The sequence below is a fragment of the Serratia sp. PL7 genome (assembly GCF_945957435.1).
The window spans coordinates 171,853-287,195 of the sequence record NZ_CAMFLB010000008.1 but is presented as its reverse complement, the minus strand read 5'-3'; the positions used below and the strand labels follow the sequence as shown (position 1 = coordinate 287,195).

108 protein-coding genes, 1 pseudogene and 1 riboswitch (2 of these 110 only partly in view) are annotated in these 115,343 nt (G+C 53.9%); of the genes and pseudogenes, 71 read left to right on the top strand and 38 right to left on the bottom strand.

From position 1 onward, the window contains the following. From efeO to lpxO, 5 genes are all read left to right on the top strand, one after another. Positions 1 to 800, top strand: partial view of an iron uptake system protein EfeO gene (gene efeO, locus N6G83_RS29015; protein WP_211136357.1) — the 3' portion only. It extends 334 nt beyond the left edge of the window; only the last 800 of its 1,134 coding nucleotides appear in the window; the start codon falls outside the window, past its left edge; the stop codon is at positions 798 to 800. A gap of 11 nt (positions 801 to 811) precedes the next feature. Beyond that, on the top strand, positions 812 to 2,107 hold the full coding sequence (gene efeB, locus N6G83_RS29010) for an iron uptake transporter deferrochelatase/peroxidase subunit (RefSeq protein WP_211136360.1): 1,296 nt from the start codon (positions 812 to 814) through the stop codon (positions 2,105 to 2,107). A 632-nt stretch (positions 2,108 to 2,739) separates the two neighbouring features. Beyond that, the gene (phoH, locus tag N6G83_RS29005) at positions 2,740 to 3,528 is read left to right on the top strand and encodes a phosphate starvation-inducible protein PhoH (RefSeq protein WP_021180979.1); all 789 of its coding nucleotides are present in this window, start codon (positions 2,740 to 2,742) and stop codon (positions 3,526 to 3,528) included. Positions 3,529 to 3,665: 137 nt separating this feature from the next. Then, a complete protein-coding gene (locus N6G83_RS29000; protein WP_211136358.1) occupies positions 3,666 to 4,238 on the top strand; it encodes a tyrosine-protein phosphatase in 573 nt (190 codons plus the stop codon). 560 nt (positions 4,239 to 4,798) lie between these two features. After that, on the top strand, positions 4,799 to 5,701 hold the full coding sequence (lpxO, locus tag N6G83_RS28995; protein WP_024529766.1) for a lipid A hydroxylase LpxO: 903 nt from the start codon (positions 4,799 to 4,801) through the stop codon (positions 5,699 to 5,701). Between the two features lie 53 nt (positions 5,702 to 5,754). On the opposite strand, the gene chaA is transcribed toward lpxO, so the two are convergent. Both chaA and N6G83_RS28985 read right to left on the bottom strand, forming a co-directional pair. Next, positions 5,755 to 6,855, bottom strand: coding sequence for a sodium-potassium/proton antiporter ChaA (chaA, locus tag N6G83_RS28990; protein ID WP_024529765.1), 1,101 nt, complete (start codon positions 6,853 to 6,855; stop codon positions 5,755 to 5,757). A gap of 309 nt (positions 6,856 to 7,164) precedes the next feature. After that, complete coding sequence (locus N6G83_RS28985; protein ID WP_024529764.1) at positions 7,165 to 7,983, bottom strand: siderophore-interacting protein; 819 nt, start codon at positions 7,981 to 7,983, stop codon at positions 7,165 to 7,167. 506 nt (positions 7,984 to 8,489) lie between these two features. Here N6G83_RS28985 and N6G83_RS28980 point away from each other — a divergent pair. The 3 genes from N6G83_RS28980 to N6G83_RS28970 all read left to right on the top strand — a co-directional run bounded on the left by N6G83_RS28980 (position 8,490) and on the right by N6G83_RS28970 (position 12,711). Then, positions 8,490 to 9,185 (top strand): gamma-glutamylcyclotransferase, encoded by a 696-nt coding sequence (locus N6G83_RS28980; protein ID WP_024529763.1) that lies wholly within the window; start codon positions 8,490 to 8,492, stop codon positions 9,183 to 9,185. Positions 9,186 to 9,493: 308 nt separating this feature from the next. Next, positions 9,494 to 10,447 carry an HTH-type transcriptional regulator Cbl gene (gene cbl / locus N6G83_RS28975; RefSeq protein ID WP_065684236.1) on the top strand — a complete coding sequence of 318 codons (954 nt, stop codon included), beginning with the start codon at positions 9,494 to 9,496 and terminating at the stop codon, positions 10,445 to 10,447. A 419-nt stretch (positions 10,448 to 10,866) separates the two neighbouring features. Further along, positions 10,867 to 12,711 (top strand): YchO/YchP family invasin, encoded by a 1,845-nt coding sequence (locus N6G83_RS28970; RefSeq protein WP_248006675.1) that lies wholly within the window; start codon positions 10,867 to 10,869, stop codon positions 12,709 to 12,711. Here the strand turns inward: N6G83_RS28970 and narL are convergent. Continuing rightward, positions 12,708 to 13,358 carry a two-component system response regulator NarL gene (gene narL, locus N6G83_RS28965; protein WP_024529761.1) on the bottom strand — a complete coding sequence of 217 codons (651 nt, stop codon included), beginning with the start codon at positions 13,356 to 13,358 and terminating at the stop codon, positions 12,708 to 12,710. The two genes, N6G83_RS28970 and narL, sit on opposite strands and share 4 nt — an antisense overlap. Before the next feature lie 9 nt (positions 13,359 to 13,367). After that, entirely contained in the window at positions 13,368 to 15,152 is a 1,785-nt protein-coding gene (gene narX, locus N6G83_RS28960; RefSeq protein ID WP_211136359.1) for a nitrate/nitrite two-component system sensor histidine kinase NarX, read from the bottom strand. A gap of 353 nt (positions 15,153 to 15,505) precedes the next feature. Between narX and N6G83_RS28955 the strand changes: the two genes are divergently transcribed. From N6G83_RS28955 to N6G83_RS28890, 14 genes are all read left to right on the top strand, one after another. After that, the gene (locus N6G83_RS28955; protein WP_024529759.1) at positions 15,506 to 16,903 is read left to right on the top strand and encodes a NarK family nitrate/nitrite MFS transporter; all 1,398 of its coding nucleotides are present in this window, start codon (positions 15,506 to 15,508) and stop codon (positions 16,901 to 16,903) included. Positions 16,904 to 17,442: 539 nt separating this feature from the next. After that, entirely contained in the window at positions 17,443 to 18,189 is a 747-nt protein-coding gene (locus N6G83_RS28950) for a transcriptional regulator (protein ID WP_211134381.1), read from the top strand. Positions 18,190 to 18,585: 396 nt separating this feature from the next. Next, positions 18,586 to 22,347: a nitrate reductase subunit alpha gene (locus N6G83_RS28945; protein WP_211134382.1), complete on the top strand. Its 3,762-nt coding sequence runs from the start codon at positions 18,586 to 18,588 to the stop codon at positions 22,345 to 22,347. Then, on the top strand, positions 22,344 to 23,888 hold the full coding sequence (gene narH, locus N6G83_RS28940; protein WP_065684240.1) for a nitrate reductase subunit beta: 1,545 nt from the start codon (positions 22,344 to 22,346) through the stop codon (positions 23,886 to 23,888). The genes N6G83_RS28945 and narH overlap by 4 nt, the downstream gene beginning before the upstream one ends. Beyond that, positions 23,885 to 24,607: a nitrate reductase molybdenum cofactor assembly chaperone gene (gene narJ / locus N6G83_RS28935; RefSeq protein WP_074028554.1), complete on the top strand. Its 723-nt coding sequence runs from the start codon at positions 23,885 to 23,887 to the stop codon at positions 24,605 to 24,607. Before narH ends, narJ begins: the two co-directional genes overlap by 4 nt. A 2-nt stretch (positions 24,608 to 24,609) precedes the next feature. Next, on the top strand, positions 24,610 to 25,287 hold the full coding sequence (gene narI / locus N6G83_RS28930) for a respiratory nitrate reductase subunit gamma (protein ID WP_024485415.1): 678 nt from the start codon (positions 24,610 to 24,612) through the stop codon (positions 25,285 to 25,287). Positions 25,288 to 25,656: 369 nt separating this feature from the next. Beyond that, positions 25,657 to 26,664, top strand: a complete 1,008-nt coding sequence (locus tag N6G83_RS28925; RefSeq protein WP_211134383.1) for a 3-oxoacyl-[acyl-carrier-protein] synthase III C-terminal domain-containing protein — start codon at positions 25,657 to 25,659, stop codon at positions 26,662 to 26,664. Then, positions 26,661 to 27,677, top strand: coding sequence for an NAD(P)-dependent oxidoreductase (locus N6G83_RS28920; protein WP_211134384.1), 1,017 nt, complete (start codon positions 26,661 to 26,663; stop codon positions 27,675 to 27,677). The genes N6G83_RS28925 and N6G83_RS28920 overlap by 4 nt, the downstream gene beginning before the upstream one ends. Next, positions 27,670 to 28,476: an MBL fold metallo-hydrolase gene (locus tag N6G83_RS28915; protein ID WP_211134385.1), complete on the top strand. Its 807-nt coding sequence runs from the start codon at positions 27,670 to 27,672 to the stop codon at positions 28,474 to 28,476. The genes N6G83_RS28920 and N6G83_RS28915 overlap by 8 nt, the downstream gene beginning before the upstream one ends. Then, complete coding sequence (locus tag N6G83_RS28910) at positions 28,473 to 29,759, top strand: F390 synthetase-related protein (RefSeq protein ID WP_211134386.1); 1,287 nt, start codon at positions 28,473 to 28,475, stop codon at positions 29,757 to 29,759. The genes N6G83_RS28915 and N6G83_RS28910 overlap by 4 nt, the downstream gene beginning before the upstream one ends. Then, a complete protein-coding gene (locus N6G83_RS28905) occupies positions 29,756 to 30,373 on the top strand; it encodes a phosphatase PAP2 family protein (RefSeq protein WP_024529750.1) in 618 nt (205 codons plus the stop codon). The genes N6G83_RS28910 and N6G83_RS28905 overlap by 4 nt, the downstream gene beginning before the upstream one ends. Further along, entirely contained in the window at positions 30,370 to 31,488 is a 1,119-nt protein-coding gene (locus N6G83_RS28900; protein WP_211134387.1) for a sterol desaturase family protein, read from the top strand. The genes N6G83_RS28905 and N6G83_RS28900 overlap by 4 nt, the downstream gene beginning before the upstream one ends. Continuing rightward, on the top strand, positions 31,481 to 32,575 hold the full coding sequence (locus N6G83_RS28895) for a fatty acid desaturase family protein (protein WP_024529748.1): 1,095 nt from the start codon (positions 31,481 to 31,483) through the stop codon (positions 32,573 to 32,575). Before N6G83_RS28900 ends, N6G83_RS28895 begins: the two co-directional genes overlap by 8 nt. A 2-nt stretch (positions 32,576 to 32,577) precedes the next feature. Further along, entirely contained in the window at positions 32,578 to 33,666 is a 1,089-nt protein-coding gene (locus N6G83_RS28890; protein WP_211134394.1) for an acyl-CoA desaturase, read from the top strand. A 2-nt stretch (positions 33,667 to 33,668) separates the two neighbouring features. On the opposite strand, the gene N6G83_RS28885 is transcribed toward N6G83_RS28890, so the two are convergent. Genes N6G83_RS28885 through N6G83_RS28875 form a run of 3 tightly spaced genes read right to left on the bottom strand, consistent with a single transcriptional unit; the run spans position 33,669 to position 36,234 of the window. Beyond that, on the bottom strand, positions 33,669 to 33,812 hold the full coding sequence (locus N6G83_RS28885; RefSeq protein WP_074028769.1) for a DUF2474 domain-containing protein: 144 nt from the start codon (positions 33,810 to 33,812) through the stop codon (positions 33,669 to 33,671). A gap of 11 nt (positions 33,813 to 33,823) precedes the next feature. Then, the gene (gene cydB, locus N6G83_RS28880; RefSeq protein ID WP_098930740.1) at positions 33,824 to 34,831 is read right to left on the bottom strand and encodes a cytochrome d ubiquinol oxidase subunit II; all 1,008 of its coding nucleotides are present in this window, start codon (positions 34,829 to 34,831) and stop codon (positions 33,824 to 33,826) included. Between the two features lie 2 nt (positions 34,832 to 34,833). Then, the gene (locus N6G83_RS28875) at positions 34,834 to 36,234 is read right to left on the bottom strand and encodes a cytochrome ubiquinol oxidase subunit I (RefSeq protein WP_059201082.1); all 1,401 of its coding nucleotides are present in this window, start codon (positions 36,232 to 36,234) and stop codon (positions 34,834 to 34,836) included. 141 nt (positions 36,235 to 36,375) lie between these two features. Here N6G83_RS28875 and N6G83_RS28870 point away from each other — a divergent pair, with 141 nt between their 5' ends. Continuing rightward, on the top strand, positions 36,376 to 37,785 hold the full coding sequence (locus tag N6G83_RS28870; protein ID WP_024529744.1) for a PLP-dependent aminotransferase family protein: 1,410 nt from the start codon (positions 36,376 to 36,378) through the stop codon (positions 37,783 to 37,785). Here the strand turns inward: N6G83_RS28870 and N6G83_RS28865 are convergent. Continuing rightward, complete coding sequence (locus tag N6G83_RS28865) at positions 37,782 to 38,756, bottom strand: alpha/beta hydrolase (RefSeq protein WP_211134389.1); 975 nt, start codon at positions 38,754 to 38,756, stop codon at positions 37,782 to 37,784. The two genes, N6G83_RS28870 and N6G83_RS28865, sit on opposite strands and share 4 nt — an antisense overlap. Before the next feature lie 751 nt (positions 38,757 to 39,507). Between N6G83_RS28865 and N6G83_RS28860 the strand changes: the two genes are divergently transcribed. The 6 genes from N6G83_RS28860 to N6G83_RS28835 all read left to right on the top strand — a co-directional run bounded on the left by N6G83_RS28860 (position 39,508) and on the right by N6G83_RS28835 (position 47,320). Next, entirely contained in the window at positions 39,508 to 40,722 is a 1,215-nt protein-coding gene (locus N6G83_RS28860; protein WP_074028584.1) for an aspartate aminotransferase family protein, read from the top strand. 50 nt (positions 40,723 to 40,772) lie between these two features. Further along, on the top strand, positions 40,773 to 41,807 hold the full coding sequence (gene astA, locus N6G83_RS28855) for an arginine N-succinyltransferase (RefSeq protein WP_024529739.1): 1,035 nt from the start codon (positions 40,773 to 40,775) through the stop codon (positions 41,805 to 41,807). Continuing rightward, positions 41,807 to 43,279: a succinylglutamate-semialdehyde dehydrogenase gene (astD, locus tag N6G83_RS28850; RefSeq protein ID WP_211134390.1), complete on the top strand. Its 1,473-nt coding sequence runs from the start codon at positions 41,807 to 41,809 to the stop codon at positions 43,277 to 43,279. The genes astA and astD overlap by 1 nt, the downstream gene beginning before the upstream one ends. A gap of 42 nt (positions 43,280 to 43,321) precedes the next feature. Further along, positions 43,322 to 44,662 (top strand): N-succinylarginine dihydrolase, encoded by a 1,341-nt coding sequence (gene astB, locus N6G83_RS28845; RefSeq protein WP_211134391.1) that lies wholly within the window; start codon positions 43,322 to 43,324, stop codon positions 44,660 to 44,662. A gap of 12 nt (positions 44,663 to 44,674) precedes the next feature. After that, on the top strand, positions 44,675 to 45,658 hold the full coding sequence (gene astE / locus N6G83_RS28840; RefSeq protein ID WP_024529737.1) for a succinylglutamate desuccinylase: 984 nt from the start codon (positions 44,675 to 44,677) through the stop codon (positions 45,656 to 45,658). 579 nt (positions 45,659 to 46,237) lie between these two features. After that, the gene (locus N6G83_RS28835; protein ID WP_282440776.1) at positions 46,238 to 47,320 is read left to right on the top strand and encodes a porin; all 1,083 of its coding nucleotides are present in this window, start codon (positions 46,238 to 46,240) and stop codon (positions 47,318 to 47,320) included. 85 nt (positions 47,321 to 47,405) lie between these two features. On the opposite strand, the gene N6G83_RS28830 is transcribed toward N6G83_RS28835, so the two are convergent. Beyond that, positions 47,406 to 47,597, bottom strand: coding sequence for a YebW family protein (locus tag N6G83_RS28830; protein ID WP_021181014.1), 192 nt, complete (start codon positions 47,595 to 47,597; stop codon positions 47,406 to 47,408). A gap of 224 nt (positions 47,598 to 47,821) precedes the next feature. Between N6G83_RS28830 and lysM the strand changes: the two genes are divergently transcribed. Both lysM and N6G83_RS28820 read left to right on the top strand, forming a co-directional pair. Next, positions 47,822 to 48,262, top strand: coding sequence for a peptidoglycan-binding protein LysM (gene lysM / locus N6G83_RS28825; RefSeq protein WP_024529735.1), 441 nt, complete (start codon positions 47,822 to 47,824; stop codon positions 48,260 to 48,262). 491 nt (positions 48,263 to 48,753) lie between these two features. Further along, on the top strand, positions 48,754 to 48,918 hold the full coding sequence (locus tag N6G83_RS28820) for a hypothetical protein (RefSeq protein WP_178380885.1): 165 nt from the start codon (positions 48,754 to 48,756) through the stop codon (positions 48,916 to 48,918). Positions 48,919 to 49,616: 698 nt separating this feature from the next. Here N6G83_RS28820 and N6G83_RS28815 read toward each other — a convergent pair. Beyond that, positions 49,617 to 50,003 (bottom strand): helix-turn-helix domain-containing protein, encoded by a 387-nt coding sequence (locus tag N6G83_RS28815; protein ID WP_024486415.1) that lies wholly within the window; start codon positions 50,001 to 50,003, stop codon positions 49,617 to 49,619. Between the two features lie 101 nt (positions 50,004 to 50,104). After that, complete coding sequence (locus N6G83_RS28810) at positions 50,105 to 50,806, bottom strand: IclR family transcriptional regulator (protein WP_211134392.1); 702 nt, start codon at positions 50,804 to 50,806, stop codon at positions 50,105 to 50,107. Positions 50,807 to 50,829: 23 nt separating this feature from the next. Here N6G83_RS28810 and N6G83_RS28805 point away from each other — a divergent pair, with 23 nt between their 5' ends. From N6G83_RS28805 to cbpM, 3 genes are all read left to right on the top strand, one after another. Further along, positions 50,830 to 52,038, top strand: a complete 1,209-nt coding sequence (locus tag N6G83_RS28805) for an RNA-guided endonuclease InsQ/TnpB family protein (protein ID WP_211134393.1) — start codon at positions 50,830 to 50,832, stop codon at positions 52,036 to 52,038. A gap of 684 nt (positions 52,039 to 52,722) precedes the next feature. Further along, on the top strand, positions 52,723 to 53,631 hold the full coding sequence (gene cbpA, locus N6G83_RS28800) for a curved DNA-binding protein (protein ID WP_024529730.1): 909 nt from the start codon (positions 52,723 to 52,725) through the stop codon (positions 53,629 to 53,631). After that, a complete protein-coding gene (gene cbpM, locus N6G83_RS28795) occupies positions 53,631 to 53,933 on the top strand; it encodes a chaperone modulator CbpM (RefSeq protein WP_021181020.1) in 303 nt (100 codons plus the stop codon). The genes cbpA and cbpM overlap by 1 nt, the downstream gene beginning before the upstream one ends. A gap of 754 nt (positions 53,934 to 54,687) precedes the next feature. Here the strand turns inward: cbpM and N6G83_RS28790 are convergent. Continuing rightward, the gene (locus N6G83_RS28790; RefSeq protein ID WP_021181021.1) at positions 54,688 to 54,900 is read right to left on the bottom strand and encodes a YccJ family protein; all 213 of its coding nucleotides are present in this window, start codon (positions 54,898 to 54,900) and stop codon (positions 54,688 to 54,690) included. 168 nt (positions 54,901 to 55,068) lie between these two features. Between N6G83_RS28790 and N6G83_RS28785 the strand changes: the two genes are divergently transcribed. The 3 genes from N6G83_RS28785 (at position 55,069) to N6G83_RS28775 (ending at position 55,952) form a co-directional block, all read left to right on the top strand. Further along, positions 55,069 to 55,308, top strand: coding sequence for a DUF2766 family protein (locus N6G83_RS28785; protein ID WP_021181023.1), 240 nt, complete (start codon positions 55,069 to 55,071; stop codon positions 55,306 to 55,308). 120 nt (positions 55,309 to 55,428) lie between these two features. Further along, positions 55,429 to 55,572 carry a PhoP/PhoQ regulator MgrB gene (locus N6G83_RS28780; RefSeq protein WP_037435707.1) on the top strand — a complete coding sequence of 48 codons (144 nt, stop codon included), beginning with the start codon at positions 55,429 to 55,431 and terminating at the stop codon, positions 55,570 to 55,572. A 98-nt stretch (positions 55,573 to 55,670) separates the two neighbouring features. Continuing rightward, entirely contained in the window at positions 55,671 to 55,952 is a 282-nt protein-coding gene (locus N6G83_RS28775; RefSeq protein ID WP_211135558.1) for a YebO family protein, read from the top strand. 87 nt (positions 55,953 to 56,039) lie between these two features. Here the strand turns inward: N6G83_RS28775 and fos are convergent, their stop codons facing one another. Continuing rightward, positions 56,040 to 56,447: a fosfomycin resistance glutathione transferase gene (gene fos, locus N6G83_RS28770; protein ID WP_211135559.1), complete on the bottom strand. Its 408-nt coding sequence runs from the start codon at positions 56,445 to 56,447 to the stop codon at positions 56,040 to 56,042. 110 nt (positions 56,448 to 56,557) lie between these two features. Here fos and N6G83_RS28765 point away from each other — a divergent pair, with 110 nt between their 5' ends. From N6G83_RS28765 to N6G83_RS28755, 3 genes are all read left to right on the top strand, one after another. Beyond that, a complete protein-coding gene (locus N6G83_RS28765; RefSeq protein ID WP_024531218.1) occupies positions 56,558 to 56,860 on the top strand; it encodes a phage protein NinX family protein in 303 nt (100 codons plus the stop codon). Positions 56,861 to 56,950: 90 nt separating this feature from the next. Next, positions 56,951 to 57,187 (top strand): DUF4060 family protein, encoded by a 237-nt coding sequence (locus tag N6G83_RS28760; protein WP_024531219.1) that lies wholly within the window; start codon positions 56,951 to 56,953, stop codon positions 57,185 to 57,187. A gap of 162 nt (positions 57,188 to 57,349) precedes the next feature. After that, positions 57,350 to 58,720 carry an amino acid permease gene (locus tag N6G83_RS28755; protein WP_211135560.1) on the top strand — a complete coding sequence of 457 codons (1,371 nt, stop codon included), beginning with the start codon at positions 57,350 to 57,352 and terminating at the stop codon, positions 58,718 to 58,720. 36 nt (positions 58,721 to 58,756) lie between these two features. Here N6G83_RS28755 and N6G83_RS28750 read toward each other — a convergent pair whose 3' ends face one another. Then, a complete protein-coding gene (locus N6G83_RS28750) occupies positions 58,757 to 59,041 on the bottom strand; it encodes a hypothetical protein (RefSeq protein ID WP_065684260.1) in 285 nt (94 codons plus the stop codon). A gap of 211 nt (positions 59,042 to 59,252) precedes the next feature. Between N6G83_RS28750 and N6G83_RS28745 the strand changes: the two genes are divergently transcribed. The 3 genes from N6G83_RS28745 (at position 59,253) to cspE (ending at position 61,368) form a co-directional block, all read left to right on the top strand. Then, positions 59,253 to 60,251 carry an MBL fold metallo-hydrolase gene (locus N6G83_RS28745; RefSeq protein WP_024531222.1) on the top strand — a complete coding sequence of 333 codons (999 nt, stop codon included), beginning with the start codon at positions 59,253 to 59,255 and terminating at the stop codon, positions 60,249 to 60,251. Between the two features lie 749 nt (positions 60,252 to 61,000). Further along, on the top strand, positions 61,001 to 61,117 hold the full coding sequence (locus tag N6G83_RS28740; RefSeq protein ID WP_002211058.1) for a DUF2627 domain-containing protein: 117 nt from the start codon (positions 61,001 to 61,003) through the stop codon (positions 61,115 to 61,117). A gap of 41 nt (positions 61,118 to 61,158) precedes the next feature. Continuing rightward, a complete protein-coding gene (gene cspE / locus N6G83_RS28735; RefSeq protein ID WP_002221949.1) occupies positions 61,159 to 61,368 on the top strand; it encodes a transcription antiterminator/RNA stability regulator CspE in 210 nt (69 codons plus the stop codon). Between the two features lie 65 nt (positions 61,369 to 61,433). Here the strand turns inward: cspE and N6G83_RS28730 are convergent, their stop codons facing one another. Then, positions 61,434 to 62,147, bottom strand: a complete 714-nt coding sequence (locus N6G83_RS28730) for a polyphenol oxidase family protein (protein ID WP_211135561.1) — start codon at positions 62,145 to 62,147, stop codon at positions 61,434 to 61,436. 145 nt (positions 62,148 to 62,292) lie between these two features. Here N6G83_RS28730 and rlmA point away from each other — a divergent pair, with 145 nt between their 5' ends. Beyond that, entirely contained in the window at positions 62,293 to 63,132 is an 840-nt protein-coding gene (rlmA, locus tag N6G83_RS28725; protein WP_211135562.1) for a 23S rRNA (guanine(745)-N(1))-methyltransferase, read from the top strand. 141 nt (positions 63,133 to 63,273) lie between these two features. Here the strand turns inward: rlmA and mntP are convergent, their stop codons facing one another. The 5 genes from mntP to manX form a co-directional block, all read right to left on the bottom strand. Then, entirely contained in the window at positions 63,274 to 63,840 is a 567-nt protein-coding gene (gene mntP / locus N6G83_RS28720; protein ID WP_074028593.1) for a manganese efflux pump MntP, read from the bottom strand. A 10-nt stretch (positions 63,841 to 63,850) separates the two neighbouring features. Beyond that, a riboswitch (yybP-ykoY riboswitch) is annotated at positions 63,851 to 64,031 on the bottom strand. A gap of 216 nt (positions 64,032 to 64,247) precedes the next feature. Continuing rightward, complete coding sequence (locus N6G83_RS28715) at positions 64,248 to 64,706, bottom strand: DUF986 family protein (RefSeq protein WP_024531226.1); 459 nt, start codon at positions 64,704 to 64,706, stop codon at positions 64,248 to 64,250. 55 nt (positions 64,707 to 64,761) lie between these two features. Further along, a complete protein-coding gene (locus tag N6G83_RS28710) occupies positions 64,762 to 65,604 on the bottom strand; it encodes a PTS mannose transporter subunit IID (RefSeq protein ID WP_024531227.1) in 843 nt (280 codons plus the stop codon). Positions 65,605 to 65,619: 15 nt separating this feature from the next. Then, the gene (locus N6G83_RS28705; RefSeq protein ID WP_021181036.1) at positions 65,620 to 66,420 is read right to left on the bottom strand and encodes a PTS mannose/fructose/sorbose transporter subunit IIC; all 801 of its coding nucleotides are present in this window, start codon (positions 66,418 to 66,420) and stop codon (positions 65,620 to 65,622) included. Positions 66,421 to 66,475: 55 nt separating this feature from the next. Beyond that, positions 66,476 to 67,447, bottom strand: coding sequence for a PTS mannose transporter subunit IIAB (manX, locus tag N6G83_RS28700; RefSeq protein ID WP_074028595.1), 972 nt, complete (start codon positions 67,445 to 67,447; stop codon positions 66,476 to 66,478). 585 nt (positions 67,448 to 68,032) lie between these two features. Here manX and N6G83_RS28695 point away from each other — a divergent pair. Beyond that, entirely contained in the window at positions 68,033 to 69,580 is a 1,548-nt protein-coding gene (locus N6G83_RS28695; RefSeq protein WP_024531229.1) for a TerC family protein, read from the top strand. Positions 69,581 to 69,769: 189 nt separating this feature from the next. Here the strand turns inward: N6G83_RS28695 and N6G83_RS28690 are convergent, their stop codons facing one another. Next, positions 69,770 to 71,398 (bottom strand): EAL domain-containing protein, encoded by a 1,629-nt coding sequence (locus tag N6G83_RS28690; protein ID WP_260524075.1) that lies wholly within the window; start codon positions 71,396 to 71,398, stop codon positions 69,770 to 69,772. 101 nt (positions 71,399 to 71,499) lie between these two features. Between N6G83_RS28690 and N6G83_RS28685 the strand changes: the two genes are divergently transcribed. Further along, the gene (locus N6G83_RS28685) at positions 71,500 to 71,643 is read left to right on the top strand and encodes a hypothetical protein (RefSeq protein WP_161629502.1); all 144 of its coding nucleotides are present in this window, start codon (positions 71,500 to 71,502) and stop codon (positions 71,641 to 71,643) included. A 105-nt stretch (positions 71,644 to 71,748) separates the two neighbouring features. On the opposite strand, the gene sdaA is transcribed toward N6G83_RS28685, so the two are convergent. The 3 genes from sdaA to pabB form a co-directional block, all read right to left on the bottom strand. Continuing rightward, positions 71,749 to 73,113 (bottom strand): L-serine ammonia-lyase, encoded by a 1,365-nt coding sequence (gene sdaA, locus N6G83_RS28680; RefSeq protein ID WP_024486973.1) that lies wholly within the window; start codon positions 73,111 to 73,113, stop codon positions 71,749 to 71,751. A gap of 372 nt (positions 73,114 to 73,485) precedes the next feature. After that, positions 73,486 to 74,064: a CoA pyrophosphatase gene (locus N6G83_RS28675; RefSeq protein WP_024530210.1), complete on the bottom strand. Its 579-nt coding sequence runs from the start codon at positions 74,062 to 74,064 to the stop codon at positions 73,486 to 73,488. Beyond that, positions 74,061 to 75,434 carry an aminodeoxychorismate synthase component 1 gene (gene pabB, locus N6G83_RS28670; RefSeq protein ID WP_074028605.1) on the bottom strand — a complete coding sequence of 458 codons (1,374 nt, stop codon included), beginning with the start codon at positions 75,432 to 75,434 and terminating at the stop codon, positions 74,061 to 74,063. The genes N6G83_RS28675 and pabB overlap by 4 nt, the downstream gene beginning before the upstream one ends. 273 nt (positions 75,435 to 75,707) lie before the next feature. Here pabB and N6G83_RS28665 point away from each other — a divergent pair, with 273 nt between their 5' ends. Together N6G83_RS28665 and N6G83_RS28660 are read left to right on the top strand one after the other, a co-directional pair. Beyond that, positions 75,708 to 76,715 (top strand): glycosyltransferase, encoded by a 1,008-nt coding sequence (locus tag N6G83_RS28665; RefSeq protein ID WP_211135564.1) that lies wholly within the window; start codon positions 75,708 to 75,710, stop codon positions 76,713 to 76,715. Positions 76,716 to 76,778: 63 nt separating this feature from the next. Then, positions 76,779 to 77,021 carry a YoaH family protein gene (locus tag N6G83_RS28660; protein ID WP_024530213.1) on the top strand — a complete coding sequence of 81 codons (243 nt, stop codon included), beginning with the start codon at positions 76,779 to 76,781 and terminating at the stop codon, positions 77,019 to 77,021. A 38-nt stretch (positions 77,022 to 77,059) separates the two neighbouring features. Here N6G83_RS28660 and purT read toward each other — a convergent pair whose 3' ends face one another. After that, entirely contained in the window at positions 77,060 to 78,238 is a 1,179-nt protein-coding gene (purT, locus tag N6G83_RS28655) for a formate-dependent phosphoribosylglycinamide formyltransferase (RefSeq protein ID WP_211135565.1), read from the bottom strand. 211 nt (positions 78,239 to 78,449) lie between these two features. On the opposite strand from purT, the gene dbpA reads away from it, so the two are divergent. The 4 genes from dbpA to N6G83_RS28635 all read left to right on the top strand — a co-directional run bounded on the left by dbpA (position 78,450) and on the right by N6G83_RS28635 (position 82,813). Next, entirely contained in the window at positions 78,450 to 79,832 is a 1,383-nt protein-coding gene (dbpA, locus tag N6G83_RS28650) for an ATP-dependent RNA helicase DbpA (RefSeq protein WP_024530215.1), read from the top strand. Positions 79,833 to 79,917: 85 nt separating this feature from the next. Next, positions 79,918 to 80,244: a YebG family protein gene (locus tag N6G83_RS28645; protein ID WP_024530216.1), complete on the top strand. Its 327-nt coding sequence runs from the start codon at positions 79,918 to 79,920 to the stop codon at positions 80,242 to 80,244. Positions 80,245 to 80,283: 39 nt separating this feature from the next. Then, positions 80,284 to 80,592 carry a N(4)-acetylcytidine aminohydrolase gene (gene yqfB, locus N6G83_RS28640; RefSeq protein ID WP_024530217.1) on the top strand — a complete coding sequence of 103 codons (309 nt, stop codon included), beginning with the start codon at positions 80,284 to 80,286 and terminating at the stop codon, positions 80,590 to 80,592. A gap of 187 nt (positions 80,593 to 80,779) precedes the next feature. After that, complete coding sequence (locus tag N6G83_RS28635; protein ID WP_211135566.1) at positions 80,780 to 82,813, top strand: S9 family peptidase; 2,034 nt, start codon at positions 80,780 to 80,782, stop codon at positions 82,811 to 82,813. Positions 82,814 to 82,843: 30 nt separating this feature from the next. Here N6G83_RS28635 and exoX read toward each other — a convergent pair whose 3' ends face one another. Further along, a complete protein-coding gene (exoX, locus tag N6G83_RS28630; protein WP_024530219.1) occupies positions 82,844 to 83,512 on the bottom strand; it encodes an exodeoxyribonuclease X in 669 nt (222 codons plus the stop codon). 421 nt (positions 83,513 to 83,933) lie between these two features. On the opposite strand from exoX, the gene N6G83_RS28625 reads away from it, so the two are divergent. Both N6G83_RS28625 and pip read left to right on the top strand, forming a co-directional pair. Then, positions 83,934 to 84,371: a TraR/DksA C4-type zinc finger protein gene (locus N6G83_RS28625; RefSeq protein ID WP_021806760.1), complete on the top strand. Its 438-nt coding sequence runs from the start codon at positions 83,934 to 83,936 to the stop codon at positions 84,369 to 84,371. 112 nt (positions 84,372 to 84,483) lie between these two features. Continuing rightward, on the top strand, positions 84,484 to 85,473 hold the full coding sequence (gene pip, locus N6G83_RS28620) for a prolyl aminopeptidase (RefSeq protein WP_074028610.1): 990 nt from the start codon (positions 84,484 to 84,486) through the stop codon (positions 85,471 to 85,473). Between the two features lie 123 nt (positions 85,474 to 85,596). Here the strand turns inward: pip and N6G83_RS28615 are convergent, their stop codons facing one another. Then, complete coding sequence (locus N6G83_RS28615) at positions 85,597 to 85,827, bottom strand: DNA polymerase III subunit theta (protein WP_021181054.1); 231 nt, start codon at positions 85,825 to 85,827, stop codon at positions 85,597 to 85,599. Between the two features lie 388 nt (positions 85,828 to 86,215). Between N6G83_RS28615 and ftnA the strand changes: the two genes are divergently transcribed. From ftnA to N6G83_RS28575, 8 genes are all read left to right on the top strand, one after another. Next, on the top strand, positions 86,216 to 86,734 hold the full coding sequence (gene ftnA / locus N6G83_RS28610; RefSeq protein ID WP_021806759.1) for a non-heme ferritin: 519 nt from the start codon (positions 86,216 to 86,218) through the stop codon (positions 86,732 to 86,734). A 322-nt stretch (positions 86,735 to 87,056) separates the two neighbouring features. Next, entirely contained in the window at positions 87,057 to 87,440 is a 384-nt protein-coding gene (gene yobA, locus N6G83_RS28605; protein ID WP_024530221.1) for a CopC domain-containing protein YobA, read from the top strand. A gap of 3 nt (positions 87,441 to 87,443) precedes the next feature. Further along, positions 87,444 to 88,325 (top strand): copper homeostasis membrane protein CopD, encoded by an 882-nt coding sequence (gene copD / locus N6G83_RS28600; protein WP_074028612.1) that lies wholly within the window; start codon positions 87,444 to 87,446, stop codon positions 88,323 to 88,325. Between the two features lie 69 nt (positions 88,326 to 88,394). After that, entirely contained in the window at positions 88,395 to 88,736 is a 342-nt protein-coding gene (locus N6G83_RS28595) for a YebY family protein (RefSeq protein ID WP_021806756.1), read from the top strand. Between the two features lie 421 nt (positions 88,737 to 89,157). Beyond that, on the top strand, positions 89,158 to 90,030 hold the full coding sequence (gene cho, locus N6G83_RS28590; RefSeq protein WP_211135966.1) for an excinuclease Cho: 873 nt from the start codon (positions 89,158 to 89,160) through the stop codon (positions 90,028 to 90,030). A gap of 499 nt (positions 90,031 to 90,529) precedes the next feature. Next, positions 90,530 to 90,952 carry a translesion error-prone DNA polymerase V autoproteolytic subunit gene (umuD, locus tag N6G83_RS28585; protein ID WP_024528804.1) on the top strand — a complete coding sequence of 141 codons (423 nt, stop codon included), beginning with the start codon at positions 90,530 to 90,532 and terminating at the stop codon, positions 90,950 to 90,952. Next, positions 90,952 to 92,223, top strand: coding sequence for a translesion error-prone DNA polymerase V subunit UmuC (umuC, locus tag N6G83_RS28580; protein WP_211135967.1), 1,272 nt, complete (start codon positions 90,952 to 90,954; stop codon positions 92,221 to 92,223). Before umuD ends, umuC begins: the two co-directional genes overlap by 1 nt. 159 nt (positions 92,224 to 92,382) lie before the next feature. Then, positions 92,383 to 93,132: a VanW family protein gene (locus N6G83_RS28575; RefSeq protein WP_260524074.1), complete on the top strand. Its 750-nt coding sequence runs from the start codon at positions 92,383 to 92,385 to the stop codon at positions 93,130 to 93,132. A gap of 65 nt (positions 93,133 to 93,197) precedes the next feature. Here N6G83_RS28575 and N6G83_RS28570 read toward each other — a convergent pair whose 3' ends face one another. The 4 genes from N6G83_RS28570 to N6G83_RS28555 all read right to left on the bottom strand — a co-directional run bounded on the left by N6G83_RS28570 (position 93,198) and on the right by N6G83_RS28555 (position 98,397). After that, positions 93,198 to 93,986: an inositol monophosphatase family protein gene (locus N6G83_RS28570; RefSeq protein ID WP_211135969.1), complete on the bottom strand. Its 789-nt coding sequence runs from the start codon at positions 93,984 to 93,986 to the stop codon at positions 93,198 to 93,200. A gap of 21 nt (positions 93,987 to 94,007) precedes the next feature. After that, entirely contained in the window at positions 94,008 to 95,069 is a 1,062-nt protein-coding gene (locus tag N6G83_RS28565; protein ID WP_021181066.1) for an ABC transporter ATP-binding protein, read from the bottom strand. Beyond that, on the bottom strand, positions 95,066 to 97,294 hold the full coding sequence (locus N6G83_RS28560; protein WP_211135991.1) for an ABC transporter permease: 2,229 nt from the start codon (positions 97,292 to 97,294) through the stop codon (positions 95,066 to 95,068). The genes N6G83_RS28565 and N6G83_RS28560 overlap by 4 nt, the downstream gene beginning before the upstream one ends. Before the next feature lie 74 nt (positions 97,295 to 97,368). Next, positions 97,369 to 98,397, bottom strand: coding sequence for an ABC transporter substrate-binding protein (locus N6G83_RS28555; protein ID WP_024528809.1), 1,029 nt, complete (start codon positions 98,395 to 98,397; stop codon positions 97,369 to 97,371). Between the two features lie 216 nt (positions 98,398 to 98,613). Between N6G83_RS28555 and N6G83_RS28550 the strand changes: the two genes are divergently transcribed. Further along, complete coding sequence (locus N6G83_RS28550; RefSeq protein WP_024528810.1) at positions 98,614 to 99,654, top strand: LacI family DNA-binding transcriptional regulator; 1,041 nt, start codon at positions 98,614 to 98,616, stop codon at positions 99,652 to 99,654. A gap of 156 nt (positions 99,655 to 99,810) precedes the next feature. Then, positions 99,811 to 100,353 (top strand): fimbrial protein, encoded by a 543-nt coding sequence (locus N6G83_RS28545; RefSeq protein ID WP_211135970.1) that lies wholly within the window; start codon positions 99,811 to 99,813, stop codon positions 100,351 to 100,353. 90 nt (positions 100,354 to 100,443) lie between these two features. Here N6G83_RS28545 and N6G83_RS28540 read toward each other — a convergent pair whose 3' ends face one another. From N6G83_RS28540 to N6G83_RS28530, 3 genes are all read right to left on the bottom strand, one after another. Beyond that, positions 100,444 to 101,427: a hypothetical protein gene (locus N6G83_RS28540; RefSeq protein WP_074028627.1), complete on the bottom strand. Its 984-nt coding sequence runs from the start codon at positions 101,425 to 101,427 to the stop codon at positions 100,444 to 100,446. 64 nt (positions 101,428 to 101,491) lie between these two features. Continuing rightward, complete coding sequence (locus N6G83_RS28535; protein WP_024528813.1) at positions 101,492 to 101,812, bottom strand: AzlD domain-containing protein; 321 nt, start codon at positions 101,810 to 101,812, stop codon at positions 101,492 to 101,494. Then, positions 101,812 to 102,480, bottom strand: coding sequence for an AzlC family ABC transporter permease (locus N6G83_RS28530; RefSeq protein ID WP_260524073.1), 669 nt, complete (start codon positions 102,478 to 102,480; stop codon positions 101,812 to 101,814). Before N6G83_RS28530 ends, N6G83_RS28535 begins: the two co-directional genes overlap by 1 nt. 113 nt (positions 102,481 to 102,593) lie before the next feature. Here N6G83_RS28530 and N6G83_RS28525 point away from each other — a divergent pair, with 113 nt between their 5' ends. The 4 genes from N6G83_RS28525 to N6G83_RS28510 all read left to right on the top strand — a co-directional run bounded on the left by N6G83_RS28525 (position 102,594) and on the right by N6G83_RS28510 (position 107,158). Next, complete coding sequence (locus tag N6G83_RS28525) at positions 102,594 to 103,142, top strand: helix-turn-helix domain-containing protein (RefSeq protein WP_021181074.1); 549 nt, start codon at positions 102,594 to 102,596, stop codon at positions 103,140 to 103,142. Between the two features lie 481 nt (positions 103,143 to 103,623). Further along, complete coding sequence (locus tag N6G83_RS28520) at positions 103,624 to 104,553, top strand: sugar ABC transporter substrate-binding protein (protein ID WP_211135971.1); 930 nt, start codon at positions 103,624 to 103,626, stop codon at positions 104,551 to 104,553. 77 nt (positions 104,554 to 104,630) lie between these two features. After that, positions 104,631 to 106,115: a sugar ABC transporter ATP-binding protein gene (locus N6G83_RS28515; RefSeq protein WP_186530898.1), complete on the top strand. Its 1,485-nt coding sequence runs from the start codon at positions 104,631 to 104,633 to the stop codon at positions 106,113 to 106,115. Positions 106,116 to 106,132: 17 nt separating this feature from the next. Further along, on the top strand, positions 106,133 to 107,158 hold the full coding sequence (locus N6G83_RS28510; RefSeq protein ID WP_211135972.1) for an ABC transporter permease: 1,026 nt from the start codon (positions 106,133 to 106,135) through the stop codon (positions 107,156 to 107,158). 53 nt (positions 107,159 to 107,211) lie between these two features. On the opposite strand, the gene N6G83_RS28505 is transcribed toward N6G83_RS28510, so the two are convergent. Beyond that, complete coding sequence (locus tag N6G83_RS28505; RefSeq protein WP_024528817.1) at positions 107,212 to 107,676, bottom strand: NlpC/P60 family protein; 465 nt, start codon at positions 107,674 to 107,676, stop codon at positions 107,212 to 107,214. A 611-nt stretch (positions 107,677 to 108,287) separates the two neighbouring features. Between N6G83_RS28505 and N6G83_RS28500 the strand changes: the two are divergent. The 3 genes and pseudogenes from N6G83_RS28500 to N6G83_RS28490 form a co-directional block, all read left to right on the top strand. Next, a pseudogene (locus tag N6G83_RS28500) lies at positions 108,288 to 109,628 on the top strand (nucleobase:cation symporter-2 family protein); the annotation flags it as partial. A 108-nt stretch (positions 109,629 to 109,736) separates the two neighbouring features. Beyond that, entirely contained in the window at positions 109,737 to 110,564 is an 828-nt protein-coding gene (locus tag N6G83_RS28495) for a carbon-nitrogen hydrolase family protein (protein ID WP_074028630.1), read from the top strand. A 93-nt stretch (positions 110,565 to 110,657) separates the two neighbouring features. Further along, positions 110,658 to 111,179, top strand: coding sequence for a hypothetical protein (locus N6G83_RS28490; protein WP_024528819.1), 522 nt, complete (start codon positions 110,658 to 110,660; stop codon positions 111,177 to 111,179). A 57-nt stretch (positions 111,180 to 111,236) separates the two neighbouring features. On the opposite strand, the gene N6G83_RS28485 is transcribed toward N6G83_RS28490, so the two are convergent. From N6G83_RS28485 to N6G83_RS28475, 3 genes are all read right to left on the bottom strand, one after another. Further along, a complete protein-coding gene (locus N6G83_RS28485; RefSeq protein WP_211135974.1) occupies positions 111,237 to 114,149 on the bottom strand; it encodes an HD domain-containing phosphohydrolase in 2,913 nt (970 codons plus the stop codon). A gap of 226 nt (positions 114,150 to 114,375) precedes the next feature. Beyond that, positions 114,376 to 114,828, bottom strand: coding sequence for a hypothetical protein (locus tag N6G83_RS28480; RefSeq protein ID WP_211135975.1), 453 nt, complete (start codon positions 114,826 to 114,828; stop codon positions 114,376 to 114,378). Beyond that, a protein-coding gene (locus N6G83_RS28475) for an alpha/beta hydrolase (RefSeq protein WP_211135976.1) crosses the window boundary here: on the bottom strand, positions 114,815 to 115,343 show its 3' portion. Its footprint extends 173 nt past the window's final position; 529 of the gene's 702 nt are visible here — the last part of the coding sequence; its start codon lies beyond the right edge, outside the window; its stop codon occupies positions 114,815 to 114,817. The genes N6G83_RS28480 and N6G83_RS28475 overlap by 14 nt, the downstream gene beginning before the upstream one ends.

Sequence of the window (115,343 nt, the reverse complement as noted above, 5' to 3'; positions counted from 1 at the left end):
CGAAAGGCAAGCTTGTCGTCACGGCTGCGGGTACGGTAGCTGATGGCAAACCGAATGTGATGGACCTGGTGGGGCCGATTGCCGAATATAAAGTCTATGTCATCAAGGAAGTTGAAGGGCTGGTCAAGCAGACCAAGTTGTTCACCGATGCGATCAAAGCCGGTGATGTGGCCCAGGCTCGCAAGCTTTACGCGCCAACCCGTCAGCACTATGAGCGTATTGAACCGATTGCCGAGCTGTTCTCCGATCTGGACGGCAGCATCGATGCCCGTGAAGACGACTATGAGAAAAAAGCCGAAGATCCAAAATTCACCGGCTTCCACCGTCTGGAGAAAGCGTTGTTCGCCGACAACACCACCAAGGGCATGAATGAGTATGCCGACGGTCTGTACAAAGACACGCTGGAGTTGCAAAAACGTATCGGTGAACTGACTTTCCCGCCAAGCAAAGTGGTGGGTGGTGCTGCTGGCCTGATTGAAGAAGTGGCGGCCAGCAAGATCAGTGGTGAAGAAGACCGCTACAGCCGGACCGACCTGTGGGATTTCCAGGCCAACGTTGATGGCGCCCAGAAGATTGTGAACCTGTTGCGTCCGCTGTTGGAAAAGGCCAATCAACCGCTGCTGGCGAAGATTGACGCCAACTTTAAAACCGTCGATACCATCCTGGCTAAATACAAGACCGCAGAGGGTTATGAGTCTTACGAGAAGCTGACCACCGCGGATCGTAATGCGATGAAAGGGCCGATCACTACGCTGGCAGAAGACCTGTCACAGTTGCGTGGCGTACTGGGTCTGGATTAAGGCTGAGCATGATGAACTTCAAGACCGGCCCGCAAAACGGGCCGTTTCCTCAAGATGAGCAGGCCGCTTCGCCTTCGCGCAGGCGGTTGTTGCAGGGTTTGGGCATGATGGGCGGTGCTCTGGCGTTGGCGGGGCCATCCCTGGCCCGGGCTGCAGAAGAGCCGCTGGCTACCTCGCAGGACGAACGCTGGCAAAAACAACCGTTCTATGGCCAGCACCAAGCTGGTATTTTGACGCCACAGCAAGCGGCCATGATGCTGGTGGCTTTCGATGTGTTGGCGACCAACAAACAGGATCTTGAACGGCTATTTCGTCTGTTGACCAGCCGTATCGCGTTCCTCACCAGCGGCGGTAAGGCACCGGAGGTCGATCCCAAGCTGCCACCGTTGGATTCGGGCATCATGGGGCCGGAAATTTACCCTGATAACCTGACCATCACCGTTTCCGTTGGCACCTCGCTGTTTGATGAGCGCTTTGGCTTGCAGGCGCAGAAACCGCTGCACCTGCAAACCATGACGCGTTTCCCCAACGATTCACTTGATGCTGCCCTGTGTCATGGTGACTTGCTGCTGCAAATTTGTGCCAATACCAATGAAACGGTGATCCACGCGCTGCGCGATATCATCAAGCATTCACCAGACTTGCTCAGCGTGCGTTGGAAGCGGGAAGGTTTTATCTCGGCACACTCGGCCCGCAGCCGGGGCAAAGAGACGCCGATTAACCTGCTGGGCTTCAAAGACGGCACCGCCAATCCAAAAACCAGCGATAAGCCGTTAATGGATAAGGTAGTGTGGGTCGGTGATAAAGCGGGGGAACCTGCCTGGGCCGTTGGCGGTAGTTATCAGGCCGCGCGTATCATTCGCTTCCACGTCGAATTTTGGGATCGTACGCCATTGCAGGAACAGCAAACCATCTTTGGCCGTGAAAAACACAGCGGTGCGCCGTTGGGGATGAAGCACGAGCATGACGAACCGGACTATGCCAAGGATCCGGAAGGTAAGCAGATCCCCCTGGATGCCCATATTCGGCTGGCCAACCCGCGCACACCGCAAACCCAGAGCAGCCTGATGCTGCGCCGTGGTTACAGTTATTCGCTGGGCGTTTCCAATTCGGGGCAACTGGAGATGGGCCTGCTGTTTGTCTGTTATCAGGCCGACTTGGAGCAGGGCTTCCTGACGGTGCAGAAACGTTTGAATGGTGAAGCGCTGGAGGAATACGTCAAGCCTATCGGTGGCGGCTATTTCTTTGTGTTACCGGGCGTCAAGACCCGTGGCGATTATTTGGCCAGCGGCTTGCTGCAGGCATGAACAGCTAAGTTTTTCAGCAAAACAGAGAAGCGCAGCGCAAAGGCTGCGCTTTTTTATGTGCTCAATTTTTAATCCGGCAACCTAAATGTCATTCGCCGGGATTAATATCAATTAATTGATATTTAACAATAAAATAAATTAATGCCAAGTCGCTTTCGCTTTGATATAGTGGTATTGCAGCGAGTTAAAACAAAAAATATTAAATTTTTTTACATTTTAGCAACGCGGCGCGGTTGAATGTCATTATACTGTAATCATCTGGCGGTAGTTTTCACACGGTGCACAGCTCAATGCTGTAAATATCACTGCGGGGATCGCTAATGGTAAAGTCCTTGGTTGGGCTACAAACAACAAATAACATACCTTCCCTGATTTCTCGTTGTAACGAGGGCTCTCTCTACGACTCTCAATTTCTGACCGACTCTTGGCTTTCCTTTCGCATTAATCCGGCTGACACACACTCCTGTTTTGTACCAATCTCGTTGTTCTGTGAAAAAGAGCCGCGCCCGTTGGCGGCTAGGTGTTCACGTCATTCAATGGCTTTAAAGGGGGCCACAACCTAATACGTGTGTAACATAATCGCTCGGTGTTTGCTGCCCTGCGGTAGGTGAAACAAACTGTAAGGTGCCACTATGGGAAGACAGAAAGCAGTGATCAAAGCACGTCGTGAAGCCAAACGCGTCATTCGTCGTGACGCTCGTAGTCATCGCCAGCGTGAAGAAGAAAGCGTGACCTCGCTGGTACAAATGGGTGGTGTGGAATCTATCGGCATGGCTCGTGACAGCCGGGATACTTCTACCATCGAGGCTAGAACCGAAGCTCAAGGTCATTACTTATCAGCCATAGAAAACAAGCTGTTGATATTTGCTACGGGTGAGGCCGGTTGCGGTAAAACCTTCATCAGTGCAGCCAAGGCAGCTGAAGCCCTGATACATAAAGAGGTGGATCGGATTATCGTCACTCGTCCGGTTCTGCAGGCGGATGAAGATCTCGGCTTTTTGCCGGGGGATATTTCTGAGAAGTTCGCCCCTTATTTCCGGCCGGTGTATGACATTCTGCTACGCCGTTTAGGATCGTCGTTCTTGCAATACTGCCTGCGCCCGGAAATTGGCAAGGTAGAGATCGCGCCTTTCGCCTATATGCGCGGGCGTACCTTCGAAAATGCGGTAGTCATCCTGGACGAGGCCCAGAACGTGACGGCCAGCCAGATGAAGATGTTTTTGACCCGTCTGGGTGAGAACGTCACGGTGATCGTGAACGGCGATATTACCCAGTGCGATTTGCCACGCGGCGTGAAATCCGGCCTTAGCGACGCGCTGGAGCGCTTCGAAGAGGACGAGATGGTCGGCATTATTCGTTTCGACAAACAGGACTGTGTGCGCTCTGCCTTGTGCCAACGCACGCTTAATGCTTACGATTAATTTGTCTGAAAGCTTGCAAAAGGCCACTTCGGTGGCCTTTTTGTTGGCTGCAAGTGCCAGTAGCCTACATCAATAAAGCTGCGCCATTGCGGCCAATTTGAGTACAATAAATTGCAGGATCACTAAGGAATACTATTATGGACGATATTCAGCGCTGGCGGTCCAGCGTAGGGAGAACGTGGTTACTGGGCGCGATGCTGCTGGTGGGGAGTTTTACTGCCTCGGTAAATGCCACGACCCCAGAGAACTACCATCAGGTCTCGCCAGAACTCTACCGCTCCTCTCAGCCCTCCGCTGCCCAGATGCAAACGCTCGAGCAGCAGGGCATCAAAACCGTACTCAGTTTACGCCAGTGGCATGACGACGACAGCGAAGCGAGAGGCACAGGCTTGCTTCTGCGCCGGGTGGCGATCAATGCCGCCGTAATTAATGACGACATCGTGGTGACGGCGCTCAGAGAAATTCGTTTTGCCCTGAAACCGGTGTTGGTTCACTGCTGGCACGGCAGCGATCGTACCGGGCTAGTGGTGGCAATGTATCGCCTGGTGTTTGAATATTCGGATAAGCCTGCGGTGCTGGCCGAATTGAGAAAGCCGGAGCATGGCTATCATGAAAAATATTATGCCGGGATTGCGCGCTATATTGGTGATGTCGATGTCAGCAAGATACGGCAGCGGGTTTTTGCCGATAACCTTGGCAAGGGGAAGTGATTTGCTAGAAAAGGGTGGGGCATTGGCTACGGCGATCGTCCCCTCACCCTAACCCTCTCCCACAGGGAGAGGGGACTGGCCGTGCTACCAATTGGCCCCTTTACCGGTTTACAACACCGTATCGATTTCCTTCGTGAATAAGCTGCAGATGGCTTCCTATAACTAAATACAGCACCGTATCAATCCCTTGCGTGAATAAGCTACAGACTGTCTTCTATACCTGACTACGGCTCTGGATCAGCTCCCTCTCCCTGCGGGAGAGGGTTGGGGTGAGGGGAAGCTCGATTGCCTGACCGACAATCCGCTATTTCTCCCCGTGTGTTCATTTACTCCACCCAATCTGACTCTGATAAATCGTTCGATCCTTCCCTAGCGTAAATCCCATTCTCGTTTAAGCTTTGTGTAAATTTTTGCGGCTTTTTGTATAGAATTTTAGTTTCAATAACGTTAACTATTGGTATCTTCCGACCGTTAAACCGAGCTTAACGGGATAGGGAATCGTTGGGTTGTGTGCCGTGCTCGGCATACTCATGGTCGTATTTTGGGGTTCTGAAGTCATCATGAAATATATCATTCTGATTTTATTAATTTTGTGCGTTATTTACATTCATTATCGTGGCCGTGTTCGCTATCCTTTTTGGCGTCAGCTTTCCGACCATTCCACCTTTACCGCACCGCTGAACGTATTTATGTACCTGTTCTCACGGGTGCCGACCACGCCTTACCTGCAACCGGAGCAGTTTCCCGATCTTATTATCCTGCGTGACAACTGGCAGACCATTCGTGAAGAAGGGAAGCAATTGATGGAGATCCAGCAAATCAAAGCGTCGGACAAGTTTAACGACGCCGGATTCAACTCCTTCTTCAAAACCGGCTGGAAGCGCTTTTACCTGAAGTGGTATGAGGATAACCATCCTTCGGCAATGGCGTTATGCCCGCAAACCACTGCGCTGTTACGCAGCCTGCCTTCGGTGAAGGCCGCGATGTTTGCCGAATTACCCCATGGCAGCCGCTTGCCACGCCACCGCGACCCTTATGCCGGTTCGCTGCGCTATCATCTTGGCTTGATCACGCCGAATGATGACCGCTGCTTTATCGAAGTGGATGGCGAACGTTACAGCTGGCGTGACGGCGAAGGGGTGATGTTCGATGAAACCTATCTGCACTATGCCGAAAATCAGAGCGGGGAAAACCGTTTGATCCTGTTTTGCGACATCGAACGGCCAATGCGTTACCGTTGGGCGCAGGCGGTGAATCACTGGTTGGGGCGTAATTTGATGAGTGCTGCGACAGCACCGAATGAAGAGGGCGATCGTACCGGCGGCGTCAATCGGCTGTTCAAATATATCTATGCCGTGCGTAAGGTTGGCAAGCGATTAAAAGCCTGGAACAAGACGGGCTATTACATTATCAAATGGCTGCTGTTTGGCGGGATCGCTGCACTGATTTTCTTCGCATTTTAAATAGAACGGGGCGCAAATAATGCGCCCCGCTGATGTTTTGCAACCGCTTGGTATCAGGCAAATATCGTCATCATATAAGCGGCAAACAGCGCCAGGTGTGCGGTGCCGTTCAACACGTTGGTTCTGCCGGTAGAGAACGAGATATGGCACAATATCAACACCGTCAGCATTACGACCATATGCGGTGGCTGCAGGCCGAAGATTAGCGTCTGGCCAGTCAGGGTGGCAATAATCGTTACCGCTGGCACCGTCAGTGAAATGGTCGCCAGCACCGAGCCGAAGAACAGGTTCATGGCGCGCTGCACCTGATTGTTCAACACCGCGCGCAAAGCGCCCAACCCTTCCGGGGACAGGATCAGCAATGCAACCAGGAAACCGGTGAACTGGGTTGGTGCGTTCAGCTTGGTGAGCAAGCCCTCAAGCGGGTTGGCGTTGAATTTGGTTACGGCAATTACCGCGACCAGATGCACGATCAACCAGGCGGCATGCCACAGGCTGCTGTGGGACGAGGGTTTACCGTGGTGCGGGTCGCCATCGTCATCTTCATGTTCATAAACAAACAGGCTCTGGTGGGTTTTGGTTTGGATCAGCAGGAACACGCCGTACATTGCCGCTGAGATGGCCGCAACCAGCAGTGACTGGCCCACGCTGAAGTTGCCCCCAGGCAAGGCGCTTGGCAACACCAGTACGATGACCGCCAGTGGGAGGATCGCCATCAGGTACTGTTTGATACCGCCCAGGTTAACGTACTGGGTAGCAAACTTGCGCCCGCCAAGCAGCAGGGCAACCCCAACCAGTCCGGCAGTCACAATCATGATGATTGAATACAGTGTGTCACGCATCAGGGCCGGGGCCGCGTCGCCGGTTGCCATCAGTGCCGAAATCAGGCTCACTTCCAGGATTACGACTGAAAGGCTGAGGATCAGCGAGCCGTAGGGTTCACCCAAGCGGTGGGCCAGTACGTCGGCATGGCGTACCACGCTGAAAGCACTGCTGAGGATACCGACCAGGGCAATAATGTTGATGGCTACGATCAGTGGGAAACTACTGGTACCGCTCCACAAGTTGAGCACAACCAGCGCGGCGATAGGGAAAATCAGGGAATACTCTGTGTGGCGAGATTTGGATCGGCCAGGATCGTTGTGCGACTTCATTACGGTACATCTCCTTCTCAAACTGCGTGGCCCGTCATCGCTGTTCACCTGCAGTTAGGGTCAGCGTATCCAGAAAGTTGTTAATAATAATAGGATACACTCTGCGCATGACGCCGAGTAATAATGTGATGTTGTGTTTAGTTTTTAGAAAGCAAAACCTTGCTTTATGCGATAAGAGTAACAAAAAAACCGCATTTGATGCGGTTTTTTTTACTTACTTTTACGTTAAACACCAGCCATTACTTGTTAAACGCCTATAAATGGGGCTTAACCGGCATTTTCAACGGAAAATAAGGCAGATAATGGCGTTCAGGAGTCAATGTTATCCATGATATCGTGCCTTTTCTGGTGGTAACCCTCCTCATTTAACCCTTCACGCCAGTAAGGCACCGCATAAAGCTGATTACGCTCACATTGGCGCTCCCGACGCAGGTAACGACGCAGTTCGACCACCAGGCGATCCTCACCTGCCAGCCAGAACTGGGTGCCGCTTTGTGGCAGCGGCAAGGCGCAGAATTGCGTGATGAGATCGGCCGTTTTCTCCGTGCCGCCAATGATCCAGCTTAGCTCAACACCGGCAGGTTTTTGCAGATCGATAACGTCCGCAGGGGTATCGACACGGATAAAAGCGTGGCCTTCGCTACGTGCAGGCAGGTTTTCCAGCAGTGCGGCGATGGCCGGTAACGATGAAGGATCGCCTGCCAGGCAGTAAAAGTCGGCTTCTGGCAACATTGGCTTGGGGCCGCCAGGGTTGCTGATACCAATTTTATCCCCCGGCTTGGCCTGACGTGCAAAGTTCACCGCTGGCCCGCTGTGGTCGTGCAGGGCAAATTCGATATCAATCTCACCCTGTTGCGGGCGAACGGCTCGAATAGAGTAGGTGCGAATGAGTGGACGCACGGCATCGGCGGCCCACACCGGGCCCTTCTCGGTGAGCGTGGGCAGGTCTGGCTGCGTTTGGCCTGCGAGCGGTAAGAACACCTTGATATGTGCGGCGGCGGCTTCAGCAGGGTAAAAACGCAGGTCTGGCGCGCGGAAGGTGATACGGCGCAGGTGCGGCGTGATGTCGCGTAAGCGGGTAACTTCGATCAAATAGGGGGCGCGGCTGCGTGGGGTTTCGGTTGTCACAGGACTCTCCTTTATCATTCTGTGGCTAGTATATCACGCCATTTGATAATGAGAATTGTTTGCTGATTGGTGTGGCGCATCAGGCCAAGCGGCGCGATCCGCCCGGATTGTATTTTTTTGCGGTTAAAACGCTGAGCTCTGTTAACAAAACGCAGGGGAAGAGTAAAGTTTTACGGCTATAATTATTATTGCTTCTGGGTACAAATACTTTTTCACATTAAATATGCCTGGAAACTTGATTGAAAGGTCAGAAAAGAATATGGTCATTTATACCCGTCGTCTTTCAAGTTGCAGCGTTGTTATCTGCACTTACCCACCCCAGTCACTTACCCAAAAGTAAGCTCCTGGGAATGAGTAAGCTTGTTGCCTAGCTGCAACTTGAAATCCATAGGGTATATATTTTTTGCTGGGCGGTGGAAATAAACCCGCCCCGAATCCCAAAAAAGAAATTGCATACACAGTGGCGAAGGGTTTAGGGCAATCCTATTCCCAGGAGGTTGTATTAGGTGTTAACTCGAGATTTTCTGCAAAAAGCAGACTGCAAAACGGCATTCGGCACGATCGAAGAGTCGCTGTTGCTGACACCGGAACAGCGCTCGGCCTCACTGACATGTACGCTCTCCAGACGGCCGGATAATAGCCCGGTATGGGTTTTCGGCTATGGTTCACTGATGTGGAACCCGGTATTTGAATCCGAAGAGGTGCGCCCGGCGACGCTGCAAGGCTGGCATCGGGCATTTTGCCTGCGTTTGACCGCCGGGCGTGGCACGCTACATCAACCAGGGCGCATGCTTGCTCTGCAGGAAGGGGGGCAAACCACCGGTCTGGCTTTCCGCTTGCCGGAAGATAAGCTGCGTGAAGAGCTGGAACTACTGTGGAAGCGTGAGATGATCACCGGTTGTTATCTGCCAACCTGGTGTGAGCTGACGCTGGACGACGGCAGCGTCGTTACCGCCTTGGTGTTTGTGATGAACCCGCAGCATCCGCTATTTGAAGCGGATACCAGCCATCAGGTGATCGCTCCGCTGATCGCCAGCGCCAGCGGCCCGTTGGGCACCAATGCGCAGTATCTGTTTGCCTTGGACAACGAGCTGAAAAATCACGGCATGAAGGATGACTGCATCGGCGATCTGGTCGGCTATGTCCGTCAGTGGCTGCAACAAAACACCTCAGGGCCAATAGGTGGAGAAGCCACGGCCTGACCCTCAGTTACCGCCGGGGCGTCGTATTGCGCGCCCCAAAGGCTTCAACAACTCTCGCGTTGATATATCTTATCTCTCTAGGTAATAACTTTTTGCTGCATAAGTTATTTAACCATAATAACAAGATGGTTATTTATCTTGTTAATTTTAAAGCCATTTATAATTTTAAGAAAAGCAGCGATGAATTTTTAATGATAAAAAATGCACTTAGCATGAAAAGCTATAAGTAAAGATTATTCCTTATTTGTTCTGTCTGCGCAGACTCCGTATCAATATTGTTAACGGTTTTGGGGAGAGAAGGAGACGGAATGAATTTTCAGCAATTAAAAATCATTCGTGAGTCAGCGCGTTGCAACTACAACCTGACTGACGTCGCGAATGCGTTATTTACCTCACAGTCTGGGGTTAGCCGTCATATTCGTGAGCTGGAAGAAGAGCTGGGGATAGAGATATTTATCCGCCGTGGCAAACGGTTATTAGGCATGACTGAACCAGGCAAAGAGCTGTTGGTGGTTGCGGAGCGTATCCTCAATGATGCCAATAATATCCGCCGTCTGGCCGATGTGTTCAGCAGTAAAGATGCGGGGCAACTCCATATTGCCACTACACATACCCAGGCCCGCTACAGCCTACCGGGGGTGATTAAGGAGTTTCGGGCGCTGTATCCGCAGGTGCGCGTGGTGCTTAATCAGGGGAGCCCGGAGGAGATAGCCGCCATGCTGGCCTGCGGCGAAGCGGATATCGGTATCGCCAGTGAACGCCTGATGAGCGAAGAGTCATTGGCTGCTTTTCCCTATTACCGCTGGAACCATGCGATCCTGGTTCCGGAAGGCCACGAGTTGACACGCCAGCCGCTGGTCACGTTGGAAATGCTCAGTACGTTACCGTTGATTACCTACCGCCAGGGGATCACCGGGCGCTCACGGCTGGATGCGGCATTTAAAGCTGCGGGGCTGACGCCGGATATCGCGCTAAGCGCCCAGGATTCTGACGTTATCAAAACCTATGTTGAGTTGGGGCTGGGTGTGGGCATTCTGGCAGATATGTCGTTTGAAAAAGAGCGCGATCGTGGGTTGGTGAGCCTCAATGCCGAACATTTGTTTGAGCCTAATACCGTCTGGTTGGGCCTGAAACGCGGTCAGTTACAACGTAACTATACCTGGCAGTTTATCCAGCTATGTAATCCCACTTTGTCGCTCACGGAAATTAAAGAGAAAGTGTTCTCCGATCAGTTGGAACCGGTTATCGACTATCAGATCTGAGGCTGTAATGCGCTGGAATGGTGCAAACGCGCCATATGACTGTGCAATAGTGAGGGGGGGATTACAGATTGCACGGCAATAACCTTCTAAAATCTGTAGCTTGGCAAACTGGCATGCCAACTGCTTACTTTAAAACGCGGAAACGTTGAATATCCGTGATGAATTTCAACAGGCGTCCGTGCAGCACGTTTGCCCCAATGGTGGAATGTGCTGTTCGGACGTCTTTTTTATCGCGGGTAATACCCCTTGGTTGAAAACCTCGATAACAGCTTTTTCCGATGGCTTCTTTTTGCCGATCGCTTACCCTATGGCCTCAGGTTGCATTATGCTGTGCGACAGTTTTTTTCTACCGGCCGGAACGGTAGCGCCAACGAGGTGAGTTTGCCATGCGGCAAGGAAGACGAAGGGCAAACGTGGTTATGACCAAGGTTATTCAGCAAAAGATGTCACAGTTGTTATCCAGCACGCGCTTACTCGGGTTATTAGCTTTACCGGTGATGATGTTTAACGCCCAGGCGGAAGCTCCCCCGGCAGGAGCTGGCGTGGCTGGCGCCCAGGCAGAGGCACCCGTTGCAGCGAAAAGCGAAGCTGAGTCCACGGTGGAAGCTCCCTCTATCGGGACGAGCGTGATTGACGATCTGGCTAAAGCGCCACCGACAGCAACAGTAGAAACCCAGACGGTAGTACCACCGGCAGCGGTAGCCGAAGCTCAGGCAGTAGCACCTGCAGTAGAAGCCCAGACGGTAGTACCACCGGCAGCGGTAGCAGAAGCCCAGGCAGCAGCACCACCCGCAGAGGCCCAGACCATTGCTCCACCGGCGGTGGCAAATGCGGCGGACATCCCTGCGCAAGTGCCTGCGGCCGTGACCCCGATAGAAAAGCCAGCGGCAGTGGTCAGTGAGGTCAAGGCGCAGGCATCTCCGGCGCAAGAGCTGCCGGAGTTGGGCAGCGCTGGCGTCAACGATGCCGAAAAAGAAAAAGAGTGGGCTACGCGGGCGAAAAAGCTGGCAGAGCAGAATCTTAACCAGATATCCAGCGAGCGGGCGCGCGCCGATACCAAAGATTACCTGACCAACCAGGCCAGCTCTGTCCTTCAGCAGGAGACCGAGGAGCTACTTTCACCACTTGGCACCGCTAAACTGTCGCTTGCGGTCACACCTGAAGGGGATTTCACCGGCAGCAGCGGTCAGTTGTTCAGCCCGCTCTATGACGTGGATGGCTTGTTGACCTACAGCCAGGTGGGTTATCTGCAAAAGGCTAACGGTTCACAGGGTAATTTTGGCCTGGGGCAGCGCTGGATGGTGGGGGATTGGCTGCTGGGCTACAACTCCGTGCTCGACACTGATTTCCAGAATCAGCGCAACCGTGGCAGCATCGGTGCCGAAGCCTGGGGTGACTATCTACGCTTATCGGCCAACTATTACCACCCGCTGTCGTCATATTCTCCACAAGCAAATAATGCCGTCTTTCTCGGCCGTCCGGCGCGTGGCTACGACATTACCACGCAAGGTTATCTGCCGTTTTACCACCAGCTTGGGGCCTCACTCAGCTTTGAACAGTATCGCGGCGCCAGTGTCGATCTGCTAGGCAATGGCAACAAACAAACGGATCCTAGCGCTATGCAGGTGGGGCTCAACTATACGCCGGTCCCGTTGGTCACGGTCAAAGCCTTGCACAAACTGGATAATGTGGGCGACACCCAGGACAAGGTCGAGCTGGCCATGACCTACCGCCTTGGCGTACCGCTGATCAAACAGATTTCTCCGTATTACGTGGAACAGGCAAAATCATTGCGCGGTAGCCGCTATGACAGCATTGAGCGTAATAATGTGCCGGTGCTGGAGTTCCGCGAAAGCAAAACGTTGCAGGTGTTTCTGGCGACGCCGTCATGGAGCCTGAATCCAGGGGAAACCCTGCCGCTGGTGCTGGAAATCAAAGCGGCCAATAAGATCACCGCGGTCAACTGGCAAGGGGATACTCAGGCTGTCAGCTTGACGCCGCCGGCGAATATCAACGATCCACAGGGGTGGACCTTGACGGTGCCCGCGTGGGATGAGACGCCAGGGGCCAGCAATCACTACCAACTGTCCGTCACCCTTGAGGATGAAAAGCAGCAGAAAGCCACCTCGAACTGGATCACGCTACAGGTTACCGCTCCCCTGAGCTTGTCTATTGAAGGGGAGCCTGGGTTACCGCCGCCGCAAACCCTGCAGCCACCGGCAATCCCTGCGGTTACCGGGCCGTTGCACCCACAGGGTAACTAATCTTTCTTATTGCCCAACACCCAAACGGCGGCTTCTACGCGGGATTTCAGTTTCATCTTCTTCAGCAGGTGTTTCACGTGCACCTTGACGGTACTCTCGGTGATGGTCAGTTTACGGGCGATCAGCTTGTTTGGCAGCCCCTGCGCGATCAGCTTGAGGATATCCCGCTCGCGCGGGGTTAACTGCTGGATGTCGCGTTCTACCGCCGGGCGGTTTTCCCGCAGGCTGGCCGCCAGCACTGGCGTCAATGCTTCGCTCAGTACCATTTGCCCTGCCGCCGCCTGATGCAGCGCCTTGAGCAGTTCCTCTGGTTCCATATCTTTCAAGAGATAGCCATCGGCACCGCGTTTTAGTGCGCTAACCACATCGTCTTCATGGTTGGAGACGCTGAACACCACCACGCGGCCGGAAAGGGCGATTTGGCGCAGGCGATCCAGCGTTGCCAGGCCGTTCATTCCGGGCATGTTCAGATCCAACAGGATCAGGTCGGGATCGTGCAGCTCCGCCAGCTCCACCCCTTGTTCGCCATTGCTGGCTTCGGCGATGACTTGTAGCCGTGGATCCATGCTAATCAACTGCTTGACGCCGTTACGCAACATGGGGTGATCGTCAATCAGCAGTATGGTGGCAGCTTCTTCGGTCGTCATAATATTTCCTTATTCGATAGCAGAGTTATCCGGACGGAACGTCACCCGTACTTCGGTGCCGCCGCCGCTGCATGGCAAGATTTCGCACTGGCCGTGCAGGCTTTTGGCGCGATCGCGCATGATGATCAGGCCGTAGTGATCGGGCCGTTCGCTGATATCTGGCAGGCCGCGGCCATTGTCGCTGACGCTTAGGGTGACTTCCCCCTTAAGGTTTATCACCCGAATCGTGACCTGGCTGGCCTGCGCGTGTTGGTGAATGTTACTCAATGCCTCACGCGCGATCTGCAGCAGGTGGATCGCCTGATAGGCCGGTACGCTACGTGGGCCTAACTGATAATCGAGTTCGATGGTGATCCCCAGCCGCTGATTGAATTCTTGCACCGTAGACTGTAGTGCCGCCAGCAGGCCAGGTTCGGTCAATCGCAGGCGGAAGGTGGTTAACAGCTCGCGTAACTGGCGATAGGCGGCACTGATCTCTTCACGCATCTGTTGCACCAGCGCCAGGCTGGCCGGAGGGAGTTCGCCCCCCTGCATTTGCAGGCAACTGGTCTGCATTTTCAGGCAGGTGAGGGATTGAGCGATGGAGTCGTGTAACTCGCGGGCAATCGCGGCCCGCTCCTCCATCAACATCAACTGCTGCTGGTGGTCAACCTGGCGTTCTATCGCCAATACGCTGGTCAACTGCTCCATCAGGGTATTCATCAACTGACATTGCTCATCGCTTAGCCGTTGTTCTGGATCATGTTGAGCGACGACGATGCCATAATTGCCCAGTTGGTCACTCAGGCTCCAGCTAAGAGAAGGATGGCCCTGACTATGCGGCTGATGTTCGCTTAAGCAGGCGCTACAGACCGGATTATGGCAATACTCCGGCCTCAACGGCTGGTTCCCGCTTAATTGCAGAAACTGTTCCTGACTGTTGTTTTCATACAGCCGTACCTGGATGCTGTGTAGCGGCGTCAGCGTTTGCAACTGGTTGAGGATCGGCGTCAGGCGGCTACAGATCGGCTCGCTGGTGTGTAACTGGCGGCTGGTGCGATACAGAAAGCCCAGCACCTGATTTTTCTGTTGCAGGTCGGCGGTCTTTTCTGCGACACGTTGCTCCAGCCTGGCATAGATGGTGGCAAGCTCGTCGGACATGGTGTTAAGCGCAGCGCCGAGGGAAGACATCTCGTCCTGATGCCCACGTTGGGCAAAGCGGTGGCTGAAATCACCGCGGCCAACCGCCAGTGCCAATGCCACCAATTGACGCCAAGGGTGCAGCAAACGGCGGCGTAGATAACAGATGGTGCCGACCAGCAGCAACAGCGTCAGGGCGATAAATCCCCCCTGAACCAGCGTCACCATCAACAAGCGCCGTTCGGTTTGATGATCGATATCGGAAACCAGCTTGTCCAACAGGCTGACAAAATGGGCCACTTGGGGGGCCGCATCGGCGGGGCGTTGCGCCTGACGCAGCCGTGGTTGCAGCTGGTTTAGCCAATAGTCACGCAGCGTCAGCAACTGTGGGGTTAACCCTTCGCGCTCCAGCGCCTGCTGCAAGTCGCGGCTGGTTTCATCCTGATCCAATCCCTGCATGAGTATGTCACTGTGGGCATCCAGAGGGACCTGGGAGAGCAGACGGTAGCTCTGCATCCGAAGGGAGCCTGCTTTGTTGATGGCATGGGCATTGCCCTGAATGCTTTGTGACATCCAGGCGGAAATACTCATTCCGGCGATACCCAGCACTCCCAACAGTAGCATTAACAGGGCAACCTGGTTAACGATGGAAAGCGGAGCCAGCAAGCGTTTCATCGAATACGCATCTCCCATAGAGCAGCAGAAACCAGAGAGGAGATACCTGCAACTCCGGCCGCCAAATTACGTCAATAGCAGCCATTTTTCCTCATCCCCCGGCGTAACCCCATACCCCTAACGAAGTACCCCTTAGTTTCCTGCAGCCTGAGCCATTGCCAAACCTTTCTCACTACTGTGGTATAACCTGCTGAATACCAATAGATTAGCTAGCCTTGATTGGCTACTCACTAAGGGATGCATGAGGTTTTTCCGCCATGAGCTACCTGCTTGCTCATTGATTTGCGTCAACTTTACCGCTTGAGGGGATCAACTAGGGTGTGCGCAGTTATCACCGTGTTTCTGAGGTTATTATGTCGCAATCTGCAACGCCTTTAGCAAAAAAAACGGGTGCGGTTATTCAGGACTGGCAACCTGAGAACAGCGAATTCTGGCAGCAGAGTGGGCACCGCATTGCCCGCCGCAACCTGTGGATCTCCATACCCTGCCTGTTGCTCGCCTTCTGCGTATGGATGCTGTTCAGCGCCGTGGCGGTTAATCTGAACAAGGTGGGTTTTAACTTCACCACCGATCAGCTGTTTCTGTTGACCGCATTGCCTTCGGTTTCCGGCGCGATCCTGCGCGTGCCGTATTCCTTCGTGATCCCGATGTTTGGTGGCCGCCGTTGGACAGCCATCAGCACCTGTTTCCTGCTGGTGCCTTGCCTGTGGCTGGGTTATGCGGTGCAGGATCCGACCACTTCATTCAACGTATTTATCATTATTGCGCTGTTGTGTGGGTTTGCTGGGGCCAACTTTGCCTCCAGCATGGCGAACATCAGCTTCTTCTTCCCGAAGGCTAAGCAGGGTGGCGCGTTGGGGCTGAATGGCGGTCTGGGAAATCTGGGTGTCAGCGTGATGCAACTGGTGGCTCCGTTAGCCATCTCGCTCGCCATGTTTGGCTTCCTGGGCGGCACTGGGCAGACACAGCCAGACGGCAGCCAGCTGTGGTTGGAAAACGCCGCCTGGATTTGGGTGCCTTTCCTGCTGGTGGCAACGCTGGCGGCCTGGTTCGGTATGAACGATTTGGCCGCCTCAAAGGCTTCTTTGCGCCAACAGTTGCCGGTACTCAAACGGGGTCATCTGTGGGTTTTGAGCCTGCTGTATCTGGCAACTTTTGGTTCCTTCATTGGTTTCTCTGCCGGTTTTGCCATGCTGGCGAAAACCCAGTTTCCGGACGTGGTGATCCTGCATTATGCCTTCTTCGGGCCGTTCCTTGGGGCGCTGGCTCGTCCCGTGGGTGGGGCGCTTTCCGATCGCTTTGGCGGTATTCGTGTGACGCTGCTGAACTTTATCGTCATGGCTATTTTCGCTGCCTTGCTGTTCATGACCTTGCCGGGTAGCGATCATCAGGGTTCATTTATGGCCTTCTATGGCGTGTTTATGGTGCTGTTCCTCACCGCCGGGTTGGGCAGCGGCTCGACCTTCCAGATGATCGCCGTGATATTCCGTAAAATCACCGTGGACAGAGTGAAAGCCGAAGGAGGAAGCGATGAGTTGGCACAGCGCGAGGCAGTAACCGATTCGGCTGCGGCTTTGGGCTTTATCTCGGCGATTGGTGCGGCAGGGGGGTTCTTTATTCCCAAGGCGTTTGGTACTTCGCTGGCGTTGACTGGCTCACCGGCTGGGGCGATGAAGATCTTCCTGGTGTTTTATATTCTGTGTGTCGTGGTGACCTGGGGCGTTTACGGCCGTAAAAAGGTTTCACGCTAGTTTGGTTAAGCGGAGGCAGGCTGCGCACCCCTTCGGTCGAACATGTGCGACGCTTACCCATTCAGCAACATTGCCTGTCAGTAATCTGACACTCCCCGCTTGCCGGGGAGTGTTTTGCTTCTCAATTCCTACAGGTTGTTTCACTGATAGCCAATCGGTGAATTCATCGCTATCTTGCCTGAACCAGACTGTGCAATATTACCGACAATTGGCATTTCTTGGGTATATATTAATATAGCCTTTATTTTGTTGAGTAATGATAAGATGATTCCATTTTTATCTATTGTGAAATCTTAATGTCCACGGTGTCATCAGAAAAGAAAACCCCTAATCCTTGGTGCGGGTGTTTATGTCTGAATTATCCATTGTCTAGGAGATGGATGGGTTTTTCTCAATGGGTTGCATGATTTCACTAAGTTATGAAAAGTAGGTGAAATATAAATTAAGTCTATTTCACTGACTTTATATTTAAATTCTTGAACATTTTTTCATATTTCTATACAAATGAGAACGCTATAGACTCATAAGGGAAATGAAAAGTGGACGCTGAAAAGGAAATAAAAATCATAAATTTTGATGTTTTGCTCCCCTCCAGGCAGCGTTCACGCCTGCGTTGGAAAGAGCTTCAGATCCTTTCCCTGCTGGTTAACCGGTCGCCTGAGTTGGTGAGCCGCTCTGAAATCATTGAGACTATCTGGAAAGGTACCTATTGCTCAGACTCGACAATAAATCAGACGATTAAGTCCATTCGCCAGAAAATTGGCGACACGGAACATGCTCTCATCAGGACCATTCCTCGTCTTGGTTATAAGGTGGAAGATAAAACGATTTTTAACTTTATATCGACAGGGGAATCTGCCGTCGCTACGGAGATTATTCCTGGGAATGATGATGCTGAAACTTTCAATCGTGATCTATCTGAGGGTGAATTAAATCATATGGCCGATGAAATTATTGAAAATGCAACGGTGTCGGAAGGTTATTCCCTCATGAGTCCGATATTAAGCGAAACGGCTTTGGCTGATTCCAGGCGAAACACGCTAACGCCGTGGGGAAGAATATTGAAGTATCTGGCGGCGTTTATTGCACTGTTGACGGTTTCACTTTTATCCTATGCATTGGGCAGCCGAACCAGGCCTGCAATACAGCATGAGCAGCCAAACAGCCCTCGTATGGTCCTCTCTTTTTCATTAGAAACTTCCCCTGGTGTTAATCCCCAGGCGCTGAACTGCGTATATCTGGCGGGGAATGAAAAGGAAATGCGGGTTGAATGCCGCACTCGTTAGCAGGGATCCCCCTTCAAGCTGTTTAAGATAGAAGTATTAAACTGCGCAAGATTATCCCGATTAAGCTCGCTCACACATTCGTTTTACCACCACTACCCCCAAATTTCCGTTTTAGGAGGTTCGCCAGGCGCTTATCCCTGTAAATCTATTATTATTGTTTTATTACAGTTAGATAGCGTTATTTTTAACGATCATCCTTTAGTGGTATTTCCACCTTTCCTCACGTTTTCCCTCACTGATTCCCTTGATCGCAATCAAGTTACGCCCGGCAGAGCATCAGTAGCCTTGGCCGCAGATTGAGCAATGTCACTTGGCAATTTCTTACAACAACATACCCGTCGTCTTTCAAGCTGCAGCTTGAAATTCGAGTGTAACGAGCCTTCAGGAGAACTCCGGATGAGCAAATTTCTAGATCGGTTCCGCTACTTCAAGCAGTTGGCCGAACCTTTCTCTGGCGGTCATGGCCAAACGCTAAACACCAACCGCGATTGGGAAGACGGTTACCGCAGCCGCTGGCAGCACGACAAAGTGGTGCGCTCCACCCATGGTGTTAACTGCACCGGCTCCTGTAGCTGGAAAATTTATGTGAAAAACGGCCTGGTCACCTGGGAAACCCAGCAGACCGATTACCCACGCACCCGTCCAGATTTGCCCAACCATGAGCCCCGTGGCTGCCCACGCGGTGCCAGCTATTCCTGGTATCTCTACAGCGCCAACCGCCTGAAATATCCGCTGATGCGCAAACGCCTCATCAAACTATGGCGCGAGGCTAAAGCCTTGCATAGCGATCCGGTTGATGCCTGGGGTTCGATCGTTTCCGATCCGGAAAAAGCCAAAAGCTACAAAGTGGCTCGTGGCCGCGGTGGTTTTGTCCGCTCCAGCTGGCAGGAAGTCAATGAATTGATCGCTGCCTCTAACGTCTATACCGCCAAGACCTTTGGCCCGGATCGTATTATCGGCTTCTCGCCGATCCCGGCGATGTCGATGGTGTCTTACGCGGCGGGGGCTCGTTACCTATCGCTGATTGGTGGCACCTGCTTGAGCTTCTACGACTGGTACTGCGATTTGCCACCGGCCTCGCCGATGACCTGGGGCGAGCAGACCGACGTGCCGGAATCCGCCGACTGGTACAACTCCTCGTATATCATTGCCTGGGGCTCCAACGTGCCGCAAACGCGCACCCCGGATGCCCACTTCTTCACCGAGGTTCGCTACAAGGGCACCAAAACCGTCGCAGTGACGCCAGATTACGCGGAAGTGGCCAAGCTATGCGACCAGTGGCTGAACCCGAAACAGGGTACCGATAGCGCCATGGCGCTGGCGATGGGCCACGTGATGCTCAAAGAGTTCCATCTGGATCGTGAAGTTGGTTATTTCCGCGACTATGTACGCCGCTACACCGATATGCCGATGCTGGTGTTGCTGGAGCCGCGTACCGAAGGTTATTACGCCGCTGGCCGCCTGCTGCGCGCCGCCGACCTGGTGGATGGCCTTGGCCAGGAAAACAACCCCGAGTGGAAAACCGTCGCGCTGGATCAGACCAGCGGTGAACTGGTAGCGCCGCAGGGCTCTATCGGTTTCCGTTGGGGTGAGAAGGGCAAATGGAACCTGGAACAGCGTGAAGGTAAAGCCCAGCAGGATGTGGAGCTGCAACTCAGCCTGCTAGGCAGCCATGATGAGGTGGTTGACGTTGGCTTCCCATACTTTGGCGGTGCCGAGAGTGAGCATTTCAACAGCGTGGCGTTGGACGACATCCTGCTGCACAAATTGCCGGTAAAACGCCTGCAACTGGCGGACGGCAGCCAGGCATTGGTGACCAGCGTCTACGACCTGACGCTGGCTAACTACGGCCTGGATCGTGGCCTGAATGATGCCAACTGCGCCAACGGTTATGATGAAGTCAAAGCCTATACACCAGCCTGGGCAGAACAGATCACCGGCGTCTCACGCCATAACATCATCCGCATTGCGCGGGAGTTTGCCGAAAACGCCGAGAAAACCCACGGCCGCTCGATGATTATCGTTGGTGCCGGTGTCAACCACTGGTATCACATGGACATGACCTATCGCGGGCTGATCAACATGTTGATCTTCTGCGGTTGCGTTGGCCAAAGCGGCGGCGGCTGGGCGCACTATGTCGGTCAGGAAAAGCTGCGCCCACAAACCGGTTGGATGCCGCTGGCCTTTGGCCTGGATTGGCAACGGCCGGCTCGCCATATGAACAGCACCTCGTTCTTCTACAACCACTCCAGCCAATGGCGTTACGAAACGGTCGGCACCGAAGAGCTGTTGTCACCGATGGCGGACAAGAGTCAGTTTGCTGGCAGCCTGGTCGATTTAAACGTGCGTGCCGAGCGCATGGGGTGGCTGCCATCGGCACCGCAACTGGACACCAACCCGTTACATCTGGCCGCTCAGGCCAAAGCGGCGGGTCAGACGCCGCTGGATTTCACCGTGGAGAGCCTGAAACAGGGCAGCGTTCGCTTTGCTGCCGAACAGCCGGATAACCCGCAGAACTTCCCGCGTAACCTGTTCGTCTGGCGCTCCAACCTGCTGGGCTCCTCCGGCAAGGGGCATGAATACATGCTCAAATACCTGCTGGGGACCGAGAATGGCATCCAGGGCCAGGATTTGGGCCAGCAGGGCGGCGTAAAACCACAGGAAGTCGAGTGGTTGGATAACGGCGGCGAAGGCAAGTTGGATCTGGTCGTGACGCTTGATTTCCGCATGTCCAGCACCTGCCTGTATTCCGACATCGTGCTGCCTACCGCCACCTGGTACGAGAAAGACGATATGAATACCTCGGACATGCATCCGTTTATTCATCCGTTGTCTGCGGCTGTCGATCCTGCCTGGGATTCCAAGAGCGACTGGGAGATCTACAAGGGTATCGCCAAAGCGTTCTCCGAGGTGTGCGTTGGCCATCTGGGCCAGGAAACCGACATTGTTACGCTGCCGATCCAGCATGACTCCGCCGCCGAACTGGCGCAGCCCTACGGCGTGAAAGACTGGAAGAAAGGCGAGTGCGAGCTGATCCCAGGTAAAACCGCGCCACACATCATGGTGGTCGAACGCGATTATCCCGCGACCTACGAGCGCTTTACCTCGCTCGGTCCGCTGCTGGACAAGCTTGGCAACGGGGGGAAGGGCATCAGTTGGAACACCCAGACCGAAGTCGACTTCCTGAAAAAGCTCAACTACGTGAAGACCGAAGGCCCGGCAGTTGGGCGGCCTAAGATCGAAAGTGCTATCGATGCGGCGGAAGTGATCCTCTCGCTGGCACCGGAAACCAATGGGCAGGTGGCGGTGAAAGCCTGGCAGGCACTGAGCAACATCACCGGGCGCGATCACACCCATCTGGCGCTGAACAAGGAAGACGAAAAGATCCGTTTCCGCGATATTCAGGCCCAGCCGCGCAAGATCATCTCCAGCCCGACCTGGTCTGGTCTGGAGGATGAACACGTCTCTTACAACGCCTGCTACACCAACGTGCATGAGCTGATCCCATGGCGCACCCTGAGTGGCCGCCAGCAGCTTTATCAGGATCACGAGTGGATGCGTGCCTTCGGGGAAAGCCTGCTGGTCTATCGCCCGCCGATCGACACCCGTGCCGCGCAGCCGTTGCTGAATAAAAAGCCAAACGGTAACAAAGAGAAGGCACTGAACTTCCTGACGCCGCACCAGAAGTGGGGCATCCACTCCACCTACAGCGACAACCTGCTGATGCTGACCCTGTCACGCGGCGGGCCAATCGTCTGGCTGAGTGAGGACGATGCCAAAGACCTAGGCATTGAAGATAACGACTGGATCGAGGCCTTCAACGCCAACGGAGCGCTCACCGCCCGTGCGGTGGTCAGCCAGCGTATTCCGTCGGGGATGACCATGATGTATCACGCGCAGGAACGTATCGTGAACATTCCAGGCTCGGAAATCACCAGCCAGCGCGGCGGGATCCACAACTCGGTGACCCGCGTGTGTCCTAAACCGACCCATATGATCGGCGGCTATGCGCAGCTGGCCTACGGTTTTAACTACTACGGCACCGTAGGCTCGAATCGCGATGAGTTTGTGGTGGTGCGCAAAATGGACCATATCGACTGGTTAGACGGCGAAGGTAACGACTACGCGCAGGGCAGCCAGCAGGAGAAAGCCAAATGAAAATTCGTTCGCAAGTTGGCATGGTACTCAACCTGGACAAGTGCATAGGTTGCCATACCTGTTCGGTGACCTGTAAGAACGTCTGGACCAGCCGCGAAGGCATGGAATATGCCTGGTTCAACAACGTGGAAAGCAAGCCGGGCATCGGCTATCCCAACGCCTGGGAAGATCAGGACAAATGGAAGGGTGGCTGGATACGCAAAATCAACGGCAAGCTGGAGCCGCGCATGGGTAACCGCATTGGCCTGCTGTCGAAGATCTTTGCCAACCCGGATGTTCCCGCGCTGGACGATTATTACGAGCCGTTCGATTACGACTACCAGAACCTGCATACCGCCCCGCAGGGCAAGCATCAGCCGATCGCCCGTCCGCGCTCGCTGATCACCGGCCAGCGAATGAACAAGATCGAAAGCGGCCCAAACTGGGAAGAGATCCTCGGCGGTGAGTTCGACAAACGTGCCAAAGACAAAAACTTCGACAACATGCAGAAGGCGATGTACGGCCAGTTCGAAAACACCTTCATGATGTATCTGCCACGCCTGTGCGAGCACTGCCTGAACCCGGCCTGTGTGGCGACTTGTCCGAGCGGTGCGATCTATAAACGCGGCGAAGACGGCATTGTGCTGATCGATCAGGATAAATGCCGCGGCTGGCGGATGTGCCTGACCGGCTGCCCGTACAAGAAAATCTACTTCAACTGGAAAAGCGGCAAATCCGAGAAGTGCATCTTCTGCTACCCAAGGATTGAGGCTGGCCAGCCGACCGTTTGTTCGGAAACCTGCGTGGGGCGTATCCGCTATCTCGGCGTGCTGCTGTACGATGCCGACCGCATTGAACAAGCGGCCGCGACAGAGAACGATAAAGACCTGTATCAGAGCCAAATGGATATCTTCCTCGATCCGCACGATCCGGCGGTGATTGAGCAAGCGTTGAAAGACGGTATCCCGCAAGGCGTGATTGAGGCTGCACAGCAGTCGCCGGTTTACAAGATGGCGATGGACTGGAAGCTGGCGCTGCCGCTGCACCCGGAATATCGCACTTTGCCGATGGTGTGGTATGTACCGCCGTTGTCTCCGATCCAGTCGGCTGCGGATGCCGGTGAGTTGGCCCACAGCGGCGTACTGCCTGATGTCGAAAGCCTGCGCATCCCGGTGCAATATCTGGCGAATCTGTTGACCGCCGGGGATACCGCTCCGGTGCTGTTGGCGCTAAAACGGATGTTGGCGATGCGCCACTACAAGCGGGCAGAAACCGTGGACGGCGTGGTGGACACCAGTGCGCTTGAGCAGGTGGGACTGACAGAAGCGCAGGCGCAAGAGATGTATCGCTATCTGGCGATCGCTAACTACGAAGACCGTTTCGTCGTGCCTTCCAGCCACCGTGAATTGGCGCGCGAAGCCTTCCCGGAAAGCAAAGGCTGTGGCTTCAGCTTTGGCGACGGTTGCCACGGCAGTGACAGCAAATTCAACCTGTTCAACAGCCGCCGCATCGATGCCATCGACGTGACGCAGAAAACCCCGCGCAAGGAGGATGCCTCATGATCGCTCTGCGAATTATTGCCCGCCTGCTGGATTATCCTGAGCAGGAATTGTTTGACCATCAGCAAGAGCTGGTGGAAGCCCTGGAACCGGCCTGTGAACTGGACTTGCATCACAGCGCCCAGTTGATTCTGTTTATCCGCCGCTTCTGTGCCCGTCCGTTGCTGGATGTGCAGGCGGAGTATTGCGAGCTGTTCGATCGTGGCCGTGCGACTTCACTGTTGTTGTTTGAGCATGTTCACGGTGAATCCCGCGATCGCGGCCAGGCTATGGTCGATCTGATGGCGCAATACCGCGAAGCCGGGCTGGAGATCGACAGCCGCGAACTGCCGGACTTCTTGCCGCTGTATCTGGAGTATCTGGCTAGCCGCAACAAAGAGGAAGCTCAGGGCGGATTGCAGGATATCGCCCCCATCCTGGCCCTGCTGGGTGCTCGCTTGCAACAGCGTCAAAGCCCGTATGCGGTACTGTTCGATCTGCTGCTGGTGTTGTCTGCTAGTGGCGTTGCAGCCAAAAGTTTGCAGCCACAAGTTGCCGGTGAAACACGTGACGACACGCCACAGGCTCTGGATGCCGTCTGGGAAGAAGAACAGATCAAGTTTTTGGGTGAGCAAGGCTGTGCTTCGGCGCAGCAGGCCACCCACCAGCGGCGCTTTGCTGGGGCGGTGGCGCCACAGTATCTGGATGTGGGTTCAATGACCACGGCAACCAAAGGACGCTAATCATGCACTTTCTGACGCTTTTCTTCTTCGATATCTATCCGTATATCGCCGGAGCGATCTTCCTGATCGGTAGTTGGCTGCGTTACGACTACGGGCAATACACCTGGCGTGCTGGCTCCAGCCAGATGCTGGATAAAAAGGGCATGCGGCTGGCCTCTAACCTGTTCCATATCGGCATTCTGGGCATTTTTGCCGGGCACTTCCTCGGTATGCTGACGCCGCACTGGATGTATGAATCTTTCCTGCCGATCGCCGTGAAACAGAAAATGGCGATGTTTGCCGGTGGGGCCTGTGGCGTGATGATGTTGGTGGGCGGTGTGCTGTTATTAAAGCGCCGTTTGACCAACCCACGTATCCGCGCCACCAGTAGCGTGGGGGATATCCTGATCCTGACGTTGCTGGTCGTGCAGGTGTGTCTGGGGCTGTTGACCATTCCGTTCTCTGCTCAACACATGGACGGTAGCGAGATGCTGAAGTTGGTCGCCTGGGCGCAAGCGGTGGTGACCTTCCATGGCGGTGCAGCTCAACATTTGGAAGGGGTTGCACTGATATTCAAGATCCATATCGTGCTCGGCATGACCCTGTTCCTGATATTCCCGTTCTGCCGCCTGGTGCATATCTGGAGCGTGCCGGTGGAATATCTGACTCGCCGCTACCAGTTGGTACGTAACCGCCGTTAATTCCCCACGTTATCCAGCGGCAAGGTCTTTGGACGTTGCCGCTATTTTATTTCCCTCGTATTGCTGCTTAACCAACACCCTTTTATCGTTGACTCAGTCTTTGATTTTGGCCTGCCTTAGCCTCCCCGAACCAGGTCAAACAGCTTATTCTTATAGATCTCTTTTCGGCGTTGATCTAGGCTGTGCCATTAGGTTAACGGCATGGTTTACCAGGTTAGTTAAGCGAACGGAATCAATCAGTAAAATTTCCTGTTAGGATTTTCATTATGCTGATGTTAAATAAGGGCTAGATCAAAAGAGCGTAAATGGTTTGATTAATTACGCTGGATGCTAAGCCAAACGAGTTAGGGATAAGCAGACTGAACACCTATGACCATTGATAACCTGTCCCACCCCGTCCTGCCGCTGAAAATCATCGCGACCGGTGCGGCGTTGCCTCCCGGCTGCATCGAATCTTCGGCGTTGGATCGGCAATTGAACAAACCCGTCGGCTATGTAGAAAAACGCTCGGGGATTATTCATCGCTTTCATGCCAGCAATCAGGCCAGCCAGGCCGAACTGGCCGTCGCCGCATTGGATGATGCGCTGGCTCGCCATGCTATCCCGCGTGACTCCATCGATCTGTTGATCTCGGCCTCGGCTATTTCCGTACAGGCATTACCCTTTAGTGCCGCGCATATTCTTAAAATCGCTGGCTTACCCTCAGGTACCGCAGGTTTTGATATCAATACCAGCTGCGTCAGCTTTATTAGCGCATTGCAGGTGGCGGCTGGGCTTCTCAACACAGGCGTTTACCGGCGAATTGCCATTGTCTCCGCCGATATCGCCTCGCGCGGTATCGACTGGGAAGATGAAGAGTCCTCACTGATTTTTGGCGATGGTGCCGCCTGTGCCATTGTGGAACGCGGCGATGGGCGCAGCGGAATTTTGTCCTACCTGATGGAAACCTATCCGGAAGGCAGCGATCTGTGTGAAATCCGCGCCGGTGGCACACGCCGTAACCCGCGCGCCGGGATGAACGACAGCGATTTTCTGTTCCATATGAAGGGCAAGCAACTGTTCCGCCAGGCTTCTGCGCTGATAGAAGGCTACCTTGAGCGCTTGCTGAGCGCCGCAGGGCTCACCTTGCCACAAATTGCCACCGTGGTCCCGCACCAGGCCAGCCATCTCTCGCTGGAGCATATGCGCAAAAGGCTGAATGTAGCGCCAGAGGCGTTGGTGGATATCTATCGTTACCGGGGCAACCAGGTGGCGGCGTCAATTCCTTCCGCGCTGCACGAGGCGGCGATCACCGACAGGCTGAAGGCCAATCAGCCGGTAATGTTGATCGGTACCGCTGCCGGGCTGACCCTGGGCGGCATGGTTCTGCTGCCATGAAAGTCTTGGTAACCGGGGCGACCAGTGGGTTAGGGCGCAATGCGGCCGAGTGGTTGTTGGCTGCCGGGCATCAGGTGCATGCTACCGGGCGTGATGAGGCCGTTGGCCGTGAGTTGGTGGTACTGGGGGCAAAGTTTACTCCGTTGGATCTGACCCGCGCCGGGATGGAACAGTGCGAACAACTGATGAGGGGTTATGACATCGTCTGGCATTGTGCCGCCAAATCTTCCCCATGGGGCGATCGCAAGGCGTTTTTCCAGGCCAACACCTACGTCACGGAAAAGCTCGCCAAAGCCGCCGGGCGCTGCGGGGTGAAACGCTTTATCCATATCTCGACGCCGGCGATCTATTTTGATTTCAGGCATCATCACAACATTACCGAAGGTGAACCGGCCCGGCGGTTTGCCAATCATTATGCTGCCAGCAAGTATGCTGCCGAACAGAGCATTAACGCGCTGCTGCATCGCTATCCGCAAACCACCTACCTGATCCTGCGTCCGCGTGGCCTGTTTGGCCCGCATGACCGAGTGATCGTACCCAGGATCCTGGCCCAGATGCAGCGTGATAAAGGTGCTCTGCGTCTGCCCGGTGGCGGTAAAGCCTATCTGGATCTGACCTTTGTGCTCAACGTAGTGCATGCGATGGATCTGGCCAGCAACCGGGCGAACTTGCCTTCCGGCGGCATTTATAACATCACCAACCAACAGCCGCAGCGGCTGGAGGATATGCTGCACCAACTGCTGGCCCAACAGCTAGGCTGGCAATATAGGGTGCAGGCATTGCCTTACCGGCTGTTGTGGGCGGTGGCAGGGGGGATGGAATTGATAGCCCATTTCACCGGCAAAGAGCCGATGCTGACGCGCTACAGCGCGGCGGCCGCCTATTTTGATATGACGCTGGATAACAGCCGCGCGATTGAAGAACTGGGCTACCGGCCTCGTTATAGCCTGGAGCAGGGGATAGAGCTGACCGGGCAATGGATGAAACAGCAGGGGATGGCGGCGCATGGCTAATATCACCACCTTTGAAATCGGTTATTGCACCCACCTTGGCTGCATGGCACTGCGTGGCTCGCCGATGCGTAGCTGCAAATTCCCTTCTCGTGCCTACCTGCTGGAGGTGGGCGAGCGTCGCTGGCTATGGGATACCGGTTATGCCAGCTATTTCCAACAGTACACCGCCAGCGGTATTTTCCGGTTGTATAGCCAGATTACCCCGGTCTATTTCAGCCCACAGCAGGCGCTGTTTGAGCAGTTGCGTAGCCGGGGTGTAGGCGTGGGTGATATTGAGGCGGTAATTATTTCCCATTTTCATGCTGACCATATCGCTGGCCTGCGTGATTTCAGCCGTCTCAACATGATTTGTTCTGGTGAGGGCTGGCAGCAAACTCGTGAGCTGCGCGGCTTTGCCGCCCTGAAGCGGGCGTTTATACCGGGGTTGATCCCCGAGGAGTTTGAATCCGCATTGCAGTTTGTGGAGTCATTCCCGCTACAGAGTCTGCCAGCCGAACTGGCACCGTTCCAGCAGGGGTATGCACTACCAGGCAGCGAAGGGCAAATCCTCATTGTGCCTCTGCCGGGCCATGCTGCGGGCCATCTTGGTGCCTTTGTCCAAACCGATGCGGGCTGGACGCTGCTGGCAAGCGATGCCGCCTGGTCGCCGCTGAACTACCAGCAACTGCGAGGCCCTTCGCGGCTGGCGAACCTGATCATGGATAATCCGCGTAGCTACTACCAAACCCTTGAAGCGCTCAACCAACTGCATCACGGCGGCGCGGCAGAGATCCTGTTGTGCCATGAGGGGGATTTATGATCCCGCTGATGACGCTGTGGCACTACCTGCGAGCGCGCAAACTGCATTTCACCGAACGGGCAGAACTGGAGGCTTACCAGGCGCGTCAGTTAAAACGCTTTGCCCGCCGGGTATTGGCGCATAGCCCCTATTTCCGGCCATACTGTCTGTTACCCGTGAGCGAATGGCCAGAAATGGACAAAGCGATCATGATGACGCATTTTGATCGGATGAATACCGCTGGGCTGCAACTGGAGGCGCTATTGGCCTGTGCCCGGCGCAGCGAAACCGATCGTGACTTCACCCCCAAAGTGGGCAAATACAGCGTAGGTTTATCGACCGGTACCTCCGGGCGACGCGGCGTGTTTGTGGTCAGCCCGCAGGAACAGCAGATCTGGGCTGGCGGCATGCTGGCCAAAATGTTGCCGCAAGGGGTGTTTGCCGGTGAGCGGGTCGCGCTGTTTCTACGTGCGGATAACAATCTGTATCACAGCGTCAACAACCGCTGGTTGAGCCTGACGTTTTACGATCTGTTTGCTCCCTTTGCCGAGCACTTACCGCAGATTGAACGGGAGCAACCCACCATCGTGGTCGCACCTGCGCAGGTATTGTGCGCGTTGGCTAATGCGGTCGAGCGGGGTGAACTCCAATTGCGAGTGAAGAAAGTGATCTCAGTGGCTGAGGTGCTGGAGCCGCAGGATCGCCAATTGCTAAAGCGGGTATTTGCCGACGTAGGCGAAGTCTATCAGGCCACCGAAGGTTTTCTGGCTGCTACCTGTAGCCACGGCACCTTGCATCTGAACGAAGAGTTTATTCACGTGGAGCCACAGTGGATCGATGAGCAGCACTTTACCCCACTGATCACCGATTTTACGCGCCGTACGCAGCCGATCGTGCGTTATCGGCTGGATGATATTCTGGTGCGGCGTGCGGAGCCTTGCCCATGCGGCCAGGCCAGCATGGCGTTGGATCGGATTGAAGGGCGCTGTGACGATCAACTCTTACTGCCAGGATTGCAGGGCACAGCGCAGCGAGTCTTTGCCGATCTATGCCGCCGTGTGATTGCCAACGCGTTACCCGCCGTGGCCGATTATCGCCTGACCCAGTTGTCTAGCCAGCGGCTGCATCTGATGGCCGACTGTAGCCCTGCCGAGCTGGAACATTGTCAGCAGCACCTGATGGTGCTGTTTACCCAGCAAGGTATCGCGGTGCAGCAACTGGAGTGGCAACTGACCGCACAGAGCATCATGCCGCAGTTCGATGCCAAACGCCGTCGCATCGTGCGTTTGCCGGAGGCATCATGAAAGAGGTGATCTATCGCCTATGGCAAATGCTGCTGGGCTGGGGCTTTGTTGGCCTGATTTATAACAGCACTGACCGATGGCAAGGAGCGGGTTATCAGCTGACGCCGAGTTGGCTGGATCGCGCAATTCCCTTTAGCCCGCATGCTATCTGGCTATACCTGTCTTTTTTCCTGATCGTTCCGCTGTGCTATCTGCTGTGCCCGCTGAGCCGGATCAAATGGCTTAGAAGCTCGATGCAGCTTGCCGCTATTGTTGCGGGGGCCATCTATCTGCTGTGGCCGACGACGATGGACTACCCGGTCGATCAGGGGGGGTCACTCAGCTCCACCATGCTGGCGGCATTGATCGGGATTGATTCAAAACAAAACTGTTTACCCTCGTTGCATATAGCCTTGACGGCCCTGGCCGTGTGGGCCGTGGCGGACAGTCGGAAAAAATGGCGCAGCGTGCTGTTGTCGCTTTGGGGATTGGCGATTGCCTTCTCTATCCTGCAACTGCGCCGACACCTGCTGGTGGATTTGCTCAGTGGAGCGGTGTTGGCCATGGCCGTCGGCTATGCCTGCCAACATGTTCGATGGATTGTCAGTGATTTTCGTCAGGGAGAACGACCATGACCGATCTGGTAATACCGATAGTCTTTATGCTGTGCGTGGTGCTGGGCGAAGCCCTGTGGCTGCAAAAGCGCAATCGGGGCAGCGTTGATTGGCACGATGTGATCTTCAACCTCAACTCCGGGCATATCATGCTGTGGCTGTTCCGGGGGCTGGAGATCTTCTGCTATGGCTATGTGGCGACCCATTACAGCCTGGGCCTGGTCGATAGCTGGCCGGTTGCGCTGGTGTGGCTGTTTGCCTTGCTGGCGTGGGACTTTGGTTTTTACTGGTTACACCGCCTGCATCACCGTTTCCGCCTGTTGTGGGCGGTGCATGTGGTGCATCACCAGGGCGAGCATTTCAACCTTTCGTTGGGCGTGCGTAACTCGTGGTATTCGTCATTAACGTCGATCCCGTTCTTTATGCTGCTGGCGTTGGCCGGTGTGCCGCTTTCGGTGTTTATCACCGTTTCGATCCTGCACTACGGCATTCAGCTGTTTAACCATAATGCGCTGACCCCAAAACTGGGCTGGCTGGAAAAAATCTTTGTTACCCCGGCGCACCATCGGGTGCATCACGTCAACGATCTGGCCTATTCCAACCGTAATTTTGGCGGCAGCTTTATCTTCTGGGACAAGCTGTTTGGCACCTTTGGCCCGTCGCTGCCAACCGAGCCTTTCGCCTATGGCGTACGCGGGGAGAAATCTTCGGTTAATCCGTTCTGGGCCAGCAATCAGCCGTTTTTGCGCTACTTCAAGCTGCCTTACAAACCTTCGGCCAATAGCGCCCGTTTCCGCAGCTCCGCGTGGTGTATGGTGAGTGGTGCGTTGCTGTTGTTCGCCCTGGTGCTGGGTTATGTGTATCGCTTTGGATATGGCTACAACGGCCTGACCGGCGAGCAGGCGGCACTGTTTATGCTGTTGGCGGTAGGCGCGGTAGCGCTGGGGGGGATTGCCGAAGGCCGTAGCTGGGGCGTAAAGACCTGGTTATTGGTGGCGTTGGCCGCTCCACTGTTGTTGCTGTTGGCGCTGGGGTGGCACCAACCTTACTGGTGGCTGATGACTTGCGGCATTGCGGTGCATGGCTGCGCTGTCGCCGCTGGCTGGGGACGCCAGAAGGAAGCGGTCCATGGCTGACTCTCTGCCGCCACTCTCTTTCCCTGCGGATGGGGAACAGGCGTTTCATCGTGAACTGAAACGTCGGGCCCATGCTTATCTGAGCGGCCGTGACGATCACCGCTTTGCCGATGTGGCCCGTTGGATCAAGGCTATCGTCCTGCTGTTGTTGTGCGTGGGTTTCTACCTGCTCAGCCTGATGCAACAGCAGGGGCTGGCGTTTATGCTGTGTTACTTTGCCTTTGTCATGATGGGCATGTTGCTGAACGTTAACGTCAATCATGACGCTTCGCATAACGCGTTCGCCCGCACTCCTTGGGTGAATCGCCTGGCGGGGCGTCTGGTGACGATCCCGCTGGGGGTCGATCCGGACTATTGGCGGACACGGCACGTCAGCTATCACCATGTGTATGCCAATGTCGAACATTACGATCTGGACACCGAAGAGAACGGCTTTTTCCGCCAGACGCCGTTCCAGCAATGGCGGGCGCACATGCGCTATCAGCACCTTTACTGGCCGCTGATTGCTGCCTTGTCGCTGCCCTATATTGCGCTGGTGTTTGATTGGTCAGACCGGTTGGGCAAAACCCCGTTGGCCACCGAGGGTGTACTGGCCGGGCGCAAGGGCTGGGCGGTGTTTATTGCCAGCAAACTGTGCCACATAGTGGTGGTGCTGGTGATCCCGTTAGTGGTTTGCCAGCAACACGGTATCGGCTGGCAAACGGTGCTGATCGCTTATCTGTTGAGCCAGATGCTGGCCTCGCTGCTGGTGGTGTTCTTACTGTTGGGTACCCACTGGGCGCAGGCCGAGTTTTACGCGGTGCCAGAGGGGGGGCAAATGCCGCAGGGCTGGTATCGGCATAACTTTGCCACCGCCTGCGACTGGGAAACCTCGCCAAAGTGGTTGCACCATCTGACAGGTGGGCTGAATTATCATCTCACCCATCATCTGTTCCCCGGCTGGAATCACCGCCATTATCCCGCGCTGGCCGCCATCTTGGCTGAACTCGCGCCACGCTATGCCATGGATTATCGCTGCATCGGCTATCGCGAACTGTTGCAACAGCAGCAACGCTTCCTACGTACGATGGGGCAACAGCCACGATGAAAATGCCAGGCACCACGCCGTTGCGGCCCTTGGCGTTCCAACGTGAGAACCGCGACATTCATCTGGCGCTGATGCGTGGCAGCCAGGCCTATCTGGCGGAGCGGGGCGACCACCGCTTTGCCGACCGCGGGATGTTCGCCAAAGTGTTGCTGCTGATCCTGGTGTGCGCGGGCTTTTATGCACTCAGTTTGCAACAGCAAAATGCCTGGGCCTATTTCGGCTGCTACGTCGGCTTTATTTTCTCTGCCATGATGTTGACGGTGAACGTGGTGCACGACGCCTCACACAATGCCTTTTTCAAACAGGCACGGCTGAACCACTGGCTTAATTTTATTGTGAGCATCCCGTTGGGGCTGGATGCAGACTGTTGGCGGGTGCGTCACGTTATCTTCCACCATGCCTACAACAATATCGAAGGTTACGATCCGGATATCGAGCCGAACGGCGTGCTGCGGCAAACGCCGTTCCAGCAGCGCAAAACCTTTATGCGTTTGCAGCAATACTACTGGCCGATAGTGGCGGCACTGACTTTCCCGTATTACATCTGGCTGTTTGACTGGTTGGATCGGGCTGGCAAAACGCGCATGACGCCCAAGATGATGTTGCAGGGGAGCAAAGGCTGGGGCGTTTTCTTGCTGAGCAAGCTGGCGCACTTCACGTTGGCGTTGGCAATCCCGCTATGGCTGATGCCGCCTGAGGTCAGTGCCACGGCGATCTGGCTAACTTACCTGCTGAGCCAGATGCTGTCGTCGTTGGTGTTTGTGATGTTGATTGTCGGTACCCATTGGGCCAAAGCCAATTTCTATCAGGTTCCCGAGCAGGGCAAGATGGTGCATGGCTGGTATCAACATCTGTTTTCCACCACCTTCGACTGGCAGGCCACGCCACGCTGGGTTGGTTACTGGCTGGGCGGCGCCAACCTGCACCTGACCCACCATCTGTTCCCGCATTGGAGCCATCGGCATTACCCGGCTCTGGCGAAGATTATTGCCGAAGTCGCTGCTCAGCATGGGCTGGATTATCAGTGCCTGGATCTGAAAACGCTGTTGCAGATGCAACAGCGTTTTTTGGGGATGATGGGGAAACCGTAAAGTTATTCCGGTTTCATTCCGGCGGCGGTCATCAGCAGGCGGAATAGCGAAGCGACCAAAAATAGCCCCAGAACGCTGGCACTCCAGATAATCACCAACCAGCCGACGCGTTTCCACCAGGGAATAGTGGCGGTGTTCTCATTCATCGTCTTATTCATCAATGATACCCATCCTCATGGCTCACCTTGCCGCGGAACACGTAGTAGCTCCAGAAGGTGTAGACCAAAATAATCGGAATAATAAACAGTGCGCCCACCAGCATGAAGCCCAGACTTTGTAGCGGTGCAGCGGCTTGCCACAGGGTGATAGTCGGCGGGATCAGCAGCGGCCAGATGCTGATACCCAGGCCGCTTAGCCCCAGAAATACCAGCAACAGCGTCAGCAGGAACGGCGAGTAGTGGGCATCGTGGCGTACGCCGTGCCAGATCCCCCAGGCGCTGAGCAACACCAGCAGCGGCACCGGCAGCAGCCAGAACAGGTTCGGCAGACTGAACCAGCGGGTCGCAATTTCAGGGTGAGCGATTGGCGTCCAGACGCTGACGGCCAGCAGGATTAGCAGCAGGCTAACCAGCAGGGGTGTGGTCAGACGATGCATCCGGGCCTGCAAGCTTCCGGCAGTCTTCATCACCAACCAGGTGCAGCCGAGTAACGCATAGGTCACTACCAGGCCCAAACCGCAGAACAGGGCGAACGGAGTGAACCAGTCGAAGGGGCCGCCAACATAGGCGCGGCCTTCCACCGGGAAGCCGTCGATAATCGCCCCGACGACCACGCCCTGGCAGAAGGTGGCCAGGATTGAACCGCCGATAAACGCCTTGTCCCAGATATGGCGTTTCTCCGGTTTGGCCTTGAAGCGGAACTCAAAGGCCACACCGCGGAAGATCAGGCCAAACAGCATTAGCGTGAGGGGAATGGCCAACGCATCCAGGATCACCGCATACGCCAGTGGGAAAGCCCCAAACAGGGCGGCCCCGCCAAGCACCAGCCAGGTTTCGTTGCCGTCCCATACCGGTGCCACGGTATTCATCATTACGTCGCGATCGTGGCTGTCTTTCACCCACGGGAACAGAATGCCGATGCCCAGATCAAAGCCGTCCATGACCACATACATCATGGTGCTGAACACGATGATCACAAACCAAATCAACGGAAGATCGATACCCATGTTCAGCTCCTGTCGTCCAAAGTTTCGTGTACCGCTGAGAGCGGGCGTGCCGGTGTGCCGTGGCCGCTTGGCTCGTCACCTTCATGGGCCTGCGGGCCTTTGCGGATCAGGCGCATCATGTAGGAATAACCGACGCCAAACACTGAGCAGTAGACGGCGATAAAGGCCAGCAGGCTCACACTCATATGGATGTCGCCATGGGCAGAGACGGCATCGGCGGTGCGTTGCAGCCCGTAGACGACCCACGGCTGGCGGCCAATCTCGGTGGTGAACCACCCCGCCAGCAAGGCAATCAGCCCTGAAGGCCCCATCCACAGAATGAAGTACAGGAAGGGTTTGGACTGATAGAGTCCGCCGCGCCAGCGTAGCCACAGGCTCCACACGCCAGCCAGGATCATCAGCATGCCCAGCGCCACCATGATGCGGAACGACCAGAACACCACGGTGGAATTCGGGCGATCTTCCGGTGCGAAGGATTTCAACGCCGGAACCTGCTCGGTGAGGCTGTGGGTGAGGATTAGGCTGCCTAGGTAAGGAATTTCCACCTTGAAACGGGTTTCTTCACGCTCCATATCCGGCCATCCGAACAGGATCAACGGCGTGGCCTCTCCTGGCGGGTTCTCCCAGTGGCCTTCGATGGCGGCGATTTTGGCCGGTTGATATTTCAGCGTATTGAGACCGTGTGCGTCGCCGATCACCGCCTGAATAGGGGCGACGATCAGTGCCATCCACATGGCCATCGACAGCATCTTGCGCATGGCTGGCGTATCACGGCCACGCAGCAGGTGCCAGGCCGCTGAGGCACCGATAAAGAAGGCCGACGACAGGAATGCCGCAGTGGTCATATGCAGCAGGCGGTAAGGGAAGGACGGGTTGAAGATCACTTTGAACCAGTCAACCGGTACGACGACTCCATTGATGATCTCGTGCCCCTGCGGGGTCTGCATCCAGCTGTTGGAAGCCAGGATCCAGAAGGTAGAGATCAGCGTGCCGAGTGCTACCATACAGGTAGCGAAGAAGTGCAGGCCGGGGCCAACACGATTCCAGCCAAACAGCATCACGCCCAGGAATCCGGCTTCGAGGAAGAAGGCGGTCAGTACTTCATAAGTCAGCAATGGGCCGGTGATACTGCCGGCAAATTCGGAGAAAAAGCTCCAGTTGGTGCCGAACTGATAGGCCATCACCAGTCCGGAAACCACGCCCATGCCAAAGTTGACGGCGAAGATTTTGGACCAGAAGTGGTACAGGTCTCGGTAAGCCTGATTGCCGGTTTTCAGCCATAGGCCTTCGAGCACCGCCAGATAGCTGGCCATACCGATGGTGATCGCCGGGAAGATAATATGGAAGGAAACGGTGAAGGCGAACTGGATCCGTGCCAGCTCCAATGCATCAAGTCCGAACATGGAGCCTCCTTGATTTGTTCATAATCGGCCTCTTAGGAAAGCGAAAGCTTGCTTATTAAAACTTGCGCTAAGTAGAGCATGGAGTAGAGTAACGATAACAGTGACAGTTATTTTACTTTTTCCTATAACAGTTGGAATTGTATGACCAGATATGAACAGCTTGCCCAGCAGATCCGCGAACAGATCCAGAACCGGGTATGGCGTGCCGGGGACAAACTGCCCTCGCTGCGGGAAAGTGGTAAACGTGCCGGGCTGAGCCTGATGACGGTGGTGCAGTCATACCAGCTACTGGAAAGCCAGGGCTGGATCGTAGCGCGGCCTCAGTCTGGTTACTATGTGGCGGCCCGTTCACAGGCGTTACCGCAGCCCATCCGGGGTGAAAAACTGCTGGTGAGCGAACAGGTGGATATCAACGCCTTTATCTTTGACGTGCTGCAAGCCTGTAAGGATCCAGAAATTGTGCCCTTCGGCTCGGCTTTCCCGGATGCCACCCTGTTTATGCAACCCAAGTTGGCCAGGGCGCTGAGCAGCGTCGCCCGGAAATTCACGCCTCACAGTTCGCTTGCTAATTTGCCACCCGGCAACGAGGCATTGCGTCGCCATATTGCCCAACGCTATGCGCTGAATGGGATGCAGGTCTCCCCAGATGAGATTGTGATCACCGCCGGGGCGATGGAGTCGTTAAGCCTCAGCCTGCAAGCGGTGACGCAGCCGGGGGACACGGTGGCGATTGAATCCCCGGCATTTTACGGTGCGTTGCAGGCGCTGGAACGCCTGAAGCTGAAAGCGGTGGCAATCGCTACCCACCCGCAGCATGGGATCGATCTGGATTCGTTACAGCAGGCGATTGAGCAGTATCCGATCAAGGCCTGCTGGTTGATGACTCATTTCCAGAACCCGCAAGGGTCGAGCATGTCGGACGAGAATAAAAAACGGCTGGTGACGATGCTGCGCGAACATCAGATCTCGTTGCTGGAAGATGATGTGTACGGCGAGCTTTATTTCAGCGCCGAGCGGCCCTTGCCTGCCAAGGCGTTGGATCAGGGCGGACAGATTTTGCACTGTTCGTCGTTCTCAAAATGTCTGGCTCCGGGGTTCCGTGTGGGCTGGGTGGCGGCAGGGCGATATGCGCCGCAGATCCAGCGCTTGCAACTTATGAGCACTGTTTCAACCAGCGTGCCGACCCAGATGGCGATCGCCGATTATCTGCTGCATGGCGGCTATGATACCCATCTGCGTCGCTTGCGGCGTTTATTGGCCCAGCGCCAAAGCGCCATGCATCAGGCGATCGCCCATCACTTCCCGCCAACGGTGAAGGTCAGCCAGCCGGACGGAGGCTATTTCCTGTGGCTGGAGCTGGAGGCGACACAGTCTTCCATGGAGCTTTACCAGCGTGCGCTGGCAGAGGGCATCAGTATTGCGCCGGGGCGAATGTTCACTACCGGCGATCGTTTCAACCACTGTTTTCGCCTGAACGCCTCTTTCGAGTGGAGCGACAGGCTTGAAACCGCCATCAAGACCTTGGCCAGGCTGATCCGTAACCTGGGCTAGGCCAGATAATGCTTCAATGCGCGTCCGGCCTGATGAATAGCCGAATGGACCGCCGGAACCTGGGCGAGCGGGTTTAACAGGCCGTAATCGTGGATCAGCCCATTGTAGCGGGTGGCGGTCACCTCGACGCCAGCCGCGTTCAGCAGGCGGGCGTAGGCTTCCCCCTCATCCCGCAGTACGTCCAGCTCGGCGGTTTGGATCAGCGCAGGTGGCAGCCCTTGCAGCTGTTCCAGGCTCGCATTGAGCGGTGAGGCGTAGATCTCCTTACGCTGGGTCTTGTCGGTGGTGTAGTTGTCCCAAAACCACTTCATCATATTGCGCGTCAGGAAATGGCCTTCGGCAAACTGATGATAGGAATCGCGATCAAAACTGGCGTGGGTGACCGGCCACAGCAAGATTTGGCAGCGCAGTGCCGGTGTGCCTCGCGCTTTAGCCATCAGGCTCACCACCGTCGCCATGTTACCGCCAACGCTATTGCCCACTACCGCCAGTCGGCTGCCATCGACGTTGATTTTCTCTCCGTATTCCGCCACCCATTCCGTGGCCGCGTAGGCTTGCTCGATGGCGGTGGGATAGTGGGCTTCTGGTGACGGTGTGTAATTGACAAATACCGCTACCGCTCCTGAGCTGTAAACCAGATCGCGCACCAATCGTTCGTGGGTCGGGAAGTCGCCCAATACCCAACCTCCGCCGTGGAAAAACATAAATACCGGCAATTTACCTTTCACTCGTGGCGGGCGCACGATGTGCAGCAGGATGTCCTGACCGGCCACGTGAATGGTTTTTTCTTCAATTTCGACCTCACGCTGTACCACCTCCACGCTGCGTTGTGCGCCTTCCAACACCTTACGTGCCTCTTTCGGCTTCATCTGTTCCATCGGTTTGCCGCCGCTGGCATTTAACTGCGCTAGAAAGGCGGCTACGTCTTTAACCGCTGCGGGCTGGGTGGCATCAAAGGTTTTTTTGCTCATGTTGGGATCCTAAGGTTGAGGAGGAACATTGAGTAGGGGATAGCTTAACAGTGTAGTCAAAGACTGGGGGTTAACCCGTAGGGAGACCGATCATTAGACCATAACAAGTTTCAGATCCACTCGAACGGTCCCCTCCCCAAGGACGAATACCCAGATAAACCGTGGCACGGACTGTCTCTCTCCCTCCCTGTGGGAGAGGATTAGGGTGAGGGGGCGCGTTGCTGCGCTAAATGAGGGCGCATTGCACGATTGCGGTGCAAAAGGGCGGCGATCCCGCCATCTGGCGTAATTATTTTTGCGAGCAGGATCAGAAAAGTGGAAGAATTTTGCGATTGAATAGGATTTCTCCGGTGCTGATGATTTTAGGCCCTATTTTTGCCTTTAATCATTACAAATGCATAATTATTGAATATTTATGCAATATAACTCCTTGTTTTAACAAAAAAAATTAGTAAATCCGTCAAAAAGCCCGTTCTGGCACGATAGCTGCTCTACACTATTTATCAAATGGGCTGTATTTTAACTACTCATTAACATTTATTCCCCGCTCCGGGGCGCTAAATGCGGCATTAATAGTGAATAACCGATTTTATGTAACAGGTTTGTATCTGAATAGGCGGCGGTGAGCAGCATTATCGTCGGCCGGAAAAGACACCGAATAATAGGGTTAATTTGCTTTTTCGCCGGTCTTGCGCCGCCAGAGCGGTCCTTACCGCCAAAATTCAGCCTTTGCTGACGTTATGAGGTCATTATGGAACAGCCAATCGCAGTTACCCGCCAGTCTTTCGACGACTGGATGATCCCGGTTTATGCCCCTGCGGATTTTATTTTGGTGCGGGGAGAAGGCTCACAGGTTTGGGATCAGCAGGGGAAATCCTATATTGATTTCGCCGGAGGCATTGCCGTCAATGCTCTGGGCCACGCCCATCCGCAGGTGTTAGCGGCGCTGGTCGAACAGGCAGGCAAGCTTTGGCATCTGGGCAACGGTTATACCAACGAGCCGGTGTTGCGCCTGGCCAAACAGCTGATTGATGCCACCTTTGCCGACAAAGTATTTTTCTGCAACTCCGGCGCAGAAGCTAACGAAGCCGCGCTGAAGCTGGCGCGCAAATATGCCCTGGATAGTGGCAACAGAGAAAAGAATCAGATCGTCGCGTTCAATAACGCGTTTCATGGCCGCACCCTGTTTACCGTGTCTGCCGGGGGCCAACCAAAATATTCACAGGATTTTGCGCCACTGCCTGGCGGTATTACCCACACGCCGTTTAACGATCTGGCGGCGGCTGCGCAAGTGATTAATGACCGTACCTGCGCGGTGATCGTTGAGCCGATTCAGGGTGAGGGCGGTGTGGTACCGGCACAAGCGCAATTCCTGCAAGGGTTGCGTGAACTTTGCGATCGCCACGGCGCACTGCTGATCTTTGATGAGGTGCAAACCGGCGTGGGCCGAACAGGTTCGCTGTATGCCTACATGAATTACGGGATAGTGCCGGACGTGTTGACCACCGCCAAGGCTTTGGGCGGCGGTTTCCCAATTGGCGCGATGATCACTACCGACAAACTGGCGAAAACACTGGGCGTTGGTACTCATGGCACCACCTACGGCGGTAACCCGCTGGCGGCGGCAGTGGCTGGTGTGGTGTTCTCGCTGATTAACACGCCGGAGGTGCTCGATGGGGTGAAGCAGCGTCTCGAGTGGTTTATCGCCGGGCTGACGCAAATCAACCTACAGTATCCGATATTTAGCGAAATCCGCGGGGCGGGTCTGTTAATTGGTTGTGCTCTGAACCCGGAATATGCCGGTAGAGCCAAGCAGATCACCCAACTGGCTAACGAGGAGGGGGTGATAGCCCTGATCGCAGGCCCGGACGTGGTGCGCTTTACGCCTTCGTTGATCATCCCTGAACAGGATGTGAAAGAGGGGCTGGCGCGATTCGCGCGTGCTGTGGCGCGGATTTGCAGCTAATCAAGGCGGCTGCGCCCGGTGCGCAGCCGATGACTTCCGAGGTTCGCATTATGATGATTATCCGCCCCATAGAGCGCCGTGACCTGGCTGACCTGCTGACGCTCGCCGGTAAATCCGGTATTGGCCTCACCTCTTTGCCGCAGAATGAAGAGACGCTGTCGGCACGTATTGAGCGGGCGTTAAAAACCTGGCAAGGCGAACTTCCCCAAAGCGATCGCTGCTATCTGTTTGTGATGGAGGATACCGAACGGCAACAGGTCGTTGGCGTCAGCGCGATCGAAGTCGCGGTTGGGCTGACTGAACCCTGGTACAGCTTCCGCGTGGGTACCCAGGTGCATGCCTCAAAGCAGCTTAATGTCTATAAATCGGTGCCAACGCTGTTTTTAAGCAACGATCATACCGGCCATTCGGAGCTCTGTACGCTGTTCCTCGATCCGGACTACCGCCATGGCGAGAATGGCAAACTGCTGTCAAAGGTCCGCTTCCTGTTTATGGCCGCATTTCGTAATCAATTCTCCCGCAAAGTGATCGCGGAAATGCGAGGTTATTCCGATGAGAATGGCCGTTCCCCCTTCTGGGAAAGCGTTGGCCGCCACTTCTTTTCTATCGAGTTCGCCAAGGCGGACTATCTCAGCGGCACCGGGCAAAAGGCGTTTATCGCCGAACTGATGCCGAAACACCCGCTGTACGTCGACTTTCTGGCCGAAGATGCGCAGAAGGTGATCGGCGAAGTTCACCCGCAAACCGCACCGGCGCGCAAGCTGCTGGAAGCTGAAGGGCTGCGCTATCAGGGCTACGTCGATATCTTTGACGGGGGCCCGACGCTGGAAGCCGAGATCGACGAGATCCGCGCGGTCAAGCGCAGCAAACTGGTGAAGGTGGTGCTGGATGATGCGCAGGTATTCAGCGAGGCACCGGCCTACCTGGTGGCCAACGACAACTATCAGAATTATCGCGCCCTGTTGGTGCATGCCCAACTGCATGATGACCGCTTGCGTATCAACGCCGAGACGGCTGCGGCGCTGGGTGTCGAACAGGGGAGCCCGGTACGGGTCATCAAGCTTATTGCTCAGGAGAAAATGTAATGTCTCATCCTGCATTGTTAATTAATGGCGTCTGGCTGGCTGGCCGGGGCGCTGAATTCAGCAAAACCGATCCGTTGGATAACCTGCCGCTGTGGCAAGCCAATTCGGCCAATATTGACGACGTGACTGCGGCCTGCACAGCTGCACGCGAGGCTTTTCCTGCCTGGGCGCGCACGCCGTTTGCACAGCGCGAACAGTTGGTAAAACGCTTCGCAGCGTTGCTGGAAGAGCATAAACAACATCTGGCCGAGACCATCAGCCGTGAAACCAGTAAACCCCGCTGGGAAACCTCGACTGAAGTTCAGGCGATGATTGGCAAGGTGGGCATTTCATTACAGGCCTATCAGGCGCGTACCGGGGTAACGGAAACCGCGATGGCCGACGGCGCTTCGGTGCTACGCCATCGGCCGCATGGCGTGCTGGCGGTGTTTGGCCCGTATAACTTCCCTGGTCACTTACCGAATGGGCATATCGTTCCGGCGCTGCTGGCGGGCAATTGCGTAGTGTTCAAACCCAGCGAATTAACGCCGTTGACGGCGGAGGTGACGCTACAGCTGTGGTTGCAGGCGGGTTTGCCGGATGGGGTGATCAATCTGGTGCAAGGTGGACGTGAAACCGGTGAGGCCTTGGCAAGCTGTACCGGTATTGATGGGCTGCTGTTTACTGGCAGTGCTGGCACCGGCTATCACCTGCATCGACAACTGGCCGGTCAGCCAGAAAAGATCCTGGCGTTGGAGATGGGGGGCAACAACGCGCTGATCGTCGAACAGGTAGAAGATTGTGACGCGGCGGTGAATCTGGCCATTCAATCGGCGTTTATTTCTGCCGGACAGCGCTGTACCTGTGCTCGCCGTATTTTGGTGAAAAACGGGCCGCAGGGCGATGCCTTTATTGCGCGTTTGGTTCAGGTGGCGTCTACGCTTCGCATTGGCCGTTGGGATGCTGAACCCCAGCCGTTTATGGGCGGGGTGATTTCCTCCGCTGCGGCAGAGAACATGCTGGCAGCTCAGCACCATCTGTTGGCATTGGGCGGCAAAGCTTTGTTGACTATGAAATCGCTGGAGAGCGGCAGCGCGTTATTAAGCCCTGGCATTATCGATGTGACCGGCGTGGCGGACGTGCCAGACGAAGAATATTTTGGCCCGCTGACCACGATCATTCGTTACGACCATTTCGACCAGGCGCTGCGCATGGCTAATAACACGCGCTATGGCCTGTCCGTTGGGCTGGTGTCCCCGCAGCGGGAGCAGTTCGAACGGCTGTTGCTGGAGGCGCGAGCCGGTATTGTCAACTGGAACAAGCCGCTGACTGGGGCTTCAAGTGCGGCACCTTTCGGTGGTGTAGGGGCTTCCGGCAACCATCGTCCAAGTGCGTTCTATGCGGCAGATTACTGCGCTTGGCCGATGGCTTCGCTGGAAAGTGCCAGTCTGACGCTGCCAACCAGCCTGTCACCGGGCCTGATATTTAACTGATCTGCCCCAGGCATGACCGTTCGCAGTCTACAGGAGAGCAAAATGTCCGGATATGAAGTCAATTTTGATGGGTTGGTTGGCTTGACGCACCACTATGCCGGGCTGTCGTTTGGCAACGAGGCTTCGACGCAGCACCGTAACAGCGTGTCGAACCCCAAGCTGGCGGCAAAGCAGGGGTTGCTGAAAATGAAAGCGCTGGCAGATATGGGCTTCCAGCAGGGCGTGTTGCCACCGCAGGAACGGCCTCATCTCCCTACGCTACGTAAATTGGGCTTCAGCGGCAGCGACGAAAGCGTACTGGCCCAGGCGATGCGCACCTCACCGCGCCTGCTCTCGGCGCTTAGTTCGGCCTCATCCATGTGGACGGCCAATGCCGCGACGGTTTCGCCTTCGCCAGACAGTCAGGATGGTAAAGTGCATTTCACCGCCGCCAACCTGAATAACAAATTCCATCGCGCGATTGAGGCCGAAACCACCTCCAGCGTGCTGCGTGCCATCTTCAAAGATCAGCAATACTTTGCTCACCATGATGCCTTACCGCAGGTGGCACTCTTTGGGGATGAGGGCGCCGCCAACCATAACCGCCTTGGGGGCGACTATGCCAAACGCGGGGTGCAGGTTTTTGTGTATGGAAAGCAGGAGTTTGGCGGGGAAAGTGCTCCCACGCGTTACCCGGCTCGCCAGACACGCGAGGCCAGCGAGGCGATCGCCCGCCTGCATCAGTTGCACGAGCAACACACGGTATTTCTGCAACAAAATCCGGCGGTGATCGACCAGGGCGTTTTTCATAACGACGTGATCGCCGTCAGCAATCAGCAGGTGCTGTTCCATCATCAGCAGGCGTTCCTGCACCAGCAACAGGGGCTGGATCAAATCCGCCGCAAGATGGCCTCGCTGGAGACGGAGCTGGTGGCGATAGAAGTGCCAACCTCCCGTGTCAGCGTAGGGGATGCGGTGGCGACCTACCTGTTTAACAGCCAGATCCTGACCAAAGCCGATGGCAAGATGATGATCGTGGTGCCGGAAGAGTCCCGCCAGCATCCTGGCGTTTGGCATTATCTGTCGGAGATGGTGGCCAGCGGTGGGCCAATCGACGAGATCAAGGTGTTTGACCTGCGCGAAAGTATGCGCAACGGCGGTGGCCCGGCTTGCCTGCGTTTACGCGTGGCGCTGAACGGTGCCGAGTTGAGGGCGGTGAACCCACGGGTGATGATGAGCGATACGCTTTTTGCCACCCTGAACGACTGGGTAGACCGCTATTACCGCGATCGTCTGGTACAGGAGGATCTGGCAGACCCGCAACTGCTGCATGAAGGGCGTGCGGCGCTGGATGCCCTGACTTCTATCCTTGGGCTGGGTAATGTTTACCCGTTCCAACAGTAACCGGAGGCAATAGTGAGCAATTTATTGGCCCTAACGTTGGCTGGAACTCCACCCGCGACCTCCCAGGGTGAAAATGCTGCACTGCGCTGGAAGTGGCTGGGGGAAGGGCTATTGGAGCTCATTCCGCTGCAAGGCTATCGGCAAGCCGTGGTGCTTTCTGCCGGTATTCACGGCAATGAAACGGCGCCGATCGAACTGCTTGATCGGCTAGTGAACGAGATCTTCGCAGGCGTGCGGCCATTGACGGTGCGCTTGCTGGTGGTGTTGGGCAATCCACCTGCGATGCGAACCAATCAACGTTATCTGGCAAGCGATATGAATCGCATGTTTGGTGGCCGCCATCAGCAGTTTGAGCCCTCTGGTGAAACGGCGCGGGCGCAGCAGTTAGAACAAGCGGTCAGCAGTTTCTTTGCCGGGGAGCAGGCCACCCGCTTTCATTACGATTTACACACGGCGATCCGCGGATCGCTGTTGCCACGCTTTGGTATCCTGCCCTATCAACCGCAGAGTTACAGCCCCGAGATGTTGGCGTTACTGGACGCCGCCGAATTGGATGCTTTAGTGATACATCAAGCGCCCGGCGGCACGTTCAGCCACTTTTCCAGCGAGCATGCGCAAGCGGCCAGCTGTACCCTCGAATTGGGCAAGGCGCGTCCCTTTGGCAGCAACGATCTGCAGCAGTTTTCCGCTATCAATAAAGCGTTGCAGGCGCTGGTCTGCGGGCAATCTCTTCCTTTGCGGGGGGAGGCTCCGATTCGGGTGTTCCGTGTCGAGCGGTCGCTGATTAAACGCAGTGAATCGTTCAAACTCTATTTAAGTGATGATACTGCCAATTTTACCGCTCTGCCGCAGGGAACTTTATTGTATGAGCAGCCGGGGGAAAGCTATCGGGTGCAGCATGAAAAGGAGTGGGTGTTGTTTCCCAACCCCAAGGTGGCATTGGGGTTGCGTGCAGGCATGATGTTGACCGAAGTCCCGCGTAGTACCCTGTTTTAATCTCACCCGTTCATTACGCCACAGGTAAGTGACCTGTGGCGCCGTTTTTCCTTTCACACTTTAATAGCGTAATTTATTTAATCAGTTGATAGGGTATTTTGCCTGTTACGTGCCATTACTCACTATGATTGACCCCAATGAGTAAAAAACAGATTAAAGATAGAATTACTCGCGCCATTTCTACTAATCAGATTGATATAAGTTAAAAGTGTGAAATAAGTAACGTTATTGCTTAGCATGCTAATTTTGTGGTTATTCCAAAATCGTAGGTAAATCACACAAAATGAAACGTGTTTGCACCATTTTGGTGCTTAATAGCGTAGGTGTTATGGCTTATGCATTAAATATCTTTTTAAATCATTATATTATATTAGTATTTTAGTGAAACATTTAGTTACAAATAAACATGCTTTATGTGCGCTATTTCATGAACTTTTTTATTTTAAGTTTTTATTCATGATGCTAATGTCACATGGCGCTTTATTCAGGGGCGTAGATAAAAAACAAAATGATAAAAATCACAGCCCAAAGCATAAATTGGGCGTGATGGGCAGCTTTTAATAAAATCTAGGAAAATAAATGATGAAACGCAGTGTAGTAGCCCTGGCGGTTGTTCTTGCCACCGCCGCCTCGATGGCCAATGCGGCCGAAATCTACAACAAAGATGGCAATAAACTCGACCTGTACGGCCGTGTTAACGCCAAGCACTTGTTCAGTGATAACAAATCTGCCGATGGCGATGCGACCTATGTGCGTTTTGGTTTTAAAGGCGAAACGCAGATTAACAGCGATTTGACTGGTTACGGCCAATGGGAATACAACGTCCAGGCTAACCACGCTGAGTCAGCGGGTACCGAAGGCACCAAAACTCGTCTGGGCTTCGCTGGCCTGAAATTCGCCAACTACGGTTCCTTTGACTATGGCCGTAACTACGGTGTGGTTTACGATGTAGAGTCGTATACCGATATGCTGCCGGAGTTTGGCGGCGATACCTATACCTACACAGATAACTTCATGAATGGCCGCTCTACTGGCCTGGCTACCTACCGTAACCGCAGCTTCTTCGGTCTGGTTGATGGTCTGAATATCGCCTTGCAGTATCAGGGTAAGAACGAGAATGACCGCAGCAACATCCACAAGCAGAACGGTGACGGCTATGGTATGTCTGTGGACTATCAGGACATCGGCGGTAGCGGCATTGGTGCTGCGGTAGCCTTCTCTGATTCTAACCGTACGCAGGCTCAAAAAGACGGCTCGTATGGTAAAGGTGACAGCGCTACGGCCTGGACTACGGCACTGAAGTATGACGCCAACCAGGTATATCTGGCGGCTATGTACGCTGAAACCCGTAACATGACCCCGATCACTGTCAACAAAACTGCTGGTTTTGCCAACAAGACGCAAAACTTTGAAGTGGTCGCGCAATACCAGTTCGAAAATGGCCTGCGCCCATCACTGGCTTACCTGCAGTCCAAGGGTAAAGATATTGAAACCATCGGTGATGTCGATCTGGTGAAATATATCGATATCGGTGCGACTTACTACTTCAACAAAAACATGTACACCTACGTTGATTATAAAATCAACCAGCTGAATGACGATAACAAGCTGAAACTGAACACTGACAACATCGTGGCAGCCAGCTTGACCTACCGTTTCTAAGTCGTATTCAAACCTCATTCCTGTGTCGGAACGTGGTCCAAAAGGCAGAGCGCAAGCTCTGCCTTTTTCGGTTTGGCTTGAGGGATCAGAAAGGAGCGTACTCGCTGGCAGGTAGCCAGAAGCCGTCGATAAAGTCTTCGATCGGAAAACAGCCAGCATGGCGTAATCGTTGTTCTTTCATTGCTACCAGGCATTGATGCTCATCACGCAGCACGTCGACGACGATGTCGGCACAGCCGCCATCCAGATAGCAAACGAACATCACCAATGCGTACATAACCTATCGCGTCCCCCATTAAGGCTCCAACCCCCATTGTAGGTAAAATTTGGCTGAATTTAGCTAATTAATACAAAAAAATAATAATTAACCAGACAAAAACGGCATTTTCAGAATTATGGCAGCGTTTAATCATCCTTAAGAGGATTGAAGTTCCGCTCTGTACTGCTAAGCTTAATGAGTTTTAAAATTTCTTAACTATCCAATCATTAACGGGAGCGAATATGGGATTGTTTAACTTCGTCAAAGAAGCAGGCGCAAAACTGTGGGATACGGTGAGTGGTAATGCTGAGGATCAAAGCGCCAAGCTGAAGGCACACCTTGATAACAGTGGCCTGCCAGATACGGATAAGGTGGATGTTCAGGTCGTTGATGGTAAGGCTGTGGTCACCGGGAACGGTATCAGCCAGGAACTGAAAGAAAAAATTCTGGTTGCTGTAGGTAACGTGGCAGGTATCAGCGGCGTTGAAGATAATGTTGCAGTAGCACAACCAGAAGCGGAAAGCCGCTTTTACACCGTCAAGAAGGGCGATACCCTGAGCGCCGTTGCCAAAGAGATGTACGGCAACGCCAACCTGTACAACAAGATCTTTGAAGCCAACAAACCGATGCTAAGCCATCCAGATAAAATCTACCCAGGCCAGGTATTGCGCATCCCACAATGATGCCGAAGGCCTAGGTAATCGAAGCTCGAACATAGAGCTGCGTGATCCGGCGCCCCATTTGGGGCGCCGTGCTGAAATTCCTCAACCAATGCGTACGTTCATACAGATGTTCACCCCTATACGTTTCCCAACCGCAATTCGATAAATCCAACGAATGTTTCCAGTCTGCATGCGGGTGACTACCCCTGAGAATCTTGACCCTGTTGCAGAAAATTGGTAGCGTCTGCATGCAAGAAAAATCTTAGTTATCGCCAGCGTAAATTTGGCTGTTGCAGGAGCCTGGAGTTACCCCCTTTTTAGCATCAAGGCGTTATGGCAGGCGATAAGAGAGTAGAGGGTGTGAACACCCCATTAGACAACAAACATCAGGAAAACCATGGACAATGCGCAACGCGTCATCACAACGTTGACGGTGGTTGCTGCATATTGATCATTTTTACGTTGACGATCACACAGTGGGTGGGATTAACTTACTGTTTTTAGGAGATAAAATGGAACACAATCCGCATGATGAAACCAAGCTTATTGCGGTCATTGCCTTATTGGTCTCAGTGTTGCTTGTCGTGTCGATCCTGTTTGGCATCACGTATTTATCCGATCTGCGGCATATCGATAAAGAGGTCGATGCCAAAAGCTGTTACATCAAAGGGGGCTGAGGCCAGAGCTGCGTCTATCGCAATTCTTGATTCGGCGATGAAAAATTTTTGCCATATGCCTTGGTTTATTTGGGATTTAACGCACTAGCTGCGATTTAACCACTAATAAAGGTTGTGGCGAATTATTCGTTGGCAGCGTGTCGCTAAATTGGCAACGATCGTTAGATAGCGTTTTTCCCGCCACGGCAAAGCCGCTACAGCCCTAGCGTAGCAAGGGGCATCGCGTTTTTTGACAGTCTTTGTTTATGATGAATAGAGGGCATGGCCTGCGGACTTGGTTGGTTAACTTGCCTAAATAAATTCACTTTAATTATATTTAAGTTGAAATCAATAGTTAAAGTGAATGTATTTCTTAAATGTGTTTGTGATGTTAATCAAATATTGTTATTTACCCTGAATTAGCACGCTGTCGTAAATAGCGTAGCCCTGCTAAGCTAAGATTAATCTGTACGGAAATTCTGCCAGTCCTATTGCCGATGTAAGCGAGGTGTTTATGAGTCAATTACTCTCCCATGCAAGATTATCCCATGTTGTGATCGCCACGGCGGTGTTTTGGGTTTGCATTGCTGTACTCGTGGCGGTAGCACTAAAGTAACGCTGGATGACTAATCAACAGCCCTGACATAGCTAGCACACTCAGCCAACGGCTCCTTTCTGGGGCCGTTTCTTTTGTCGTCATTTAAACAGCCCGCTGCTGCTCACGCCATCTTCTGGTGAATAATATGTAGCGGAGGCTCTATATGCAGATCGACACTTAGATCCTGGCGGAAGTCATAGGGCGTAATGTTGAAACGCTTTCTGAACATGTAGGTGAAGTGTGATTGGGAGCCGAAACCAAAATCCAGGGCGATATCGAAAATGGAGGCCTCGCTGCTACGCAACTGGTACACCGCTCCGGCAAGGCGGCGCTCGCGAATGTACTTGCCCAGCGAGATCCCCGTCGCTTCTTTGAACAGCTTCTGCATATGCCACAGTGAATAGCCGGAATACTCGGCCAGCTCTTCAAGGTGGATCACTCGTCCCAAGTGGGTTTCGACCCATTTACTGAGTGCGCAGACTAGTGCGAGGTGATGTTCTTGTATCAATAACTTTACCCAATTGATTTTGTCGTTTAACCGCAGCGCAGAGCTTACGGCAGGCTCACTTAGCGTACCTTACAGGCCTCGGGTTGTCACCTTCGTGCCGGTTAAAGCGGGATCGTTTTGACCTTCGCCATCAGGCGGTCTGCCAGACGGACAATCTCTGCCGGATCGTCTGGAATAAACCCCATGGTGATCGCCATCCCCAACAGAACGTTATCCTGGCTGAAAATCGGGCAGGCTATCGCTCGTGCCCCAGGGATGCCTTCGGTAACATTGTAACGTACCGCATAGCCCTGCTGACGGATCTTTTCGAGCTCTTTAGCCTCGAGCAGTGGCGTAATGGAGCCATCAAACGCCTGATAGGCATAGCCTGCCGCACTGGCATTCATGGGGATGAGGGTGTTTTCAAGGTAATCGATATCAATATTTTTATGGCTGCGATTGTAGCGCGTCAGCAAGATGTTACCCCCTTGGCGCACCGCCCAGCCGGTGGAGTAGTTCAACTCATCGCGCAGCTCACATAGCGCATTATTGATGATTGTCGCCAGCGTCTGCTGTTTGCCTGCCGCCGCGGCCAGCGCCAACAGCTTGCTGCCAAGCGAGTAGCGGCTGGTTTCCTGCTCCTGATACAGCATCTGGCTACGGCACAGCGAAACCAGATATTTATGCAGCTGGCTTTTCGAAAGCCCACTGTGTTTGGCGATATCCGAAGCGCGGGCGTTTCCCCCCAATGCGGTGACACTCTCTAATACCGACACGGCAATATCGACCGAATTTACGCCTTGAACTATCAATTTTTTTGTCATAGGCCAAGAGTATAATTGTGGGTATGAAGCGACTACAAGCCTTTAAATTCCAGTTGAGACCCAATGGTCAGCAAGAGCGTGATATGCGGCGCTTTGCTGGGGCTTGTCGTTTTGTTTTTAACCGCGCACTGGCGTTGCAGAACGAAAACCATGAGGCCGGTAACAAATACCTTCCCTATGTAAAAATGGCTGCATGGTTGGTTGAGTGGAAAAAAGCACCTGAAACTAAGTGGTTAAAAGAAGCACCATCTCAGCCTTTGCAGCACGCATTTAAAGACCTTGAACGAGCCTACAAAAACTTTTTTCAGAAACGGGCATCATTCCCTCGATTTAAAAAACGCGGTCAAAGCGACTCATTCCGCTACCCGCAAGGGGTGAAACTCGATCAGGTCAATAGTCGCATATCGCTGCCAAAGTTGGGGTGGATAAGCTACCGCAATAGCCGTGAGGTTGTGGGTGAGGTTAAAAACGTCACGGTCAGCGAGTCCTGCGGTAAGTGGTACATCAGCATTCAGACTGAATACGAAGTCACTGAACCGACTCACACCTCAACATCGATGGTGGGTCTTGATGCTGGCGTAGCGAAGCTCGCTACGCTATCAGATGGCACCATTTTTGAGCCTGTAAACAGCTTTAAATCCAATCAGAAGAAACTCGCCAGACTCCAGCGTGAAATGAGCCGTAAGGTGAAGTTTAGTAACAACTGGAAGAAGGCAAAGCGCAAAGTACAGAACCTGCATTCCCGTATCGGAAACATCCGCCGCGACTACCTTCATAAAGTCAGCACGACAATCAGCAAAAACCACGCAATGATCGTCATCGAAGACTTGAAGGTTGCCAACATGTCAAAGTCAGCGGCAGGTACCGCCAGCCAGCCAGGGCGCAACGTCCGGGCAAAATCAGGCTTAAACCGTTCGATATTAGAGCAGGGTTGGTACGAACTCCGCCGCCAGCTTGAATACAAACAGCTCTGGCGCGGTGGTCAGGTGTTGGTAATCAACCCAGCCTACACCAGCCAGAAATGCGCTCGCTGTGGTCATACAGAGAAAGAAAATCGCCAGTCACAAAGTCAGTTCGCGTGTCTGGGATGTGGATATACAGAGAACGCCGACATAAACGGCGCTCGTAATATTTTAGCGGCGGGGCACGCCGCGTTAGCCAGTGGAGAGATGGCAGCTTTAGGCCGCTCGATGAAGCAGGAACCCACCGAAGTGAGTCAGACTTCGGTCTGAACGCTGTAGGGATCCTCGCCCTTTAGGGCGGAGAGGATGTCAACATAGCGTCATGGGCCAATTCCCCTAGTTCTGATGCAATAAACTGAGGTCGGTCCAGCCGCGCCACCGCTGAACGGCGGGCCGACCCAACATCCAGCAGAAAAAAGCCTCAATACAGGGCTTGCCAGCATTCGGAAAAACCAGCTAATCTGAACTTGCCCGCTACCGCAAATGCCAAGTAGTCCAGGCCAGCAATGTAATTAACCAAAACAGAGAGTCAGCCGTAACAACGCCACGTTGATGGGGTGATCGCATGTTAATGACAGTGATTATTACTCTTTTTGTGATCGTGGGCGTCGCCGCTTTTCTGGCAATGCCAGTGATGATGGTCAATAACACGCAAGGCGTGGGAGGTGAAGAACCGTGAAACTGGCTAGCAACCGGAACCTGCAATGTTAACTCGAAATTCACTCACAACCTGGTGACCGGCTCAGATATGGGCCGAGTCATCAACACTGTGTCAGCACGGTAATTCCCGCACGTTCCGCAACAAATCAGCCCGAAACGCTAAATCACCGCGTGAAGTGATGCGCATACTGCACTAACTGCTTGATGGCGCTACAATGAGCCTTATCTCCTCAACTTGCTCACGTATCAACGCGCTATCCACTTTTCCGGCCACAGTAAAGAGACCATAGCATTATGGAAATCAAGGATTACTACGCCATTCTAGAGGTTAAACCCTCAGATGATATCAAGGCTATCAAAACTGCCTACCGCCGCCTGGCACGCAAATATCACCCCGATGTCAGTACCGAGCCCGATGCCGAAACGCGCTTCAAAGAAGTCGCAGAAGCCTATGAAGTGCTGAAAGACAGCGAACGCCGCGCGGAATATGACCAAATGCGGCTGCATCGTAATGAGCCTAACTTTGGCCGCCAGACCCGGCATGAAGAGTATGGTGGTGCCGAGGATTTCTCCGACATCTTCTCCTCGATGTTTGGCCAGCGTGCACGTGGGCAGCCGCGTGCGGCCCGTGGGCAGGATGTTGAGATCGGCGTGGCGCTGTTCCTGGAGGAAACCCTCACTGAGCAAACTCGCACCCTGAGCTATAAGGTACCGGTGTACAACGCCTTTGGTCAGATAGAGAAAGAGATTGCTAAAACGCTGAACGTGAAAATCCCGGCGGGCGTGGCAGACGGGGAGCGTATCCGCGTGAAAGGCCAAGGTGTGCCGGGTATGGCTGGCGGAGCCAATGGGGATTTGTACCTGATCATTCAACTGGCACCGCATCCGTTGTTTGAGGTGATCGGGCACGATCTGGAAATCGTTCTGCCCTTGGCACCTTGGGAGGCGGCGTTAGGCACCAAGGTTTCTGTCCCCACGCTGGCGGATAATATCCTGTTGACCATCCCTGCGGGGAGCCAGACCGGGCAACGGCTACGGGTCAAAGGGAAGGGGCTGGTCAGCAAAAAAGAGACCGGCAATTTGTATGCGGTGATCAAGATTGTCATGCCGGCCAAACCCGATGCAGACAGCGCCGCACTCTGGCAACGACTGGCCGAGGCGAATCAGGCCTTCGATCCTCGTACGCAATGGAGTAAAGCATAATGGCCAAGCTACAGATAACCCTCACCATTACCGAGTTTTGCCTGCATACCGGCGTAACGGAAAGTGAACTGGCCGAGGTGGTGGGGTTGGGAGTGATCCAGCCCCGCGATCTGACGGTGGATGATTGGCTGTTTGATGATGGGGCGGTGGCGGCATTTAATCGTGCCCAGCGTCTGCAACGTGAACTGGCTTTGGATTGGCCCGGCATCGCGGTAGCGCTGACGTTGCTCGATGAGATTGAACAGTTGCGCAGGGAGAACGCTCAGCTACGTCATCGTCTTGAGCGCTTTATCGCCGAGTGATGCCCCTCACCCTAGCCCTCTCCCACAGGGAGAGGGGACCGATCGAGTCGGGTGAAAGTGTAGTGATTCATCATGAGCATCGGCTGACTCACCTTGGACTAAGGGGTGATCGAGTTTGCTGATATGACCTCTTTAGTTCCAAATAGGCAGGGGCAAACAGCGCCCTCTCCCTGTGGGAGAGGGACCGATCGAGTTGGGTGAAAGTGCAGTGATTCATCATGAGCATCGGCTGATTCACCTTGGACTGAGGGGTGATCGAGTTTGCTGATATGACCTCTTTAGTTCCAAATAGGCATGGGTAAACAGCGCCTTCTCCCACAGGGAGAGGGACCGGTCGAGTTGGGTGAAAGTTGAGCATCGGCTGACTCACCTTGGACTAAGGGGTGATCGAGTTTGCTGATATGACCTCTTTAGTTCCAAATGGGCAGGGGCAAACAGCGCCCTCTCCCTGTGGGAGAGGGACCGATCGAGTCGGGTGAAAGTGTAGTGATTCATCATAAGTATCGGCTGACTCACCTTGGACTAAGGGGTGAACGAGTTTGCTGATATGACCTCTTTAGTTCCAAATAGGCAGGGGTAAACAGCGCCTTCTCCCACAGGGAGAGGGACCGGTCGAGTTGGGTGAAAGTTGAGCATCGGCTGACTCACCTTGGACTAAGGGGTGATCGAGTTTGTTGATATGACCTCTTTAGTTCCAAATAGGCAGGGGCAAACAACTCCCTCTCCCTGTGGGAGAGGGTTGGGGTGAGGGGCGTCAGACGTTTTTACGCTCGATGGTTTCTTCGCCCCAGTACAGTTGGTCGGCTTCGGTTTTACTGAACGCCAGCGGCAGTACTTCATCGCTACCTTCTTCCCAAATTTTTTGCGCCAAAACCTCGTCGTTACCGGCCAACTCAAAGATCGCTTCGGCAATTTCTACCGAGGTTTCACGCACTGTCGCCCAAGATTTCACATTATGATTTGCCATGACTGCTCTCCTGTTGAGTGTGAGGCACAGCCTAGTATAGGCCACAATTCTGCTGCTGGTTTTTGCAAGGCATGCGTATTATTGCCGAAAATTCAGGGCGGAACGCCTACGGAAAATGCAAAACGGCGTGGTATTCTTTGCCGCGTTTACATCAACAGAGGAAAAATTATGTCTAGCGCACTGAGCAACGATCAAGAACTGGTTTCCGATCTGGTTGCCTGCCAACTGGTTATCAAGCAGATCCTGGATGTGATCGACGTGATCGCGCCGACCGAAGTACGGGACAAGATGGCCAGCCAGCTCAAGAGTATCGATTTTAGCAGCCACCCGGCCGGGGCCGATCCGATCACCAAGCGGGCGATTGAAAAAGCGATTGCGCTGATTGAGATGAAGTTTAACCGCGAGTAACCGGGTTATCTTTTGTTCAAAATGGGCAAGGAGATCTAAACGGCCGGTTAAACTTCGTTTAAGTTGCCTATGCTAGCATTGATGATTAGGTTAACAACATAATCATAAGGCTGCTAAGGTTTGGGGCGTAAAAAACTGCTGGTGATAGCGGCAACGCTGTTTGCCTGCTTGCTTTTCTATCTGCTGGCTCTGGATAGCTATTGCGATCAAGGTGGGAAGTTTGCACTGGGCATTTGCTCTATCACGCGTATCGTTCCCTGGTAACATGGCGAAATAACAATTTTTCGCAAACTTGCCCCTGGCCTTGGTGAGAATGCTACTATATCGGCTTGGTTGAGGCAGTAGAGTAGATAGGGTTGTCCATGTTTGATTTAGCTTCTGGCCCGTCCGGCCTGATTTCCATCGCCGTTGTGGTATTGGCTGTATTGCTTGGCCTGTGGGTCTGGTTCATAGTGAATCGTGCCAGCGTACGCGCCAACGAACAGATCCAGCTGTTGCAGGACATCGCCGAGCAGCAGCGCCAGCAAACGGCACTGTTAAAAACGTTGGTGCAAACCGCCCGGGGGGACAAGGCATCGGTTGACGATTATGATGATGACCTTAGCCCGGCACTGAGTTATAAAGGGTTTATCCCAGAGCGTTAATCGCGCGCCTCATTTGGTGAGAAGGTTAAGGACACGTCGGTTATCTCAGTTTCAGTTTTAACCGGATCGCCTTCTCACCATTCCGTTTCAGTAAAACACCATCCCCTGATAGGGTTTCTGCCGGCAGGCTGCCAACCGGCTTGCCAGATCGCCACAGTGGATTTCCAGCGCGTGCCGATCGGGATCGAGAAAGTAGCAAGATTCGCCCTCACTGTGATTATTCTTCCACTCCTGTACGCCAACTTTGCGCAAACGCTCCACAATGACGGCAAAGTTCTCGGGTGCCACACTAAACGCGTAATGCGTATAGTCGCTCAACATCTCATTTTTTCGGGCACCATCCAGTGACAGGCATAGCCACAGTTCACCCAATGCAAGATAGGCACCTTGATGCCAGCGGGCTTTGGGGGTGAATCCCAGCACATCTACATAAAAACGAAAACTGCGTTCTACCTCACTTACCGCGAGCGTCAGGTGGTTAAGACCCAGCAACATAATCAATTCATCCGTAAGTAAAAATAATGTTAACGACGCGCGAGCTGTCATAAATCTGTCGTATTGGCATCGTAATGTAGCGCCAACTCTACGAAAGATGGATATCAGCAATGATTAGATGGTACGAAGAAAGCGACGCCGAAGTAAACCGCAGCATTGCGTTAATCACCGGGGAAAATCCGGATAAATGGTACCCTTACGGCGGTGTGAAAGGGAAAGACTACTGCAAGAACCCCTCCGATGCCTGGCCGATTATCTGCGCCAACAAAATAAGCCTTAATGCCCCCGAACAAAGTGACCAGCCACAGTGGCAAGCCAGTATTATCACCCAGCAAGGGGAATGGCAAGCCGGTAGTCATAGCCCGCTGCGGGCCGCAATGATCTGTTTTTTATTGAGTCAGCAAGCGCAATAAATCAAATGTTAGTCGATAATGTAGATGACCCGTAATGATGAGACACCGCCTTATTCTGACAATGGACCTGTCGCTGACGGAGACTGTTTTATGAAGCGCATTATCAAAGGTGATACCAATCTCTCACATTTAGTGATTGCCCATGCGGCGATCGATTGTCATGCCAAAAGCTATGGGCTGCACCGACAAGGCTGGCCCTCAACCTACCTGATAAAGTATCAAAACGATCGCGTGGCGGTGGAGGTCATCACCCGCCGTCAATCCTATGTGGCGACGCTGATGATCGGCGCACGTAACCTCAGCAAACTGTGCGGTATGCCAAGCTGACCGGCGAAGCAAACTTCTTGTAACCTCCTGGCCCGGTTAATGATTACCGGGCGCTAATCCTTGATGCCTGAAAGGTTAAGTGTTAAAACGCCCGCAGGTTTATTTATTGGTTGGCGATATCTTGCGCAATGCTGCCTGGATACTCAGCCGGACGAGGAAAAGATGGGCGGTCAGCTTCAGGATACCCCGCTAAAACGCGGTTTAAAAAATAGACATATACAACTTATTGCCTTGGGAGGTGCCATCGGTACCGGCCTATTCCTGGGTATTGCACAAACCATACAGATGGCCGGGCCTTCCGTGCTGCTGGGCTATGCCATTGGCGGTTTTATTGCCTTTTTGATCATGCGCCAACTGGGGGAGATGGTGGTGGAAGAGCCGGTGGCCGGTTCCTTTAGCCATTTTGCCTATAAATATTGGGGGGACTTTGCCGGCTTCTTGTCCGGTTGGAACTACTGGGCGATGTTTATCCTGGTCGGTATGGCGGAACTGACCGCCGTAGGGATTTATATTCAATACTGGTGGCCTGAAATCCCAACCTGGGCATCGGCGGCGGTTTTCTTTGTCGTGATTAACCTGGTCAATCTGGTGAACGTACGCCTGTATGGGGAAACCGAGTTCTGGTTTGCCATCATCAAGGTGGCGGCGATCCTGGGGATGATCGTATTTGGTGCGTATCTGTTGGCCAGCGGTAACGGTGGCCCGGAAGCCAGCATTAGCAACCTGTGGGATCAGGGCGGTTTTATGCCTCACGGCATCAGCGGCCTGGTGATGGCGATGGCGGTGATCATGTTCTCGTTCGGAGGGCTGGAAATGGTGGGTATCACCGCAGCAGAAGCTGCCGATCCGCGCCGTAGCATTCCTAAAGCCACCAATCAGGTGGTGTATCGCATCCTGATTTTCTATATCGGCTCGTTGACGGTGTTGCTGTCACTTTATCCGTGGGGCAAGGTTGTGGAAGGGGGCAGTCCGTTTGTGATGATCTTCCATGCGCTCAACAGCAACCTGGTGGCGACCATGCTCAACGTGGTGGTACTGACGGCAGCGCTGTCGGTCTACAACAGCGGCGTGTATTGCAACAGCCGGATGCTGTTTGGCCTGGCAACACAAGGCAATGCGCCAAAGGCGCTGACCAAGGTCAACAAACGTGGCGTACCGGTACTGTCTATCGCGTTATCGGCGCTGGCCACCTCGGTAGGCGTATTGATTAACTACGTCATGCCCGGTGAGGCGTTTGGCTTGCTGATGGCGCTGGTGGTTTCGACGTTGGTGATTAACTGGGTGATGATTTGCCTGGCACACCTGAAATTCCGCGCGGCCAAGGATCGCCAAGGGGTGATCACCAGCTTTAGGTCTCTATGGTATCCGTTTGGCAACTATCTATGCCTGGTGTTCCTGTCGTTGATCCTGGTGATCATGTACTTCAGCCCAGGGATCCGCATTTCCGTGCTGTTGATGCCGGTGTGGGTGCTGCTGTTGTGGGTTGGGTTTATGCTGACCTGGCGTAAAAAGGCGGGGGGTAACAAGAGGTAGTATTCACGTAGGAGGCGCCGCAGCGCCTCCAAACGGTTAACGGGCGACGGCGTTGCCCTGGTGGTGGCGCCCCAGCCGCAGCAGCTTTCTGCACAGCAGGAACAGGGTGCTGATAACATCAATCACCACCACGCTAAGCATCAGCAGGCCCAGCATAAAAAAGCCTGCCAGGGTGCTTGCCAGTAACAGCAGCGGTGACGGTACGCGTAGCCGGCGCAGCTTCATTGCCAGATACATTTTCCAGTATTGCCCTTGCGTAGTCAGCGCTCGGCGATAGCGGCCCATACGAACGCGTGACTTGCCTGATGCAGTCCGGCTCATAACTCCTCCTTTTCAGAATGTCCTAGTAAGTAAATCACAAGGTTCTTAAGAAAGGCTTAACAGGTTCTTGGCGACCTTGGCCTTCTTACTTGGCTATGACAACAACATCGACAAAAAGGTCAGTTGTTTGTCATTGCGATACTATAAGCTATTGGGTAGGCAATCTTGTAACGGTTGCGGCACCATTATGGTACTACAGGGAGAGAATGGGTTGAAAATAACCAACAAATATTACGACGCCAGCAAAGCGCATCATACGCCACAGGGATTCTGCAACCCGGAGCCGTCGCTGCACCAGGCCGGGGATCTGAAGCGCTGGCAAGAGGAACGCAAGAAGCTCGGCCTGCCCAAACCTCCTCAGGCGGGCTACGAGCAGTTTATCGCCAACTGGTGGCAAGCCGCCGACCTGAGCGGCGAACAGGACCGTGTATGGTGGTTGGGCCATGCTTCTCTGCTGTTGCGCCTGGGAGGGCGCCATGTGCTGATCGATCCGGTACTGTCGCCAAGGGCATCACCTGTGAGCTTCTACGGCCCGCATCGCAAGACACCGCCTCCGCTAACGGTAAAGCAGTTGCCCGCGGTAGATGTGGTGCTGATTTCCCATAATCACTACGACCATCTGGATCGTCAAACCATCAGGGAACTGACCAAACGCTTTCGCAATGCCACCTTTGTTGTACCGCTGGGCCTCAAACGCTGGTTCAGCCATTACCCGGCCAAACGGGTGGTCGAACTGGATTGGTGGGAGAGCCTGACGCTGGACGAAATGACGGTCTACGCCACTCCAGCACGCCACTGGAGCATGCGTACACCGTGGGATCGCAACCGTTCTCTATGGTGTGGCTGGGTGATCCATCACCCGGCGCTGCGTTTTTATTTCTCTGGTGACAGCGGTTACAGCGAGCGGTTGGTCGATATCGGCACCCGCCTTGGGCCGTTCGATATCGCGGCGCTGCCCATTGGTGCTTACGCCCCGAGATGGTTCATGCAAGAGCAGCATATGGACCCGCAGCAGTCGGTGAGGCTGTATCAGCAATTGAACGAACCCAGAGTGATCCCGATCCATTGGGGCGTGTTTGAATTGGCCGATGAGTCGTTGGATGAACCACCTGCACAACTCAGCCTGGCACTTCGCGAAGCCGGGGTTGAGCAGCACAGTTTTTATCCGCTGAAGATTGGTGAGCATCTGGAGGTTAGCCCTAACTCCTAATGAGTATCATGGGGATGCGGCGTACCCTGCGTCGGGTGGCGCTTGGCGTGGTGCGGCTTTGCGGGGATTGCGGCGGGTAATGGATTAAACGGTCGCGCCAAGATTAGCGGAAAAAATGCCTTGGCGATTTTGTTAATCTTCGGCGGAAATAGCTGCTGAGTGGGTAGGTGGTATTTTTATTATTTGTTTTTATCCTTACTAACTTAGCTACGGATATAAATTTCCAGGGTAGGGGGGGCTATTTCGTCCGCTTGCACATTCTTGGTGCAAAATTTGGCTCGCTGCATGATTATGCACTGGTCTGCGTGAGTGTTTTGCCCCGAGTGCACGACTCTGTTGTGGCGGTCCAAAGCATAACTCTCCTGCTATGACAGGCTTTGCTACCCAAAGGTCGGATCAGTAGGTCGTTTGCCCCCCGGTCATCGATATTCAATAGTTGCATATAAAATTCCATAAAGATTCAAATTTTTTTACGTTCTTGGGCCTGTCTGCGGCTTATATGTGGTGAAAACCGCTCGCTGCCAAGTTGAAAGAATTGTTAAAACTGAGGCGCCACGCGGAGTACAGCGCGGCCTCTTTACAAAGCAGAAAATAGCCAAGGCTTCAACCTCTTTTGCCCTATTTAAGCTATTCTTGCGGCTGACCGTTTCAAATATGTGCGACACGTCCATGAGTGATTAAAAATGGCTTGCCATCGATTCCAGAGTATGTGATAACGCACTTGGGTAAAACGAGGTACAGTTCTGTATATGTGTGGCATTTTCAGTAAAGAAGTTCTGAGTAAAGACGTTAGCGTTGAATACCGCTTCTCTGCCGATCCTTATCTTAGTGCCTCAAGCAGTAACGACTCTAGTTTGTCTATGTAACGCCTACGGGCGGTTTAAACAATCCAAAGGAAATACTCAAGATGGCAAAGATCAAAGGTCAAGTTAAGTGGTTCAACGAGTCTAAAGGTTTCGGTTTCATCACCCCGGCTGACGGCAGCAAAGACGTATTCGTACACTTCTCTGCAATCCAGGGTAACGGCTTCAAAACCCTGGCTGAAGGCCAGAACGTTGAGTTCGAAATTCAAGATGGCCAGAAAGGCCCATCTGCAGTAAACGTTACTGCAATCTAATCAGCGTCAGCTGAACAAAAAACCCGCCTTAGTGCGGGTTTTTTCGTTTCTGGCATCGGTGAATGTCACCCGGTGATGATGATGCCGGAATACTGATTACGGCCTTTAATCCCCGGATGGTTGGGATCTTGCGCTCGGCGATGGCTGTTGCGGCGATAACTGGTGTATTTAAAGCGCTGCGGCTGCCGTGGGTCGCTGTTGAGCGTGCAGATGGTGCAAGAGCCTGCGTGATCGACCGCGGCGAATCCCAAGGCATTGAGCTTGTTTACGGCGATGGCTGCCAGATCCAGATGGCGGCAGGTCGGGCTGATCAGCTCTGCTGGCAAGGGCAGCGTCCGTTGAAACTGTTCGACCAGCTCCTGGTTAACCTGATAGCAGCAAGCGCCCGCAGCGGGGCCGATGGAGGCCACCCAGTTGGCGGTATCGTCCCCCTGGCCGATGCGTTTGGCCATTTGCTCCAAAATGCCATCCAGCAGGCCGCGCCAGCCCGCATGTACCGCAGCAATGGCGCGACCGTCTTTACGGCTGAAAATCACCGGCAGGCAGTCTGCGGTTAATACGCTGATCAAGATCCCTGGTTCACGGGTAAAGAAGCCATCGGCTTCACCGCATTGCTGGCCCGCCTGATGGATATCGACTATGCGAATACCGTGTACCTGTTTTTTCTCAGGCAGCGTATTGCGAAAGGGTTGTAACGGCGTTGGCAGAAGGGCACCTTTATTGCCAAAGCCATGAGCGATGCCAGGAACGCCGCTGAGCAGCGGGGAATAGTCGGTCATAGAACGTCTTTGCCTGTGGCTGAGAGGAGATATCCAGTGTAGCCAGCTTTTGGATTACTTGGCTAGTGGCAGATGGGCATCCGCCTTGCATCGTACACCAGCCTTCTTTAGACTACCCGCGCCATCTCTCTCTGGGATCTCATCCATGTCTTATCAGTGCCCCCTGTGCTTCCAACCGCTTGATTTCGCAAACCAACAGTGGCGTTGCGAAAATAACCATCAATTCGACCGTGCCAAAGAAGGGTACGTCAACTTAATGCCGGTGCAACACAAGCGTTCTAAACAGCCGGGTGACAGTGCCGAGATGATGCAGGCCCGCCGCGCATTTCTTGACGGCGGCTACTACCAGCCGTTGCAACAGCGGGTGGCCGAACTGTTAGCCAACACCTTGCCTATTGAACCACAGGCACTGCTGGATATTGGTTGTGGTGAAGGCTATTACACGGCCGCCGTGGCTGCAAGCTTGTCTCAGGAGCGGATTGTGGCGGTGTATGGCCTGGATGTCGCCAAGGTGGCGATTCGCTCGGCGGCCAAACGCTACCCGGCGGTCTCTTTCTGCGTGGCTTCCAGCCATCGCCTACCGTTTGCCGACGCGTCGCTCGATGCGGTGTTACGTATCTATGCACCCTGTAAAGCCGAGGAATTGGCGCGGGTAGTCAAGCCGGGTGGGGTGGTTGTGACGGTGTCACCGGGGCCGCGTCACCTTTATCAGCTAAAACAGCAGGTTTATCAGGAGGTTCAATTGCATGCGGAGCATGATGAGCAGCTTGAGGGCTTCAGCTGTGATTTGGCCGAGTCACTGGCTTATCCGATGGCGCTGCCGGGTGAGCAGGCTGCCAATCTGTTGCAGATGACGCCGTTTGCCTGGCGCGCTTCGCCGGAGGTGCAGCAAGGTTTGCTAGACATGGCGACCTTTGCCTGTGAGACGGATTTCGCTATCCGCTTATACCGCCGGGTCGCCCCTCACCCCAACCCTCTCCCATAGGGCGAGGGAGCTGGCCAGAGTAGCTTCGAAAACTAGGGTGTAAAAGCAAGAAAGTTGAGGTATTACGCAAAAAGATCAACGAACTCGATCGGTTCCCTCTCCTTGGGGAGAGGGTGAGGGAGTATGCTTCGTCGCCAGAGATTAAGCCAGGTAGCCCAAGTGCTCCAGCAGGATATTAAAGCCAATCCCGATCAACACCACGCCGCCAAGAATTTCCGCGCGCTTGCCCAACAGCGGGCCGATAAACCGGCCAACCATCATCCCCAGCGTGGCCATGATCATGGTCGCCATACCTATCGCCATCGCGGTATGCAGGATATTAACCTGCAGGAATGCCAGACCTACGCCGATTGCCATCGCATCCAGACTGGTGGCAATGGCCGTAGCAACCAGCACCCAAAAACCATGACGATTGACTTTCTCTTCTTCCGGTTTGTTTTTCACCCCTTCAACGATCATGCGTGTGCCAAGGATAAACAGCAGGCTAAAGGCGACCCAGTGATCCCATTCCATGATGTATTGGCTGGCAAACAGACCTATGCCCCAGCCGATCAGCGGGGTAATGGCTTCAATGATGCCAAAGATCAGACCGGTACGGATAGCTTCGCGAAAACGCGGTTGATGCAGAGTGGCACCTTTGCCGATCGACGCGGCAAACGCGTCCATAGACATGCCAAAAGCCAGGATAAGAGTTGCGGAAAGGTTCATTGAAATAGTCTCGGCCGGGTGGCTCCATATACACGTAACCCACCCCCAACCTTACGACGGAGTTACGTGCCTATGGTCTCGCCAACCTACCTGGCTGCCCGCACCACGTTTCGCTGACGAAACGAGTATGTTGATACGGGCGTTTCTGGTTATGACTCCCCAGAAACCGGCTACTCCCCAATGACGGCGCAACCATACCATAATATTTTTGCTGCGGACAACGTTTAATTTCACTGGGTATTGGGTGAAATTGAGACTTATTTTCATTAGCGTGTTTATTGAGGGGAATAATGGCGATAGTTGCATCAAAGGTGTGGAAATAATAAGCAGAAAAAACACCAGCCATGCTGATTAATTACCCAAAAAAATTATTGTCAATTAATCAGTATGGAGTGGGGTTGTTTAACTCATTTATTTTCAAGGAAAAAATTATAGATTTTTTCCAGGTCATCCAGGTGCGTAACCTGGATTAATAACCGACGCTGTTCTAAGTCGATAACCAGAATGCCATCTTCGGATAAATTCATGGATTTGATGCGTCGATAGTCAATAAACGCATTTGCATAGAAGAAGCCGGTGGCTTTAAACAACATCTTGGGCCAACGGATATAGGAGATATATACCGCAATCAACGCCAGGGAAATTAGCAGGTAGGTGGTTATCGGCGCTCCCTGCTCGACCAGGTTGCGGTAGAGCAGAATAGCAATCAGACCGACGAAAATCAGGCAGTCCAGACGGTTACCCCGCTTGAGCTGCACCTTTAACAGCGTTTTGCCTTTCAGCAGGTTCATGCCGAACTCGTCATACAGCGCATACGCCAGCATCAGCAGAATAAAAATCAGTATTACGCCATCGGTCAGCGACATCTCACCACTCCATAAATAAAAAAACCGGGGGTTGCCCCCCGGCTATCAATTGCTATTACAGACCTAACAGACCAATCCAATAACCGAAGATACCGATGGCGAAGAAGCCGATGATGATCCACAGCGCGTTGACCTTCCGGCGCAGCAACCACATACAACCGAAGGTCAGCAGCAGCGGTACCAAGCCAGGCATCAGCTGATCAAGGATGGTTTGTACCGTGGTTACGTGGGTTTGCCCGGTTTGGTCGGTAATTTTCGACACCACCAGCGGGATATTGACGTGCGTCCACTTGTTAACCAGGGCCCCCATGACAAACAGGCCGAGGATGGACGCCCCTTCCGTCAGTTTTTGCAGGAAACCACCGCCCATATCGCTAACGATATCGACCCCTTTGCGATAGCCGTAGGCGACACCGTAGTAACGAACCAACAGGCGCACCAGGTTAAACATCACGAAGAACAATAGTGGGCCGAGCAGGCTGCCACTCATGGCAATACCCGCACCCAATGCGGCAAATACCGGGCGAACGGTACCCCAGAATATCGGGTCACCTACGCCGGCCAGTGGCCCCATCAGACCTACTTTGATGCCGTTGATGGCCGCATCGTCGATCGGTGCGCCGTTGGCACGCTGTTCTTCCATCGCCATGGTAACGCCAAGGATTGGCGCTGCGACGAACGGTTGCGTATTGAAGAACTCAAGATGGCGTTTGATTGCCTGCTTGCGTTCGTCGTTATTGTCTGGGTACAGGCGACGGATCACCGGCACCATGGAGAAGCAAAAACCTAGCGCCTGCATACGTTCGAAGTTCCATGAACCCTGGAACAGGTTGGAGCGTACGAATACGCCTCGAATATCGGCAGGTGTCAGTTTCTTTTGAGTCGTTGTATCAACCATTTCTTTCACCTATTCCTAGTCCAATTCGTTATCGAGGTCGTTGGCACCGGCAGGGTTGGCCTGAACCACCTGAGACTTGTTGTATTTAGGGCTGAGCTGGATGTAGAGCACCGCCATCACCACGCCGATCACACCGAGTGCGACCAGGTTAAAGTTGGTGAAGGCTGCGGTAACAAAGCCCAGGTAGAAGAATGGCATCAGATAACCGGCACGCATCATGTTGATGACCATCGCGTAACCGACTACCACGATCATGCCACCGGCGATGTTCAGACCGCCTGTGACCACTTCCGGAATTGAGTTAAGCAGGGCGTGGACGCCAGCTGTGCCGACAGAGACCGCAACGATCACCGCAGGAATAGCGACACGCATTGCCTGTACCAACAGGGCCGCGATGTGGATCACGGTAATACCGTTCAGGTTACCCCGTTCTGCCGCTTTGTCCGCCGCATGCTGGAAGGCCACGGTGATGGTACGCACGATAATGGTCAGTACCTGGCCTGCTGCTGCCAGCGGGATCGCCAGGGCAATACCGGCACCGATGTTTTGCCCACCGGCGATAACCAGAATGGTGGAAATAATCGACGCTAACGCCGCATCGGGCGCAACCGCAGCCCCGATGTTCATCCAACCCAGTGCGATCATTTCCAGCGTACCGCCGATGATGATACCGGTTTTGATGTCACCGAGAACGAAGCCAATCAGCGTACAGGCCACTAACGGGCGGTGGAATTGAAACTCATCCAGGACGGAACCCATCCCGGCGATACAGGCAACGATAAATATCAGTACAATCTGAAGAGTGGTGATCTCCATTGCACTTCTCCTATATGACCAAACAGCTCTGAGTAAAAAATTAACGACGTTGCCGTTAATTGAGTTTGTTAATCAGGTCCATCATTTTTAGCTGACTGTCGGAAGAGACCTTACGGACTTCAAGTTCAATCCCGCGTTCGTTTAACTTCTTAAACGCCTCGATGTCTTTCTCATCGACGGACACCGCGTTATTCACCTGGGTTTTGCCCTGGCGGAACGCCATACCACCGATATTCACCGATTTGATATCCACACCTTCCTCCACCAGACGCCAAACGTCAGTTGGGTTGGTGAATAGCAGCATCACGCGCTCACCCGCATATTTCGGGTTGTTCCAGACGCGGATCGCCTTTGCCACGTCAACAACGTGAGCGGTAACGCCTGGAGGGGCAACCTGAGTTAACAAGGTTTTACGGACGTGGTCGGCGGCCACTTCATCACTGACTACGATGATGCGGCTGACGTTGGTCTCTTTGGTCCAGCGGGTAGCAACCTGGCCGTGGATCAACCGATCGTCGATACGTGCCAGGCAGATTTTCATATGGTCATTGGGGCCGAGAGGCGCTTGTGGCGCGGCGGCTTTTGGGGCAGGGGCACTTTGTGGCGCGACGGGCTTAACACTCTCTTCCACCGGTTTCTTCAGCGCTTTCACGCCCTCACGGCCGGTTTCCAACGCCAGCGCGACCAGTTCGTCAAAGCTTGGGTTGTCATCACGAGCCATGAATGTTTCCACCAGCATGGGAATGTTAACCCCGGTGATAACCTCATAGTGTGGTTTGTCTACTGCGATACGGCTGGCCGCGTTAAACGGGCTGCCGCCCCAGGTATCAACCAGAAACAGGACGCCATCGCTGGTATCGAGTTCACTGATTCTCCCATTGTATTTCTCAATTAACGTTTCAGCATTCTCACCGGGAACGAAATCTATGTAGGCGACGTTGGCTTGCTCACCTAATAGCATTTCTGCTGTTTTCAGCAGTTGTTCCGCTGCAGTCCCGTGTGTGCCGATGATAATAGCTATTGCCACTCGCTACCTCCTCGTTGAACTTAAGGCACGGATCGTGTCTTGACTCATCACCATCCTGGCAGTCACTTCCGCGGTTCAGATACGTTGGTTCAAATACATTATGGTAGAAAAAAAGAAACTCACACTTAACATTTATCACGCAGTTTCAAAAACCTGTGGCCGTTAATTCCCGTTAACGCCATTTATTTTAGTGCGTGAAAAAATAAATTTTGTGACATTGCTCTGCTATTAGTGGATCGATTAAGCCGAATAGTTAGTTTGCGGAATTAAACAGCAAAGCTGTTACAAAATGAGACGTAACTGAACGAAGCCACTTTTCTGGCGAAAAATTTCCTGCTAGAGTGCATTCTTCTTTCATAACCAAGGAGTGAAGGGCCTCAGCCCTCCCTATGGACTGTCACCGAAGTTACTGTTTTACAAGGTTTCACCCACCACCTGCTGGTGCAATAACGTTCGCTCGGCCTTATGGCTGCTTCCTGTTAGTGCCATCCCGTTTTCTCTCTGTCATCGCCAACGCAACATCTGCGTTTGCCTCCCTACGTCTGAGCGCCGCTCTGCCAACCTGTCTTTCTTCTGGAGTCTGATATGGAAATATTAATGGACCCCTCGATTTGGGCCGGGTTATTGACCCTGGTGGTCTTGGAAATCGTGCTGGGTATCGACAACCTGGTATTCATCGCCATTCTTGCCGACAAACTGCCGCCCAAGCAGCGTGATAAAGCGCGCATTATCGGTCTTTCATTAGCCTTGGTGATGCGTCTTGGATTGTTGTCGGTGATTTCTTGGATGGTGACGCTGACCAAACCGTTGTTCAGCGTGGGGGAATTCGCTTTCTCTGGCCGCGATCTGATCCTGCTGTTTGGTGGGGTATTCCTGTTGTTCAAAGCCACGATGGAGTTGCATGAACGGCTGGAGGGCAGTACCCATCAGGAAGGTGCCAACCGTGGCTACGCCAAATTCTGGGCGGTGGTGGTGCAGATTGTCATCCTTGATGCGGTGTTCTCGCTTGACGCGGTGATCACGGCGGTGGGGATGGTCAACGATCTGCCGGTCATGATGGCTGCGGTAGTGATTGCGATGGCGGTGATGTTGCTGGCCTCGAAACCTTTGACCAACTTCGTGAACGCCCATCCGACCATCGTGGTGCTCTGTTTGAGCTTCCTGCTGATGATCGGCCTGAGCTTGATTGCCGAAGGCTTTGGCGTGCACATACCGAAAGGCTATCTGTATGCGGCGATTGGCTTCTCGATCCTCATTGAGATGTTTAACCAGATTGCACGGCGCAACTTCATCAAGCACGAATCTCGCCGCCCGATGCGCGAACGCACGGCTGAAGCGATTATGCGCCTGATGGGGCAACAGCGTACCCAGCAGCAGGTGGATGAAGACAGCCTGCGTAAGGTGAAAGAAACCTTTGCGCAGGAGGAACGCTACATGATCAGCGGTGTGCTGACGTTGGCTTCCCGTACCTTGCGCAGCGTAATGACACCTCGCACCGAGATTTCATGGGTGGATTGTGAACGTTCCCGTGATGAGGTGCGCGAACAGTTGCTGGATACCCCGCATAGCCTGTTCCCGGTTTGCCGCTATGAGTTGGACGAGTTTATCGGCGTGGTGCGTGCCAAGGATCTGCTGGTCGCGTTGGATCAGGGCGTGGATATCGCCGAGTTTGCTGCGCGTACTCCACCGATCGTGGTGCCGGAAACCATGGACGTGATCAAGCTGCTGGCGGTATTGCGCCGGGCCAAGGGCCGTCTGGTGATGGTGACCAATGAGTTTGGCGTGGTGCAGGGGCTGGTCACGCCATTAGACGTGCTGGAAGCGATTGCCGGTGAGTTCCCGGACGAAGATGAAACGCCGGATATTATCGAGGATGGCGACCGCTGGCTGGTGAAAGGCGGGGCGGATCTCCACTCGTTGGAGCAGGCGTTGGACTGTGACCATCTGGTTAGCCCCACCGAGGATTACGCCTCGCTGGCGGGCTTCCTGCTCTCTCACTCGGGCCAGATGCCAACGGTAGGCGACGTAGTCGAACTTCACGATCTGCGCTTTGAAATCCTTGAGATCTCGGATTATCGCATCGAGCTGGTCAGTATCACCAAGGTGAAACCGCTGCACGAGCAAGACGAGTAAGTGGTCTTCCCCTCACCCCAACCCTCTCCCACAGGGAGAGGGAGCTGATAGCCCCAGCTCTGTTGGGCGAGAGGAGATAATCTCAGCAACCTCGGCCATTCCTTCATCCAAAGTGAGTCAGTCAAAGCTCATGCTGAATACTGTACTTTCAGGCTAACTCGATCCGTTCCCTCTCCCTGTGGGAGAGGGTTAGGGTGAGGGGGTACGGTGATTAGAGCAATTCTCTCGGGTTTTTTTTGTTTTCGGCTGTTGATGCAGCACGCGTTGGCGGGTTTCATACTGTTGCAGCCACAGTGGAAACACGTTGATCGGCATCGGCTTGGCAAAATAATACCCCTGTAAGGCATTTACACCCTGCGAGCGCAGATACTCCGCCTGTTCCTCAGTCTCAACCCCTTCGGCCACCAGTTTTAATTTCAGGCGCTGTGCCAACGTAATGATGGTGTCGGTCACGGTGGCATTGACCGCGTCGGTGCCAATGGCGGCGGTAAAGCCACGATCGATCTTCAACACGTCCGGGCTGAGTTTTTTCAGGTAACTGAGCGAGCTGTGGCCGGTGCCAAAGTCGTCTATCGCCAGCATGATGCCCATTTCTTTGAGCGTTTTAATCTGCTCATACTGAATCTCCGACAGGGCGGTTCGCTCCGTCAGCTCCAGCATCAATGAAGGCATCGGATGGGCGGGCAGCCAGATCCTGCGGATGTCATCAATAATGCTGACGGTATTGAAATGCTCGGCTGCGACGTTGATGCTGATATAGAAAGAGGGGCGAGGAGGGAACAGGTTGAGGTTTTCTACCACCGTGGTCATCAGATAACGCGTTAGGGGAATGATCAGGGCGTGCTGTTCGGCCAGCGGGATAAACACGTCTGGCGAAATCCAGCCTTGTCGCTTGTTCTTCCAGCGCATCAAGGTTTCAACACCGACACAGCGCCCATTATCGCTGTTGATAATCGGCTGGCAATAAACGCGAAATTCTCGATGCGCAATGGCGTGGCCAATATGGTAAGACAGGCTCATGCGGTTGGCGGTGATCAGATAGACCACGTAGGCCGCCAGCAGGCTCAGCATCAGCGCCAGAGGAATATGGCGGGGTAACGCGGCCAGCGCCAGAGTACGGGCATCGGGGCCAAACAGGGAGATGGAAAAAGGATACTTGGCAGATTTGGCGGTGTATTGCAGGTCTTCGGCTTTGCTATCGCTCAGTGTAATTTCCTGTTGACCATATTCCAGCCTATAGGCCCCCACGTTCAGGGCTACCCGGTGAGCATAAGGCTCTTGCGGTTCCAGCAGGAAGTTGGACAACAGATCGATATTGAAAACGTGCAACACTCCGCTGGTACTCTGATCGGGCAACGGAGTCCATAGCACCAGCGTTGGCGTTCCTTTTGCTACCATGATGGAAGGGCGCAGTGCCAGTTGCATGCCGCCTTTGGTCATGGTCGGGAAAAGGGTGGTAAACACATAGTGGCGTTCGCCAAACAGGCTGGAGCAATAAATCTTGCCGTCCTTGACCAGCAGCAACGAGCGCAGTGCCTGATTCTGTGCGGCACGAAAGCGTAGCGTCGATATCACCGAGTCGCAGGGTTGCCCGACAAGCGTCATGGTGCTGAGTGCCTGTTGTTCTGCGGGCAGCAGCAACGTATTGAGTTTGCTGATCACCCGGCTGGCCAGGACGCGCTGGTTCTGCTCGGTATTACGGACTTCCTGATAGTAGCGGGTATACAGCGAAATCAACAAAATAGCCAACCCAACCGCGCCGGCGAGAAGCCAACGGTAATAGCGGTATTTCGATGCGGCAAGTTGGGTCATCAACATCCGGTAAGTCCTTGTTCAGTCTAGCTGCCTGACGCCACTTCCAGGCGTAATTTCAGTAATACTATGCTTGGCTAATTCTAGCCTGTTCGCATGGAAAATTGATGGTAACTCAACAAATTATTTCGATTCGCGCGATCAAAGGGGAGATTTGGGGGTTAACCGGCGGATGGGCAAAAGGCGCTCAGATTAGCGGTATTGCTGAATTTGTACGGGGCGAAGAGGGTTTCCTCTGGTTAATCTATTGATTATCTAAGCAGGCGAAGCATGTGGTGCCCCTACGTGCTGCGTATCCAGTTCAGGTTTCGTAAGCCGTTCCCCCTCGCCGGTGATGACGAGGGGGACGGTCTTAATCAGTCACACTGAACCTTGATCGCCAGACCGCCACGGGAGGTCTCACGATACTTGGCGTTCATGTCTTTACCGGTTTCGTACATGGTTTCGATCACCTTATCCAGAGATACGCGTGGCTCGCTGGTGCGGCGCAGTGCCATCCGCGCCGAGTTGATCGCCTTCACTGAGGCAATGGCGTTGCGTTCGATGCAAGGAACCTGTACCTGGCCTGCAACGGGATCGCAGGTCAAGCCCAGATTATGCTCCATGCCGATTTCGGCGGCGATGCAAACCTGCTCAGGGCTGCCGCCAAGCAACTCGGCCAGGCCTGCAGCGGCCATCGAACAGGCCACGCCGACTTCGCCCTGGCAGCCCACTTCGGCACCGGAAATCGAGGCGTTCATTTTATACAGCGTGCCAATGGCACCGGACGCCATAAAGTAGCGGACATAGGTTTCCGGGCTGACGGATTCGATGAAATGATCGTAGTAAGCCAGCACGGCAGGGACGATCCCGCAGGCTCCATTGGTTGGGGCAGTCACCACGCGGCCACCGGCGGCGTTCTCTTCGTTCACCGCCAGCGCAAACATGTTGACCCAGTCGATCACGTTCATGGGGTCACTGGACAGTTTGTCTGAGGAAACCAGCAAGCGGCGCAGGGCTGAGGCACGGCGCGGAACCCGCAGCGGGCCAGGCAGTACGCCTTCGGTGTTCAGGCCGCGATCGATACAGGCGCGCATGGTTTGCCAAACGTTGCCGAAATAGGCTTCGATCTCCTGCTTGCTATGCAATGCCAGTTCGTTTTGCATGACCATCCCTGAGAGAGACAGGCCGGTGGCATGGCAGTGAGCCAACATTTCGCTTGCCGAGTGGAACGGATAGGGAACCGAGATTTCGTTACTTTCGGCTTTGCCGAAATGTTCTTCGTCAACGATAAACCCACCACCGATAGAGTAATAGGTTTTGCTGTAAATCTGTTTGTCGCCAGCGAAGGCATGGATCTGCATGGCGTTTTCGTGCAGCGGCATATTGTCGCTACGGAATACCATGCCGCCGTCGCGGGGGAAATCGACTTCGTGCAGGCCGCTGGCCAGCATCAGGCGTTGACGTTGTTCAACATCGCGAATAAAGCCCGGGATGCCATCGATATCGACGGTATCAGGCATATTGCCCGCCAGGCCTAGAATGATGGCGATATCGGTATGGTGACCTTTACCGGTCAATGAGAGTGAGCCGTAAACATCGACGGCAACACGCGTGACGGAAGGCATCAAGCCTTCGTTTACCAGATCGTCGACAAACTGTTTGCCGGCTTTCATCGGTCCAACCGTATGAGAGCTGGACGGGCCGATGCCGATCTTAAACATGTCGAAAACGCTAATCACGCTAAAACTCCTTAAAGAGGCATATTGTTATGGCTGCTGCGGTTAAAAACCGTGCAGGGAACGGCGATAGTGTAAAAGGGCCGTACGGGTTTTGCGGCCCTTTTCGCATGAAATAAAGTAATCCTTGGTATTGCTGTTAACGCCTTAAAACGCGACCGGGGTAATCCTTATAATATTAGTGGTTTATTCCGGTCGTGGCTATTTTACAGGTATTTCGTAAGGTTGAAGAGAGAGTTTACAGTTTTTTTAAAACATCGATAGCGGTAACGGTAGTTGATAAAACAGGCTGCTGGAGTGATAGCGATCGCTTTATACTCAAAACGACAGGTAATCCCGGCTTTAACGTGACGTATGTCGCAAAAAATGCCGAGTTCAAATGCTGACTTGCTGTGCCAGGCGGCGAATAATCGCGGCCGTCAGGCCCCAAACGAACTGGCTCTGATACCAGGAAAGATAGACTCGATGTGCGTGACCACCGCGATGAATATCCAGCGGATAATAGCGTGAGAGCCGCAGTGCTTCGTGCAGCGGGATTTCGAACACCTCGGCGACCTCATCTTCGTTGGCATGAAACGCGACATCTGCCGGGATCAGGCCCACCACCGGCGTCACCTGAAAACCGGTGCTGCTGTCGAGCGGGGCCAACTGGCCGAGGATATGCACCCGCTGCGGCGGGATCGCTACTTCTTCCTGCGCTTCACGCAGTGCGGTAATGATGGGGGAACCGTCTTCAGCATCGGTTTTACCGCCGGGGAAGGCCACTTGACCTGCGTGTTTACGCAGTGAATCGGCGCGGCGGGTGAGCAGCAGGGTCGGTTCTGGCCGACAAACGATCGGGATCAGCACGGCGGCTGGGCGCGAATTGTGAGAGATCTGCATCGCCTGCGGCTGCTGCAACTGAAAGCGGCTGATAAAATCGGCCAATGAGGCCGGATAGTCCTGATGGCTCACGAAACGGTAAACTCCCCCAGCTGTGGCAAGATACGGCCTACTTTATCAAAGGTTTCCTGATACTCCGCCTGTTCCTGACTATCGGCAACGATGCCACCACCGGCAGAACAGTTGATGCGCCCGTTTTCGGCAATCAGGGTGCGGATGGTGATATTGGTGTCCATGGTACCGCAAACGCTGAGATAGCCAATGCTACCGCAATAGGCATTACGGCGCTGCGGCTCCAGTTCCTCGATGATTTCCATTGCCCGCACTTTGGGCGCGCCGGTAATCGATCCGCCGGGAAAACAGGCGCGCAACAGCTCGCTAGCCGAGCGGTTAGCGGGCAGGGTGGCTGTAATGGTACTGACCAGATGATGGACCGCCGGGAATGGCTCAACCACGAACAGTTCCGGTACCCTCACGCTGCCAGGCTCTGCTACACGGCCAATGTCATTACGCAGCAGATCGACAATCATCAGATTTTCGGCCCGGTCCTTGGGGGAATTGGCCAACTTTTGCGCCTGTTCTGCATCCAGCGCGGCATCGGCAAGGCGGGGTAGCGTACCTTTGATGGGCCTGGTCTGGATCTGCCGATCGGCCAACCACAGGAAACGCTCTGGTGAAACGCTCAACACCGCGTTGGCGGGCAGGCGCAGGAACGCGGAGAACGGCGCACGGTTGCTGGCGCTTAACTGCTGGAATGCCTGCCATTCGTCCCCTTGATAAGGGGCGGAAAAACGCTGAGCCAAATTGATCTGATAGCAATCGCCACTGCGCAGATAGTCCTGGATACGCCGGAATTTCTCGCCATATTGTTGGCGTGTCATGTTGGCCTGCCAGTTGCCTGTCAGGGCGAAGGGGGGCTGTGGCACAACCCGCTGTTGGTTAAGCCATTGCCAGCGCTGTTCTACATCCCCATAGCTGAGCAGCGTCAGTTTTTGCTGATGATGATCGGCGATCAGTGCCCAGTCATAAATGCCCACTGCCATATCCGGCAGCTTGATATCGGCCTGTGCCAACTGCGGCAACGCTTCGATACGTCGTCCCAAGTCATAGCCAAATAGCCCTAGCGCTCCCCCTTGAAAGGGAAGTTCGCCGTTCAGTGGCGGATGCAGGTTGAGAGCATCTAGCTGTTGCTGTAACAGCACAAAGGGATCTTCAGGTGAGTTACTGCGAGTCTCTCCCTGTTGGATCTCAGTGCTGGCACCGCAAGTCGTCAGCGTGGTGCGAGGTTCTGCCACCAGAATATCAAACCGGTTATGCGGGTGCTCGGCAAAGCCTGAATGCAGCAGCATAGCCCAAGGTTGCTGTGCCAATGGAGCGAACAGCGTTAATACGGCTTCGCGCGTATAGGGTAATGATTTGAGATTTGGGGCGGTGGCATTCATAGGGTTCAATCAACCTGATTCACGTAAACAGCGGTGTTGGCAGCCATTCTGCCACATTACGCCATAGGGTGCTGCTTACAGATTAGCCGGATGAAAAGTAAACCAAGCGTAAATGGAGCATTTTTTGCCACGTCTGCCATTATATAAAATGTAAAATGCCATTATATATTCGCCGAAAGAAATTTACTCGGTGAATATTTTAATAAGTAAAATAATAAATGTATCTTGTTTTACCCGATAATTATTCTAATTACCCCGCAGGTGAGGGCAGCAATGTCATTAAAATTAAGCGTTATTGTTCCTTTGCACAATGTTGGGGAGCTATTTATTCCTTTCTTGAATTCATTGCTGGCGCAACATGAGCAGCAGTTGGAGGTGATCATTGTTAACGATGGTTCCACCGATGGCTCAGGAGAGATCGCGCACCGCTACGCCGCGCAGCATCCACATATCAAGGTCATCGATCAGCCCAACTCAGGGGTCTCCAATGCTCGCAATTCCGGGCTGGCCGTGGCCCGTGGTAAATATGTCGCCTTCCCAGATGCCGATGATTTATTGGATCCGAAAATGTATTCAACGCTGCTTACAGTAGCCGAAGAACATCAATTAGACGTGATGCAATGTAACGGCGAACGCTATTTTGCAAGCAATGGTGATTTGCAACACATTATTCCTGCTACGCGCCTGAAAGATACGGCGGTTATTTCTGGAGTACAGTGGTTGGAAAAAGCGTTGAAATCAAGACGCTTTATTCATGTGGTGTGGTTAGCCGTGTATCGCCTGGATTTTATCAAGCAGCACCAACTCTATTTCGAACCTGGTTTACACCACCAGGATATCCCATGGACCACCGAGGTGATGTTCAATGCTCAACGAGTTAAATACCTGAGCAAACCGCTATATCGCCAACGGGTACACGATCGCTCGATCAGCAACCGTCGCCGTATCGGGAAGGCGAACGTCGAGTATCAGCGCCACTATATGAAAATCGTCGAGATGCTGGTAGCACTGAATCAGCGTTACAGCAGCAAGATTCCGATTTGCGCTGCCTTCCACTGGCAAATCGCGCGTGAGGCGCTGGGGATTTGCCATAGTATTCGCCGTGAGCCCGAACTGCAGGCGCAACAACAGATCGCTGAAGATTTCTCCCGGCGTGGCATTCAGCGGATGATGATCGACAATATGCGGGGGATCAAGCAGACATGGCATGTGATGTTGTGGCTGCATCGCTTAAAACAGTGGCGCAGTGAGAATGCCTCTCCCTTGCGGGCCAGCGAATAACAGGTGTAGGGATCCGCGGCGTTAGCGCGTATAATTCACGCCTATTTTACCGGGGAGAAAGACATGCTTGCAGGTATGCCGTCACTGAGTCATCAAGAACAGCAGGAAGCTGCTGAACGTATCCATCTGCTGATGGGGCAGGGCATGAGCAGCGGAGAGGCCATCGCCACTGTGGCGCAGGAAATCCGCGAAAAACATCAGGGCGATCAGGTTAGCGTGATGTTCGACGATGAAGAAGAACAGCAGCAGCAGGAAGAACCGACCGAATATCTGGACGAAGACAGCGAACACGACGAAAACTACTGACGTTAGCGGGGGCCGGTATCCCCGAACCCCCAACCGCTTTACCCTTGCACTGTCACCGCCGCAGCGGCCTGTTTGGCCAGCTCTACCGCTTGCCCTACTTCTGGTGCAACGGCCAGTGCAACGCCCATCCGGCGTTTGCCCTCGATGTTCGGTTTACCGAATAGCCGCACCTGATTATAACCACTTAGTGCCGTCTCCAACCCGCTGAAACGCACGTTGTCGCTGCTTAGTTCTGGCAGGATCACCGCAGAGGCGGCCGGCCCGAACTGGCGTATCGCGTTAATCGGCAGCCCAAGGAAAGCGCGCACATGCAGCGCAAACTCGGACAGATCCTGCGAAATCAGCGTGACCATGCCGGTGTCGTGCGGGCGTGGGGAGACCTCGCTGAAAATCACCTCATCACCGCAGACGAACAGCTCAACGCCGAACAGGCCAAATCCACCCAGTGCGTTAACCACTTTTGCGGCGATCGCCTGAGCACGGGTTAATGCCAGCTCTGACATCCGTTGCGGTTGCCAGGACTCGCGGTAATCTCCATCTTCCTGACGGTGGCCGATCGGCTCACAGAAATGTACGCCATCGACGGCGTTGATGGTCAGCAGAGTGATCTCGAAATCAAACTTGACCAGACCTTCAACAATGACCCGGCCTCCGCCAGCGCGGCCACCAAGCTGTGCGTAATCCCAGGCGGCGCCCAGTTGCTGCTCTTCACGGATCAGGCTTTGCCCTTTGCCGGATGAGCTCATCACTGGCTTGACGATGCACGGGTAACCGATTTCGGCCACCGCTTGGCGGAAGCTTTGCTCGTTATCGGCAAAGCGGTAGCTGGAGGTGGGCAGCTCCAGCGTTTCAGCGGCCAGACGGCGAATACCTTCACGGTTCATGGTCAGACGTGTGGCTTCGGCACAGGGGACGACGTGATGGCCCTGTTGCTCCAACTCAACCAGCATGCTGGTGGCAATAGCCTCTATTTCCGGCACGATAAAATCGGGGCGTTCCTGTTCGATCAACGCTTTGAGCGCCGCACCATCCAGCATATTGATGACGTGGCTACGGTGTGCCACATGCATGGCAGGGGCATCGGCATAACGGTCAACGGCAATCACTTCCAAGCCTAAACGCTGGCATTCGATGGCCACTTCTTTGCCCAGCTCGCCTGAGCCGAGTAGCATAACGCGGGTGGCGGCAGGACGCAGGGCGGTTCCAATAGTTAACATAGTCTGATACCTGGATCTGAATGAATTCACGGGTCTGACACTGAGCGCGCAGTATATACGAAAACGATTGCGTACGACCAGCGGTGCATATTAACCGCTTTTTTTAACGCCGAAATCCGGAAACCCCACCAACTCTGTTATCATCTGCGCCTGATCCGGTGCCAGCCAAGCGCAGCGCCGCCTTTCCACTTGCTATATAAGAGTTATTGCCGTGAGCACAGTTTCTTTTTCTTCCCTGCCGCTGCCAGCTGAACAGTTGGCCAACCTCAACGAACTGGGGTATGCCGAAATGACGCCGGTACAGGCCGCAGCACTGCCTGCCATCCTGAACGGGCAGGACGTACGTGCCAAAGCGAAAACCGGTAGCGGTAAGACGGCGGCATTTGGCATCGGCCTGCTGGATAAAATCAACGTTGCCAAAGTGGCAACCCAGGCGCTTATTCTGTGCCCGACGCGTGAGCTGGCCGACCAGGTGAGCAAAGAGCTGCGTCGCCTGGCCCGCTTTACCCAGAACATCAAGATACTGACCCTGTGTGGTGGCCAGCCGGTGGGGCCACAACTCGACTCCCTGGTGCATGCGCCGCACATTGTGGTGGGTACACCGGGCCGTGTGCAGGAGCATCTGCGCAAGAAAACCCTGGTGCTGGACGAGATGACCGTGTTGGTGCTGGATGAGGCCGACCGCATGTTGGACATGGGCTTTGCCGATGATATCGATGATGTTATCAGCTACACGCCGCCACAGCGCCAGACCCTGCTGTTTTCTGCCACCTATCCGGCGGGCATTGAACGTATTAGCGCCCGTGTGCAACGCCAGCCACTGAATGTGGAGGTCGAAGATGGCGATGAGCAAGCCTCTATCGAACAACGTTTCTATGAAACCACTCGCGATCAGCGTCCTGCGGTGCTGGTGAGCGCCATCCGCCATTATCAGCCAGCGTCCTGTGTGGTGTTCTGTAACACCAAGCGTGATTGCCAGAGCGTGTATGAAGCGCTGGAAGCCCGTGGTATCAGTTGTATGGCGCTGCATGGCGATCTCGAACAACGCGATCGTGACCAGGTGCTGGTTCGCTTTGCCAACCGCAGCTGCCGTGTACTGGTAGCGACCGACGTGGCCGCGCGTGGCCTGGATATCAAAGAATTGGAACTGGTGGTCAACTACGAACTGTCGTTTGACCCTGAGGTTCACGTCCACCGCATTGGCCGTACTGGTCGTGCCGGTCTGAGCGGGCTGGCGATCAGCTTGTGTACGCCGCAGGAAATGGTGCGAGTCCATGCTCTCGAAGAGTATCTGTCCATGCGCGCAAAATGGTCACCCGTGTCTGAGCTGAGCGGGGCGCCTAACACGCCGCTGGAAGCGGAAATGGTCACCCTGTGCATTGACGGCGGCCGTAAGGCTAAAATTCGCCCTGGCGATATTCTGGGGGCATTGACCGGTGATGCCGGGCTAACGGCGGCAGAAGTCGGCAAGATCGACATGTTCCCTGTGCATGCCTATGTGGCTATCCGTAAGGCCAGTGCCCGTAAGGCACTGCAACAGCTTCAGCAAGGTAAGATCAAAGGCAAGAGCTGCAAAGTGCGGCTGTTGAAATAATAAACGGCAGGGCGCTTGCAGCCCTGCCCGAAATCACTCTATACTGTATAAAAATACAGTATCATAACCTTTGAGGAAGATGCTCATGGCTGTTGAAGTGAAATATGTAGTAGTGAGAAACGGTGAGGAAAAAATGACTTTCGCAAATAAGAAAGAAGCCGATGCCTACGACAAAATGTTGGATCTGGCCGATAGCCTCGGTGAATGGTTGCAGCAAGCGCCAGTCACGCTGGAAGAAGAACAGCGTGAAGGGTTGAGCTTCTTCCTGGCGGAACACAAAGATGTGCTGGCGCAGATCCTGCGTGGTGGTGCCCCGCAAGAAGTAGCCAAAAAGCCCGCTAAAGCCAAAGGTGAGAAACCTGCCGCCGCCCCGGAAGAAGGCGCTGCGTCGGAAGAGCAGCAGGCCGCCTAAGCAGTGATACAGCAACATGACCATAACCAAGGATCCAGTATGTCCCGTGAGATAACCTTCTTCAGCCGTTTTGAGCAAGATATTCTGGCCGGGCGCAAAACCATCACCATTCGGGATGCCAGCGAAGCTCATTTCCAGCCGAATGAGGTGCTGCGTGTCAGCCGCAACGAAGACGGCGTATTTTTCTGTTATATCGAGGTAAAGTCGGTAACGCCGGTGCGCCTGGATGAGCTAACGCATGAACATGCGCAGCAGGAGAATATGACGCTCAGCGAACTCAAGCAGGTGATCCAGGATATCTACCCAGGGCTGGATGAGCTGTTTGTCATCGCGTTTACCAAACGTTAGCCTCGGTTCGCCACTTAATCCTCCGCATCGCCCCAGCCACTTTTGTGGGAACTGGCGCGATGTTGTGGGGGAAATCCTCCCTCTTGTCTGTTCTGACACCCCCATTGAAAAAATAGCTACGCGGCTTGTTAAGCTGGTGAAATTCGTGTCACTCTTGCCTTAATCAAAGTAAGCGGATGATTTAGCAATGATGACACCTCCCAAGGCAGAAAAACGGCCTTACCCAATTACCATCCATGGTGACACGCGTGTGGATGACTACTACTGGCTGCGCGATGACGAACGTACCGACCCCCAGGTATTGGACTATTTGCGGGCTGAAAATGCCTACACCGACGCGCAGCTAAAGCCGCAACAGGCGCTGCGCGAAACTCTGTATCAGGAGATGGTCGCACGTATCCCACAGCAGGAACATTCCGTGCCTTACGTCAGGCGTGGTTTCCGCTATCAGACCCGGTATGAGCCGGGTAATGAATATGCGCTGTATGTGCGGCAACCCGCAGCGGCTACCGAGCTTTGGGACACCTTGCTCGATGGCAATCAGCGTGCGGAAGGGCACGAGTTCTATACGCTGGGCGGGTTGGACGTCAGCCCGGACAACCAGCGCCTGGCCGTGGCGGAGGACTTCCTGTCACGCCGCCAATACGATATCCGTTTCAAGAACCTAGGCGACGATAGCTGGGCCGACGAGGTGCTGGAAAACACTTCTGGCAACTTCGAGTGGGCGAATGATTCCGCCACCGTCTACTACGTGCGTAAACATGCCAAGACACTGCTGCCGTATCAGGTCTATCGCCACGTGGTGGGCAGCGATCCGCAGCAGGACGTGCTGATCTACGAGGAACAGGATGACACTTTCTACGTCAGCCTGGAAAAAACTACCTCCGAGCGTTTTATCCTGATCCACCTCAGCAGCACCACCACCTCAGAGATCCTGTTGCTGGATGCGGACAGTGCAGACAGTAAGCCGCAGATGTTTGCGCCGCGCCGTAAAGATCACGAATATGCCCTCGATCACTACCGTGAGCATTTCTACATTCGCTCTAACAGAAACGGCAAGAACTTTGGCCTGTACCAGAGCGAGCAGGCTGAGGAAAGCCAATGGCAGGAACTGATTGCCCCGCGCAACGATGTCATGCTCGAAGGGTTCAGCCTGTTCCGTGACTGGCTGGTGGTGGAGGAGCGCATCGCCGGGCTGACCCAGCTGCGCCAAATCCACTGGCAGAGCGGTGAAGACAAGAGCATTGCTTTTGACGATCCGACCTACGTCACCTGGCTGGCCTATAATCCGGACCCGGAAACCGAGCTGCTGCGTTACGGCTATTCCTCCATGACCACGCCAACCACGCTGTATGAGCTGAATCTGGACAGTGGCGAGCGGGAGTTGCTCAAGCAGCAGGAAGTGAAAAACTTCACGGCGGAAGATTATTGTAGCGAGCGCGTGTGGGTGAAAGCCCGTGACGGCGTCGAGGTGCCGGTATCTTTGGTTTACCGTGCTGACCGCTTTGCACATAGGGCGAACCCGCTGATGGTGTATGCCTACGGCTCCTATGGCAGCAGCATGGATCCGGCATTCAGTGCCAGCCGCCTAAGTTTACTGGATCGCGGCTTTGTCTTCGCGCTGGCGCATATTCGCGGCGGTGCCGAACTGGGGCAGCTCTGGTATGAAGACGGCAAGCTGTTCAACAAACAAAACACCTTTAACGACTTTATCGACGTCACCAAGACACTGGTAGAGCAGGGCTATGGCGATGTTGACCGAGTATTCGCCATGGGCGGCAGTGCCGGTGGCTTGCTGATGGGTGCGGTAGTCAACCAGGCTCCTGAGCTGTTCAATGGCGTAGTGGCTCAGGTGCCGTTTGTGGACGTGGTAACCACCATGCTGGATGAGTCCATCCCGCTAACCACCGGTGAATATGACGAGTGGGGTAACCCAAACGACAAGGCGTATTACGATTACATCTTGCAGTACAGCCCTTACGACCAGGTGAAAGCGCAGGATTATCCGCATATGCTGGTCACTACCGGGCTGCATGATTCGCAGGTGCAATACTGGGAGCCTGCCAAGTGGGTGGCGAAACTGCGTGAGTTGAAAACCGACGATCGCCAACTGCTGCTGTATACCGATATGGATGCCGGCCACGGCGGCAAGTCTGGGCGCTTTAAGGCTTACGAAGATATTGCACTGGAATATGCGTTTATTCTGGCGCTGGCGGAATAAATCATCGCGGGCAGGAGACTGCCCGCTTGATTAACCCAACAGGTAGTATTTCAACGTGTGTTTCATATCCGGGCTGAGATCGTCGATTGATTTCAGCATCCAACGCAGATAGCCAGGATCTTCCAGCGCCACCTGCTCAATAGATTGCCCACGATATTTGCCGAACTTGAATTTTTTCAATAATACCGGCTGCTCGGTGATTTCCAGCATCTGTTCTGGCGTCCAACCGGAGTCCTGCACAATGCGTTGTAGCAGTGCTGCGGTGACGTAGCAGTCGTACAGTGCACGGTGTGGATAAAGCGCGGAGTCCTGCGGCAGTTGCACATCCAGATTCAGCGCATAACGCAGGTATTGATTACCATATTTAATGTCTGGATACAGCGTACGTGCCAGCTTGAGGGTACAAATCCAGGCACCGTTCATTTCTGGCAGCATGGCCCGATCAAAGGCGGCGTTATGCGCAACATAATATTGGCTGCCCTGGTAACGCCCAATAGCGACAGCGATACGCGGCTTGCCCTCAACCATCTGCTCGGTGATGTGGTGAATGGCCATGGCGTCCAGGCCGATAGGCCGATCTGGGCTGATCAGGTCGCTCATCGGATTAGTGATTTGCCCGTCGATCACGTCAACGGAAGCGACTTCCACTACGCCGCCGTCTAGCCCACAGGTTTCAGTATCGATTACACGTAACATCATGATGTTCCCAGCTAAAGTCTACTCCCTAGCTTAACGATATGGGGTTGCGATGCCAACCTGTCTTTTCGCAGGTAACAAAAAACCCGCCTCGGCGGGTTTAACTACGGTCAGAAACTGATTTACTCACCAGATGTAGACGACTGTCCTTTCTTGGAACGTTTCTCCGCTTTTTTCTCGGCTGGGGTTTTCAACGGTTTCTTCTTCGCATTTTTCTTGCTGTCCATTCCCTTACTCATGATGGCCTCTTGGTTAACCTATGGTTGGGTGGCTTGCTGAACCATTAACCCCCTAGCGGCCATCATATGCAAGCAGCAAAGGGTATGGAAACGTCAACGCCTTGTTTATCCAATGATTATTTATTATTAACCTTTATGTGTTAAAAATGTTATAATGTAACAAACTTATGTACACGGAGTGTGCCATGACAGTCATGACATTATTAAGCGAGCAACAACTGCTGGCGATGCCAGAATCTGATTACATGAATACGGAGCAGCGGGCGTTTTTCCGCCAACGCCTATTGGACGAGCAACAAAAACTCTGGCAGCACATCGACGTGTTGAAACGTGATATCGACAGCGGCGATATTAGCGGTGACGAAGCGGATAAAGCTGCGCGCGAAGAAGATCTGCGCCTGCTGTTCCGCCAATTGGATCGGGAAACCCGCCTGCTGCCCAAAATGGCCGCCGCCCTGCAGCGCCTGGAAACCGGTGATTTCGGTTATTGTCTTGAAACGGGTGAGCCTATCGGCTTGCCACGCCTGTTATTACGCCCCACGGCAGAGCTGAGTATTGAAGCCAAAACCGCACAAGAAATGCGCGAACCCCATATGCGTAAAAGCAAGTCGACTTCATTTTGAGCAAACGCACACTAACATGTTGGTATAGGTGGAGGTTTTAGCGTTTTACCGTTGACCTGATGAGCGGCTTCGGCTTTGATGAGGGTATCACTCACAGAGAGACGTACGCGCCATGGAACAATTACGAGGTTTGTACCCGCCATTATCCGCCTATGACAGCGGTTGGCTGGATACTGGAGATGGGCACCGGATCTACTGGGAGCTGAGTGGCAATCCAAACGGTAAGCCTGCGGTATTTATCCACGGTGGGCCTGGCGGTGGTAGCGCACCTTATCATCGCCAGTTGTTCGACCCGCAGCGCTATAAGGTTTTGTTGTTCGATCAACGCGGCTGTGGCCGTTCCAAACCGCATGCCAGCCTGGACAATAACACCACCTGGCATCTGGTTGACGATCTTGAAAGATTGCGTGTCATGGCCGGAGTGGATCAGTGGCTGGTCTTTGGTGGCTCCTGGGGGTCCACGCTGGCGTTGGCCTATGCACAGACGCATCCGCAACGCGTCAGCGAGATGGTGCTACGGGGGATCTTCACGCTGCGTAAGCAGGAGCTGAGTTGGTATTATCAAGACGGCGCTTCCCGCTTCTTTCCGGATAAATGGGAGCGGGTGCTGTCTATCCTTTCGGAGGAAGAACGCAAGGACGTGATTGCTGCCTACCGTCAACGCCTGACGTCACCGGATCTGCAAGTGCAGCTTGAGGCTGCCAAACTGTGGAGCGTGTGGGAAGGGGAAACGGTAACGCTGTTACCAAGCGGTGCCTCCGCCTCCTTTGGCGAAGATGATTTCGCGCTGGCCTTTGCCCGTATTGAGAACCACTACTTTAGCCATCAGGGCTTTCTCGACAGCGATGACCAACTGCTGAGCAACGTTCCGTTGATCCGTCATATTCCGGCGGTGATCGTTCATGGCCGTTACGATATGGCCTGTCAGGTACAAAACGCCTGGGATCTGGCCAAAGCCTGGCCTGAGGCTGAACTTCATATTGTCGAAGGGGCAGGGCACTCCACGGATGAACCGGGTATTTTGCACCAGCTGATGCTGGCTACCGACCGCTTTGCTGCCCCCTCACTCCAACCCTCTCCCATAGGGAGAGGGAGCTGTTAGCCCCTGCTCATTTGGAGGTAAATCGGTAACTTTGGCAAAATCGATCACCTCCTCATCCAAGGTGAGTCCCGAGAAATTTCAAACACACTCGATCGGTTCCCTCTCCCTGTGGGAGAGGCGCCATTACTTCATTTTAGGTTCGTAAGGCAGGCGAGAGAATTTGTGTGATTCGACGCGATAGTGCATCACACGCTCGCGGAAGTAGTCCTGCAGATGCTTTGGCTGCTCACGTTCCACCATCTCAGGGATCACCGGCATATTGTAGCGTTCCTTGAATGCTACTCCAGACGCGGCCAGATCAACGTTCACCTTGTCCATCTCGTCTTTGGAAAGTTCTGCCAGATTGTAGCCCATGCTATTTTCCTTCTAGTGTGTAACGGCAACTCAGCGCAGAAGGTAATCTACCGTGCCGCGCTTGGCAAGCTTCTCAAGCCAACATATCCCTATCATCTTCAGACTCTGGGCGTAGAGCCATTACAAAAAGCAGGGTGATATAATGTTTAAGCCTAATGTCGTTGGTTTATTTTGTTAAATAAGAATGATTCGTCTTACTGTAAATATAAAGATGAAAATGATTATCATAATAATTTAATGTTAAAATAAGTTATTTTATAACTGATTGAATTTATAGATAAATATAACCTTAAATTAATGAATGTAAATCAAGTGTTTTTATTTTGTGTTAATCAAGGCATAATGTGGTCAATTAAGTTTATGACCTGCAAAAATAATAGGGATCCTCATGCTAACGCAAGCAATGACCACGAAACTGAATGAGCAACTGAATCTGGAATTCTATTCCGCCAATCTGTATTTGCAAATGAGCGCCTGGTGCAGCGATAAAGGCTTCGAAGGGGCTGCAGCATTCCTTAAAGAACATTCACGTGAAGAGATGCAGCACATGCAGCGTCTGTTCGACTACCTCAGTGATACTGGTGCTTTGCCACTGATCGGCAGCATTTCTGCACCGCCGGTAGAGTTTGAATCACTGGCGGACGTTTTCCAGCAGACTTACGAGCATGAGCAACTGATCACTCGTCAAATCAATGAACTGGCGCACGTGGCAATGACCACACAAGACTACTCAACCTTCAACTTCCTGCAATGGTACGTTGCCGAGCAGCACGAAGAAGAGAAGCTGTTCAAATCCGTACTGGACAAGTTGGCGCTGGTAGGCAACAGCGGCAAGGCACTGTTCTTCATTGATAAAGATCTGAAGAGAATGGGTGCCGAGGCAGTAAGCGGTAACGGCCAGGCCTGATAACCCGCTTTTGTCATCAATCTGAAAACCGCGTACTTTTCACCGTACGCGGTTTTTTTTGCCCTGTGTTTATCGGGCGGCTATAGCGATACGTGCTGCCAGATCGCAAAATATCAGTGATGTGCTCGACTTGCCGATTCACCGTCGTTATGATTTAACTCGATACGCTACCGGGAGGTAGAGAGTTATAACAGTGAGTTACCCACTCTTTCTGCTGTTTACCCGTGGCGCAATCACAGTGGTGGGTTGAGGCTGCGGAAACATCGCTCCGCGTAACCGGTCTTGGCCCTTATCACCTACATAATTGATAAAGGACTCCTCCGTGATCGCTAAAATTCGTTCATCCTATCGCCTGCTTTCCACCATTTTTGTACTGTTTGTCGGCTTGTCTTCTCAGCAGGCGTTGGCGCATGCCCACCTGAAAGTACAGACTCCGGCGGCAGACGCCACCGTAAGCTCTGCGCCAAAAGTGTTGACGCTGAATTTCTCCGAAGGCATCGAGCCTAACTTCAGCGGTGTCAAAGTGACCGGCCCAGATAACGCCGTGGTTAAAACCGGCAAGCTGGATCTGGATCCAAGCAACAACACCCAGATTAACGTACCGATTGAAAGTGATCTGGCTGCGGGGAAATACCAGGTCAGCTGGCACGTGGTTTCCGTTGACGGTCATAAAACCAAAGGTCAGTACAGCTTTACCGTTAACTAAGCTATGACTCTGGCGACCCTGTTTGTGCTGTGTCGCTTTGTGCACTTTACGGCGGTGATGCTGATGTTTGGCGTCAGCCTGTTCACCGCCGTCCTGTCGCCACAGCGCCTTTCCCCGATAATCACCCGCGATGTGCGCCCGCTGCTGCTCGCCTCGACCTGGATCTCCGCACTAACCGCCTTGCTGATGCTGGCTATTCAGGCCGGATTGATGGGTGATGGCTGGGTGGATACCTGGCAATTGAGCATTTGGTGGGCGGTGTTGGGCACCACCTTTGGTGAGGCCTGGCGCTGGCATCTGGGTTTTTCCCTGCTGGCCTTGTTAGCCTTGCTGTTGCCTGCGGCAAAGCGGGGACAAGCGTTGGCGCTGTGCTCGGCACTGCTACTGATCAACATGGCGTTTATCGGCCATGCGGCGATGCATGCGGGCATATTGGGCATAGCACACCGAGTTAACCACGCCTTGCACCTGTTGGCCGCAGGCTACTGGTTCGGCAGCCTGTTGCCGTTGTTGTTTTGCCTGCGCTACTTGCCACAACCGCAGTGGCGTAGCGATGCTATCGCCACCCTGATCCGTTTCTCCCGCTGGGGCCATGTTGCCGTAGTGCTGGTGATCGTCACGGGCATAATCAACAGCCTGATTATCCTTGGCCGCTGGCCAGTCGATCTCGGCTCCGCCTATCAACGTTTGTTGTTAGTGAAAGCCGGGCTGGTGGCATTGATGGTAATGGTGGCATTGGCCAACCGTTACGTTATCGTCCCCGCAATGCGTACCACCCCCAATCTGGCACAGCGCGGAGTGGTGATCGCCTGCTGGCTTGAGGTGGCGTTGGGGGCTGCGGTGCTGCTGTTGGTGAGTTTATTTGCAACCTATGCGCCGGTATGACATTGCGCCTTGCCGGATGCCCTCAAACTGCGGGAAAATGGATTTAAATCGCAACTTAAGGCCAAAAACATGAAATCAGTAATTCTTGGTATTGCGCTGCTGGCAACGGCGTCGAGCGCGCTGGCGGCAGATAAGCTGGTTAACGTCACTAAGCTGGAGTACGGCAAACAGTGGGCGTTCACTAAAGAGGAAGTCACGCTGCAATGTCGCAAAGGGGCCGCCTTGTTCGTGCTCAACAACAGCACCCTGATGCAATACCCGCTCAATGAAGCAGCTGAAGCACAGGTGAAAGCGGGGCAGCAGCGTGCCCAATCGCTGGATGTGATCCTGCTGGATGACGCCAACCACCCTGGTCAGAAAATGAGCGTGCAACCTTTCCGCGAAAGAGCAGAAAAATTGTGTGCTGACTAATCAGCTAACCACCCGATACTTATGCAAAAGTTTACGGGTGGTGACGAGATGTACGTAATTAATTTCTGTTTGTAACTATCACTTGTGTGCGCTGGGCTGGCAAAACTTGCACCTTGGACTATTCTTAGAATGCACGGTTGAACAAACCTTGCATAAATGCCAACTTTTAGCGCACGGCTCTCTCCCAAGAGCCCTTTCCCTAGACCGAGTATAGGAATCGTACTCGGTCTTTTTTTATCATATTGATTTTAAATATTTATTTAACCCTCTTTGGGAGAAAGCTCCTCTTCTCCCCGAACAAATCGTAGGTATCATGAGTGCCTCTACAGGGATAGGGTGAGAGGAACAGCTTGACCACAAACTCCTTCAAACCCCCACTCAACCCGCTATACTGTATAAAAAATCAGTATGGAGTTTGTCATTGACCAGACGTTCTGCCGCACCAAGGCTCGAGTTTGAAGCAGAAGCCATTTACCAGTACCCGGAACACCTACGCCAATGGCTGGAAGGCTTGCCTGCTCTACCTGGGGTATACCTGTTCCACGGCGAGTGCGAAACCATGCCGCTCTACATCGGTAAAAGCGTGAACCTCCGCAGCCGGGTACTTTCACATTTGCGCACTCCAGATGAAGCGGCCATGCTGCGCCAGGCCAGGCGTATCACCTTTATCAGAACGGCGGGGGAAATAGGGGCGTTGTTGCTGGAAGCGCAACTGATTAAACAGCTGCAACCGCTGTTCAATAAACGCCTGCGCCGCAACAGGCAGCTCTGCGCGTTGCAACTCAATGATGACAAACCCACGGTGGTGTATGCCAAAGAGGTCGATTTTGCCCGGCACGCTGGGCTGTTTGGCCTTTTTGCCAACCGGCGCGCGGCACTACAAGCGCTGCAGTCTATCGCCGATCAGCACCAGCTGTGTTATGGGCTGTTGGGGCTTGAGCCATTAAGCAAAGGCCGCCCTTGTTTCCGTTCGGCATTGAAGCGTTGTACCGGAGCTTGCTGCGGTAAAGAAAGCCTGGCCGATCATCAGCAGCGCTTGGCCTCAGCGCTCGAGCAAAGCCGAGTGGTGTGCTGGCCGTGGCGTGGCCCGATAGCCTTGCGAGAGCCGGGGGCTGATATGGCGCAGTACCATATTATTCACCACTGGTTATGGCTGGGTGCAGTAGATAGCCTGGATGAAGCGGGGGAGTTAATGATTGCGGCGCCGGGCTTTGATAGCGATGGTTATAAAATCTTATGCAAACCCGTGATCGGTGGAAAGTACGAGATTATCGATCTCTTCGAAAAAACCTGAGTTAACGGCTTCGCGCCAGCCAGAAGACCTGCGCGGATGTCGTTATCAAAGACGGACGCCAGAACCGATGCCAATGGTGGCCGTTGAACGCCCCGAACTCCCGCCAGAGCCAGAAACGCTGACCGTAGAACACCCAGCCAACAGGATGATTAAAAGGGTACCTGCAATAATTTTCATAAGCCTACCGGGTTAGCTAAGTACTAAAACATGTCCTAAGACTGAGTTAATCAACTTATAGAAATCTGTCAAGGCGTTTGCTTTACGCCGGGGTCAGATATTGAGTAACCAATTTTAGGTTCTATAAGGGAAATTGGAGTTCGTAATTCTTTAACTCTCTGCCGCACGTGCGTAGCATGCAGCGCCCCTACACTGGTCGCAGCCTAACCTGACTTTCTTTCCTTACCGATCATACCCATATCATTCACCTTGAAAATCTCTCTTCCGTCAGCCATTCAGCACAACTATACTGTATAAAAACACAGTATAGAGACATACCCCTATGAAACACTTTGTTCCAACACCAACCCCAGAGAAATTGTACCTGCCACTGTTTTCCGATCGGGTGCCTGCTGGCTTCCCAAGCCCGGCGCAGGACTACGTCCATGCCAGGATCGATCTCAACGAATACTGCATTAGCCACCCGAACGCCACTTACTTTCTTTATGCCTCCGGTGAAAGCATGCTGGAGGCGGGTATTACCGATGGCTCGATGCTGGTGGTCGATTGCAGCATTGGGGCCGAACATGGCGATATCGTGATCGCCAGCGTTGGTGGGGAGTTCACGGTAAAGCGATTATGTCTACGGCCAGTCGTACAGCTTGAACCGATGAACCCCAACTACCAGCCAATCCCGCTACATGATGGAGCTGAAGATTTAGATATCGTTGGCGTCGTGGTGTCGACTATTACGAGGCTGAAATAATGTACGCGCTGGCCGATGTGAACAGCTTTTATGCCAGCTGTGAAATGCTATGGCGGCCCGATCTGCGTGGCCGCCCGGTGGTGGTGTTATCAAACAATGATGGCTGCGTAGTGGCCCGTAACCAAGAGGCCAAAAAATTGGGGATGACGATGACCGGGCCGTATTTCAAGGTCAAGCAGCAGTTGGAACGTGCGGGTGGTGTCGCTTTCAGTAGTAACTATGAGCTGTATGCCGATATGTCAGCTCGGGTGATGACGGCACTGGAAGAGTTAGTCCCCCGCGTTGAGATCTATTCTATCGATGAAAGCTTTCTCGATCTCTCCTCGGTACCTAATTGCGGGAATCTGGAACTGTTTGGGCGGCAGATCCGGGACAAAGTGCGGAGCGATACGAGGCTGAAGATCGGGGTCGGGATCGCACAAACTAAAACGCTGGCCAAGCTGGCAAATTTTGCTGCCAAAAGATGGGTGAAACAAACCGACGGCGTGGTCGACCTTTCCAGCCTGGAGCGGCAGCGTAAGCTAATGCATAAAGTGCCAGTAGAAGAGGTCTGGGGCATTGGGCGGCGGATAGCAAAAAAGCTGAACGCGATGGGGATAGAAAGTGCGCTGCAACTGGCTGATGCCAGCACCACCATGATACGTAAACGTTTCAGCGTGGTAGTCGAACGTACTGTGCGGGAACTGTGTGGCGAGCCTTGCCTGGAACTGGAAGAGTTCGCGCCAACCAAGCAGCAGATTATCAGCAGCCGTAGTTTTGGTGAGCGCATCACCGAGTATGAACATATGCATCAGGCGATCTGCTTATACGCCACGCGGGCGGCAGAAAAGCTCAGGGCGGAACGGCAATATTGTCGGCACGTCAGCGCCTGGATCAAAACCAGTCCGTTCGCCACTCACGAGGCCTATTACGGTAATTCGGCCAGCGTCAAATTGAACACGCCAACGCAAGATACCCGCGATATTATTGCTGCCGCGATGCGCTGCCTGGATGCCATTTGGCAACCCGGTCATCGTTTCGATAAGGGCGGCGTGATGCTGCAGGATTTTTTCAGCCAGGGTATCGCCCAGCTCGAACTGTTTGACGACTATCAACCAAGGCCCGGTAGCGAAAAGCTGATGCAGGTGATGGATCATATCAATAACTCGGGCCGGGCCAAGCTGTGGTTTGCTGGCCAGGGTACGCAGCAGGTGTGGTCGATGAAGCGTGAACTGTTGTCACCGGCTTATACCACCAGGCTGAGTGATTTACCCCGTGCTCGGGTATACTGAACGGTGCTGTTCCTTGACCACTATGCCATAACGTGGTGGTTAATGGGTTTTCTCCTAATTTATCATTAAGTTACTGGTTAATGGATTAACGCTATGCGCAGGCCTTTATCATCCTATCATCCACTGCTTTATTGGCTGCGAGTTCGGCAAAAGCGAGTTTTGCGCCATCTTGCGTGGCAATGGTCATCGCGCCGGTACGCCAGTGAGAAAACGCCGGGGCAGCGGCTGGATCACCGTTTTATCAAGCACACCTCGAAGCTGATCCGCAAGCTGGGCAATAGCGATATAGGCTTGCAGCACAATAAAGTGATTAATCTGCGGCTGGCGGTTGCGGCAACCAGTGGAATTATTATCAAGCCGGGTGAGTATTTCTCATTTTGTAAGCTGGTGGGGAAACCGACTCGCGCGCGTGGTTTTGTTGAAGGGATGGAGCTGTCGTTTGGCGAAGCGCGCAGTGGTATTGGCGGCGGCATTTGCCAGCTCAGCAATTTAATCCACTGGATGGCGATCCACTCACCGTTGGTGGTGGCCGAACGGGCAAATCACAGTTTTGATCCTTTCCCGGACGAAGGCCGTATATTGCCTTTTGGCTCGGGAGCCGCCATTTTCTACAACTATATCGATCTGGTGCTGTATAACCCGACTCAGGATAGCTTTCAACTGGTGTTCAACGTTGCAGAGCATCAGTTGGAAGGTGAGCTGCTGTGCTCGGCTCCCCGCACGGTTAAGTATCATGTCTACCAGAAATCCCACCGATTTATCCGTCGGCAACAGCGCATTTACCGGCAGAATGAAATCTGGCGTGATATCTCCACCAAAGGGCAGGACTCGGTGGTATTACAGTCCGAACGGCTATATCTGAACGATGTGGTGGTAAAATATGATATTGAAGAACAACAGGTTGAGTAAACAAGCTCAACCTGTTAATCCGTCGGGGTCGACAATGGTCCGGCCCCAAACAGAGAGAACACGGGTTACAGCCGTGCGATCCGTAACAGCTCATCCTTGGCTCCGGGGGCAACGGCCAGCACCGGCCCGCCGTGCAGCAGGTGGTTTTCCCCAGTATTAAATGGATGCGTCCAGCCACCAGCCTCGTTCACCAGGCAGTAACCCGCCAGACAATCCCAGGCGTGCATATAAGGTTCGTAGTAACCGACCAGCCGGCCTGCGGCAACCCAGGCCAACATCATGGCCCCGGAACCGTTGCGGAAAAAATTGCCGCCAACCGCCGTGATCTCAGCGACGATCTCACCAACGCGTTCGGGGGCCACATAGCTGTTGGCACCAAAGCCGGTGATGTGATTTTGCAGCGTGCGCGCCGGATCGACGTGTAGCGGCTTGCCATTAAGCGTTGCGCCTGCGCCACGTGCCGCGACAAAACACTCCTGCTGGCAAGGCGCCATAATCACGCCAATCACCGGATCGCCATGGTGAATGACGGCAACGGAAACGCACCAGTTCGGCATGCCGTTGACGAAGGGGCTGGTGCCGTCGATCGGATCAACCACCCAGGTGTAGCCCGAACTGCCGGATTGCAGGCCAAACTCTTCACCGAGAAAACCGTCGTCTGGGAACTGCTGTGCAATACGCTCGCGGATCAACAATTCAACTTCGCGATCGGCGATGGAAACCACGTCCTGCGCATCACGCTTGGTTTCAATCACCAGGCTTTCGCGGCGGTTGAAATAGTTCAGCGCCCTGGTTCCCGCCTCACGTGCGACCTGCTCGGCCAACGCCAGGCGTTGGGAAATCTGCTCATTCATATCAAGTCCTTAAATTTGGGCTCACTGGGCAATCAGCGCCAGCCCCTGAGGTTTAAAATCAATGGCCACGCGGGTCATCGGCGTCAGTTGGCGCTCCATCTGTACGTCGACGATAAACAGTGCGCCGAGGTCGGTTTTCACTTCATATTCGATGTGGTCGCCGAGCCAGATGCTGTGGGTCACTTCTCCGTTCAACGCGCCAGCCTGGTCCGCATGCAGGGTAATAAACTGCGGGCGTACCGAAAGTTGGGCGGCACCGGGGCGGGCTTTGGCTCCCGGTATCCGATATTGACGGTTGCCCAGGCTGATCAGCGCCTCATTCCCCTCCACCCGTTCAATCGCGCAGGGCAGGATATTCGCCTCGCCCATAAAGTCGGCGATAAACACCGAAGCGGGGGAGTGATAGAGTTCCTGCGGTGCCCCTTGTTGGGCAATATGCCCGTCTTTCATGACAATAATCTTATCGGAAACCGCCAACGCTTCTTCCTGATCGTGGGTGACGTACACCGCCGTAAAGCCGAGGCGCTGTTGCAAATCGCGGATCTCGGTACGCACGCGGCGGCGCAGGCGTTCGTCAAGGTTGGAGAGGGGTTCGTCGAGCAACAACACCTGCGGTTCTAACACCAGCGCACGCGCCACGGCGATGCGCTGCTGCTGTCCACCAGACAGCTCGGAGGGCAGACGTTGGCCCATGCTTTCCAGGCCAACCAACTTCAGCACCTCACGTGCCCGATCCTGCGCCTCTTTACGCGATAGCTTGCTGGCGAGCAGGCCGTACATCACGTTGTCCAACGCGTTCATATGCGGGAACAGGGCGTAGGATTGGAAAACCATCGCGATGTCACGCTCGTTGGCGGGCAGATGTGTTACGTCTTTGCCGCCAATTAGGATGCGCCCCGAAGTTGGGTGCTCCAAGCCAGCCAGCAGACGCAGCGTGGTGGTCTTTCCGCAGCCGGAAGGACCGAGCAGCGTCACTAGCGTCCCTGGCTCGACGGTAAGAGAAAGGCCGGGCAGGGCGACAAAATCGGCAAACTGTTTGGTGACGTTTTCAAACACCACCGAACCGGAACGAATGGCAGTCATACGGCATTCTCCTGTTGTAAGGTTGCCGGAGGGATCGCCGGCGGTGTGGCAATGCGGGATACGCGGCGCAGGCGGCGTTCGCCGACCAGCAGTTGGAAGGTCAGGATCACGGCCATCATCACCACGATCAGCACTGAGGAGTAGGCGATAGCCACGCCGTATTCTCCGTTTTCAACCAACCCAACGATGTAGGAGGTGGCCATGTTGTACTGGGCACTGACGAGGAAGATCACCGCGCTGATGGAAGTGATCGCCCGCACAAAGGCATAGACCAGGGCCGCGCTGATAGCAGGTTTCAACAGTGGCAGGATCACCTTGCGCAGGGTGCGGAAACTGCTGGCGCGTAGCGTGAGCGAAGCCTCGTCCAGACTACGATCCAACTGACTCATGGCGGCGATGCCACCGCGTACGCCAACCGGCATATTGCGGAACACAAAGCAGGCAACGAGGATCAGAGCCGTACCGGTGATCTCTAACGGTGGCAGGTTATAGGCCATGATGTAACTGACGCCGATCACCGTGCCGGGGATGGCAAAGCTGAGCATCAACATAAACTCGAAGGCCTGGCGGCCAACAAACTTTTGCCGCACGATCAGCCAGGCGGTCAGCATGCCGACGATGGCCGTGAGCGGTGCGGCAATCAGCGAGATCTCCATGGTGGTCCAGAACGAGTTCCAAGCCACGCCGGTCCAGACGATCTGGCCATCGTTCCAGTGAAAACCGAAGGCACGGGCGTAATGAGCTAACGTCAGACTGCTGTCTAGTCCCCAGGACTGGACAAACCCGCCGATCAGGATCATGCCGTAGACGACCAGCGTGAACAGGCCCCAAGGGATCACCAGCAGATACACACCATAGCGCAACCCGCGCGGTAGCCCGCAGTGCGTACCTGCATCCCCTTTGCCGGTGACGGTGGCAAAGCTCTTCCCTGCCAGCCACAGACGCTGCAAAACAAAGGCGCTGAGCGTAAAGCACAGCAGGATGATCGCCAGCACCGCCGCGCGGCTCGGATCGTTCTGCGCCCCGACCACCGAGAAGAAGATCTCGGTCGACAGTACCCCGTGGCTGCCGCCAAGCACCATTGGGTTACCGAAATCCGCCATGCTTTCGATAAAACCGATCAGAAAGGCATTCGCCAGCCCAGGTGCCATCAACGGCAATGAAACATAGCGGAAGGTACGCCAGCGATTGGCGCGCATGGTTTGCGAGGCTTCCTCCAGCGAAGGGCTAACGCCTTCCACCACGCCAATCAACACCAGAAAAGCGATCGGCGTGAAGGAGAGCACCTGAGCGATCCAGATCCCGGTCAAACCATACAGCCAGCGGCCAGGCTCAATGCCGAACAGGGTGAATAATAGTTCGGTCACCACACCAGAACGGCCAAACAGCAGCATCAACGCCAGGCCAATCACGAAGGGCGGCGTGATGATCGGCAGCACGGACAGCATGCGCAACCCTTTCTTGAATGGCAGCGGCGTGCGGGTGGCGGCCAGCGCAAAGGCCAGGCCAAGCAGCGTAGAACCGCTGGCGGTCATCAGTGCCAGCCACAGAGTGCGCCAGGCGGTGCCGCAAGTGCCACCGCTTAAACAACTGAGGCTCCAGATCGCCGGATCGCGCATATTGGTGAGCAGGCCATCTGGCTTAAACGAGCCATCCACGTCCTGTACCGAGGCGACGAACATGTTCAGTACGGGATAGAGCACGAAGGTGCTGACCAGCGCCACCAGCAGTACAATCGAGCTGACGACAAAGGCATCGCCCTTCAGCACGCCACGTTCGGCAAGCCCAAAAGAGAACAACAGCAAAAAGGTGGTGAGAAGCAGGATCGCGCCAGCCCCAAAAGCGGGTTGGCCGTCACCGAGCGCACCAAACAGCTGTTCGCTCCATTGCCAGTTCCAACCGTTGTAGCCGATGGCATGGCCTTCAAACAGCAGGAACAAAATGCCCACGGCACTGGCATATATCAGTAATTGGGAGCGTAACCGGCCCACCTGTAGCAGCCGACCTAGCGCACCCGTTAACAGCAGTAACAGGGCAATCGCCAGCCAGGGGCGTTGAAACGCCAGTATCTGCCATAAGGCCGGGGCATTCTGCCGATCCTGCCAGAGCGTATTCAGCCAGCCAAAGCCGAAGAATCCGGCTTCCTGGCTATACCAGGGCAGCAGCAACACTGCCAGCGCTCCCAGCACCAAAGCCCCATCCAATCGGCGGTTTTGAGCATTCATTGTGACCTCAAACATGCATGATTCCTGTTAGCGCCTTAGCAAACGCATCGGCGCGGAGGAGGATGACGTGATGATTATTGAGCGCTGGCACCGATCTCTTTATCCCAGCGGCTGAGCAACTCTTTACGTTTTGCCGTATCGCCATAGGTTTTAAAGTCGTAATCAATCAGCTTGATGTTTTCGAAGCGCGGAGAGTATTCGGAGATCGCTGCGTTACGGTTTGACGGCAGTTGGTAAGATTTGGCGTCTTTCATGTGTGACTGAGCCTCGGCACTCAGCGCCCAGTCGTACCACACCTTGGCGCTAGCGAGGTTACGAGCACCTTTGACAATCGACATGGAGCCAATTTCAAATCCGGTGCCTTCACAGGGGGCAACGGCCTTGACCGGGAAGCCATCCACCTGCATGGCGACGGCATCATGCATAAAGACGATGCCGATGGTGGTTTCACCGCGCGCCGCCGCTTTAACCGGTGCTGAACCCGACTTGGTGTACTGCGAGATATTGGCGTTGAGTTTTTTCAGGTAGTCGAAGGCTTTCTCCTCGCCCATCAGTTGAACCAGAGTGGCGAGTGTGTTGTAAGCGGTGCCGGAAGAGTTCGGGTTCGCCATCTGGATCTCGCCCTTGTAAGCCGTGTCTAACAGATCGCTCCAGCAGGTCGGGGCTTTGATTTTTTTCTGCTCCAGTAGCTGGGTGTTGTAACCCCAGCCCAGCGCTCCGGCGTAGATGCCCACGGTGCGATAGTTGGCGCTTTCTGCCTGCTTACGCGCCCAATCTTGCTGTTGATCCAGTAGCGGTGACTGGTAGGCCTGGGTTAACCCTTCGTTGGCCGCTTGCATATGCGGATCGCCAGTGCCTGCCCACCAGATATCGGTGCGCGGGTTGCGAGCTTCGGTGCGAATACGGGCATAGGCTTCCCCGGCGGAGAGGCGCACCATACTGACTTTGATATCCGGATGCTGTTGCTCAAACAAGTTGGTCATTTGCTCACAGACCACGACGTCAGCGGAACAGATCATATTCAACTGCTCGGCAGCGTGGACAGAGAAGGCTGAGAGCGCGGTGCCAGCGACGATGGCCGCCATCAGATTGACTCGATGCATGGTGTTCTCCTGGTTGGTGTAGGGTGGCGATACGTTGTCGCCATTTCTTTGCACGTGTGTGCAAATAACTAGAGGATAAAAATCGCACTGTCAATTGCGCTGCGAAATAATTCAACCTCTTCGTCACAAAAATGGAACAATCATGCCAATAAAAATTTGCACAGCTTTGCAAAGTGCGGCAAAATTTTCACCAACGCGCGATGGATGGGTGTAAAGATGGCGGTAGACAAAATGATGATCAGTGCGAAAGACGTGGCGGAGCTGGCGGGGGTCTCCCGTTCGGCAGTTTCTCGCACCTATACGCCCGGTGCCAGCGTGTCGGCGGTAACCCGTGCAAGGGTGATGCGGGCCGCTGAAGAACTGGGCTATCACGTTAATCATCTGGCGCGGGGGTTGGTGCGTAATCGCAGCGGCATTGTGTGCCTGATCGTGTCAGAACTGGCGACGCCTTATCGGGCCAGCCTGGTAAGATTACTGACCCAGCATTTGCAGGAAGCGGGGAAAATTACCATGTTGATCAACACCGATCGTCCCGATGACAGCGTATCGCAGGCGTTGCAGCAGGCCATTAACTTCCGTGCGGATGCCTCTTTTGTCCTGTCCGGCATGCCGGACAGTGCGATCGCTCGCCTGTGCCACAAGCACGGCCAGCGGCTGGTGTTGATTAACCGTAACGACGCGTTGCCGGGTTCACTCAGTATCAACCAGGATAACGAAGAGGCGGCGGGGCGGATCGTGATGGCGTTTGCCCGTGCGGGTTGCCAGCGGATCGCGTTTGCCAACTCTTTGGCGGGCACGCCAAGCCTGATGGCGCGTGAACGTGGTTTTATCCAGGCGGCGCAAGCGGCGGGGCTGGCGGTCACCGTCGAACGTTTTGGCACCACCTCCTATGAGAGTGGGCAGATCCTGGCGCACCGCTTGTTAACCCGGCGGGAACGTCCTGATGCGGTGTTCTGTGTGACCGATCTGCTGGCCTGTGGCTTTATGGATGAGGCGCGCCATCGCTTTGCTCTACGCATTCCAGAAGATCTTTGTGTTGCTGGCTTCGATGATATTCCGCAGGCGGCATGGTCCTCCTACAACCTCACCACGTTTACCCAGCCAGTGGAACAGTTTGCCCAGGATGCGGTGGCATGGCTGATGGCAGAGGAAGAGAAGGAAGAAAACCTGGAGTCTGAGCAGGGGCTGGATAGTCCAGGAGAAATGCGGATGTATCATGCCGATTTTATATGGCGTGGCACTATTCGCGGTGGTTGACACTATCCCCGTCCTGCCATTGACAGCACAACGGTAACAAAAGGAACCCTTATCATTAAGTGGGTAATATTTAGTTAAGCAGAACAAACACTGCGAATTAAATCGGGTGGAACATCAGTTTCACTGTGCTCTCTTATTAGAATAAGGATATTTACCATGAATAATACCGTCAATGGAACCATCAATTTTTCTGGACAAATCGTTGCCCAAACCATGGGGATTGAAGAGGGTGGCATTATTGTACAGCGACCACGCAGTGCTGGCCTCACCGTCAGCGTTAACGGCAGCGAAACCCAAAATGGCTATGTGCAGCTTGGGGCAGTAAGTGAAGTACAGCTGGCAAACTCAGGTGCCCAGGCACAGGCAACCCGCTTCGACATCCGCGTTGCAGGTATCCCGGAGCAATATACTCACGCCTTGGTGTTTTTTGAGGGGGGCGCCACGGTTGATGCTGTCACCGGCGGCCTGATTAATATGGCGGAGGCAGGTAACGTACAAATTCAGCTGCGTGACCAGCAAAACAATATTGTGCAGGCGGGCAGTAATGCTCAGATGGTGAGTTCGGCGTTTTTCCCGGTGATGAATGGTGAGGTTTATGCCTCCTTCGCCGCAAACTTCTGCAGTACCGGCCGCGCAACGCCGGGTAATGTGGCGAGCAAGGTTGATTACACGCTCTACTTATTTGAGCTGGCGGCCTGATTGATCAATCACGCTATTTAACCCACCGCTCGGTGGGTTTTAGAGTGCTTCCCCTCTCTCAAAGGGCGAGGGAGCCACTCGGGCCTGGATTTATTGCCCAGCCAAACCATCAGCCCTCACCCAGCCCGTGGTTTTATCGCCGGTTTTGGGGTGAATATAGCTTACAAACAAAAAGTCCTTATAAGGCTGCCCGTGCGTGGCGGTAACGCTATCGCCATTGACGACAAACTTCCCGCCTTCATCTTGGCAGAGCTTATCCGGCGAGTCGTAAAAATAGAGTTTTTTGCTCTTCACCAGATACTTCGCCGTAGGTGAGGCCGCCTTGCTTATTGCAGCTTCGGCGCCGGCCTGGGCATCTTGGCAAATCTCGTCGAGCGGGGCCAGGCGGTCAACGTTTATCCAGCCGGAGGCATTGCCATAACCGACTAACAGATAGCCATTTTTCTCACCTTCGACGGGCTCAAGCGCGGCATAACCCACCACTTGCACCTTGTCATTCGGGATCACAAATTGAGATTCATTGACGCACTGCTCGGTGGGTGCGGCGTGAAAATAAGCCCGGCCTTTACCACGCACCACATATTTAGGGGAATCGGCAATGATTGGGCCTAATTTCATCTGGTCCAAAATGGTCGCACAGCGCTGCTCCTTCTGTAGGCATTGCTGATATTGTTTGCCGTACTGTGGATTAAAGGTGAGTTGCAGCGGATGCTGTTCGTCGGCACTGTTATCCAGTAGCAGTCCGGTTTGCGGATCGTACATGACCCAACCAAGATGTCCGGCCCCTGGCGAATCAGGTGAGGCTGGCCTGCGGCGATCGAACAACTCAATGGCCTGTATGCCGTTAGCTCGCGGTTCAATATTAATTTCCAGCTTGTCCGCTGGCACTTTCTCCGCCCGGATCAACGCCTGATTGCTGCTGGCTAACAGCTTGACCAACGGGGTCTGGCAGTCAAACAGCGAAGCTGGCCGCTCGGGGGTAAAACCTGGGCCCACTGGCGTCACAGCCTGTAGCGCTGTCCAAGGCGCAAGCAGCACTATTCCAACTACGGCTAACGTGGCGAGCTTCTCCATTTCTATCCCATCTCCGGTGAGGCAGCATACCTGCCGGCCGCCATCATACCCGGCCAGCGGTGAGTTATGCCACACCGGCTACCCGCAACAGCGCCGTCACTGCCGCTGCAGCCAGCAATACCACGATTAACGGCGTTTTCCTCCAGGCTAATAATGCTCCCACGGCCACGCCACCCAAGCGAGCATAACCGGCAAAGTGTTGCCCTTCGAACAGCGTCGCGATCACCGCTACGGCCAGTAGCAACGTGGTGGCGGAGTCGGCGAGCAAGGCCTGAACCCGGTCAGAAAAGCTCAGGCTGCGGCCCAGCAGGAAACCGGCAAAGCGAAACGCAAAGGTACCGCTGGCCAGGATCAGAATGCCAATGATGAGTGTTTGGTTATCCATTATTTTTCTCGCTTTCTGATCAGTAAACCCAACAGTGAAAACAGCACCGGCATGCCAATCGGTACCAAAGGTACGCTAGCCAGGGCAATCAGGGTGCCGGAGCAGGCGGAAATACTGGTGCGCAGATTTTTCAACGAACCAACAATCAAGGCCAGCAAAATGGTGGGGAACACGGCGTCCAGCCCGATGGCATTGATATCGGGAATAAAGCTGCCAATGGTGCCGCCAATCAACACGCCCAACGGCCAGCAGGCGGCGATCCCCAGCCCACAGAGCCAGTAGGCTGCCCGTTTTTTGGTCAACGTTGGTTGCGAAATGCCGAATACCACGCTTTCATCGTTTATGATATGGCAACCCAATAACTTAAAGCGGCTGCGTTCGATCACCTCTTTCACTGCCATACCGAACGGCAGGTGGCGTGCATTCACCAGTAGCCCGGCTGCCGCTGCCGCAAAGGGGCTACCACCGCTGGCTACGATGCCGATAAACAGAAATTCAGAGGCACCCGCCAACACCAGTAACGACAGCATCAGCGGGACCCACAGCTCGAAACCCAGGCCGGTCGCCAGCGAACCATAGGAGATCCCTACGATGCCGTCTGCCAGGCAGACCAGCGCGATCCCTTTGATCACCCCTTTATCGAGCGAGGGGAAAAAGTTTTTAGCCATACTATTTTTCTCACTGCCTTTCTCAAAACGAACGGTTGTTCTATTATAATGAACACTTCAATCTCGATTTACAAGTCGAACGATCGTTCGTTATAAGGTGAGTTACGCGGCCTATGAAACAACCCATCAATATCATTGCTGAAGCCTTGGTGCGCGAACGCCAGCGCACGGGCCTCTCACTGGCAGAAATTGCCCGCCGGGCAGGAATTGCCAAATCCACGCTGTCACAACTCGAAGCGGGGAATGGCAATCCGAGCCTGGAAACGCTGTGGGCACTCTGCGTCGCGCTGGATATCCCCTTTGCGCGTTTGATGGAGCCGCAGCAGAGTAAAACGCAGGTGATCCGGCGTGGGGAAGGGGCTGCGGTGGTGTCGGAAGTGGCTAACTATACGGCGGTGCTGTTGGCAACCTGCCCGCCTGGCGCACGGCGGGATATCTATCTGCTGACGACCCAGCCGGGAGCAGACCGCCTTTCTCATCCACATCCGTTAGGCTCGGTGGAACACATCGTCATCACCCAGGGGCGCGCCTTGGTCGGGCTGGTGGAGGAGCCCGCTGAGCTGAATGCCGGGGATTATATTTGCTACCCAGCCGACCGGCCGCATATCTTCCGCGCCCTGGAGCCGGATACGCTGGCCGTGCTGGTCTCAGAACAAAACTAGCTCCGGCAAAAGCTTCCAGCGGTTCGCTAATTCCTCATGTAGGGCGCCACATGCTGCGCCCGCCCCGCTAACCCCAGCCGTAATCCCTTCGAGCAAAGGCCGCTAAACCAGACGGACCGACGGTCACTTTGCGGCCATTTGTTAGATCCCTGTCATGTTTTTGTTATTTGCTCATTCCAAAACGCACGTTTCGCTTGTTTGGGTTAAAAAATTTCATTAGTCTCAATTTTGAAACAAACGTTTGACAAGTGAATGAGGTGTTTAACAATTACATCAAGAACTCATTTCAATACATTGTTTTAAATGTTTTTTTTAATTACCTCCAAGTATCTCGCAACCAGTATTAACTGATGAAATACCGCGTGGAACAGGGCTTTAAGGCGATAATAACGAGCGGGTTGTTGTTTGAATGTAAAAAATATTTTTCATTAGCCGTCAAATCAACAGGCCTCTTCACTCTAACGATTAAAGGGTACAGAACATGAAGCTGAATAAATTGATCGTCACCTCGCTACTGATGTGCATGCTGCCAGCCTCGGTGTTAGCCAAAGATATCAAGATCGGCGTGTCGATGGCCTACTTTGATGACAACTTCCTGACCATCCTGCGCCAGTCCATGCAGAACAAAATGAAGCAGGAAGGTAACGTCAGCGGCCAGTTTGAAGATGCCAAAGGCGATATCGCACAGCAGATCCAGCAGATAGAGAACTTCGTCAGCCAAGGGGTCGATGCCATCATCCTTAACCCGGTGGATACCCAGGGCGTCAAGCCAATGATCAAGCTGGCGGAGAACGCCCGTATTCCACTGGTGTTCGTCAACCGTCGGCCAGAAGCCACGCTGCCAGCCGGTATGGCCTACGTAGGTTCAGATTCCAAACTGGCGGGCAAGCTGCAGATGGAGGAACTGGCCAAGCTGATGAACGGCAAGGGTAACGTGATGATCCTGCTCGGTGAGCTTTCCAGTGAAGCCACCCGTGACCGGACCCGCGGCGTTGAGGAAGTGGTGGCCCAATATCCGAATATTCATATCATCGATAAGCAAACCGCCAAGTTTTTCCGCAAAGAGGCGGTTGACGTGACGACCGACTGGATCCTCTCCGGTCAGCAGATTGATGCTATCGCTTCCAACAACGATGAGATGGCGATCGGTGCCATTCTGGCGCTGAAACAGGCGAAGAAAACCGGTGTGCTGGTAGCGGGTGTCGACGGCACGCCAGATGCCCTGGAGTTTATCAAGAAGGGGGATTTGAGCCTCAGTATCTTCCAGGATGCCAAAGGCCAGGGGGAAGGCGCAGTACAAACCGCCATTCAACTGGTTAAGGGTGAGAAGGTTGAAAGCAGCGTCATGATCCCTTACCAACTGATCACCAAAGCCAATTACCAAGACTTTGCCGACAAGAATAAAAAGTAATTACCAACCGGCCCCTTGCCTAACGGTGAGGGGCATCGTTCACAGCGTTCGGCAGGATAACGGCGGAGGTTATCAGTATGTATCCTTATGTACTGGAGGCGGAAGGCATCAGCAAGCAGTTCCCGGGCGTTAAGGCGTTGGATAACGTGTCGCTCAAGATCAAACCGGGCAGTGTGCATGCGTTAATGGGGGAAAACGGTGCCGGTAAATCAACGCTGATGAAGTGCTTAATCGGTATTTATCGTCCAGATGCAGGCACTATCAAGGTCAAAGGGCAGCCGGTGACGTTTAACGATACGCTGGCGGCCTTGCACTCGGGCATCTCCATGATCCACCAGGAACTGAACCTGGTGCCGCATATGACGGTGGCAGAAAATATCTGGCTGGGGCGTGAACCCGCCAAGCTGGGTTTTGTGAACCACGAGGAATTGAACCGTAAAACCCGCGAACTGTTGGCGCATCTCAAGATTAAATTAGACCCGGAAACTCAACTAGGCACGCTGAGTATCGCCAACCAACAGATGGTTGAGATCGCCAAGGCGGTGTCTTATAACGCCGACGTATTGATCATGGATGAGCCGACCTCGGCATTAACGGAAGGGGAAGTAGTGCATCTGTTTGCGATCATTCGTGAACTGAAGCAGCAGGGCAAAGGCATTATCTATATCAGCCACAAAATGGATGAGATCTTTGCCATCACCGACGAGGTCAGCATTTTCCGCGATGGCGCCTCGATCGCCAGTGATAAAACCGAGAACCTGACCAAACAGTCGCTGATCACCATGATGGTGGGCCGCGAGCTGACCCAGATGTTCCCCAAATTCAATAACAACATCGGTGAAGAGGTGTTGCGTGTGGCAGGGTTGCGGCGCAGCGGCTGGTTTCACGATATCTCCTTTGCGGTTAAGCGCGGGGAAATCCTCGGAGTTGCCGGGCTGGTGGGCGCAGGGCGCAGCGAAGTGATGGAGAGCCTGTTTGGTATGCACCCGGCCGAGGGGGGCGAGATTTATATTGAAGGCTTGCCGGTAAAAATAGACTCCCCCTCCAAAGCCATCGAGCAGGGGCTGGCATTCCTGACCGAAGACCGTAAAAAGTCTGGGCTGTTTCTGGTGCTGTCGGTGGTGGAGAACATGAGCATCGTCAACCTTTCCGCCTATACCAGCAAAAACGGGTTTGTCAGCCAGACGCAAATGGCGAAAGACTGCATGGAGCAAATTAGCAAGCTCAATATTAAAACCCCGACGATGGATCAGATTATCAATAACCTCAGCGGCGGCAATCAGCAGAAGGTCTTGATTGCCCGCTGGCTATTGGCGCAGCCGAAGATCCTGATCCTGGATGAACCCACGCGCGGTATCGACGTGGGTGCCAAGGCGGAAATTTATCGCCTGATCAGCGAATTGGCGCACCGTGGCGTCGCCATTATTTTGGTTTCGTCTGAACTGCCGGAAATACTCGGCATGAGCGATCGCGTCATGGTGATGCACGCCGGACGCATTACGGGGATCCTGGATAAAGATGAAGCAGACCAGGAAAAAATCATGGCGTTGGCCTCGGAATAACGCAAAGGTAAAACACAATGAATAACGTCAAAGTGGAAACTCAGCCAGTCAAAGCCTCGCTGTTTGCCGGTTTCAGCGGCAAGCTGCCGAAAGATACCGGCATCTTTATTGTCATGATTGGCATTGCGCTGATTTTTGAAATGCTGGGCTGGTACGTGCGCGATCAGTCGTTCCTGCTTAACCCGAACCGCCTGCTGCTGATCGTCTTGCAGGTGGCAATCATCGGCATCATCGCCGTTGGCGTCACCCAGGTCATCATTACCACCGGTATCGATCTCTCTTCTGGCTCGTTGATTGCCCTGACGGCGGTGGTGGCGGCCAGCCTGGCGCAAACCTCCGAAAGCATTTCGCCAATGTATCCGGGCCTGCTGGATTTGCCTGCTGCGATCCCCATCGGGGCTGGGATTGGGGTGGGTATTATTTGCGGGTTTATCAACGGGTTCTTGATCACCCGCACCGGTATTCCACCGTTTATCGCCACCTTGGGGATGATGGTTTCTGCCCGTGGTTTGGCACAGTATTACACCAAAGGTAACCCGGTCAGTTTCCTGTCGGATGGCTTCACCTCGATTGGCCAAGGTGCCATGCCGGTGATTATCTTCCTGGTGGTGGCGGTAATTTTCCATATTGCCCTGAAACACACCCGTTATGGCAAATACGTGTATGCCATCGGCGGCAACATGACCTCGGCCAGGGTCTCAGGGATCAACGTCAATAAATACCTGGTGACGGTCTACACCATTGCGGGTGGGTTGGCAGGATTAGCGGGCGTGGTACTGGCGGCACGAGTCAGTAGCGGGCAGTCGAACATGGGGGTGTCTTATGAGTTGGACGCCATTGCTGCAGCGGTCATCGGTGGCAGCAGCCTGATGGGCGGAGTGGGGCGCATTACCGGCACACTGATCGGCGCGGTGATCCTCGGCCTGATCAAAAGTGGCTTTACCTTTATTGGCGTAGATTCCTACATTCAGGACATTATCAAAGGCATGATCATCGTGGCCGCCGTGGCTATCGATATGCGCCGTAACCGCAAGAAGCTGTGATCCTCGCCTTGGCCGCCGGTGTGGTGACCGGCGGTTTGGCCAGGTGGGCAGGTTTATGCATCGCTGCCATTGATACGCCGGGCCAGTTCGTAACGCTCGCCCCAATATTGGTTATCCAGGCTGGAAACGGTGACGCCCATACTGGTAGAGGCGTGAACAAACTCACCCTCTCCGATATAAACGCCGACGTGGCGCTGACGGGATGAGGTTTTGAAAAACACCAAATCGCCAGTGTTTAATTCACTTTTAGCTACTCGCGAGCCCAGCTTCATTTGTTCACCGGTGCTGCGTGGCAAACTGACGGCAAACTCATCTTGAAACACGCGCTGCATATAGGCTGAACAGTCGATGCCTTTGCGCGAGTTACCCCCGAATTTGTATCGAACTCCTTCCCATCGGTCATAATGCGACAGGATTTTTTTTAGCTCCTGAGTATTATTGTGGCCGGAACTGGCTGAAGCGGAAAAGCTCATGCAAAAAGCTGAGCAAGTGAGAAATACGGCAAAAAATTTAAGCATAAAAGATTTCTGAAAGAGCAACTGAACGTCTATCCCTGTAATGGAGTGGCCGGATCGCCTGACTCATTCCCTGTGAATGATGGTAATATACACAGTTGTTGCTCAAAAATAAACCAAAAACAGGCTAATTATTAACCGTAACTATGCAGTTATCGGCTTGTTACTTTTGATAGCGTGCCTCTGGTTGGCTATGGAAACCCAGGAATGACGGGCAATCAAGGGATTAGTTACCGGTGGCAGATTTTGCCAACCAAAATTACAACATGTTGCTGCTGTCGGTTTATCGGCTGGGGATGGTAGTGGGATCTCAAATTGAGACGAATCATATTGGTAATTTTATCAATCGCGCCATTTTCGCCGGCGGTGAATGTTATTTTTTATCTAATTTAATGTTAATTAAATCGAAATAAATTAAGCCTCATCTGTGATGGTTTTCGCATTTAAAACTATCCCCTGCACAATACCAACCGCGAACGGCCCACTCTGCACACAATATGCATGCCCCGACCTCGTGCCGTACATCCATTATCAGGGGGGTTATCAGGCTGTGCCCTCGAATCGTAGCCATCAGGAGTGACAATCTGATCAAGGCCGTACAGGAGTGAGGTTCCATGACCAATTTGAATACTATTTTGCCCGGCGAAAAGGCGCAGACGACTGAAAAACCAATTGATAAAGTTGAAGAGATATTGCCCATTGCCCATCTTTTTACCCTGGGGCTTCAGCATGTCCTGGTGATGTATGCGGGGGCGGTTGCCGTGCCATTGATGATCGGTGGCAGCCTGGGGCTGGATAAGCTGCAGATTGCCTATCTGATCAGCTCCGATCTGTTTTGCTGTGGCGTGGTGACACTATTGCAATGCATCGGGATTGGCCGCTTTGCGGGTATTCGGTTGCCCGTCATCATGTCTGTCACCTTCGCAGCCGTCACGCCGATGCTGGCCATCGGAGCCAACCCCGAAATCGGCCTGACCGGTATCTTTGGTGCCACTATTGCGGCTGGAGTTATCACCACGTTGCTGGTGCCGTTGGTAGGCCGTTTGATGCCGCTGTTCCCAACCTTGGTGACGGGGATTGTGATCACCTCTATCGGCCTTAGCATTGTGCGGGTCGGGATAGATTGGGCCGCCGGGGGCAGGGGTAATGCCAACTACGGTAATCCGGCCTATATTGGCGTCTCGCTGCTGGTGCTGATTTTTATTTTGCTAATCACCCGGTTTAGCAAAGGCTTTATCTCCAATATTTCCGTGCTGTTGGGGATTGGCTTCGGTTTTGTGGTGGCACTGCTGATGGGAGAGGTCAGCTTTTCTGGCCTGGATGATGCCGCCTGGTTTGCCATCGTGCGCCCCTTTGCCTTCGGTTGGCCGACCTTTGATCCGGCTTCGATTATCACCCTGACGATCGTCATGCTGATCGTATTTATTGAATCGATGGGCATGTTTATGGCGCTGGGGGAAATTGTCGGTCGCCCAACCACCAAGCAAGATGTGGTCCGTGGGTTGCGGGTTGATGGCCTGGGAACCATTATCGGCGGTATTTTCAATACGTTCCCGCATACCTCGTTCTCCCAGAATATTGGCTTGGTCAGCGTTACTCAGGTGTCCAGCCGCTGGGTGTGCGTGATGGCAGGTTTGATCCTGGTGCTGTTCGGCCTGATCCCCAAAATGTCTATTCTGGTAGCCTCGATCCCGCAGTTTGTCTTGGGGGGCGCGGGTATCGTGATGTTTGGCATGGTGCTGTCTACCGGCATCAAGATCCTGACCAGGGTCAACTTCAATACCAATCGCTATAACGCCTATATTGTCGCCATCAGCCTGGGGCTTGGCATGATCCCGATTGTAGCGGCTGATTTCTTTACCCAGATGCCAGCGAGCCTGCAACCATTGCTGCATAGCGGCATTTTGCTCTCTTCAGTGGCGGCGGTGCTGCTGAATCTTTACTTCAATGGCTATCATCCGGAGGAATAATGCTGCCGTTTATTGATGATCTCCGTTAACAGTGGCTTGCCAGCCAGTGGCGATAACAGGTAAAAACACTGTTCGACATAAAAGGAGTAATCAATGCGGATAACCTTGGCCCAATTTACCTGCCGTGAAGGGGACATTGCCCATAACCTGGCCGCCGTGCTGGCGCAGATTGAACGTTGCAGCGGCCAAACCGACCTGTTGGTGTTGCCAGAAACGCAGCTTACCGGCTTTACCCATCCTGACGGCAATACGGACTATGCGCTGCAACTGCAAGGCCCGGAGCTCGCGCAAGTGGTGGCGGCAAGCCAGCGTACGGGGATTGCCGTCGCCGTGGGTTTTCTTGAGCAGGATGGCGCGCAGTTGTTCAACAGTTCGGTGTTGATCACGCCGGAGCAGGGCGTCTATCTGCATTATCGCAAAAGCCATTTATGGACCAACGAACGCGTTGAAGCGCAAGCGGGCGATCGCCTGGTCTGCGGGCTGTGGCGTGGGCGGCGTATCGGTTTACTGATCTGCTATGACATCGAATTCCCAGAGGCATCAAGAGCGTTGGCCCTGATGGGGTGTGATTTGTTGCTGGTTACCGATGGCAATATGGATCCCTATGGTCACGTGCATCGTAACGCTTTGCTGGCTCGCGCTCAGGATAATCAGATGTTTGTAGCAATGGCCAACCGCGCCGGGCATGGATGTGGGATGCAGTTTGCTGGTGAAAGCCTGGTTGTTGACCCCCTGGGGCGTGAGGTGGCCAGCCTGGGACGTGAGCCAGGAATAGTGCAGGCAGAGCTGGATTTTAGCCTGCTGGAAGCGGCTCGCCGCGAATATCGTTACCTGGAAGATCGGCGTTTGGCACTCAGTGGGGAGAGGCAGTGGCAGCAGCGGGATGATGAACAACGCTGGTGGCCGCTAATTCCGCGTTAACACCGCTTGCTGAAAGGCCAATGGCTTAGGTAAAGTCATAGCCAGATTGGTCACTGTAATTGATAGACTTGCAGCACTCTAAGGAGCCGTACCATGCAATTCCCCGCCCTGAGTAAAAGAATCGTGCCATTGGCTGCGCTGCTGGTGCTGTCGTTGCCCACAGCTTGGGCAGCACAAAACGCCCCAGCCCCGATCCCATCGGCGTTAATCGGCAACTGGAGCGTGACCAAGGTCATTCCCACCCAGACCGTGGGCTGCTGGGATGAAAAGCAGGCACAGCAGTTGGTCGGTAATAGTATCAACTATAAAGCAGACGGTTTTACCTGGCATGAGCAGAAACTGAGCAATCAGGGGGCGACTACCACCACGGTAGAGGCGCAAGAGTTTGTGGAAGACAACTCGGGAGATAATTCGTACGTCGATTTCCCGATTTTGGGTATCAGTACGCCTTCGGTGCAGCGAGTCATCATTCAGCATCAGGATGTCACCGTACCGGGGATCACCGATCAGGGGACTGAAGGCGTCCCCGGTGATAACGTGTTGGTGAAAGATCGTAATACGCTGATCTTCTCTCAATGCGGCGTGTGGTTTGAGGCGCAACGGCAGAAAAAATAGCTAGATGTTTGACGGTGGGGGCGCCGCTGCGCCCCTATGTTGTGAAACTGCTGGGTATCAGTTCGTCGGTTGGCAATCGGGTATTTCGAGTTTGCGTAACAGCGCGGGAATATCGACGGTGTCTATTTTATCGGCTTGCAGATAGCTCAGCGCATAGTCATGCCAAATACCAGACTCCAGGAACAGGATCATCAATTCACGGTCCAGATGATTTTCACTCGCCATGCTGACCAGGATATTGAGTGCTTCAGATAACAGCTTGCCCGGTTTATAAGGCCGATCGGCCGCCGTCAGGGCTTCAAACACGTCGGCGATCGCCATCATACGCACCGGAATGCTCATCTGCTGGCGGGTTAACTGGTAAGGATAGCCTTTGCCATCCATGCGTTCATGATGGCCACCGGCAATCACCGCCACGTTGGCCATGGTGCGTGGGAACGGCAGTTTTTCCAGCATGATGATCGTCTGCATAATGTGCTCGTTGATTTTATAGCGCTCCTCCTCACTCAGGGTGCCCCTGCGGATGCCCAGGTTGTATATCTCCCCGTGGTTATAGAGTAAGGTCGGCTCCTTGAGTTTGAAGTGATAGCTTTCGGGGAGATGGCTTTTCTCGTCGCGGTAGATGATATGTTCTTCTTTATCCGCCAGCAGTGGCTCCTGGGTAGGTAAGGAGGCGGCAGGGCGGCGGTTTTTGCGCGCTAATTCTTCCCGTGCCACGCCTGCGGTGTCATCCAGAGTGCGGGTCCATTGATATTGTGCGATCTGTTGAATGCGTGCTAGCGCGCTGTCTGACAGGAATTCGCCACCGATATTGCATTGGGCAATAAAATAGAAGTCCTCATCCAACTGCTGCAACTCATCGCGTAACTGTTGTTCTTCCTGTTCGGTAGCGGGGTTCGTAGCGTGCTTACGCAGGAAGTTAACCTCTTTTTCCCGTTTCAGCACCTCAAAGCGCATCCGCACCTCGTGAATGCGGTCGTAAATCATCTCCAGCTTGGTGGCCTTATCCACTATGGCTTCCGGCGTGGTGATTTTCCCGCAGTCATGCAGCCAGCAGGCGGTGTGTAGTTCCTCCCACTCATTGGCGGAAAGGGTAAAATCGGCGAACGGCCCTTGTTTGGCCTCAACCGCTGCATTAGCCAGCATTTTGGTAATGACAGGTACGCGCTGGCAATGGCCGCCGGTATAGGCGCTCTTGGCGTCGATCGCTCCGGCGATCAACTGAATAAAGGCTCCCATCAGATGCTTTTGTTCTTGCAGCAGATATTGCGTCTCTATCGCTACCGATAAGCTGCCCACCAGAGCATTAATCAGCTGTATTTTGGCTTGCCCATGTTCCGGGGCAGCTTCGGCAGGATTAAACAGCAGCAAGAACCCCATGAGTTGCTTATCATGAGTTTGCATCGGGACAGCCACGTAGCGCAGCGGCAAATGGGAGCCAAAGACCGTAAGCAGTTGGTCGGGGACATTCTCGTCAGTAAAGACTCCGGCAACGGTTTTACCTGCAAGAATTTGCCAAAATGCGCTGGGTTGCTGTGGATCAAACTGCAACGATGCTACCTCCGAGCTGGCCACCTCTTTTCCAGCCCAGTTGCAGGCTATGGGTGAAAAGCAGCCGGGCGTTTTGTCTGACAGGAGAATAATGCCGCCGCTCATGGTCGCGATTTTGCCAGTTTCGTTGAGTAAGCCTTGCATCTGTTGTGGGAAATTATCCTTGGCGGATAACAGGCTGCCCATCGAGATAAATTGCTTGAGCGTCAGCTTCATTTTGGACATGGCTTTGTGCAGGTCGTCCACTTCTTCAATCGCCGAGCGTTCCTCCGCCCGCTCATCAAAATGCAGATTGCTGATGGCGTCGGCATCCTGGCGCAGGCGGATCAGCGGTCGGGAAATACGTAGGGAGAAATACCAGACCAGCGGCAGGCTGAGCAGCAGCAACGCAAAGGCGATCAGGGTCGAGCGGTTGCGGATGGCGTTGGCATCGGCGGTCAGATAGACCGAGGGCGTGGCAATCACCAACTGGTAGCCTTGGCCTTGCCCCTTAAGCTTCACAACGGCTCCAAACCAGCTCTGCCCTTGTGCCGTAAATAGGCTGTTTTCGCCGTAATGGGGATCTAGCAATGTTTGCAGCACTGGGATGTGCGCAATGCTGTTCAGCCTATCCTGGCTTTTTTTGGGGGGGGCAGGCAGGCTGGCGATAGTTTCATTGGCAGCGTTAATGATCGCCGCCTGGCTACCCGGCGGTAGGTTTTGTTGAAGAAACAATGAAAGTGAAGCCAGCGAAACGTCCAAACCGATCACAGCATGGCCATCTGGAGCCTGGATGCTATAGGTGAAACCGGTCTCGCCGGTACCTTTGAAGGTATAGAGCGGGGAGGTAATCAGTTGCTGAGTTTTTATCGCCAACTGATACCAGGCACGCTCCCGGGGATCATAATTGTTATACGGCACGGTTTTAATCGCCATAACCTGCTGTTTGCCGTCCAAAAAGATACTCTGAACCTGGGGTGAAGTCTCTAAAAAGCGGTAGCTTTGCGCTAGCCATTCGGCATCTTCCGGCGCATTAAATAAAGCTCGGTTGGCAGGGGAGAGGCGACGCAGTATAAAGAAATCGCCGTTGGGATAAGCGCTGTATACCGCGTTGGCATAATCGTTTTGCTTGAGTATCTCGACCAGCGGGCCGATAAACGCCATGCGTTGTTCGAGCGTGGTGGCTTCTATTATTGGCATGCGTGCCAGCATATTCACCGACATTTTCATGCTGCGGGTAACAGAGTCCAGCTCCGCAGCAATGGCTTCGCCAGTTTTTTGATACTGCCGGTTGGTGCTGGCCTCGGTCAGTTTGGTGAGTTGGCTGTGGCTGAAAAATACGATCACGCTGCCGATGGAGACAATCAGCAAGGTAAACAGCGCGGCAATCTGGATATGCAGCGGATAGCGGCTTCTCAAACCTGTTATCTTTCCTGCCATGGTGCCCACCCTTGGATGCCAATTTTTAGCTTTTTTAAATTATAGACCAAGCAGGGGATTATCTGATTGGATGCACAATAAGTTATTGGTTTGATTTTAAAGTGAAATTTTTTGTTTCGTAGCCAAATAAACCAATGCGTTATTAAAAAATAAAGCTTTATGAAACAACGGCGACAAAGACAGCACTTTTGTTGCGCGCACGTTGTTCCTGGAACCGTTGAGGCTGTTACTTAACACCAAGCCTCTCCCTCAGTAGTGGCATGTAGCTATCGATGTTATAAGTTTTATCCCCGGTGATGCTGGCGCAGGCGTTATGGGCGTAAATAAAATAGCTTACGCTCACCGTTACAGCTGGATCATCTGCGTAACTAGAGTCGGGAGTTAACAAACTATATGCGTTGTCCATCAGGTGAGAAAAATGATTCTTTTCGTATTGAATAGGGGTGTAAAATAATATGTATGAAATGGCAATGGCAATACCAGAATGATCTCTTCTTATTTTGTCATAATTGCTCATCATACATGAATGGTAACGTTTGCAGTTCTTCAGTTCACGAGCATTACAATCATTGGTAGACATATCAACCAAGTGTCCTATTTGCCTGTTATCTATATACTTACCATTACATCCAAACATTAAGAGTATAGATGCTAAAATAATGTGTTTAAATTTTTTCAACTTTATTCCTCTCGACTAAAAACATTTGAAGGGCATCTGCATGGCCATAGTTGTTAGCTAAAGACTTTACTTCATTACCGTATTTATCAACATTCAGATTGGCATTTAATGCCAGGTTGTAATCCGCACCTGGACAACTCTCCCAAGGGCCACCCGTTCGAGCGATTAGATTGGCGGAGCTTCCATCTGCAATCGAATAATCAATGTAGATATTATCCCAGCGTTTGACATTGGCGGGTTTGGGGCTTTTGCCTTTCCTGGATACCGGATCAAGCGTTACCAATAGTTCAATCGGAATATCGGGGTTTTCCTTCGCCAATAAAATCGCCCGGTCCCCACCCCAGCTATGACCGACCAGCACGATCTTCTGCCCGGCAGCATGCCACTCTTTCATTAGCGGTGCGACTTTCCCACCACCATGTTCGGAGTAGGCCACATCCTGTTTGCGAGTGTTATCCTTGGTATCTCTACCATTTTTCTTCTCATAAGGAGCAAAAACAAACTTTAACAAAGGT

Coding starts and splice junctions, on each gene's coding strand:
- N6G83_RS28625 (WP_021806760.1), top strand. CDS start 83,934: ATGACAGTCATGACATTATTAAGCGAGCAACAACTGCTGGCGATGCCA.
- purT (WP_211135565.1), bottom strand. CDS start 78,238: ATGTTAACTATTGGAACCGCCCTGCGTCCTGCCGCCACCCGCGTTATG.
- N6G83_RS28715 (WP_024531226.1), bottom strand. CDS start 64,706: ATGTCGCTGACCGATGGCGTAATACTGATTTTTATTCTGCTGATGCTG.
- N6G83_RS28765 (WP_024531218.1), top strand. CDS start 56,558: ATGATTAGATGGTACGAAGAAAGCGACGCCGAAGTAAACCGCAGCATT.
- astB (WP_211134391.1), top strand. CDS start 43,322: ATGTCCGGATATGAAGTCAATTTTGATGGGTTGGTTGGCTTGACGCAC.
- N6G83_RS28540 (WP_074028627.1), bottom strand. CDS start 101,427: ATGGAGAAGCTCGCCACGTTAGCCGTAGTTGGAATAGTGCTGCTTGCG.
- mntP (WP_074028593.1), bottom strand. CDS start 63,840: ATGAACCTTTCCGCAACTCTTATCCTGGCTTTTGGCATGTCTATGGAC.
- phoH (WP_021180979.1), top strand. CDS start 2,740: ATGGGAAGACAGAAAGCAGTGATCAAAGCACGTCGTGAAGCCAAACGC.
- yqfB (WP_024530217.1), top strand. CDS start 80,284: ATGTCCCGTGAGATAACCTTCTTCAGCCGTTTTGAGCAAGATATTCTG.
- chaA (WP_024529765.1), bottom strand. CDS start 6,855: ATGAAGTCGCACAACGATCCTGGCCGATCCAAATCTCGCCACACAGAG.
- N6G83_RS28730 (WP_211135561.1), bottom strand. CDS start 62,147: ATGACCGACTATTCCCCGCTGCTCAGCGGCGTTCCTGGCATCGCTCAT.
- N6G83_RS28820 (WP_178380885.1), top strand. CDS start 48,754: ATGGAACACAATCCGCATGATGAAACCAAGCTTATTGCGGTCATTGCC.
- astA (WP_024529739.1), top strand. CDS start 40,773: ATGATGATTATCCGCCCCATAGAGCGCCGTGACCTGGCTGACCTGCTG.
- N6G83_RS28905 (WP_024529750.1), top strand. CDS start 29,756: ATGAAAGAGGTGATCTATCGCCTATGGCAAATGCTGCTGGGCTGGGGC.
- N6G83_RS28750 (WP_065684260.1), bottom strand. CDS start 59,041: ATGAGCCGGACTGCATCAGGCAAGTCACGCGTTCGTATGGGCCGCTAT.
- N6G83_RS28915 (WP_211134385.1), top strand. CDS start 27,670: ATGGCTAATATCACCACCTTTGAAATCGGTTATTGCACCCACCTTGGC.
- fos (WP_211135559.1), bottom strand. CDS start 56,447: ATGTTGCTGGGTCTTAACCACCTGACGCTCGCGGTAAGTGAGGTAGAA.
- N6G83_RS28835 (WP_282440776.1), top strand. CDS start 46,238: ATGATGAAACGCAGTGTAGTAGCCCTGGCGGTTGTTCTTGCCACCGCC.
- N6G83_RS28485 (WP_211135974.1), bottom strand. CDS start 114,149: ATGGCAGGAAAGATAACAGGTTTGAGAAGCCGCTATCCGCTGCATATC.
- N6G83_RS28560 (WP_211135991.1), bottom strand. CDS start 97,294: ATGAATGCTCAAAACCGCCGATTGGATGGGGCTTTGGTGCTGGGAGCG.
- umuC (WP_211135967.1), top strand. CDS start 90,952: ATGTACGCGCTGGCCGATGTGAACAGCTTTTATGCCAGCTGTGAAATG.
- astD (WP_211134390.1), top strand. CDS start 41,807: ATGTCTCATCCTGCATTGTTAATTAATGGCGTCTGGCTGGCTGGCCGG.
- N6G83_RS28520 (WP_211135971.1), top strand. CDS start 103,624: ATGAAGCTGAATAAATTGATCGTCACCTCGCTACTGATGTGCATGCTG.
- N6G83_RS28885 (WP_074028769.1), bottom strand. CDS start 33,812: ATGAATGAGAACACCGCCACTATTCCCTGGTGGAAACGCGTCGGCTGG.
- N6G83_RS28755 (WP_211135560.1), top strand. CDS start 57,350: ATGGGCGGTCAGCTTCAGGATACCCCGCTAAAACGCGGTTTAAAAAAT.
- N6G83_RS28645 (WP_024530216.1), top strand. CDS start 79,918: ATGGCTGTTGAAGTGAAATATGTAGTAGTGAGAAACGGTGAGGAAAAA.
- N6G83_RS28495 (WP_074028630.1), top strand. CDS start 109,737: ATGCGGATAACCTTGGCCCAATTTACCTGCCGTGAAGGGGACATTGCC.
- copD (WP_074028612.1), top strand. CDS start 87,444: ATGACTCTGGCGACCCTGTTTGTGCTGTGTCGCTTTGTGCACTTTACG.
- N6G83_RS28790 (WP_021181021.1), bottom strand. CDS start 54,900: ATGGCAAATCATAATGTGAAATCTTGGGCGACAGTGCGTGAAACCTCG.
- N6G83_RS28690 (WP_260524075.1), bottom strand. CDS start 71,398: ATGTTGATGACCCAACTTGCCGCATCGAAATACCGCTATTACCGTTGG.
- N6G83_RS28890 (WP_211134394.1), top strand. CDS start 32,578: ATGCCAGGCACCACGCCGTTGCGGCCCTTGGCGTTCCAACGTGAGAAC.
- N6G83_RS28925 (WP_211134383.1), top strand. CDS start 25,657: ATGACCATTGATAACCTGTCCCACCCCGTCCTGCCGCTGAAAATCATC.
- cbpM (WP_021181020.1), top strand. CDS start 53,631: ATGGCCAAGCTACAGATAACCCTCACCATTACCGAGTTTTGCCTGCAT.
- N6G83_RS28595 (WP_021806756.1), top strand. CDS start 88,395: ATGAAATCAGTAATTCTTGGTATTGCGCTGCTGGCAACGGCGTCGAGC.
- cydB (WP_098930740.1), bottom strand. CDS start 34,831: ATGGGTATCGATCTTCCGTTGATTTGGTTTGTGATCATCGTGTTCAGC.
- pabB (WP_074028605.1), bottom strand. CDS start 75,434: ATGAATGCCACCGCCCCAAATCTCAAATCATTACCCTATACGCGCGAA.
- pip (WP_074028610.1), top strand. CDS start 84,484: ATGGAACAATTACGAGGTTTGTACCCGCCATTATCCGCCTATGACAGC.
- N6G83_RS28515 (WP_186530898.1), top strand. CDS start 104,631: ATGTATCCTTATGTACTGGAGGCGGAAGGCATCAGCAAGCAGTTCCCG.
- ftnA (WP_021806759.1), top strand. CDS start 86,216: ATGCTAACGCAAGCAATGACCACGAAACTGAATGAGCAACTGAATCTG.
- N6G83_RS28535 (WP_024528813.1), bottom strand. CDS start 101,812: ATGGATAACCAAACACTCATCATTGGCATTCTGATCCTGGCCAGCGGT.
- N6G83_RS28510 (WP_211135972.1), top strand. CDS start 106,133: ATGAATAACGTCAAAGTGGAAACTCAGCCAGTCAAAGCCTCGCTGTTT.
- N6G83_RS28545 (WP_211135970.1), top strand. CDS start 99,811: ATGAATAATACCGTCAATGGAACCATCAATTTTTCTGGACAAATCGTT.
- N6G83_RS28875 (WP_059201082.1), bottom strand. CDS start 36,234: ATGTTCGGACTTGATGCATTGGAGCTGGCACGGATCCAGTTCGCCTTC.
- N6G83_RS28615 (WP_021181054.1), bottom strand. CDS start 85,827: ATGGGCTACAATCTGGCAGAACTTTCCAAAGACGAGATGGACAAGGTG.
- N6G83_RS28565 (WP_021181066.1), bottom strand. CDS start 95,069: ATGACTGCCATTCGTTCCGGTTCGGTGGTGTTTGAAAACGTCACCAAA.
- N6G83_RS28775 (WP_211135558.1), top strand. CDS start 55,671: ATGTTTGATTTAGCTTCTGGCCCGTCCGGCCTGATTTCCATCGCCGTT.
- rlmA (WP_211135562.1), top strand. CDS start 62,293: ATGTCTTATCAGTGCCCCCTGTGCTTCCAACCGCTTGATTTCGCAAAC.
- N6G83_RS28860 (WP_074028584.1), top strand. CDS start 39,508: ATGGAACAGCCAATCGCAGTTACCCGCCAGTCTTTCGACGACTGGATG.
- N6G83_RS28555 (WP_024528809.1), bottom strand. CDS start 98,397: ATGCATCGAGTCAATCTGATGGCGGCCATCGTCGCTGGCACCGCGCTC.
- N6G83_RS28805 (WP_211134393.1), top strand. CDS start 50,830: ATGAAGCGACTACAAGCCTTTAAATTCCAGTTGAGACCCAATGGTCAG.
- N6G83_RS28695 (WP_024531229.1), top strand. CDS start 68,033: ATGGAAATATTAATGGACCCCTCGATTTGGGCCGGGTTATTGACCCTG.
- cspE (WP_002221949.1), top strand. CDS start 61,159: ATGGCAAAGATCAAAGGTCAAGTTAAGTGGTTCAACGAGTCTAAAGGT.
- N6G83_RS28920 (WP_211134384.1), top strand. CDS start 26,661: ATGAAAGTCTTGGTAACCGGGGCGACCAGTGGGTTAGGGCGCAATGCG.
- N6G83_RS28685 (WP_161629502.1), top strand. CDS start 71,500: ATGGTAACTCAACAAATTATTTCGATTCGCGCGATCAAAGGGGAGATT.
- efeB (WP_211136360.1), top strand. CDS start 812: ATGAACTTCAAGACCGGCCCGCAAAACGGGCCGTTTCCTCAAGATGAG.
- narH (WP_065684240.1), top strand. CDS start 22,344: ATGAAAATTCGTTCGCAAGTTGGCATGGTACTCAACCTGGACAAGTGC.
- N6G83_RS28865 (WP_211134389.1), bottom strand. CDS start 38,756: ATGAGCAAAAAAACCTTTGATGCCACCCAGCCCGCAGCGGTTAAAGAC.
- exoX (WP_024530219.1), bottom strand. CDS start 83,512: ATGATGTTACGTGTAATCGATACTGAAACCTGTGGGCTAGACGGCGGC.
- N6G83_RS28910 (WP_211134386.1), top strand. CDS start 28,473: ATGATCCCGCTGATGACGCTGTGGCACTACCTGCGAGCGCGCAAACTG.
- N6G83_RS28660 (WP_024530213.1), top strand. CDS start 76,779: ATGCTTGCAGGTATGCCGTCACTGAGTCATCAAGAACAGCAGGAAGCT.
- N6G83_RS28760 (WP_024531219.1), top strand. CDS start 56,951: ATGAAGCGCATTATCAAAGGTGATACCAATCTCTCACATTTAGTGATT.
- N6G83_RS28490 (WP_024528819.1), top strand. CDS start 110,658: ATGCAATTCCCCGCCCTGAGTAAAAGAATCGTGCCATTGGCTGCGCTG.
- N6G83_RS28550 (WP_024528810.1), top strand. CDS start 98,614: ATGGCGGTAGACAAAATGATGATCAGTGCGAAAGACGTGGCGGAGCTG.
- N6G83_RS28665 (WP_211135564.1), top strand. CDS start 75,708: ATGTCATTAAAATTAAGCGTTATTGTTCCTTTGCACAATGTTGGGGAG.
- N6G83_RS28635 (WP_211135566.1), top strand. CDS start 80,780: ATGATGACACCTCCCAAGGCAGAAAAACGGCCTTACCCAATTACCATC.
- narJ (WP_074028554.1), top strand. CDS start 23,885: ATGATCGCTCTGCGAATTATTGCCCGCCTGCTGGATTATCCTGAGCAG.
- N6G83_RS28525 (WP_021181074.1), top strand. CDS start 102,594: ATGAAACAACCCATCAATATCATTGCTGAAGCCTTGGTGCGCGAACGC.
- umuD (WP_024528804.1), top strand. CDS start 90,530: ATGAAACACTTTGTTCCAACACCAACCCCAGAGAAATTGTACCTGCCA.
- N6G83_RS28785 (WP_021181023.1), top strand. CDS start 55,069: ATGTCTAGCGCACTGAGCAACGATCAAGAACTGGTTTCCGATCTGGTT.
- N6G83_RS28710 (WP_024531227.1), bottom strand. CDS start 65,604: ATGGTTGATACAACGACTCAAAAGAAACTGACACCTGCCGATATTCGA.
- N6G83_RS28830 (WP_021181014.1), bottom strand. CDS start 47,597: ATGTACGCATTGGTGATGTTCGTTTGCTATCTGGATGGCGGCTGTGCC.
- lpxO (WP_024529766.1), top strand. CDS start 4,799: ATGAAATATATCATTCTGATTTTATTAATTTTGTGCGTTATTTACATT.
- N6G83_RS28705 (WP_021181036.1), bottom strand. CDS start 66,420: ATGGAGATCACCACTCTTCAGATTGTACTGATATTTATCGTTGCCTGT.
- N6G83_RS28870 (WP_024529744.1), top strand. CDS start 36,376: ATGACCAGATATGAACAGCTTGCCCAGCAGATCCGCGAACAGATCCAG.
- narI (WP_024485415.1), top strand. CDS start 24,610: ATGCACTTTCTGACGCTTTTCTTCTTCGATATCTATCCGTATATCGCC.
- lysM (WP_024529735.1), top strand. CDS start 47,822: ATGGGATTGTTTAACTTCGTCAAAGAAGCAGGCGCAAAACTGTGGGAT.
- N6G83_RS28900 (WP_211134387.1), top strand. CDS start 30,370: ATGACCGATCTGGTAATACCGATAGTCTTTATGCTGTGCGTGGTGCTG.
- cbl (WP_065684236.1), top strand. CDS start 9,494: ATGAATTTTCAGCAATTAAAAATCATTCGTGAGTCAGCGCGTTGCAAC.
- N6G83_RS28945 (WP_211134382.1), top strand. CDS start 18,586: ATGAGCAAATTTCTAGATCGGTTCCGCTACTTCAAGCAGTTGGCCGAA.
- narL (WP_024529761.1), bottom strand. CDS start 13,358: ATGACGACCGAAGAAGCTGCCACCATACTGCTGATTGACGATCACCCC.
- narX (WP_211136359.1), bottom strand. CDS start 15,152: ATGAAACGCTTGCTGGCTCCGCTTTCCATCGTTAACCAGGTTGCCCTG.
- N6G83_RS28505 (WP_024528817.1), bottom strand. CDS start 107,676: ATGCTTAAATTTTTTGCCGTATTTCTCACTTGCTCAGCTTTTTGCATG.
- cbpA (WP_024529730.1), top strand. CDS start 52,723: ATGGAAATCAAGGATTACTACGCCATTCTAGAGGTTAAACCCTCAGAT.
- N6G83_RS28895 (WP_024529748.1), top strand. CDS start 31,481: ATGGCTGACTCTCTGCCGCCACTCTCTTTCCCTGCGGATGGGGAACAG.
- N6G83_RS28740 (WP_002211058.1), top strand. CDS start 61,001: ATGTGTGGCATTTTCAGTAAAGAAGTTCTGAGTAAAGACGTTAGCGTT.
- N6G83_RS28955 (WP_024529759.1), top strand. CDS start 15,506: ATGTCGCAATCTGCAACGCCTTTAGCAAAAAAAACGGGTGCGGTTATT.
- N6G83_RS28530 (WP_260524073.1), bottom strand. CDS start 102,480: ATGGCTAAAAACTTTTTCCCCTCGCTCGATAAAGGGGTGATCAAAGGG.
- N6G83_RS28970 (WP_248006675.1), top strand. CDS start 10,867: ATGACCAAGGTTATTCAGCAAAAGATGTCACAGTTGTTATCCAGCACG.
- N6G83_RS29000 (WP_211136358.1), top strand. CDS start 3,666: ATGGACGATATTCAGCGCTGGCGGTCCAGCGTAGGGAGAACGTGGTTA.
- N6G83_RS28570 (WP_211135969.1), bottom strand. CDS start 93,986: ATGAATGAGCAGATTTCCCAACGCCTGGCGTTGGCCGAGCAGGTCGCA.
- N6G83_RS28810 (WP_211134392.1), bottom strand. CDS start 50,806: ATGACAAAAAAATTGATAGTTCAAGGCGTAAATTCGGTCGATATTGCC.